Below are 89,423 nucleotides of genomic sequence, written 5' to 3'. Positions count from 1 at the left end.
AGGCTCAGTGACCGGAGGGCACAACGGGTCACTTCGACAGGCTCAGTGACCGGAGGGCACAACGGGTCACTTCGACAGGCTCAGTGACCGGAGGGCACAACGGGTCACTTCGACAGGTTCAGTGACCGGGTCGGGTCAGTGACCGAGAGTCAGGCGTCGATGCGGTCGCGCTCGAGGCGCGCGGACGAGTCGATGATGAACTCACGCCGCGGGGCGACCTCGTTGCCCATCAGCAACTCGAAGGTGCGGCCGGCTGCCTCGGCGGCCTCGGCATCCTCGATGCGCACGCGGCGAAGCATCCGTCCCCCGCGATCCATGGTCGTCGTCGCGAGCTGGTCGGCGTCCATCTCGCCCAGGCCCTTGTAGCGCTGGATCGGCTCCTGCCAGGTGCGACCCGCTTTCGAGAGCTTTGCGAGCAGCGTGTTCAGCTCCACCTCGCTGTACGTGTAGATCATCTCGTTCGGCTTGGTGCCGGGATGCTTCACGATCACACGGTGCAGAGGGGGCACGGCGGCGAAAACGCGCCCGTCCTCGATGAGCGGGCGCATATAGCGGAAGAAGAGCGTGAGCAGGAGTGTGCGGATATGCGCGCCGTCGACATCGGCGTCGCTCATCAGGATGACCTTGCCGTAGCGCGCCTGCGACAGATCGAACGAGCGACCGGACCCGGCCCCGATCACCTGGATGATCGAAGCGCACTCCGTGTTGCTCAGCATGTCGCTGATCGATGCCTTCTGGACGTTGAGGATCTTGCCGCGAATGGGCAGCAGCGCCTGGAATTCGCTGTTGCGTGCGAGCTTGGCGGTGCCGAGCGCCGAGTCGCCTTCGACGATGAAGAGCTCCGACTGGGCCACATCATTCGATCGGCAGTCAACGAGCTTGGCCGGCAGAGACGAGGACTCGAGGGCGTTCTTGCGCCGTTGAGTCTCTTTGTGTGCGCGGGCCGAGAGGCGCGCCTTCATTTCCGAGACGACCTTGTCGAGCAGCAGCGCCGTCTGCGCCTTGTCGTCGCGCTTGGTCGACGAGAACAGCGCGCCGAGCTCCTTACGGACGACCTGGGCCACGATCTGGCGGACCGCGGGCGTGCCGAGGACCTCCTTCGTCTGCCCCTCGAACTGTGGTTCGGGCAGGCTGACCGTCAGAACGGCGGTCATACCCGCAAGGGCGTCATCCTTGTCGAGCTTGTCGTTGCCGACCTTCAGGCGCCGCGCATTGGCCTCGACCTGCTGGCGCATGACGCGCAGGATCTCTTGCTCAAAGCCCTGCTGGTGCGTGCCGCCCTTGGGTGTGGCGATGATGTTGACGAACGAGCGGGTGACGGTCTCGTAACCGGTCCCCCAGCGCAGAGCGATGTCGACGGAGCAGGTGCGTTCCACCTCGGTCGCGACCATCGTCCCGGATGCCTGCAGCACCGGCACCGTCTCGGTGAAGGTCCCGCTGCCGGTCAGTCGCCAGGTGTCCGTGATCGGAGCGTCCGGCGCGAGGAACTCGACGAACTCGGAGATTCCGCCGTCGAAGCGGTAAGAGACATCCGTCGGCTCGACTCCGGCACGCTCGTCGCGCACGGCGATCTCGAGGCCCGGGACGAGGAACGCGGTCTGACGGGCACGTGTTGCGAGCTCGTCGACCTGGAAGGCCGCGTCGGGCGTGAAGATCTGCTTGTCGGCCCAGTAGCGCACGCGCGTGCCCGTGACGCCCCGGGGCGCCTTGCCGACCACCCGCAACTCGCTGCGCTCGTCGAACGGCGTGAACGGCGCCGACGGGCTCGGCTCGCCCTTATCCGCGAACAGACCGGGTTCACCTCGGTGGAACGACATCGCCCAGGTCTTGCCGCCGCGATCCACCTCGACGTCCAGACGCTCCGACAAGGCATTGACGACGGATGCGCCGACACCGTGCAGTCCGCCAGACGCCGCATACGAGCCACCGCCGAACTTGCCGCCGGCATGCAGCTTGGTGAAGACGACCTCGACACCCGAAAGACCCGTACGGGGCTCGACGTCGACCGGGATGCCGCGTCCCTTGTCTCGCACCTCGACGCTGCCGTCGCCGTGCAGCACGACATCGATCTTCGAGCCGTTGCCGCCAAGGGTCTCATCGACCGCGTTGTCGATGATCTCCCACAGGCAGTGCATCAGCCCCGGCGACCCGTTCGAGCCGATGTACATGCCGGGCCGTTTGCGCACGGCTTCGAGCCCTTCGAGGACTTGAAGATGATGCGCAGAATACTCGGACGTCACAATCTCCCAGGGTACAAGCGGGTACACCGCCTTCTCTGTCGACACACGGGCACCGATCCCAGGTCCGCGGGCCACCGTACGCGGTCAGCGAAATGTCATCGAATCGGGCCCTCACCGTAACAAACCCGTGGTTGTATGAAGAACTTGCACGACGCACTTTGCACGACATTGGCGATCACGAGGAGGCACTGCGATGAACACGCTCATGACACCCACCGAAGAAGCCACGATCGCCTACCGTCTGACGGCCGCGGACCGCTGCGACTCCTGCGGAGCGCAGGCGTACATCGCCGCCGAGGTCAACGGTAGTGAGCTTCTCTTCTGCGCCCACCACGGTCGCAAGTACGAAGACAAGCTCCGCAGCATCGCGACCTCGTGGCACGACGAGACGGCGCGTCTGGTCGAGGCCTAAACAGTTCTCTTGCGTTCAGGCCGACAGGCCGAGCGCGCGACGGACGATCACGTTCGCTTTGGCGGCGTGGTCGTCCGCTGTCGTTAACCGAGCGTCCGGAACCGTGCTCGCGGGCGCCAGGCCCGCATGGGCGACGGCGAGTTCGAGCACGTGATCGGCGAAGACCGGATTGCGTGCGAGGACGGGACCGCGGATGCCTGTTCCGTAGGCCGTCCCCCGCACGGCGCCCTCGGCTCGTGCGGCCCCGTCGTGGACAGTCGCGGCGTTCCCCGTTCCGGAAGACACCGACCCCAGCGGAAGTTCGCCCTCGCCCAGCACGTAGTCACGCAGGTGGTACTCGTAACCGGTGAGGGCGCCCCATTCGCTGTCAACCGAAATCCGGCCCACGTGACGCTCGGACGCGACGCTCCGGCCGGTGAAGATGCCGATGCCCGACAGCGGGTCCGCTCCACGGAATTCGAGCGAACGCGACAGCATCTCCCAGCCCAGCCCGACCGCCAGAAGGACGGCTCCGGAATCGACCCAGGCTTTCAGTTCACCCTCGATCGCGCGCAGCCCGGCGAGGACCTCGGGGGCGTCGGCGTCGAAGCCCGCTCCGATGGTGATCGCGTCGGGACGCAGACCCGAGGCATCCTGGGCGCTTGTGACCGTCGTGACCCGCGCCTCGACTCCCCGCCACTGGGCACGAACACGGAGGACGTCGGCGTTCTCGGCATCGCCGTGGATGTTGAGTCGCTCGGGAAAGAGCGATGCGATCGAGAGCACGTCACTCATCGGGTGCCCGCCTTCTTGACCTCTTCGGAGGTCAGTCCGTAGTGGCCGCGGATCTTTCGCATGCTGCGTGAGGTGAAGACCACGGTCTTCACCCCGGTTGATGGCGCGGGCAGGGCCAGGAATGACTCGAACCCGCGGATGAGGTCGACATCGACCGCGTCGAACGGCACGCCGTCGTAGGCCAGCCGGTTCGCCATCGCGTCCGCCTTCGGACCGGCGACGATGTCGACACGACCGAGCGCGTGTGTGCGCACCGTCCACAACCAGGAGGTGTCTTCCTCCTCATCGCCGATCCCGACGAAGACGCGTTCGAGACCCGGTCGCAATGCGTCGATGTTGAGCTGGAAGCTTGCGGTGTTCTGGACCAGGACGCACTCGATCTGCTGGCCGGCGAGCTCGACCGTCTCGCCGCGCCCGAAGACGGGATCGAGAGTCGAGAGCGTGGAAGCGGCGAGGGACGCATCGAAGGCGCCGCCGACGACGGCACGCGCCGTCTCGAACGCGGCCGCAGCATCGACGGCGAAATGCACACCACGCGCCGGGAGGGTGACGTCTTGGCGGGATCCCCCGATGTCGACCGCGGCATCACGGCCGGAGACCGACTCGACGCGTGTGCCGAGTCCCTCGCCGAGGCGCTCTGTCGCGGTGCGTACCGAGCCGAGTCCCTGCGGGTGCGCCGCCATCACCTCTGCGGAGACACCGAAGCGCCGGATGGTGACGCCCGGCGCCGCCTCGGAGAGCGACGCCGCCACGGTCGACAGCGATGCGTCGTCCGCGTTCAGGACGACGGACGAACGTGCCCGCAGCGCGATCGCCGTCAGCAGGCGCGTGACGCGGTCGGATGACTCGAACCGGGCAATGTCGTCGAGGTTGATGTTGGTCAGGGTGACGACCCGGGCTTCGAAGCTCGACGACATGAGCGCCCCGAACGCCTCGTCCATCTCGAGCACGGCGATGTCCGCGTCGATCCTCCCCCGCCAGTCGCCCTGATCGAGCACCGCCGACGTGATGCCCTGCGGCAGGTTGGCGGTCGAGGAGTTCGTGAAGACCCGCATCCCGTGCGCGCGCAGGAGGGCAGCGACCATCTTCGTCGTGGTCGATTTGCCCGCCGTCCCGCTGACAACGACGAGCCCCTCGGGGAACGAGGCCAGCACTCGCGGGAGAAGGGCCGGAGCGATCCTGTTCGTCACGAGGCCAGGGGCGCCGCTGCCCTTGCCCCCGCGAACGCGCAGCAACCACTGCACGGCCCGCCCGGCGGCGATGCCGATCGCGCTGCGCACGGCCTACTCCAGGTAGTCCCGCAGCGACTGCGACCGCGACGGGTGCCGCAGCTTCGCCATGGTCTTGGACTCGATCTGACGGATCCGCTCGCGCGTCACGCCGAACGTGTCACCGATCTGGTCGAGGGTCTTCGGCATGCCATCGCCCAGGCCGAAGCGCATGCGGATCACGCCGGCTTCACGCTCGCTGAGCGAGTCCAGGAGCGACTCGAGCTGACGCTGCAGCATCGTGAAGCCCACGGCATCGGCCGGCACGACCGCCTCGGTGTCCTCGATCAGGTCACCGAATTCGCTGTCGCCGTCCTCACCGAGGGGCGTGTGCAGCGAGATCGGCTCGCGACCGTACTTCTGCACCTCGATGACCTTCTCGGGGGTCATGTCGAGTTCGCGGCTGAGCTCTTCGGGCGTGGGTTCGCGACCCAGGTCCTGGAGCATCTGTCGCTGCACGCGGGCGAGCTTGTTGATGACCTCGACCATGTGCACGGGGATACGGATGGTGCGGGCCTGGTCGGCCATGGCACGCGTGATCGCCTGACGGATCCACCAGGTGGCGTACGTCGAGAACTTGAAGCCCTTGGTGTAGTCGAACTTCTCGACCGCGCGGATGAGACCGAGGTTGCCCTCCTGGATCAGGTCCAGGAACTGCATGCCACGACCGGTGTAGCGCTTCGCGAGTGAGACGACGAGTCGCAGGTTCGCGCCGAGCAGGTGCGACTTGGCCCGCTGGCCGTCCTTCGCCACCCAGGTGAGGTCGCGTCCGAGCTGCGAACGCTTCTCGGTGTCGCTGAGCACCGACAGCTTCTCTTCGGCGAACAGGCCCGCCTCGATACGCATCGCGAGCTCGACCTCTTCGGCCGCGTTCAGCAGCGGAACCTTACCGATCTGCTTCAGGTAGTCCTTGACGGGGTCTGCCGTGGCGCCGGTGATCTGAGCCGAGTAGACCGGGACGTCGTCCTCATCGCTCGATGAGATGACGATGGCGCCCGTGGGCAGCGGCTCGGTGAAGACCGGCTTCTTCTTGTTGCCGTCTTCGTCCTCGTCGTCGTCGGAAGATTCGTCGGCAGAATCGGATGCGTCAGCCTTGGCGGCCGGCGTCGCGACTGCCTCGTCGTCGTCGGCGACATCCGCCTCGGCGTCGATCTCTTCGTCGGGCTCGATGTCTTCGTCGATGGCGTCTTCGTCGACGACCTTCGATGCCTTTGCCTTGCTCTTCGCCGGAGCGGCCTTGGCAGCGGTCTTACCGGCGGCAGGCTTCGCTGCAGCCTTCGCCGGAGCCTTGGTGGCAGCCGTCTTCGCCGCCGGAGCCTTGCGGGTACGCGGAGCAGCCTTGACCGCCGTGGTCTCCGTCTCTTCGACGGGATCCTTCGTGGAGGTGCGAGAAGGTGTCACAATTCGCCTTTCACCGACGCATCTCGTCTCAGTATTCGATGCACTCGGTCGTTTGCGGGCACGAGTAAGACCCTTGTCAAGTCCTGAGCAAATCACTCATGGTTGACAACGGGTCCGATTGTCCATTATGGCACATCGCACACGCGGTGCGAGCCACCTAAACGGCACTCTCATCTGAACGCGGGAGCGCGCCCATGAATTCCCGGCTACACCGATCCGAGCCCGCGCGTGGCGAGTCGAGAGATCAGGACAGTCCGGTGTGTTTATCGTCGTCGCCCGCCGGACGCGACGCGAGGTAACGCTCGAGCTCGGCCGCGAGTTCGTCTGCGCTCGGCAGATCGAATTCCCCGAGCGACGACGAACGCAGCGGAGACCCCGCCATGTACTGGTCATAGCGAGACTCGAGGTTCTCGAGCATCGTCGCCAGCTCGTCGTTCGCGGCGATCTGCTCGTCGACCTTGGCGAGAAAACCGAGGTTCTCCTCGCGCAAGTCCTCCGTCGGCAGTGCGATGCCGCTCCCGAGCGTGATGCTCTCGAGCGCCGCGATGGCGGCCGCGGGAAACTCCGCGTCGGCCAAGTAGTGCGGCACGAGCATGACGAAGCTCGAGGTGTTGATGCCCTGCTCGACGAAACGCATCTCGAGGAGGTGGCCCACGGTTGCCGGCACCTGCGTGTGCGGCTGCCAGACCGAGTGAGCCGAGATCAGGTCAGCCCTGTTGCCGCTGACCGTCGTTCCGATCGGGCGTGTATGCGGCACAGGCATGGCGATCGCGTGGACCCAGGTGACGGACTCGACGCCGAGAGACGTGACGAGCTCAACGACGCCGTGGGTGAACGCATCCCACGCGAAGTCCGGTTCGTAGCCGGTCAGCGTCAAGAAAGGCTGGCCGATGACGTCGTGGGCGAGAGCCAGTTCGAGGCGCGGCGGCACGTAGTCCGTGAGGTGGTCCTGGTCGAAGGAGATCACCGGGCGCCGTGCACGGTAGTCGAGGAGGGCATCGTTCGAGAACGTCGCAACGGGCACGTTGTCGACACCGTCGCGCAGGACGTCGATCGACTGAGCGACGGCGCTCCCGGCGTCCGTGAAGCCCGTCATCGCTATGACCAGCGGCAGACCGCGGGGCACCTCGGGCGCGTCAGGGGACGTCGCGTAAAGGGGACCGAACGGAGGCATGACTCCACTCTACGAGCCACCGAAGGCTCGGGCCGCGATGCGCGGTCGCGCTCACAGCGAACACCGCGACGCCCCGAGCGGGTCATCGGCTCCGCTCCAAACGCCGACCTAGGATGGTCCATATGCCGACGCCGCAGATCTCGTATCTCCCTGCCTCAGCGACAGACATCGATGCGGACGTCTCGCTCCTTCTCCTTCCGCCGCTCACGGACGATGGCCCCGAGCTGGCCGCCTGGCCAGGCCTTGCCGACGCGCTGCGTGCGGTCGAGTTCTCGGGGGCACCCGGCTCCTTCGCACGCGTACCGCTCGCGGGCGCTCCGGGCGGAGCCGTGGCGGTCGCGGGAGTCGGCACCGCTGCGCATTCCGGCGCGTATCGGGACGCGGCGGGCTCAGGCATCCGCGCTCTCGGTCAGGTCGAGACCGTCGCCGTGCACGCTCCGGGCGCACCCGACGGCATCTGGCGGGCCGTCGCTGAAGGCGCGGGCCTCGGCGGTTACACCTTCGCGACTTACAAGAAGGACGGCGGGAAGCGTCGCGCGGCCCGTGTGATCGTCGTGTCGAACGAAGAGGTTTCGGACGACGATGTGCGTGCCGCCCAGGTGGTCGTCGACGCGGTGGGCCTCGTCAAAGAACTCGTCGCGATTCCGGCAGACCGGCTCGGTCCGGCGGATTTGGCCGCACGTGCGGTCTCAGAGGTCGCTCATCTGCCCGTCGAGGTCACGGTGCTCGACGAGGCAGCGCTCGAGGCCGAAGGATTCGGCGCGATTCTCGGTGTAGGCATCGGCTCCGACCGTCCGCCGCGCTTCGTCCGCATGGACTACGCCCCCGCCGAATCTTCCCGTCACATCGCGGTCGTCGGCAAGGGAATCACCTTCGACACCGGCGGTCTCTCCCTCAAGCCGGCGGGCTCGATGGTCGGCATGAAATACGACATGTGCGGTGCCGCCGTGGCGTTGTCGGTCGTGCGCGCGGCTGCCGAGCTGGCGCTGCCCGTGCGGGTCACGAGCTACCTCTGCATCGCGGACAACATGCCCTCCGGCCGGGCGACGCGCCCCGGCGACGTCCTGACCGCACTCGACGGGACGACGATCGAAGTTCTGAACACGGATGCCGAGGGTCGCCTGGTCCTCGCCGACGGCCTCGTCGCGGCATCACGTGAGCGTCCGGACGTGATCATCGATGTCGCGACGCTCACCGGCGCGATCAGCGTGGCTCTCGGAACGCGGTACGCGGGGGTGATGGGCGACGACGCGCCCGTCGCCGAGTACCTCGCGGCGGCTGAACGAGCGGGCGAGCTCGCCTGGCAGCTGCCGTTGCCCGCATACATGCGCGATGACCTCGACTCCTCCATCGCCGACCTCGTGAACGCCAAGATCGGTGATCCGGCGGGCGGCTCCCTCTTCGCCGGGCTGTTCCTGCAGCACTTCATCGGACGCGTGTCGGACGAAGAGAACGCACCGAGCATTCCCTGGGTGCATCTGGATATTGCGGGCGTCGGGATGAACAAGGGCGGTCCCTACGGTTCCACCGACAAGGGCCCGACCGGAGCCAGCGTCCGTTCCCTGATCGAATTCGTCGCAGCAGGTGCCCGGTAATGGCCGAGCACGACTTCGACCTGGTCGTCCTCGGCGGCGGCAGCGGCGGCTATTCCGCGGCGATCCGTGCCTCAGAACTGGGCGCGAAGGTCGCGATCGTCGAACGCGACAAGCTCGGTGGCACGTGCCTGCACCGCGGCTGCATTCCCACCAAAGCCCTGCTGCACGCCGCTGAGGTCGCGGACGCGGTGCGTTCCGCGAGCGAGATCGGCGTGGATGCGACCCTCACGGGCATCGACGCCAATGGACTCCGCACGTACCGGGAAAAGATCGTCGCCAAGAAGTTCGCCGGGCTCAAGGGCTTGATCTCGGCCCGCGGTATCACCGTGATCGACGGCGAGGGTCACCTCCAGGAGGACCGCGGGGTGCGGGTCGGCGCGGACGTGTACCGCGGCAAGAACGTGCTGATCGCGACGGGCTCGTACTCGAAGGTGATCCCGGGCCTCGAGGCCGGCGGCCGGATCCTGACGAGCGAACACGCTCTCGAGCTGCCCGAGATCCCGCGACGCGTCGTGATCCTCGGCGGCGGGGTCATCGGCGTCGAGTTCGCGAGCCTGTGGCGGTCCTTCGGTGTCGACGTCACGATCGTCGAAGCCCTCCCCCGGCTCGTGCCGCAGGAGGACGAGGCCATGAGCAAGGGCCTCGAGCGGGCGTTCCGCAAGCGGGGAATCGGGATGCACCTCGGCTCCCGGTTCGCTTCCGCCACGCACACCGACGGCGCGGTCGTCGTTCAGCTCGAGGACGGAACGCAGCTCGACGCGGACTATCTGCTCGTCGCCATCGGTCGCGGCCCGAGCACAGCCGGCCTCGGTCTCGAAGAGGCCGGTGTCGCGCTGGACGGCGGCTTCGTCGTCGTCGACGACGACCTGCAGACGTCCGTCCCCGGCGTGTGGGCGGTGGGCGACATCGTGCGCGGCCTGCAGCTGGCGCACCGCAGCTTCGCGCAGGGAATCTTCGTGGCGGAGCTCATGGCGGGGCTGCCCGCGACCGCGGTGCCCGAGCGTCAGATCCCGCGCATCACGTACAGCGACCCCGAGGTCGCCTCCGTCGGGTCGACTCTCGCCGAGGCGGTCGCCGATCTCGGGAGCGAGAAGGTCACCTCGTTCGACTACAACCTGACGGGCAACGCCCGCAGTGAGATCATCGGCACGGGGGGTCTCGTTCGCGTCGTGCGCGCCGTCGACGGTCCCGTGATCGGCGTTCATCTGATCGGCGCGCGTGTCGGTGAGTTGATCGCCGAGGCCCAGCTGATTGTCGGCTGGGAAGCGCACCCGGACGATATCGCCCCGTATTTGCACGCCCACCCGACCCAGAGCGAGGCGCTCGGCGAAGCGTTCCTCGCCCTCGCGGGCCGACCCTTGCACGCGCTTTAGCAATGCCGGTCCTCGGCTTCACTAAGCTAGACAACGACAGTTTCGTCCTTAAGGAGACATCGTCATGAGCACATCCGTCGTCCTCCCCGCTCTCGGCGAGAGCGTTACCGAGGGTACGGTCACCCGCTGGCTGAAGCAGGTGGGAGACGAGGTCAAGGCCGATGAGGGCTTGCTCGAGATCTCGACCGACAAGGTCGACACGGAGATCCCCTCCCCCGTGAGCGGAATTCTCGAAGAGATTCTGGTGCAGGAGGACGAGACCGTCGAGGTCGGCGGCCTGCTGGCCAAGATCGGCGACGGCAGCGGCCAGCCTTCGGGCGACGCAGCGCCCGAAGAATCCGCTCCCGCTGAGGAGCAGCCCCCGGCCGAAGATCGGGTCGCTGAGGCACCCGCAGAGCCCGAGCTCGTTGCCGACGCCGAACCGGCCGGCAACGCCGCGGCCGAACCCGCCGCGGTCGGTGCGTCGAGTGATTCGAGCACGTCGGTCGTTCTGCCCGAACTGGGCGAATCGGTCACGGAGGGCACCGTCACGCGCTGGCTCAAGAGTGTCGGCGACGAGGTTGCCGTCGATGAGCCGCTCCTCGAGATCTCGACCGACAAGGTCGACACCGAGATCCCCTCGCCCGTTGCCGGGGTCCTGCAGGAGATCGTCGCGGCCGAGGACGAGACCATCGCCGTCGGCGCGGTCCTCGCCAAGATCGGCAGCGGCGCACCCGCCGCCGCGGCATCCGAGCCCGCACCGGCTCCGGCCGCAGAGCCGGTCACCGAGCCCGAGGCACCCTCGACCGAGAAGCCCGTCGAGGCGGACGTCCCGGCATCCGAGACTCCCGAGCAGGCACCCGCACCCGAGCCCGCGCCGGCTGCTGCCGCTCCGGCACCTTCGGCTCCTGCTCCCTCCGCTCCGGCACCCTCGGCTCCGGCTGCATCGGCCCCGGCACCTTCGGCTCCCGCTCCCAGTGCGCCCGCAGCATCCTCGGACTCGTCCGATGAGCGCACGTACGTCACGCCTCTGGTGCGCCGTCTCGCTCAGCAGCAGGGCGTGGATCTCTCGACCGTGACCGGCACGGGTGTCGGCGGTCGCATCCGCAAGGAGGATGTCCTGAAGGCGGCCGAATCGGCCAGCGCGGCTCCCGCTGCTCCTGCGGCCGAGAAGGCGCCCGCCCTCGAGGTCTCGCCTTTGCGTGGCACAACGCAGAAGATGTCGCGCCTGCGGAAGGTCCTCGCCGAGCGTGCCGTCGCGTCGATGCAGGCCACGGCCCAGCTCACGACGGTCGTCGAGGTCGATGTCACGAAGCTCGCAGGATTCCGCGACAGCGTGAAGGTCGACTTCCAGAAGAAGACGTCCGACAAGCTGTCGTTCTTGCCCTTCTTCGCCCTGGCCGCGGCCGAGGCTCTGCAGGCGTTCCCGATCGTCAACGCCACGGTCGACGGCGACACGATCGTGTACCCGGCGTCCGAGAACCTCTCGATCGCGGTCGACACCGAGCGAGGCCTGCTGACGCCGGTTCTGCGCGACGCGGCCTCGAAGAACATCGCCGAGATCGCTCACGAGATCGCCGACCTGGCCGCCCGCACGCGCGACAACAAGCTGAAGCCCGACGAGCTCGGCGGCGGCACCTTCACGCTGACGAACACCGGTTCGCGCGGTGCCCTCTTCGACACCCCGGTCGTGTTCCTGCCCCAGTCGGCGATCCTCGGCACCGGAATCGTCGTCAAGCGCCCGGGCGTTGTCAAGGTCGATGGTATCGAGGCGATCGGCGTTCGCTCGGTCGTGTACCTCGCACTGTCGTACGACCACCGGATCATCGACGGTGCGGACGCCGCTCGGTTCCTCGGTGCCGTCAAGGCGCGCCTCGAAGCAGCGGAGTTCGCCGCGGACCTCGGTATCTGATCGAGCCCGACCTCCCGTAGGCCCTCGCCGAAACGCCCCGACAGAAATGTCGGGGCGTTTCGCGTTCATGAGGCCTCGACATCCCGCACATCACGAATCAGCCACGACTCACCGGTTCGCACGAGCACCGCGAGCTGGGCGGGCACCGTGCCAGCTACGCCGCTGACGCTCAGGATCGCGACTCCCCCGAGGTCGTCCAGCAGCTCGATCTCCCGCTCGGCGGCGGGCAGGTCGACCGCTCCCGGAGGCATGTCCGGGTTGGCCGATTCCTCGAAGAACTCCGCCGCACATGCGGGCTCTGTGCAGGTTGCAAGTGATTCCAGCGCGGCGTGCAGCGCGGCCACGGGGTCGCTGAGGCCGGACTCATCCCCGGTCCCAGACTCGTCGCCCGCCTGCACGCCCGTGGTCGGGTCAGCGGGCCCTGCCGCTCCAGCCGCCGGAGTGGACGATTCGGATGCGGCGGGGCGAGCGTTCGCGGCCGGGGTGGAGCCCGCGGGCCAGGCCAAGCCGCCCACGATGATCACGCCGGCGACGCCCGCCGCCACCAACCAAGGGCGGGCGATCCTGCGGCGCGCGTTCTCTGCCCGCCGGCGCACCGAATCCATCGCGTCCGAGACCATGTCTCCGACGCCGGAGTCGACGTGGCGGCTGACGAGTCGGCCCAGGAACGAATGCCGCCGTTCCGGCTCATCGACCTCGACGGCGCCCGCCCGCCGCGCATCCGCCGCTCGACGCGGGGTCAGCGGAGTGAGGATGAGGGGTTCGGGGGAAGCGATCGCGAAGAGGTGCGCTTCGGCCTCGCCCGCGTCTCTGCCATCCCGCAGCATCCTGGCTACCTCGCGGAGGCGCCATGATCCGTCGACGATCGGCATGTCGGCCAGGCGATCGACGAGGAAGCCCGCCGTCTCGTCGATGGGACCACCCCCACCATCCGATGCGCAGACGAACGTCGGGGTGCCGTCCTGCGTCAACCACCAGACCCCTCGGAGCGCCTCGCCACGCGCCGCACTGCACCCGCGGATGAGGCTCACAGCGACGGTGACGACCTCACCCGCCCCCAAGTCAGTGCCGCCCTGCTCGCGCCGCGCAAGAAATGTGTCGACCCGTTCGATGCACCAGGACATCACAGCTTCGTGGCCCGACAGCGTCCGTGAGACGTCCTGAACGCCGAGTACGTGATCTCCCCGGGACCTCCATCCCGGCCAACCTCGCAGCTCCGCCGTGTCAACGAGCTGGATCACCGTCTCGTCCACCCGAGCGAGCCAGCCGGCGAAAGGAGCTTCGGGCTGGGTGACCCGCCGCATCCGGACGACGGCACCCGTCAACGGATCATCGGTCAGCCGCGGTTCGGTCATCCTCCTACGCTGGCCCGACGGGACGCGCATCCACCGTCCCCTCGTCCGATCCGTGGTGAGCGGGCGCGGTGAGCACGCTGTGGAGGACGGACGACGGGCAAGAGGGCCGATCACCGCGCGGAACACCAGGCTCTCGGGAAGTAGGCTGGAAGGTATGGCAGCACGCAGCGCGGCACCCGAGAAGCGTCCCGGGTTCTTCTCCCAGATCAAGAGTCTTTACACCTTCACACGACGGTCGTTCGGCTTCCTCCCGTGGTTGCTCACGGGGATCTTCTTCGTGACGACGGGGATCGGCATCGTGGTCGCGTTCCTGATCCAACCTCAGTGGTGGAACATCCTGCTCTGGGGCATCACCGGCTTCCTCGCGGGCATCCTCGCGTCGCTCATGACCATGACGCGCCTGTCGACCCGCGCGATGTACGACCAGATCGACGGCATGCCCGGCGCCGTGGGTCACGTCATCACCACGTTCCTCGGCCGCAGCTGGACGGCATCCGAGACCCCCGTGGGCGTCAACCCGAAGACTCAGGATGCGGTCTACCGCGCGATCGGCCGCGGCGGCGTCGTCGTCATCGGCGAAGGCTCGCAGGGTCGTCTGCAGCGGCTCGTGAACGAGGAACGCTCGAAGATCAACCGGGTCGCCAACGGCGTGCCCGTGCACGTCATCTACATCGGCCACGGCGCGGGCGAGGTTCCGATCAAGGATCTGGCGAAGACGATCAAGTCATTCCCGCGCAAGCTCGACAAGGCGACGATGGTCGCCGTCATGAAGCGTGTGGACTCGGTCTCGCAGTCGCTTGCGTCGCTCCCGATTCCGAAGGGTATCGACCCCACGAAGGTCCGCGCGCCGCGTCCGCGCTGACGCCACGCGGGATCTAGCGGCGGACGAGGATCGTCCCGACGGCCTTGTCGTGGAGGCCACGCTGATCTGCGTCCCAGATCACGGCGGGGATCACGACGATCAGCAGCAGCGTCCGGATGATGGGACGCCAAAGCCCCACCCATCCCCCGCCCACCATTTCCAGCCGCAGACCGAAGATCCTGTGGCCGGGGCTCGCCTGGAGCGTCGGCAAAAACAGGATCTGGATCGCGCCGAAGATCGCCAGGATCGCCAGCGCATCGAACGCGAAGAATCCCGAAATGAGATAAGCGGCGCCGTAGTCGATCACGAGTGCGCCGATACGGCGTCCGACGCGGGCGACGGAACCCGCGCCATCCCGCGGCAAACCGAGGCGTTGACCGGGATAGGCGTCGGGTGCATTCGATGTCACCGGACCAGCGTATCCAGCCGCGCGTAACATGCCGGAAACAATAGCGTCACTGTCGGGCAATGCCCCGACGATACCTTTCAGGGAGGCCCGCATCGCGGGCGGCAGTTCCCGAATGCCCTACCTCTGGAGCCAGAATGTTCAAAGACTCATCCGAGGTGTTGAAGTTCATCAAGGACGAGGACGTCAAGTTCCTCGACATCCGGTTCACGGATCTTCCTGGTGTCCAGCAGCACTTCAACATCCCCGCTTCCACGGTCGACGAGGAGTTCTTCACCGTCGGTCAGCTGTTCGACGGCTCCTCGATCCGAGGTTTCGCGAACATCCACGAGTCGGACATGCAGCTGATTCCGGATGTGTCGACGGCGTACCTCGACCAGTTCCGCGAGGCGAAGACGCTCATCATGATCTTCGACATCTACAACCCGCGCACGGGCGAGATCTACCACAAGGACCCGCGTCAGGTTGCCAAGAAGGCCGAGAAGTACCTCGCCTCGACCGGCATCGCCGACACCGCGTTCTTCGCCCCCGAGGCCGAGTTCTACATCTTCGACGACGTGCGTTACGAAGTGAAGCAGAACTCCAGCTTCTACAGCGTCGACTCCGAAGAGGGCGCCTGGAACACGGGTCGCGCCGAAGAGGGCGGCAACCTCGCCAACAAGACCCCGTACAAGGGCGGATACTTCCCGGTCAGCCCCGTCGACAAGACGGCCGACCTGCGCGACGACATCACGCTCAAGCTCATCGAGGCCGGTTTCATCCTCGAGCGCTCGCACCACGAGGTCGGTACCGGTGGACAGCAGGAGATCAACTACCGCTTCGACACCATGGTGCACTCGGCGGACGACATCCTGAAGTTCAAGTACATCGTCAAGAACACCTCTGAGCAGTGGGGCAAGGTCGCGACCTTCATGCCCAAGCCGCTCTTTGGTGACAACGGTTCCGGCATGCACACGCACCAGTCGCTGTGGCTCGAGGGCAAGCCCCTGTTCTACGACGAGAACGGCTACGGCGGCCTGTCCGACATCGCTCGTTGGTACATCGGTGGTCTGCTGGCGCACGCGCCCGCCGTGCTCGCTTTCACCAACCCGACGATCAACTCGTACAAGCGTCTGGTCAAGGGCTACGAGGCCCCGGTCAACCTGGTCTACTCGGCCGGTAACCGCTCGGCGGCGATCCGTATCCCGATCACGGGATCGAACCCCAAGGCCAAGCGCATCGAGTTCCGCGCACCGGATGCCTCGGGCAACCCGTATCTCGCCTTCGCGGCACAGATGATGGCCGGCCTCGACGGAATCAAGAACCGCATCGAGCCGCACGAGCCCGTCGACAAGGACCTGTACGAGCTTCCCCCCGAGGAGGCCAAGAACATCCCGCAGGTTCCGAACTCGCTGCTGGACTCGCTCGAGGCGCTTCGTGCCGACCAGGACTTCCTGCTCGCGGGTGGCGTGTTCACGCCCGAGCTGATCGAGACCTGGATCGAGTACAAGATCGAGAACGAGATCAAGCCGATCGCGGCACGCCCGCACCCGTTCGAGTACGAGCTGTACTTCGGCGTCTGACGCCGACGAACGCTGAAAGGGCCCCGGGATCTTCCCGGGGCCCTTTCCGTTGTGGTGGTGGCCTGTGCGGCCGGCCAGGCGCCGCAGCGTGCGGTCGGCCAGCCGGATTGATTAGCCGTAGAAGAGCTTCTCGAACACCCGACGGGCACGCCGAGCCGTGCCGAAGTAGTCCTCTTCGACCTGCGTCGCCGAGCGTGGCGGGTAGTCGAGGATGCGACCGATGCCGTCGAGCTGTCGCCGGTCGGTCGGCAGCACGTCGCTCGTCTGTCCCGACAGCAGCGTGTTCGCCGAACGGAGGCGCGTCGAGAGGTGCCACGACTCGGCCAAGCGCACCGCGGACGCCTGCGGGATCAGTCCCGCTGCTACCGCCGCGTCCAGCGCGCCGAGGGTCGACGTCGTGCGCAGCTCGGGGTGCTCGTGCGCGTAACAGAGCTGCGTGATCTGCACGAGCCATTCCACATCGCTGAGCGTGCCGGGACCGAGCTTGAGGTGCCGCGTGCGGTCGACGCCTTTCGGCAGGCGCTCCGTCTCGACGCGCGCCTTGATGCGCTTGATCTCGCGCACTCCCTGAGGGTCCGGATGCTCGGGGTACCGCAGACGGTCGGCCAGCTCCATGAAGGCACGGATGAGCTTGACCGAACCAGCGACGCCCCGCGCACGTAAGAGCGCCTGCGCCTCCCAAGACAGCGACCAGCGCGAGTAGTACTCGGCGTAGGAGCTCAGCGAGCGCACGAGCGGGCCCGTCCGTCCCTCGGGGCGGAGGTCCGCATCCAGATCCAACGGCGCCCGGAAGTCCTCCGACACCCGCCGCAGTTCCGCGACGATCTTCAGCGATAGCTGATGCGCGCGTTCGGGATCCACCTTCTCGGGACGATAGACGTAAAGAACGTCCGCATCCGATCCGAACCCGAGCTCCGCTCCCCCGAACCGGCCCATCGCGATGATGGCGAAGTCCAGCGACGCATCCTCCGGCGGCACGACCTCACGACGCACGGCACGGAGCGTCGCCTGCAGGGTCACGTCGGTGATGGTCGTGAGGCTTGCCGCCAGCTGCTCGATCGTGAGCACGCCCAGCACGGCCGCCATCGCGGTGCGAAGGAGTTCCCGTCGGCGGAGAGCGCGCACGGCCCGCATGGCGTCGTCGATGGTCTTGTGGCGCGTCTGGATCGCCCGCGCCTCCTCCTGAAGCGCCAGGCCCGAGCGGGGACGCAGGGGCTCGTCGTCGTCCAGCCACGCGACGGACTCGGGAATCCACTCCATCAGCTCACCGATGTAGCGCGACCCCGACAGCACGCGCGTGAGCCGTTCGGCGGCCCCGGACGAATCGCGCAGCATCCGCAGAAACCACGGGGTGTCGCCGAGACGCTCGCTGACCCGCCGGAACGCGAGGAGCCCGTAGTCCGGGTCGACGCCGTCGGCGAACCAACGGATCATGACGGGCATCAGGTGACGCTGGATGGTCGCCTTGCGGCTGATACCGCTCGTGAGGCTGCCGATGGTTCGCAGGGCCCCGGCCGGGTCGCGGAATCCGATAGCCGCGAGTCTGTCGTGCGCCTGGGCCGTCGAGAGCACGCGACCGTCTTCGGGAAGGGCTGCGACCGCCGACAACAACGGTCGGTAGAAGAGGCGGACATGGATGTCTCGGACCTCGCGCTTGATCTTCTCCCAGACTTCCCGCACGCCGTCCGCCGTTTCGGCGAGGCCGGATGCCCGAGCGAGAGTGCGCAGACCCTCGGGCGTCCGGGGCATGAGGTGTGTGCGCGACAGCCGCCACAGCTGCAGTCGGTGTTCGAGCAACCGCAGCACCCGATAGTCCTGCGCGAACGCGGATGCATCGACACGACCGATGTACCCGCCCGAGACGAGTGCATCGAGCGCCGCCAGGGTGCCTCGTTGACGGATCGAGTCATCCGTCAGTCCATGAACGAGTTGCAAGAGTTGCACGGTGAACTCGACATCGCGGATACCCCCGGGGCCGAGCTTCAGCTGGTACGGCACGTCTTCCGCGGGGATGTGCTCGGTGACCCGCTCGCGCATGCGCTGCACCGAGTCCACGAAGTTCTCTCGCGCGGCGCTCGTCCATACTTTCGGCTGCACGGCCTCGACATAATCGCGCCCGAGCTCGGCATCGCCCGCGAGAGGACGCGCCTTGAGAAGAGCCTGGAACTCCCAGCTCTTGGCCCAGCGCTGATAGTACGAGATATGCGAATCGAGGCTTCGGACGAGCGCACCCTGCTTGCCCTCGGGTCGGAGATTCGGGTCCACCTCCCACAGCGGCGGCTCGATCTCGGCCTCTTCGATGCCCCGCATGGTCTGCACGGCGAGGCGCGTGGCGATATCGAGCACGCGGCTCTCGCTGGCGCGCTCTGCCAGTTCGTCGCTGCCCCCTCCGACGAAGATCACGTCGACGTCGGAGACGTAGTTCAACTCACGTGCCCCCGCCTTTCCCATCCCGATGATGGACAGACGCGTCTGCGCGACATCCTCGCGCGGAAACAGTCCGCCGGGCCCGGTACCGGTCGCCGAGATGCGCGTGCGTGCGACGGCGAGGGATGCCTCGAGTGCCGCGGCCGCGACATCCGCCAACGCCGCCGACACCTCACGGATCGCACCCGGCGGATCGGGCGAGAGCAGGTCATAGACGGCGATCCGGGCGACGAGTCGGCGGTAGCAGACGCGGAGGGCGATCCAGCCATCCGCGTTCTTCTCAGCGAAGCCGTCGACCGCGCCCACGGACTCCAGCATCTCGTTGCGCAGCTCGTCGGCCGAGGCGAGCAGACCGCGCGGCTCGAGCAAGTCCCTCAGCTCATCCGGATGACGCAGGTAGAAGGAGGCGAAGCCCTCGCTCGCGCCGAGCAGCGCCCACACCGCACGATGCGCGGATGCGCTTTCGAGGACTTCCCGCACCGGGATCGCGTTCCGTCGGGCGACCGCGACGAGGCCCCGTACGGCGGCATCCGGGTCACCTGCGGAAGAGGCCTCACTTATCCACGAACCACGCGCGAGCCCCGTCAGCTCTTCGAGTTCGTCGAGGCCGCGCTCGGCCTCATCAAGCTCGGTGAAGCCGATTCGGGCGAGTTGCGTGCGGGACTGAAATCGTTCCGGAGACATGGGAGCGTGTGCTCCCGTCAGAGCATCTCGAGGTTGCTCTTCAGCTCGAAGGGCGTGACCTGCGAACGATACTCCTGCCATTCCCGACGCTTGTTCTTCAGCACGTAGGTGAAGACCTGCTCGCCCAGAGTCTCGGCAACCAGCTCGCTCTCTTCCATCGCCTGGAGGGCGTGGTCGAGGCTTGCGGGCAGCGGCTTGTAGCCCAGCGCGCGGCGCTCGGCATCGCTCAGCGACCAGACATTGTCTTCGGCCTCCGGCGGGAGTTCGTACTCCTCCTCGATACCCTTCAGCCCGGCCGCGAGCATGAGCGCGTAGGCGAGGTAGGGGTTGGCTGCGGAGTCCAGCGCACGGTATTCGACGCGTGACGACTGGCTCTTGTTCGGCTTGTAGAGCGGCACACGAACGAGCGCCGACCGATTGTTGTGGCCCCAGGTGATGAAGCTCGGGGCTTCGTCACCGCCCCACAGGCGCTTGTACGAGTTGACGAACTGGTTCGTGACAGCGGCGATCTCGCTCGAGTGGTGCAGCAGGCCGGCGATGAACTGCCGGCCGACCTTGGACAGCTGGTACTCGGCACCCTCTTCGTAGAAGGCGTTCTGGTCGCCCTCGAACAGTGACATGTGCGTGTGCATGCCGCTGCCGGGCTTGCCCCCGAGGGGCTTGGGCATGAACGTCGCATACACGCCCTGCTCGATCGCGACCTCTTTGATCACCGTGCGGAACGTCATGATGTTGTCGGCCGTCGCCAGGGCGTCGGCGTAGCGCAGGTCGATCTCGTTCTGGCCCGGTCCACCCTCGTGATGACTGAACTCCACGGAGATACCGAGGTCCTCGAGCATCCGAACCGAACGACGACGGAAGTCGTGCGCCGTGCCGCCCGGGACGTTGTCGAAGTACCCGGCGGAGTCGACGGGCTCGGGGCCGTCGGGACCGTAAGACGACGACTTGAGCAGGTAGAACTCGATCTCGGGGTGTGTGTAGAACGTGAACCCGCGGTCGGCGGCGCGCGCCAGGGTGCGCTTGAGGACGTGCCGCGGATCGGCCACGGCGGGCTGGCCGTCCGGGGTCGTGATGTCGCAGAACATGCGCGCGGTCGGATCGATCTCACCACGCCACGGGAGGATCTGGAACGTCGCGGGATCCGGATGCGCGAGCAGGTCGGATTCGAAGCTTCGCGTCAGACCCTCGATCGCCGAACCGTCGAACCCGAGACCCTCCGCGAAGGCTCCTTCGACCTCGGCCGGGGCGATCGCGACGGACTTGAGCGTCCCGATCACATCGGTGAACCAGAGGCGGACGAACTTGACGCCCCGCTCTTCGATCGTCCGCAAGACGAAATCACGCTGCTTGTCCATGGTTCCCTCCGCAGCTCCGCTGCTTGCCCAGCCTACTGGGGGTCTTCGCCGGCGCCGGACGCGGGAGCGCCCCACGAGGCATCACGGGCGTCGTCGTCGGCCCACGCTCGCGCGCGGTCCTTGATGACCTGCGGCGCGTTGGCCGCTTCTTCCGCGGTGTCGAACGGGCCGGCGCGGTCGATCGCGGGCGATTCGAACCCCTTCTCGACCTCACCGGTCGTCAGGTTGTACCAGTACTTCTGTTCGCTCTCGGACACCGGTTCTCCCTCGATCTGCGTTCCGTGTCGATCCTACTGACCGCGGGGCTCCGGTCGTGGCGCACCGCGGTCCGCGGACAGGATCGGCGCATCGCCATCGGTAAGCTCATTCGCATGGCAAAAAGCGTTGACCGTGCTGTCGGTGTCGACATCGGGGGGACCGGCATCAAGGCCGGCATCGTCGATCTGAAGCGCGGGGTGTTGCTGAGCGACCGCATCCGCGTCAACACCCCGAAGGGTGCGGCACCGGATGATGTCCTCGCCGCCGTGAACGAGGTTCTCGACAAGCTGGGCGGCGTCGACAAGACGGTGCCCCTCGGCGTGGCCTTCCCCGCGATCGTCAAGAAGGGTCGCACGCTCTCGGCCGCCAATGTCTCCAAGAAGTGGGTCGATTTCGAGGCCGAGAAGTTCTTCGAGAAAGGACTCGGACGCGACATCCAGTTCGTGAACGATGCGGATGCCGCGGGTGTCGCCGAGGTCCGCTACGGCGCAGCCAAGGGCCACGACGGGTTGACGATCCTCACGACGCTCGGCACCGGCATCGGCTCGGCCTTCATCTACAACGGCACCCTCATCCCCAACACCGAGTTGGGGCACCTGTGGTATGAGGGCGAGTCGATCGAGAAGTACGCGGCGTACTCGGCGATGGAGCGCGAAGACCTCACGTGGGAGGACTGGACCAAGCGCCTGCAGCTCTTCTACGACCACGTGGAGTTCTTGTTCTCGCCCGACCTGTTCGTCGTCGGCGGGGGCGTGTCGAAGCATCCGGAGCGCTTCCTTCCGATGCTGAAGCTGCGCACGCCGATCCTTCCCGCCGTGCACCGCAACAGCTCGGGAATCATCGGCGCGGCGGCCCTCGCGGGCGACTGACGCTTCGGTCTCTTACGCGAGTGCACGGGTCGCGCGCGAGTGCGCGACTTACGCGGGCGTCATAAGTCGTGCACTCGAGCACAAGTCGTGCATTCGGCGAGGTGGGTGGCGGCGAGACCGCCGGTTGCTGCCGAATCCGCCCGTTATTCGCCGTTGAGGAGCGGCGCACTCGGGGCTAAGCAGCGGTTTCGGCGCCATTCCCCACCGTCGAATCCGCGAATGCACGGGTTGGGTACGAGTGCATGGGGTAGGCGCGCGCTCGAAGCCGTGCACTCGCGACGAAACCGTGCACTCGACGAAGGAGAGAGGGCGAATGGGTCGGCCTGTACGCCGGGTTCTGTCCGGGGGCCTGAGCCCCGTGGACGGTCATCTCTCTCGACGACACGTTGCCGTGCCGTTCTAGCGGTCTACCCGAGGACTCAGCGGGCCGCGTCAACATCCTCTGTCTGACCTTGCTCCGGGCGAGGTTTACCGAGCAGACCGCGTCACCGCGGTCCCTGGTGGTCTCTTACACCACCGTTTCACCCTTACCGGGGTCTCCCCCGGCGGTCTGTTTTCTGTGGCACTGTCTCGCGGATCACTCCGGGTGGGTGTTACCCACCGCCCTGCCCTGTGGAGCCCGGACGTTCCTCGGCACGAAAGAAAACCCTCGTGACGCGACCGTCCAGCCGACCCACTCGCGCCGCAAGTCTAGCCGCGGATGCCTCGAAGCCCCGCGCCAGTCAAGCACGCCTGCTCAGGCCCTGAGGTCGCGGCGGAAGCTCTCGCGGCGGTCCATGGATGCGTTGGCCGCTGCATCCGCTCTCGCGTTCTGCGCCCGCGGTATCCACTCGAAGCTCACCTGCCGACCGGCGATGAGTTCACGTGCCTCGCGGGCCAAGGCCTGCATGTCGGGGTGCTTGATCTTCCAGCGTCCGGTCATCTGCTCGACCACGAGCTTGGAGTCGAGACGCACGCGAACGGATGCCGGGTCTCGCTCGAATGCGGCACGCAAACCCTCGATCATGCCCCGGTACTCGGCCACGTTGTTGCTCGCCATGCCCACATAGACACCGAGTTCGACGAGCACTTCGCCGGTCGTCGCGTCGAGGACGACAGCTCCCCCCGCGGCGATGCCCGGGTTGCCGCGCGATCCGCCGTCAGCCTCGACGATCAGGTCGGGCGCGGCCGGCGGCGCGATCGGGTCATCCCACAGAGCCCCGCTCATCGGGACGAGCTCACAGGCCCGATTCGTTCGTACGCACGAGGATGCAGCCGCACTCAGGGCAGTTCACGATCTCGTCGTCGGCCTTCCCCCGGATGACCTGTAGGTCGGTGCCCGAGAGCACCATGTGGCATCCGCCGCAGGTTCGGGCACGCAGCAGAGCCGCGCCGTCGCTGCGGGCGGTCAGCCTCTCGTACAGGGCCAGAAGTTCCGGCGGCACCATCCCGACGACGGCCGCACGATCGCGGGTCAGGTGCTCGGTGCGGGCGGCCGCATCGGCGACGACGGCCTTCGCCTCGTTCGACAGACGCATGCCCTCTTCGTTCGTCTCTGCGACGAGGCGCTCCTGCTCGGCGACGGATGCCTCGATCTGCTCGAGTTTCTCCATCAGCTCGAGCTCGGCATCCTCGAGGTCGCCCTGGCGACGCGCCAGCGAGGCGAGTTCGTGCTCGAGACCCGCGGCATCCTTCGGGTTCGAGACCTTCTGCAGCAGGTCTTCGTCGCGCTTGCGGCGCGCCTCGACGACCTTCACGTCGGATTCGACGCGCGAGATCTCGAGCTGCAGGTCGTCGCGCGCACCCTGCCGGCGCGACAACTCGTGCGAGAGGGCTTGGCGCGCGGCGAGGAGTTCTTTCACACGCGGGGCTTGGGGGGGATTCTGGCGCAGGGCATTTGACGCGCGGAGCTGCGCGTCGAGCTCGGCGATCTCCAGCAATCGACGCTGGTCTGTCGGGCTCGCATTCACCCGTCCAGCCTATCCCGGCGGGCGCTTAGCCTTCGGCGGTCGGGCCGGCAGTGGCGGACGCACGCGACCGTGCAGTCCGCACGACGCACGTCCGAACACGCCGTTCAGGATGCCTCGGGCCCGGCGCGTCGTGTATTCCATCGTGCGGACCGCACAATTCGGCGGGTGAGCGAACGGGGATGGCACGGGCCGTCCGCACGATCAGAATCCAACACGCGGGACAGGATGCCTCGGGCCCGGCGCGTCGCAGATTCCGTCGTGCGGACGGCCCGCATGGGTAGACCGAACGGCGGCACCAGCGCGGCGGCAGGGCCCGCGGCATCCGTCTCAGACGATGCGGGCCCGGATCCGCGCCGACGCGAGAGCGAAGAACACCACGACCATCGCGGCGAGGATCGCGGCGACGAACGGGGCCTTGACGGTCCAGTCCCCCACCGTCAGGTCGATCCCGTAGAAGAGCGCGATCGACTCGGATGCCTCGGGCAGCCCGCCCGACAGTGTGTCGAGCGGGCCCTGGGTGAATTCGCGGCGCAGCACCATCGACGACTGCGCGAACGGCAGCGCGTTGATGACCTCTCGCACGGCCTCCGGCAGGGATCCGACCGGGATGTAGGCGCCCGCGACGAATCCCAGGATCGTGCCGACGATCGTGGACATCGCCGAGAACGCGTTGTTCGACGACAGGAACGACACGACGAAGGCCGAGAGGGCGGTGAAGGCGGCTCCGGACAGGGCGACCCATCCGACGATCCGGAACACCGAGAGCGGCGGCAGCACGACTCCGTCGACCAGCCAGAGGTAGATCAGGCTGATGACGAGCACGATGAGCGTCATCAGCAGAGCGACGGCCAGGGCCGCAAACAGATAACCGGCGACGATCTGGCCGCGCCGGATCGGCGAGACGAGGAAGTCGCGGAATCGGCTGGATGCGGCATCCTCCACCAAAACTCCCAACGCACCCAGACCCGTTGTGATCGACGTCATCCCGACGATGCCCGCGAACATCCACGAGTCGACGAACGCCTTGATCTCGGCGGTCGTCGCGTCGGGGAACGACTCCTGCAGGCCTGTCGTCTGCAGATTGCCGAGGAAGAGCGTGTAGAGCGCGAAGAGGATGATCGCCGACAGCAGCGAGAAGAAGACGTTGAGGCGGTCGCGAAAGAATAGGCGCAGGTTCCGGCCGATGATCGTGCGGACGACGCCCATCAGTTCTGGACCCCTTCGTGCCCGGTCAACGCGAGGAAGACGTCGTCCATGCTGCCGTGGCGGAACTCGAAGTCGACCACGTCGTCACCATGGATGGCCAAGATGCTCCGGGCCAGGCCCGCGTCGGGCACGGCGATAGAGAGGACGTCGCCCTCACCCGTGGCGACCGCTCCCGATGTCAGGGCGAGTGCCAGCAGGCCCGCGCGGTCGCGCGTCGTGACGGTGAGGATGCTGCGGCTGTGCTGCGCGCGCAGCTCGGCGGGCGAGCCCTCGGCGATGATCCGGCCGGCGTCGATGATGCAGACCCGATCGGCCTCTTCGGTCTCTTCCATGTAGTGCGTGGTCAGGAAGACGGTCAGGCCGGACCTCTCCCCCAGTTCGTGGATCGTCGACCAGACGACCGCGCGGCTGGCCGGGTCGAGGCCCGCGGTGGGTTCGTCGAGGAACAGGATGGCGGGTTCGTGCAGCAGGGCCCGGGCAATGTCGACGCGGCGACGTTGTCCGCCCGAGAGCTTTCCGTAGCGACGGTCGAGAAACTCGTCCAGCTCGATGAGTGCCGACAGCTCGGCGATGCGGGCGTTGATGGCCGAGGCATCCGTCATCGAGAATCGCGCCCGGATGCGCAGGTTCTCGCGTGCCGTGAGCGCATCGTCGAGCAGGGAGTCCTGGAAGACGACGCCGATGCTCCGGCGGATCGCTTCGCCGTCGGTACGGATGTCTCGCCCGGCCACGATCAGGCGGCCCGCGTCGAAAGGCAGGACGGTGGTGAGGCACCCGATCGTCGTCGACTTGCCGGCGCCGTTGGTTCCGAGGAACGCGAAGACTCCCCCGGCCTCGACCTGGAACGACACGTCGTCGACCGCGACGACCTTCTTGTACCGCTTGGTGAGGCCCTCGACCGCGATCGCTGCTGTCGCGACGGATGCGTGAGCGGAAGACATAGGCCCATCCTGGCGGACGGCGAGCTGGGACGGTGAAACAGAATGGTGGGCCCTGCCGGGATCGAACCGACGACATCCACGGTGTAAACGTGGCGCTCTACCAGCTGAGCTAAAGGCCCTCAGGTCCAGTCTAGAAGATCGCGCCCGCGACCGACCTCAGGCGAGAGCCGAGAGAGCCTCGCGGTAGGCCGACAACGGCCGCGGGCTCGTCGGGTCGTTCACGACCGACCACCGCACGACACCGTCCGTGTCGATCAAGAAGCTCGCCCGCGTCGCGACGCCGCGATCCGACAGGAACACCTCGTACGCCCGCGCGACCTCGCCATGCGGCCAGAAGTCCGACACCAGGTCGAATTCATATCCCTGCTGCTCGGCCCAGGCATGCAACGCGTGGTGACTGTCGACCGAGATGCCGACGACGCGCACCGAGACATCCTCGAATATCGCGATGTTGTCGCGGATCTCGCACAGCTCGCCCTGACACCGCCCCGAGAACGCGAGGGGGAAGAACACGAGCACGACCGGGGACTCGCGCCAGGCCTCACTCAAGGTGAAGGCGTCGCCCGCCTGCGTCAACAGCGTGAAGTCCGGAGCCTGGTCGCCGATCTCGAGAGTCATGCGGACATCCTCGCACCGCGCAGCATCGAGTCCCCTCGAGCGGGCGCGGGATGCCCGGAACTGACTAGGCTGAGAGAGGTGTGCGTTCCCGCCCGGCCCACAAGCCGAGACGCCGCTGCCAAGACTCCCCCGGCACGATCTGCCGGCTCGAAGAGAGGTCACGTGTGACTGTTCACGACCAGGATCCCTACTCGCAGAACGCCGCAGACAGCGACCCGGAAGAGACTTCCGAGTGGCAGGAATCCCTGCAGCAGCTCGTCGACGCGAAGGGCCACGGCCGCGGACGCGAGGTGATGCTCAGCCTTCTGAAGAAGTCGCACGAGCTGCACCTCGGCGTTCCGATGGTGCCGACCACCGACTACATCAACACCATCGCGCCCGAGAACGAGCCCGAGTTCCCCGGTGACGAAGAGATCGAGCGCCGCTACCGCGCCTGGATCCGCTGGAACGCCGCCGTCACCGTGCACCGCGCTCAGCGCCCCGGGATCGGCGTTGGCGGGCACATCTCCACTTACGCCTCGTCGGCAGCGCTCTACGAAGTCGGGTTCAACCACTTCTTCCGCGGGCACGACCACCCCTCGGGCGGCGACCAGATCTTCATCCAGGGTCACGCCTCGCCCGGCACCTACGCGCGCGCCTTCCTCGAGGGCCGCCTGACCGAGGCCCAGCTCGACGGCTTCCGCCAGGAGAAGTCCGCGGCGCCCAACGGCATCCCGTCGTACCCGCACCCGCGTCTGATGCCGGAGTTCTGGCAGTTCCCGACCGTGTCGATGGGGCTCGGCCCGATCAACGCGATCTACCAGGCGATGACGAACAAGTACCTGACCAATCGTGGCATCAAGGATGTCTCGGATGGCCACGTGTGGGCGTTCCTCGGCGACGGCGAGATGGACGAGGTCGAAAGCCGCGGTCAGCTGCAGGTCGCGGCGAACGAAGGCCTCGACAACCTGACCTTCGTGATCAACGCCAACCTCCAGCGCCTCGACGGCCCCGTGCGCGGTAACGGCAAGATCATCCAGGAGCTCGAGAGCTTCTTCCGCGGCGCCGGCTGGAACGTCATCAAGGTCGTCTGGGGTCGCGAGTGGGACGACCTGCTCTCGCGCGACACCGATGGCGCGCTCCTGAACCTGATGAACGTCACCCCTGACGGTGACTACCAGACCTACAAGACCGAGAACGGTGCGTACGTTCGCGAGAACTTCTTCGGTCGCGACGAGCGCGCGCTCGCGTTGGTCAAGGATTACTCCGACGAGAAGATCTGGGGCCTCAAGCGCGGCGGACACGACTACCGCAAGGTCTACGCCGCGTACAAGGCGGCCGTTGAGCACAAGGGTCAGCCCACCGTGATCATCGCCAAGACGATCAAGGGCTACGGCCTCGGCAAGCACTTCGAGGGGCGTAACGCCACGCACCAGATGAAGAAGATGACGCTCGAGGACCTCAAGCACTTCCGCGACGAGATGCACATCCCGATTTCGGATGGTCAGCTCGAAGAGAACCCGTACCTGCCCCCCTACTACAACCCGGGCGCGCAGGACGAGACGATCCAGTACCTGCTCGAGCGTCGCCGCCACCTCGGCGGATTCCTGCCCGAGCGCCGCACGACCCACGTCGGCCTCACTCTCCCGGATGACTCGGCGTACACGATGCCCAAGAAGGGCTCGGGCACGCAGGAAGTCGCCACGACCATGGCGTTCGTCCGCCTGCTGAAGGACCTGTTGCGCTCGAAGGACTTCGGCCACCGCATCGTGCCGATCATCCCCGACGAGGCGCGCACGTTCGGCATGGACGCGTTCTTCCCGACCGCGAAGATCTACAACCCGAACGGCCAGCACTACACGTCGGTCGACCGCGAGCTGCTCCTGGCCTACAAGGAGAGCCCGCAGGGACAGATCCTGCACGTCGGCATCAACGAGGCCGGCGCGCTCGCGGCGTTCACGGGTGTCGGCACGTCGTACTCGACCCACGGCGAGCCGCTTATCCCGGTCTACGTCTTCTACTCGATGTTCGGCTTCCAGCGCACGGGCGACGCCCAGTGGGCGGCGGGCGACCAGATGGCCCGCGGATTCGTCGTCGGCGCCACCGCCGGACGCACCACGCTGACCGGTGAGGGCCTGCAGCACGCCGACGGACACTCGCACCTGCTCGCCTCGACGAACCCCGCGACGGTTTCGTACGACCCTGCCTACGGCTACGAGATCGCGCACATCGTGCGCGCGGGCATCGAGCGCATGTACGGCGGTCAGCACCCCGACCCGAACGTCATGTACTACCTGACGGTCTACAACGAGCCCATCGTGCAGCCCGCTGAGCCCGAGGGTGTCGACGTGGATGGGATCGTCCGAGGCATCCACCGCATCTCGACCGGTGAGGGCGACGGCGCACGCGCGCAGCTGCTCGCGTCGGGCGTCGGTGTGCCGTGGGCCAAGGAAGCTCAGCAGTTGCTGCGCGACGACTGGGGTGTGGCGGCGGATGTCTGGTCCGTCACGTCGTGGACCGAGCTGCGCCGCGACGGCCTGGCCGCCGACGAGCACAACTTCCTGCACCCGGAAGAAGAACCGAAGACGGCCTACATCACCGAGAAGCTCGCCGGGGCACCCGGCCCCGTCATCGCCGTGAGCGACTTCATGCACGCCGTTCAGGACCAGATCCGGCCCTGGGTGCAGCATGACTTCTACACGCTCGGCGCCGACGGCTTCGGCTTCTCGGACACGCGTGCCGCCGCTCGACGCTTCTTCAAGATCGACGGTCCCTCGATCGTCGTGCGAGCGCTGCAGGCACTCGCGCAGCAGGGCGCCGTCGACCGGTCGCTCGTCGCCCAGGCGATCGAGAAGTACCGCCTGTTCGACGTGACCGCCGGAACGAGCGGGAACGCCGGCGGCGAGAGCTGACCGGCGTGCCGGGGACCACGGGCGCCGACGAGGAAGCGGCGATCGCCAAGACGGTGGCCGACGACAAGGCGGCGACCCTCACCTGGCTGCGGCGCATCTCCGGCGACCTCGCCACGGCGACGCTGAACCGGCTGGAGGACACGCTGCCCTGGTATCGCGAGATGCCGCCGGGGCGGCGGTCCGCGGTCGGCCTCGTGGCTCAGGCGGGCATCACCTCTTTCATCCAGTGGTACGAAGACCCTGAGTCGACCCCGTGGATCGCGGCGGACATCTTCGCCGCGGCCCCGCGCGAGTTGCTGCGGAGCGTCAGCCTGCAGCAGACCCTGCAGCTCATCCGCGTGACGGTCGAGGTCACGGAAGAACGCGTCACCGGCCGGGGCGGAAGCATCCGCGAGGCGATCCTGAAGTATTCGCGCGATGTCGCCTTCGCGGCAGCGGATGTCTACGCCCGGGCGGCCGAAGCGCGCGGGTTGTGGGACGCGCGGCTCGAGGCCCTCGTCGTCGATTCGATCCTCACCGGCGAAGCCGATGCCGAACTCCCGAGCCGCATCGCGGCCCTGGGGTGGCACGGACACGGCGAGGTCTGCGTGCTGGTCGGTACGACACCCTCGCAGTTCGACGTCGATCATCTGCGCCGCATCGCCCGCAAGCTCGGGGTGGACGTACTGATCGGCGTGCAAGGTTCACGGCTCGTGCTTGTCATGGGTCGCTCGGACTCGGTTGCCCGCGGTGAAGAGCCGGCGCCCGACCTGCCCTTCCCCGAGATCGCCCTGCGGCTCGAGCCCGGGTTCGGTCCGGGGCACCTTGTCCTGGGGCCCGCGGTTCCGGCCCTGGTCGACGCGAGCGCGAGCGCCCGTGCGGCCCTCGCGGGCTTCGCCGTGGCGCGCGCCTGGCGGAATGCTCCCCGCCCCGTCGAGGCCGACGATCTGCTGCCCGAGCGCGCCCTTGCCGGCGATGCGTTGGCCAAGCAGACGCTGGTCGAGCGGATCTATCGCCCCCTGCAGGCGCACTCCCCTGACCTCGTCACGACCCTGTGGAGCTACCTCGACAACGGTCGCTCGCTCGAGGCGACCGCACGCGAGCTCTTCGTACACCCCAACACCGTCCGCTACCGCCTGAAGCGCGTCAGCGAGGTCATCGGCTGGGACGCCACGGGTGCCCGCGAGGCACTCATCCTTCAGTCGGCCCTGATCCTGGGCCAGATCGCGGCGACCGACACGCGCAGACGGCCGCAGGTGTCAACCACGCACAAACGTTCCGGCGTTTCTTCGTAGGACCGCGCCAAGACCGACCCCGTCCTAGTTGACAGACTGGGTGAGTGATCGTCGTAGCCTGCCCGGGTCAGGGCTCTCAAACTCCTGGATTCCTCTCCCCGTGGCTCGAACTCCCGGGATCTCACGAGTTGCTGAGCGTTTTCTCGGACGCGGCGGAGGTCGATCTGATCCTGCACGGCACCCAATCCGATGCCGACACCATCCGCGACACCCGCATCGCGCAGCCGCTGATCGTCGCCGCGAGCCTGCTCGCGTGGTCTGCGCTCGAGCAGCGCACGCCGTCCGCGCCCGACGGAACCGCGGGCCACTCGGTCGGCGAAATCGCCGCACTCGTGATCGCCGGCGTCATCTCGGCATACGAAGGCATGAAGCTCGTCGGTATCCGGGGACGCGCGATGGCGGATGCTGCGGCCCTCGAGCCGACCGGTATGAGCGCGATCGTCGGCGGTGACGAGGCGGCCGTCCTCACCCGGCTGGAAGAACTCGCGCTGACCCCCGCCAACTTCAACGGCGGTGGCCAGATCGTTGCCGCGGGAGCACCCGCCGCGCTCGAGGCGCTGGCCGTGGACGCTCCCCGCGGGGCGCGCGTCATACCCCTTCAGGTTGCCGGAGCCTTCCACACCTCGTACATGGCACCGGCGGTCGAGCGGCTCCGCACCGCCGCTGGCGCCGTCACGGTGAGCGACCCGACCCTCACTCTGTGGACCAACAGCGACGGCTCGGTGGTCACCTCCGGCAGCAAGGCCATCGACCTGCTCGTCGGTCAGGTGGCCTCGCCCGTCCGCTGGGACCTCTGCATGACCGGATTCTCGGATGCCGGCATCGCGGGCCTCGTCGAACTGACCCCCGCCGGTACACTGACCGGGCTCGCCAAGCGCGGGCTCCGCGGCATCCCGTCGGTGGCGGTCAAGACGCCCGACGACCTCGATGCGGCCGTTGAATTGCTCTCGAAGGACATCGCATGATCTCGCCCGCACCGTTGACCCAGACCACGGGAGTGGCCCACACACGCATCTACGCGTACGGTGCCGCACGCGGCGAGCTGCTCGTCGACAACAACGCGCTCGTCGGACCGATCGACTCGAGCGACGAGTGGATCCGCCAGCGCACCGGCATCATCACGCGTACGCGCGCCGAAGCCGGCACGAGCGCTCTCGACCTCGCGACAGACGCGGCCGCCGAGGCGATCGCCTCCTCCGGCGTCGCACCCGAAGACATCGACCTCGTCATCGTCGCGACCATCAGCAACCCGCAGCAGACTCCGTCGATCTCGGCTGTCGTCGCAGACCGCGTCGGCGCGAACCCCGCGGCCGCCTACGACCTCAACGCGGCGTGTGCCGGGTTCTCGTACGGCGTCGCTCAGGCGGATGCGTCCATCCGGGCGGGCATCGCCCGCTACGCCGTCGTCGTCGGGGCCGAGAAGCTCAGCGACGTCGTCGATCCGACCGACCGCAGCATCTCGTTCCTGCTCGGCGACGGTGCGGGCGCGGTCGTCGTGGGTCCGAGCGACACCCCCGGCATCGGCCCCACAATCTGGGGATCGGATGGCTCCAAAGCCGACGCCGTGGGCATGGACCACACCCTGATCGAGTTCCGCGACGGCGTCGCGGCGTGGCCCACGCTCCGCCAGGAGGGCCCCACAGTGTTCCGCTGGGCCGTGTGGGAGATGGTGAAGGTCGCCCGCCAGGCGCTCGAAGCGGCCGGGGTCGAGGCATCCGATCTGTCCGCCTTCGTGCCGCACCAGGCGAACATGCGCATCATCGATGAATTCGCCAAGCAGCTGAAACTGCCCGATACCGTCGTGATCGGCCGCGACATCGAGACGACCGGGAACACCTCGGCAGCGTCCATCCCGCTCGCAACGCACCGCCTGCTGCAGGAGCACCCCGAGATCAGCGGCGGACTCGCCCTGCAGATCGGCTTCGGCGCGGGCCTCGTGTTCGGCGCGCAGGTCGTGGTGCTGCCGTGACCGGGCGGATCGCCGCCCTAGACTGATTTGCGGTCGCCGACACGACTCCAGAACCCCCTGTAGATCCAGAACCAAGGAGACACCATGGCCTTTTCCACCGATGAGGTGCTTGCCGGGCTCGCTGAGCTCATCACCGACGAGACCGGAATCTCGGCCGACGACGTCGCCCTCGAGAAGTCCTTCACCGACGACCTCGACATCGACTCGATCTCGATGATGACGATCGTCGTCAACGCAGAAGAGAAGTTCGGCGTCACCATCCCCGACGATGAGGTCAAGAACCTCAAGACCGTCGGCGACGCCGTGACGTTCATCACGTCGAACCAGTCCTGATCCACCCTCTCGGGGGCCGACTGGCCCCCGAGAGCGACAGCAACGCCTGAGGATTCGTGTCATGACCACCAAGCGCATCGTCGTCACCGGGATCGGTGCCTCATCACCGCTCGGCGGCACCGCCCCCGACAGCTGGACCGCACTCCTCGCCGGAGTGTCCGGTGCACGCACACTCGAGCACGAGTGGGTAGCGAAGTACGAGCTGCCCGTCACGTTCGCCGCCGAGGCCCTCGTGCGTCCCGAAGAGGTCCTGCCCCGACCGACCGCCAAGCGGCTCGACCCGGCCTCGCAGTTCGCCCTCGTCGCCGCCATGGAGGCATGGGATGACGCCGGGGCACCCGAGGTCGACCCCGAGCGCCTGGGTGTCGACTTCGCGACCGGCATCGGCGGCGTCTGGACCCTCCTCGACGCGTGGGACACCCTGCGCGAAAAGGGACCCCGCCGCGTCATGCCGATGACCGTGCCGATGCTCATGCCCAACGCCGCGGCCGGCAACCTGTCGCTCCACTTCGGCGCGCGCGCTTTCGCCCGCACGGTCGCCAGCGCCTGTGCGTCGAGCACCGAGTCGATCGTCAACGCCGTCGAGCACCTGCAGGACGGCCTCGCAGACGTCGTCATCGCGGGCGGCACCGAGTCGGCCATCCACCCGATCACCGTCGCGTCGTTCGCGTCGATGCAGGCGCTCTCGCGCCGCAACGACGACCCCGCGACGGCATCGCGACCGGGCAGCATCGACCGCGACGGCTTCGTCATGGGCGAGGGCGCCGGTGCGCTGATCCTCGAGACCGAGGAGCACGCCAAGGCTCGCGGCGCGAAGATCTACGCCTACGTCGTCGGCGGCGGCGTCACGGCGGATTCGTACCACATCACGGCGAACGACCCCGAGGGCCACGGTGCCGCTCGAGCGGTCACGATGGCACTCGAGATGGCCGGAGCATCCCCGGATGATGTCACGCACATCAATGCTCACGCGACCTCCACCCCCGTCGGCGACCCCAACGAGTACCAAGCCCTCAAGGCCGTGTTCGGGCCCCGAGTGGACGAGATCCCGGTCTCAGCGACCAAGGCATCCACGGGCCACTTGCTGGGTGGTACCGGAGCGCTCGAGGCGATCTTCACGGTGCTCGCGATCGGTCAGCGCCAGGCCCCGCCGACCATCAACCTGACGACGCAGGACCCCGAAGTGCCGTTCCGGATCTCGGGCGCACCGCAGGACCTCGGCTCGGGCGACCAGCTCGCGATCAGCAACTCGTTCGGCTTCGGCGGGCACAATGCCGTCGTGGCTTTCTCAACGAACTGAGCGGGCTGCTTCCGCACCCCGAGCTTCGGGCTCGCACCCTGAGCCTGTCGAAGGGCGCACAACAGGTCACTTCGACAAGCTCAGTGACCGCGGGGCCAGAGGGGGTTCCACATCCTGACCCAGCCAACAGGACGCGCGAGCGCGGACGATGGGTTCGGTCCGAATGTGGGAATGCCTGAATTGTAGGGGCGCTGCTATCCGACTTTGTGGAGCCACACCACGGGAGCCTGGTCGCTCGCGTGACGGAAGATCTCGAGTTCGTCGTCCCACGCCTGGCCCAGCGCGACGCCGAGTTCGCGCTGGAGTTCCCGAGCGTCACCCGCGGCGATCTCCATGGCATAGCGGACGCGATCTTCACCGATGACGACATTGCCGGCCGCGTCGGTTTGCGCGTAATGGATACCGAGGTCGGGGGTGTGCAACCAGCGACCTCCGTCCGAGCGCGGAGTGGGGTCTTCGGTCACCTCGAAGCGGAGGTGCTCCCACCCGTGCATCGCGGACGAGAGCGCCGCGCCGGTTCCGACGGGCCCTTCCCAGTAGAACTCGGCGCGACGGGCGCCAGGAAGTACCGGCTGCTCGTCCCACTCGAAATTCACGGCACGGCCGAGCGCACGCCCGACAGCCCATTCCAGGTGCGGGCACAGCGCCCGCGGCGCGGAGTGGACATAGATCACTCCGCGCGCCGATGATGTCGCCATTTCCACTTCCGTTTCTTCAGGTACGTCTTCCCCTACGACCTGTGACACGTGTGTCGGCGACTGCTGTTCGGTTGTGGGCCCATTATTGCCCATCGCATAACGGAATCACAACACTGTGATTCCCCGGCGCGCCGCGGGAGCGTCTTCGCCCGCGCGTGCCTGTGCCCGGATAGCGAACACCCCGGAGGTGCCGTGGGGCCGAACGAGATGCGTGTGGCGAATCTCGGCCTTTGCAGGTGCATCGTTCCTCCCGCGTGTACGCGTTTAGGCTGAACATCGTGTCTGCCGTTTCCGTCATCATCCCGTGGCGCGCTGCGCCCTCGCGCGTAACCGCTTTCGAGGCCGTCACCAGTTGGTATGCCCGCGAGTTCCCGGAGTTCACGGTTCGCACGATCGACACCGAAGACGACGTCTTCGTCCTCGCGGCGTGCCGAAATCGGGGCATCGCCGGCGAGAACCCCGATGACGTGGTCATCATCAACGACGCAGACACCGTGCCGGAGGCCGATGCTCTGCGGGCTGCGGTCGACGCCGCAGGGACGAGCGGCCTCGTACACCTGCCTTACACCGCTTATCACTGGCTCGGCGCGACCGGCACAGCACAGTATCTCGCGGGTCTGGATCCAGAACAGTGCGAGTTCGAGCTCGTCCGCGGCGCGTGCTCGGGCGTGTACGTCACGACCCCGCGGACGTGGGAACGACACGGGGGTCAGGACGAGCGCTTCCGCGGGTGGGGCTACGAGGATGCCGCGTGGAACCTCGCCCACCAGACCCTCCTCGGCAGCCCACCCCAACGCCACGAGGGTCGCGTCTATGCGCTCCACCACGTTGCCGAGACTCGAGCCGGCGCACACTTCGACGCGAACGCCGCGTTGATGGAACGCTACCGGGGTGCGGCCGGTGACCCCGGAGCGATGCGCTCGCTCGTGGGCGAGCGCGTTCCCACGAGCGCCTCGTAGGCAACCTCCGGGCCCGGCCGAGCGGTCTGGCCATCGGCTATCCGGCGCAACAGGCCCCGGTCGACGTCAGATTCCTCCGCCCCGTCCCCGCCCAGCAGTGCGCGCAGCGCATCGGCCAGTTCCTCGACGCTCGCGGCGTTCGGGTCGAGCGCCACACCGACCCGTGCACGCTCGATGGTCGCGGCGCCGGCGAACTGATCTGTCGAGAAGGGCAGGACGAGGATCGGCACCCCACTGCCGAGCGCCTCGGTGACCGAGTTGTTGCCCCCGTGGTTCACCGCCACTGCCGCGCCTTTCAGCAGCCGCACCTGCGGCAGATGAGGGCGCACGAGCCATCCGTCCGGCACGTCGCCCACAGCCTCGGGCGCGGTCGCGCCCGTCGCGATCGCGGCGCGCACGCCGAGCCTGCGGAGCGCCTCCGCAACGCGTGCCAGCACGTCGTCCCGCACGGAGAGAAAACTCCCGAAGCTCACGTAGACATAGGGTTCGTCGCGATCGATCCAGTCCAGGATGTCGAGGGCAACGTCTTCTTCACGGCGCGTCGACCCGAGAAAAGCGTGCGGCGGCAGCATCCGTCCCTCGATCGCGGCCAGTTCGGCCGGATAGTTGTACAGGACGGTGCCGCCGTGGGTCGCGAAGGCGTCGTCGACGTCGACAGCCGCACCGGCCAGCTCGCGGGCCGCACGATTCCACTCCCCCGTGAAGCCTGCGGCCACCCGGTCGCAGAGTTCGCGCAACTCCGCCAGATCGGTTGCGGAGGGAGCGAAAGCGCGGGGCCAGAACGGCGGGTATCCGTAGACCTCACCAGCGACGGGAAGGGCGCTCGGATGCCCCAGCACGACATCGCCGTAGGGCACACCCGCGGTCTGCAACGCCATACGGGCGCTAAAGGCCAGATGATCGACGATGATCGCGTCGGGACGGACCTGGTCGACGATCTCGAGTACGCGCCGACCGCGCCCGACGGGGTCCCACATCAAGTCCGTGAGCCGCTCCTGCGCCTGATAGCGCAGGGTCTGCGTCATGCCTCGACGCGTTGCGTCGAAGAACCCCCGCAGCGAAGCGCCCTCGTCGCGCGGCTGCTCCTCAGCACGGATCACCCCGGGGTTCGAGCCCCGGCCCAGGGTCAGATCGATCCGCTGCAACCCGAAGTCCGCGACGATCCCCGTCGTCGACGGGCCCGTCGCGACAACGACCCGCTCCCCCGCGTCGCGCCACCGCGTCGCCAGCGTGGCGAGCGGAAGGAGGTGCGAGGCGTAGTCCGGGCTGATGACGAGCAGCGTCACCCGAGAACCCCCGCGGCACGGATCAGCTCGGCCTCTTCGCGCGCGACGCCGCCGTAGACCGGCCCGAGCGCCGAAGCCATGGCCTGGATGGTGAAGCGGTCGCGCACCATGTCGTGCGACCGCGCTGAGCGGGACTCGTCTCGCTCAGCGGCGAGGTCGAGGGCTTCCGCGATCGCCTCGGCGAGGCTGTCGACGTCCCACGTCTGCGTCAGCACGCCGGTGTCACCCCGAGTCACATAGGTCGCGGGGCCGCCACCGTCAGGAGCGACGACGGTCAAGCCGGTCGCCATCGCCTCGAGCAGGGCGATGCCGAACTCTTCCTTCACGCTCGCGCACACGTAGACCCCGCCGTCGGAGGCGAGGCCAGGCATTCCGAAGCGCACGGCGGCAAGCCAGCGGGCAGCGACGTCGTTGGAGCGGTGCCCGGCAAGAACGAGACCGCGCGCGGCGCGCTCATGATCCGGAACGATCTGAGCGATCCGCTCGATCTGCTCGCGCTCGTCGAGAGAGGGGCGTTCGAGTTCACCGCCGATGATGAGCAGGTTCGCACGGGCGGCCAGCGGACCCTGGTGCCACGCCTCGACGAGGGTCGCCATGCCCTTCACCCGGTGCAGGCGTCCCACGCTGACCAACAACGGGAGCCCGCGACGATCGGCCGGAAGCTCTTCGAGCAGGGTGCGCAGCGACTCGAGCTCGGGCGGGCAGTCCGAAGCTTCGCACGATCGCACCTCAGCAACGGCGCGTTCGACGACGTCCAGGTCCACACCCTCAGCCACGATCGTGTGGCGCTCGGGATGTGATGCGATATCGATGCCCACGAGCTGGCGCATGTCTTCTTCGAGCTGCGGCCGCGGGAACAGCACGGTGTGTGCCGCGTTCGACGCCAGGCTCTGGACCAGGCGCGCCCGGAACCAGAAGTGCTCGCGCATGTCGATCTCGCCGAAGTCCGAGCGGTGCAGCGCGCCCGAGAGGTCCATCGACTGGATGACCGCGTGCGGGTCGGGGGCGACCGTGAACACGACGGGGATGCCGAGCTCGCGCGCGACGTCCGCGGCCGCGAGACTGCCCACATCCGCCATCCGCAGGTGCAGCACGTCGATGCGGCCCGCGGCGCGCAGGATGCGTCGGATGCCACGGCGCGCGGGCACGCGCATCGACCACGCCGCGGCCGAGGGCACGGGCTGTTCGGCCAGGGGAACCCGTCCGTAGACGTGGCCGTCGCGGTCCATGCCGATGACCCCGAGATCTATCACGGCACGCTCCCGGGGGCCACGCGACAGGGTGACGACACGTTGGACGCCCGTCGAGGGATCCGCGACGAGGGCATCACCCAGGCGCACGAGCAGCGTCGCGATGCCACCGTTGTCGCCGACACCCGCCGAGGTGAGCGACGGGTCGATGTCGGCGTGCAGGAAAAGCTGTGCCACGGTCAGCGGACCGGGTGCCGGTGCGGACCCGTTTCGGACAGGTCCGACCGCCGTGCGCGCGGCGGCCAGGTCGACGAGGGCGAGGCGCGCGGCATCGGCCAGCTCTTCCTCTCCATCGGCCAGACCATCGAGCAGCGACGCGGCCTCAGGCGAGTGGGCGCGTTGGCCGAGCGCCGCCACAGCCGCGATCCGCACCGTGCGCGCCTCGTGCGCGTCGCTGGCGCATCGGAGAAGCGTCCGTGCGGCGATAGGTGCCCGCACAAGGCCGAGAGTCTCGACGAGGCGCGTGCGGGACGGCGCATCCTGAATCCCCAGCAGAGCCGACTCGATCGCCACCGCGAGCGATTCGCCGATCGTGATCGACCAGTTCTCGAGCGTCCGCTGCGCGAGCATGCCCGAAAAGCCCCCCGCCGCGACGATCCCGAGCAAACGCCCGATCGCGTCGAAGCGCGGCAGACCCGCACCGAGCGCCCACGCGGCGTGTTCGCGGACGAAACCGCGCTCGTCCGACAGCAGACCGCTGAGGGCCCGTGCCGCCTGCTCGTCGTACATCTCAGCCAGGGCGTGCACGGCCGTGATCGCCGCGACATCGTCATCGCTCGCGAGGGCCTTCGCCAGCAGACGAAGCGTGCGTACCCCCGGGTCGCGGCCGGCCTCGAACGCGACATCGTCTGCAAGCCGGATGGCGTCCACGATTCCCGGCGCGGCATACACCGCGTCCATGGCCGTCTGGATGCCCATCGTCGTCTCCTTCGCGCGCGCGAACGTCCGTCCGAACCCCGCCGCATGCCGATCGTAGCCCCCGTCGGTGACATCGCGTTCGGTTGGCATTGCGTGACCCGGGAGGCTAGGCTCCGGTGCTCGTGCGGCTTCTCTCCATCGGCGATATCGGCGTGTCAGACGGCATGATGCACATCGGGGACGAGGCGATGTTCGAGGCTCTCCGCGACGAGATGCGTGCTCGCGGTGTCGAGCTCGTCGCGGTTTCCGCCGAGCCCGGCGAATCGGCCGAACGCTACGGGGTCGAGGCGGTCCCCCGCATCGGATTCACGGGACTCTCACGCGACGATGCGGACGACCGGATGCGCGAGGTCGTGGCTGCGGCGAAGCATCCGTCGTCCCTCGGGACGGACGACCCCGCCCGGGCCGTCATCGAGGCGATGGCCCACACCGACGGGGTCGTCGTCGCGGGTGGCGGCAACCTCGCCTCGCGCTGGCCGGTGCACATCTACGAGCGGGTGACCCTCGCCGCGATCGCCGGCGAACTCGGGCGGCCCGTGGTCGTCACCGGCCAGACATTCGGTCCGGACCTCGTCGCGCACGACCGGAAGCTGCTAACTCGCGCCCTGCAGAACGCTCGCCTCGTCGGGGTGCGGGAGACGACCTCACTCGCTCTGGCGCGGGAACTCGGCGTCGAGGCGCGCCTCGGTGTCGACGATGCGTCGTTCCTGGGCGACCGCGATCCGCGATCGAACGAAGACGCGGATGCCGCGGCCCCGCGATCCGGAGTGCTCGTCAGTCTCTCGCTCAGCCTCGGCGGCGCCCCGCGTGACGAGACCGTCGCCCGCATTGCCCGGCTGGTCGATCGGGCGGCCGAACTGACCGGCGAGCAGGTCGCGTTCCACGCGCATTTCGGCCCACTGGACCCCGCGTCTCCCGCTCGCGGGGACGCCGTCCTGCACCATGAGGTGCGGGCCCGGATGACCGCGCCATCGCGGGTGATCCCCACCGGCGACCCGCGCGCCGCGGCCCGGCTCGCACGGTCCTCGGCGCTGCTGATCACCGGCCGGTACCACCCCGCCGTTTTCGCCGCTCCGGCGGGCGTGCCGATCGTCGGACTCGTCGCCGACGACTACACCCGCATCAAGCAGCTCGGCGTACTGGGGCACTGGGGTCAGGACGGCGTCGCACCACTCGCTGACGCTGATGGCGCCGGCGCCGCGGTGCTCGACCGGGTCTGGTCGGCGCGCCGACAGATCGTCGATGCCGCGGCCGAACGCGAACCCCGCAAGCGCGCCGAGGCAGCGCTGTGGTGGGACTCCGTCGCGCGAGTCTGACGTCCCGCAGCAGTCTTCCCCGCGTTCCGGCTCACTGCTCCGACCGGGAGCCCTCTTCCCAGAGTCGGGTGCTCGCGTCAAACACGGCGGCGGACCGGATGCGCTGCCAGTTCTTTCCCCCGCGGGCGAAGGTGGCGCGCACACCGGCGGGAACGCGGTGTTCGGCGACGGGAGCGGCTAGCCAACGGCACGGGCGCACATGGATGAGGTCGACTTCGGCAGCCGCCGAGCGCGGGTCGTAGTACCACGCGCCATGCAGGCGCCCGAGCCACAGAAGACCGTCCAGATCGATCGTCCACACGAACGCGCCGTCCGGGGCGTTCGCGAACCGCGCGAGACGTGCGGCGAGTCGATCGCCACCGGTCGCCGAGATCCGCCGTACGGCGTCCGCGAGCGTGGCAGGCGGAGGATCGAGGCGGACCCCACCGAGCCCGCACACCCCGTGCGTGAGCGCCCGCTCCACCGCGGCACCCTCGACGGCGTCCGAGCGCCGCGAGCGCATCGGTGCACGGAAGACCGCTGCCTCTTCGTCCGCGCTCATGCTCCTCCGCGTCGGCACGCGTCACTCGGATGTTCGGAGTAGGGCGGGTGGGACTTGAACCCACGATCGTCGGGTTATGAGCCCGCTGCCTTGACCAGCTTGGCCACCGCCCCGTAAGGAAAAGCCTAGCGTCCGTCAGACGAGAGGATCGGGACCCGCGCCATCGTCCATCGCGGGTCGCGTCGAACCTCCGCTGGATGCCGATCCCCCGCGGAGGATCGGGAACTCTTGACTGTGCGACAGAACCTGCGGATGGAAGCGCGCCAGGGTGATGACACCCCACACCGCGATGGCCCCCGCGATGGCGAAACCGATCAGCGCCCACAGCGGCGCCGCGCCGCCCTCGCCGAGAACGAGCAGGCCGATCAGCACCGCGACCATGGGGTCGATGACCGTGAGGCCCGCGATCACCAGGTCGGGCGGGCCCGACGAGTAGGCGGTCTGAACGAAGTAGGCGCCGAGACCGGCCGCCGCAAGCAGCGCGATCAGGCAGAGGAGCGTCAGCCACTCGAATTCGCCGGCCTGAATCCGCTTGATGACGACCTTTGCGAGCGTTGCGACGAAGCCGTAGACGACACCGGCGCTCAGGATGTAGAACAGCGCCCGCATCCGCTTCCGCAGCATGATCCAGAGCGCGATCATGACCACCAGCACGGCGCCGAGCGTCACGAGTACCGTGACGAGTTCGTTCTCGCTGAGCGGCCGCTCGGTCGCGAAGATCGCGGCGATGATCACGAAGATGAAGATGCCGCCGACGCACGCGACGATCGCCATCAGCGATCGCCTCGTCGGCGCGAGGCCGCTCACGCGCGAGTTCAGCAGGGTCGTGACGACGAGCGCGATCGCGCCCAGCGGCTGCACCACGATGAGTGGAGCGACGGTCAGTGCACCCAGTTGGCAGAGAATCGCCATCCCGAGCATCAGCGTGCCGACGACCCAGGAGGGGCGCGAGATCAACCGGGACATCTGCCGCATCGTGAGGCCGCTCGCGCCGTCCTGCCCGCTCAGGCGTTCCACCTTCTCCACACCGCGGTGCTGATACAGGGCGCCGAACGACATGAAAACCGCGCCGGCGAGGGCCAGCGGGATACCCAGGAGCAGGCCTGGATTCTGGAAAGCGCCGACGAGCTGCTCGCCGACTTCTTCAACTGATCCCAGCCACATCACGCATCGACACTAACCGAGGCGGATGCCGATGGCTCGAGGCGCTCCGGTTAGGCTCGAGACGTGGCCGTGCTCCCGATCGTGATCCTGGGTGATCCCGTCCTTCATTCCCCCGCAGCTCGCGTCGGCGTCGTGACCGACGAGATCCGGACTCTGGTGGCCGACATGTACGAGACGATGGACGCCGCACCGGGCGTCGGGCTCGCCGCCCCGCAGGTGGGGGTGCCGCTTCGGATCTTCGTGTATTCGTACGAGGACGATGACGGTGCGCCCTGGCGCGGTGTCGTGGTCGACCCGGAGCTCTGGATCACTCCGCCGGAGCCCGGTCATCCCGACCCGGACGACGAGAGCGAAGGATGCCTGTCGTTCCCCGGTGAACGGTTTCCGCTGCGCCGCGCCGACCGCGCCATCGTCACGGGAACGGATCTCGACGGCGCGCCCGTCCGGCTCGAGGTTGATGGCTGGCGTGCGCGCATCCTGCAGCACGAATTCGACCATCTCGACGGGATTCTCTACGTCGACCGCATCGACGACGCCGACGCCAAGACGGCCGCGAAGATCGTACGCAAGCGCGGCTGGGGCGTGCCCGGCCGGTCCTGGATGCCGGGCGTCGACGACCTCGACGCGTAGGCCGAGCCGCGTCGTCCGCGCCTCGCGCCCACCGCCGAATCCGCGCGTAGGCTCGAAGGGTGGAAGAGGTACGGATCGAGCGACGCGCGAGCCTGGAAGTGCTCCGCGCCGAGGCATCCGAAGAACTCGGCGTCGTCGTCGAGGAGCGTCTTCGCCACGGCGAAGATCCCTGGGCCTTCATGGAAGAGCTGCCCACCGTCGACGAGCTCGTCGTACACATGCTCCGTGCCGACGCGATCATCGCGGACGGGGGACGGATGCCGACGCACGTCCGCCACTATCGGGTGCTGCGGCAGATCGCACTCGTGCACCCCGCGCTGACCAACACGGTGTGGCGGATGCTCGGCGAAGACCCGCTGGCCCACCGGGGCTCGGGCGACTAAACGACCGGCCGGGGAAGCCGACAGATCACGGTCGTACCCACGCCTACTTCGCTGCGCAGCTCGACGTCCCCGCCGTGGGCCCGGAAGATGTTGCGGACGATGTGCAGGCCGAGCCCGAAACCCTGGATCGCCTGGGCCCGGGCCGCGGGTGCCCGGTAGAACGAGTCAAAGGCGCGAGTGAGTTCGGCACGCGACATCCCGGGTCCGGTGTCGGTGATCTGCAACTCAATCGATTCGCCCGCACCCGAAAGGCGCGCGACCACGGGCATGTCATCCTCGCCGAACTTGATCGCGTTGGTCAGCAACTCCCCGATCGCCTGCGAGAGACGACGCGGGTCGACGTCGGCTTCCAGACCCGGGCCGTCTGTTCCGAAGCGCATGACGCGCCCGCGCAGGGCCGGATCGAGGCTGTCGATGCTGTCCTCCACGAGCTGTCCGACGCCCATCCGCACAGGTTGCAGCTCGACGCCGTCGTCGCTTGCCGCAATCAACTCTGCAATGCGCGTCGTCAGTCGTTCCATGCCGCGGCGCACCGTGTCGAGCCGAGCCGCCAGTCGTGGCGGCAGATCGGGGTCCTCTTCGAGCAGATCCAGATATCCGACGGCAGCGGTGAGCGGGGTGCGCAGTTCATGCGACGCGGTGCGCAGGAACTGCTCACGGATTTCGATTGCCTCGGCCAGGTCCGTCACGTCGTGCATCACGATCACGGTTCCGAGCAGCTCGCCCGTGTCTCGCCGCACGGGGCTCGTCGAGGTGATGATCGCGGATTGCCGATGGGCCCCACCGACCCACGCGAAATGCTCTTCCACCGTCTCGCCCGCAAGGCCGCGCGGTATCGGCTGTTCATCGGGAGCAATAGGCGTCACGCGATCGGAACCGTACATGCGTTCACCGCTGTACGGCGGCCTTCCCGGCTTGAATCCGATCGCGGCCGCCACCTTCAGCGCACGATCGTTGGCGATGGACTCGCCATCCTCGGCGACGAACGCGATTCCCGCCTGAACGGTGTCGAGGATGCTTCGCGAGATGACCGAGTTGTCCTGCGCTTCTTCGAGTGCCGCTTGTTGAACCTCAAAAGCATGGATGAGACGTGCGCGGCGCGTTCGCAATTCTTCGGCCGCCAAGTTCGCGAGGACGGCGATTCCGATGACGAGCACAGGCAAAGTCAGAAGGTTCAGCCACTCGAGCCCGGACTGCGGCACCGTCCACGCGACCAAGTAGGGAAACGCGGCGATAAAGATCGTGCCCGCCACCGCGGCGACGACAACCCACTGGGTGAAACCGTACGCCAACCAGAGCACGGGGAAGATCGCCAAGATCTCGACCGAGGGTACGTAGGGGAACAACGACTCGCGGACGAAAGCCACTCCGATGACGTCCGCGATAGCGAGGACGACGAGCCCGGGAGCGTTGATCTTGTGCCACGGGACGAGAAGGCCCACCACACACGAAGCCACGATCACGAGGCCGCCGATGAGGAGGAAAACGTCGCCGCGCACCTCGGGCACCACGAACAGCGAGCTCACGATCACAAACGTCGTGCCGACAAGCAGCGGCAATTGGGCGCGAACGAAGACGACAAACCGTCTTTGGCGGATCGTGCCCCGCTCGAACACAACCATGGTGCGCATGACAATAGACCGATTCGGCACCCGAAGACAGCATTCTGCACCCGCCACGCCGACAGAACGCGTCAGATGAGCAGGTACAGTGCGCCGACGATCGTGAGCGCGATGACGACGCGTTCGAACCAGGTTTGGTTGATCCGCCCCGCGATCATGCGCCCACCGAACGCACCGATCAGCACCGCCGGGACGAGGATCAGATCCATCAACAGGGTGCCCGGCGTGATCAACCCGAGACCGAACATGATGGGCAGCTTCGTCAGATTGACGAGCGCGAAGAACCACGCCGCTGTCCCGAGGAACGCCATCACGCGGAACCCTAATGCGAGAAAATACATCGACATGACCGGGCCACCGGCGTTGGCGACCATCGTCGTGAATCCACCGAGAGAACCGTAAGCGGCCGCCGCGGGCCAGCGCGCTCGATCCACGGCGGGCTCGCCGCGCCGCGCGTAGCGACGCCACAGCGTGACGGCAATGAGGATCAGCAATATGACCCCGATCGTGCGACGCACCCATGAATCGTCGGCGACGACGAGAAAGATCGCGCCGAGTACGAGACCGGCCGCGACGGCCGGGACCAGCCGGCCGAGAGCTCGCCAATCGGCGTGGCGGCGGTACGCCCAGAGCGCGAAGACGTCACCCACGATCAGGAGCACGAGCAGGGTCGCGGTCGACTGCTTCGCCGGCAGGATCGCCGCGAAAATCGCCACGGAGAGGGTACTCGCGCCGGGCAGAGCGGCCTTCGACAATCCGACGATGAGGGCCGCGATCACAAGCAGAACCCAGCCACCCGTAGCCAGTTCTGTCACTGCTCCCCCACTTGGACTCGAACCAAGAACCTATCGGTTAACAGCCGATTGCTCTGCCAATTGAGCTATGGAGGAATGCGCCCGACTCGCGCCAGGCAACCCAACTATCCTAGCAAACCCGAACCGCCCGCAACGACAACCCACGCATCAGGGAGCGACCAGCCACGGGTCGACATCCGCACCGGGCGCCCACGCCAGACGATCGTGTGGTCCCTGCGCCACGGTGTGCCCGTGTTGCAGCACGACGACGTCGGCATCGAGTGCACTCGCAAGCTCTGCATCGTTCGACACGGCCAACGTCGCCATCGAAAAAGCGGTCGCGCGCTGTCGGAGCGCGGCGAGGGCAACCGCCCGCGATGCGACGTCCAGGTTCGCGAGCGGTTCATCTGCGATCAACACACGGGGCTGCAGCACGAGGGCGCGGGCGAGGGCGACGCGCTGCCGCATCCCCGCGCTCAGTTCGTACGGGAATTGCGTGGCAACCTTGAGCGGCAGATGCATCTCATCGAGCATCGATGCGACGACCAGCGCCAGCGCCCGCTCACCGACCTTGCGGTCGCGGCTCGTGATCGGTTCGGTGATGATCTCGCCCGCCGTCGAGCGCGGCGGCAGATCGGCGCCCGCTCGTTGCGGCAGGTACCCGGTGTAGTACATCAGCGAACGCTTCGCGCGACCCGGGTGACGAATCGAAACCCCGTCGACGAATGCCTGGCCGCCCACGACCGCGAGATCGTCGGTCCCGCGGGCGGCGAGAGCCACCGCAAGACTCGACTTGCCCGACCCCGTCGAACCCATCACGACCAGCGACCGACCCGGCAAGAGCTCGAAAGAGACACCGTCGACCGCGCGACCGCCGCCCGGACGAGAACCGGACATGTGAGCCAGCGACAGATCCTCCGCAAGGATTGCGAAAGGGATGTCTCGACACCGGGCCATGCTCTTCATCATGCCCCGGATCACACGCGCCGGGCGGGAATTCAGTCTTCGGTAAGCAACGCGTGTCGCTGCGCATCGAGATCGCGAAGGCGCATCCGCAGGGTGCGCCCCTCATCCGAGGCAGCCGGAACCCGCTGGACCGCGCTCAGCAACTCCGTCTTCTCGCGATCGATCGCGCGCGCCAGCATTCGGCGAGCGAGCGAGACCGCGGATGCCTGGGCGCTCTGCTCGTCCCGCGCGGGGAACGGTGCGGCGAGAAGTTCCGCCGCGAGCCCGCGGTAGGGCTCGCGCACGTTCTCGATCGCCGTCAGCGCCCAACCGGGACGTGCGGGGTCTCCTGTTGCGATCGACTCGCGGACGGCCTCGAGCCCCGGGTGTCGCATCGGTTGGGCGATCGCGCGCGCCCGCAACTCCTCGGGGACCGTGTGTCCATACTGCAGGAATGCCATGACCGCGTCGCGTTCGAGCAGCACGTCGGGGGTGTGCGGCAGGTTGGCGAGCGTGACGGCCGCAACCGGCGCGGGCCCACCGTCCGCTGCGGTCCCCTGCTTGGCAGCCTGGTCGGCACGGCCTCCCTCACGCGCCGCACCCCGGGCCGCGCGCTCGACCGCGGGACGGACCTCGCCGATGTCCATGCCGAGGCGACGGGCGAGTACCCGGGTGTAGCCGGGGCGGAGCGACGGGTCGCGGATGTCTGCGACGATCGGTGCCGCCGCCCGCAGCGCCCCGATCCGTCCCTCGACGCTCGCGAGATCGTAGTCCGCGATCCGTCGATCGATCACGAATTCGTACATGGGCTGCTTGTGCTCGAGCAGGGCGCGGACCGCGGCGTCACCGCGGTGCAGCCGCAGATCGCACGGGTCGAGACCTTCGGGCGCTACGGCCACATAGGTCTGGGCCGAGAACCGCTTCTCTTCGGCGAAGGCACGCAGTGCCGCCTTCTGCCCCGCGGCATCCGGGTCGAACGTGAAGATGACCTCGCCGGACGCTTTGTCGTCGCCCATCACGCGCCGCAGAACCGTGATGTGGTCGGTTCCGAACGCGGTGCCACAGGTCGCGATCGCCGTCGTGATGCCCGCCAGGTGGCAGGCCATGACATCGGTGTACCCCTCGACGACCACGACCTGGTCTGCGCGCGAGATATCGCGCTTGGCGAGGTCGAGCCCGTAGAGCACCTGCGACTTGTGATAGATCGGGGTCTCGGGGGTGTTCAGGTACTTGGGGCCCTGATCGTCCTCGTACAGGTGGCGGGCGCCGAATCCGACCGTCTGACCCGTCACGTCACGGATGGGCCACACCAGGCGTCCGCGGAAGCGGTCGTACACGCCGCGCTGCCCCTGAGACATCAGGCCCGCGGTCGTGAGCTCTTCGCGCGAGAAACCCTCGGCGGAGAGCGCCTTCAGCGCGTTGTCCCACCCCTTCGGCGCGTAGCCGACTCCGAAGTGCGCGGCGGCTCCGGCATCGAACCCGCGCTCGCCGAGGAATCGCCGGGCCGCCTCGGCCTCGGGAGTCGACAACTGGCTCTGGAACCAGGCCGCCGCAGTCTGGTTGGCGGCATACAGACGTGCCCGCCCACTCGTCTCGGGTGCGGGACCGCCGCCTTCTTCGTAGTGCAGCGTGAACCCGATGCGAGCGGCCAGGCGTTCGACGGCGTCGGTGAACGTCACGTGGTCCATCTTCCGCAGGAACGTGTAGACGTCCCCCGACTCCCCGCATCCGAAGCAGTGGTAGAAACCCACTTGCGGGCGGACGTGGAAGCTCGGACTGCGCTCGTCGTGGAACGGGCAGAGCCCCTTCATCGAGCCGACACCGGCCGATTTCAGGGCGACGCGCTCCCCCACGATGTCGACGATGTTCGTGCGGGCCTTGACCTCTTCGACGTCGGCCTGAGCGATCCGCCCCGCCATCAGCTGTCCTTCGACCAGGGACGCGAGCCCGGGGTCCAGATGCCGAGGGCGCCCGCATCCACCTCGCCGAGGAGTCGCTCGTGCCATGAAAGGGCGTCCTGGTCGGTGAGGCTGGCGACCTGGTCCACGATGACGCGGCGACGGGCGGCATCGGAGTCCGCGGCCAGGAAGTCACCGCGCAGCGCGGGGGTCAGCTGGGCCGGGCCCGCCTCCCAGAGAGCGGTTGCGAGGCGTTTGAGCATCCGCCTCTGCTCCTTGTAGAGCGTCTTGCGTCCATCGATCGATACGACGAAGGCGCCGACCATGCCCTTGAGTGCGGCGACCTCCGCCTCGACGACACGCGGCACGACCACGTGGGCGCTGTACCGCGTCAGGGTGCGGGCGGGATAAGCCTCGCGCGTCGCAGTCGTGGCGGCGCGCGCGAAGCGTCCGATCAGGTCGCTCGTGAGATTTTTCAATCGACCGAGGGCGGCGCGCGATCCGTCGAACGAGGTGATCCACTCCGGCATCCGCGTCAGGCGATACAGCGCGTCGTCGAGCTCGTCCCGGGCGAAGTCGAAACCGACCCACGCCTGGAGCGCCGTGACGAGCGCCTGGTGTTCGGCCGGATCCGAGAGACGGCGCGGATCGAGGTATCCGTTCGTCACAGCGTCTTCGAAGTCGTGCACCGAGTAGGCGATGTCATCGGCCAGGTCCATGACCTCGGCCTCGATGCACCGCACACGGCCGGGGGCGCCCTCGCGCATCCAACGGAAGACGGACTCGTCGTCGGCGTAGACGCCGTACTTCAGGCGTCCGCCCGCGTCGGGCAGCGGATGCTCCGACGTCCACGGATACTTGCAGGTCGCGTCGAGGCTGGCCCGCGTGAGGTTCAGGCCGACGCTGTGCCCGTCGGCGTCGATCACTTTCGGTTCGAGGCGCGAGATGATCCGCAGGGTCTGCGCATTGCCCTCGAACCCGCCGATGTCATCGGCCCAGTCGTTGAGCGCACGCTCGCCGTTGTGCCCGAACGGCGGGTGCCCGAGGTCGTGGCTGAGGCAGGCCGCATCGACGACATCGGGGGCGAGTTCCAGCCAGGTCGCGAGCTCACGGCCCACCTGCGCCACCTCGAGCGAGTGCGTGAGGCGGTTGCGGGCGAAGTCGGCGGGGCTCGCCGGGCTCAGCACCTGGGTCTTGGCGGCGAGGCGGCGGAGGGCCGCGGAATGCAGGACGCGCGCCCGGTCACGGGCGAAATCGTCGCGCTTCGAGCGATGTTCCTCGACGTGGAAACGTTCGGTCGCGTGCTCGCCGTAGCCGTCCGTGCGGATCGCTGCGGGTTCTTTCCTGGCGTGAGCCGCCACGCCCTTGTCTGCCACGCCTTTACCCACCACTGTGGTGCAACTCCGCGGCCGCGATCTCGCGACTCTCGACCACGTCGACGTCGCGGCTCTCGAGCCAGCGGTCGGGCAGGGCCGGGCGCTTCGGGGTGCCCGCGCGACCGCGCTGACCCTCCGCGGCAGCGCCGGGATACGGCGCGTCGTGTGGCAGCTCGGCGAGGAGTTCGTCGATCTCGTCCAGCGTCGAGGCGGTCGCGAGGCTCGCCCGAGTCTCACCGCCCACCGGATAGCCCTTGAAGTACCAGGCGACGTGCTTCCGGATGTCGCGGCATCCACGACCCTCGTCTTCGAAAAACTCGACCAGGAGTTCGGCATGGCGGCGGAATGCACGCGCAACGAACCCGAGGTCGGCATCGACGGCCGGTGCATCCGCGCCGAACGCCGAGGCGAGCTCACCGAAGAGCCACGGGCGCCCGAGGCATCCGCGTCCCACCACGACCCCATCGCACCCGGTCTCAGACATCATGCGGACGGCATCGTCAGCGGACCAGATGTCGCCGTTGCCGAGCACAGGCACGCTCGTCACGGTCTCTTTGAGCTTCGTGATCGCCGACCAGTCGGCCTGACCCGAGTAGAACTGCGCGGCCGTGCGCGCGTGCAGGGCGACGGATGCGACGCCCGCGCCCTCGGCGATGCGTCCGGCCTCGAGATAGGTCAGGTGGTCGTCGTCGATGCCTTTGCGCATCTTGATCGTGAGCGGAACGTCACCGGCGGCCTTCACCGCGCCCTCGACGATGTCGCGGAACAGGCCGAGCTTCCACGGCAGCGCCGCTCCCCCGCCCTTCTTCGTGACCTTGGGCACGGGGCATCCGAAGTTCAGGTCGACGTGGTCGGCATGGTCTTCGGACACGATGATGCGCACGGCCTCGGCGACCGTAACGGGGTCGACGCCGTAGAGCTGGATCGAACGGGGCGTCTCGGACTCATGGTGCTGGATAAGCCGCATGGTGGTCGCGTTGCGCTCGACGAGTGCCCGAGACGTGATCATCTCGCTGACGTACAGGCCCGCGCCGTACTCGCGGCACAGACGCCGGAACGCCGTGTTCGTGATGCCCGCCATCGGCGCAAGCACGACGGGAACATCAAGAGCGAGCGGCCCGATGCGCAACGTCGGCGCGGAAGCAAGAAGGCCGGACATCCTCCCATTCTCCCAGACAGAATGCGCGCCTCGCCGCGATGCATGGTCGTATCGTGGACAACATGACCAGCGAGACCGTTGTGGACATCCGAGACATCCCCTTCCACACCGCGGACGGAGGCACCGCTTCGCTCTCCGACTACGGCGACAAGGTGATTCTGATCGTCAACGTCGCATCGAAGTGCGGCCTCGCCCCGCAGTACGAGCAGCTGGAACAGCTGCAGCGCACCTACGGCGACCGCGGCTTCACCGTGCTCGGCTTTCCGTGCAACCAGTTCATGGGTCAGGAACCCGGATCGATGGACGAGATCCTCGACTACTGCGCCGTCAACTGGGGCATCACATTCCCCATCTTCGACAAGGTCAAAGTGAACGGCGGCGGTGCCGCGCCGATCTACAAGGCGCTGAAGAAGGCCAAGGACTCCGAGGGAGCGCACGGCCCCCTCCTGTGGAACTTCGAGAAGTTCCTGCTCACGCCCGAAGGAACCGTGCACCGCTTCCGCCCCACCGTGAAGCCCGACGACCCGGCCATCGTCTCGGTCATCGAGAGCAACCTGCCGAGCTAAGTCACGCCCCGGCGGGCTAGGCCACGCCCCGGCGGGCTAGGCCACGCCCGCGAGCTCGGTCACGCCCCGACGGGCTCGGGCTCGCTCGCGGCCTCGCCGCGCTCAGCCCACACCTGGCGGGCGATCTGCGCGAACGCCTCGGCGGGCTGGGCGCCGCTGACGCCGTACTTGCCGTCGATCACGAAGAACGGCACGCCGTTGATGCCGTAGGTCTGCGCCTGCGCCTGATCCGCGCGAACATCCGCGAGATACCGCTCTGACTCGAGGGCCTCGCGCGTCTCATCCGCGTCGAACCCCACCTCGGCGGCGAGGGCTACGAGGTCATCTATGCGACCCACGTGCTTGCCCTCCGTGAAATACGCCGCCATCAGGCGCTCGGCCATGTCGAGCTGGCGCCCCTTGTCCTTGGCGAAGTGCAGCAGTTCATGGGCCTTGACGGTGTTCGTGTGCTTGAGCAGGTCGTAGCGGTAGGCCAGTCCGGAAGCGGCGGCGACATCCGTGACGCGATCGATCATCTCGCGCGCCTGCTCGAGCGGCACGCCCTTGTGGTTCGCGAGGTACGAGACCTCGTCACCCTCGAAGTCGACGGGAGTGTCGGGAGACAACTCGTACGAGTGGTAGGTCACCTCGACGCGGGGACCGTCGGGATCTGCGGATGCTTCCGCGAGTCCGTTCTCGAGATTCCGCTTGCCGATGTAGCACCAGGGGCAGGCGATATCGCTCCACACGTCGATCTTGATGGCATCCGTCATACCGGGCTCAACACCCGATGCATCCGCGCGTATTCCCGCGCCCGCATGTTCGACCTACGAGGCGTCGGCGCTGCCGGGCGTGTCGATCGCGCCACCGAAGCGGCGGTCGCGATCGAGGTACATCTCGATGCCCTGCCAGAGGTCGGCGCGCGAGAAGTCGGGCCAGAGCGTGTCGAGAAAAACGAACTCGGCGTAGGCCGACTCCCACAGCAGGAAGTTCGACGTTCGCTGCTCGCCGCTCGAGCGGATGAACAGGTCGACGTCGGGCATATCCGGTACATACAGGTGGCGCCGGATCAGCTTCTCGGTCACGGCGGAGGGCCGGATGCGCCCGCGTGCCACATCCTCGGCGATCTGCCGCATGGCATCCACGAGCTCGACGCGACCGCCGTAGTTGACGCACATCGTGAGGGTCAGGACGTCGTTTCCCGCCGTGAGCTGCTCGGCATGCTGCAGTTCCTTGATGACCGAGCCCCACAGCCGCGGCTTGCGCCCCGCCCAACGCACGCGCACGCCCCATTCGTTCAGCTGATCGCGTCGGCGGTGCAGCACGTCACGGTTGAAACCCATGAGAAACCGCACCTCGTCAGGCGAACGTGTCCAGTTCTCGGTGGAGAACGCGTAGACCGACAGGTGCTTCACGCCCGCCTGGATCGACCCCGCGACGACGTCGAGCAGCGACGCCTCGCCCGCCTTGTGCCCCTCGACCCGCGACAGGCCGCGGCGATTCGCCCAGCGACCGTTGCCGTCCATCACGATCGCTACATGCTCGGGGACCGAGCCGGCCGGGAACTCCGGCGGGTACACCCCCGTCCAGTCGAGCGGGCGATACGGCACGGCATCCTTGTGCGTGTAGGGCTTGGGGCTCATCGAGGTCCTTCGAGATGCGAGAGCGAGCGGATGCCTCGCTCGAGGTGCCACTGCGTGTACGCCGCGACGACGCCGGATGCTGCGGCCAGGGCACGTGGGGGCGCCGCGGCCACGACATCCCACTCCCCCGCCATCAGCGCACCGAGTTGGCGAACGGCGTCGGGGCCGATGCGTGCGCTGCCCGGGGGTGCGCAGTCGTTGCAGACGATGCCGCCGAGCTGGGCGACGAAGTAGTCGTTCGGGCCCGCGGCGCCGCATCGCGCACACTCGCTGAGGCTCGGGGCCCAGCCCGACAGCGCCATGACCCGCAGCAGGTAGGAGTCGAGGACGCTACGCGAGCCGTGCTCGCCCTTCGCGAGTGCCCGGAGGCCACCCACGAGGAGCAGGTACTGCTGGGGCGTGGCCTCGGACTCGTTCAGGCGATCGGCGGTCTCGACCATCGCGTTCGCGGCCGTGAAGCGCTCGTAGTGCACGACGATGTCGGCGCCGTACGACCCCAGGCTCTCGGCCTGCTGGACGATGTCGAGGTTGCGTCCGGCGTACAGCTGCACATCCGCGACCATGAACGGCTCGAGTCGCGCCCCGAAGCGCGACGCCGTACGCCGCACACCTTTCGCGACCGCCCGGACCTTGCCGTGCCGACGGCTCAGCATCGTGATGATCCGGTCTGCTTCGCCCAGCTTGTGGGTGCGGAGGATCACGACCTCGTCGCGGTAAGTGGGCACCGGTCCATTATCCGGCGGTGCGGCGACACCGGGTCGCGCGGCTCGCCCACGGGTGCCGGTCGAAGGGTGCCGTGGCGGCGAGAATGGACGGGTGGAACCCCTCTTCATGATCCCGCTCTGGGCCGACCTGACAGCCGTGGCGCTGGGAGGCATCCAGGGTGCGCTCTTTGCGTCCGGCTTCCGGGGTCAGCGGCGCCTGGACCTGCTCGGGGTGGCGATCATCGGGATCGTGATCGGCATGGGTGGCGGGCTCATCCGCGACCTCCTGCTGGGTTTGCCGCCGTCGACACTTCAGAGCAACTGGTACCTGCTGACGGCGGTCGCGGCCTCCCTGGTCGGGATGCTGCTCTCGGGGGTGTTCCGTCGCGTGAACGGCGTGATCGTCGGGCTCGACGCGATCGTGATCGGCCTGTTCGGCGCGTTCGGAACGAGTAAGGCGCTCGCCGTCGGGCTGCCCCTTGTGCCGGCCGTGTTCGTCGGCGTTGTCGCGGCCGTGGGCGGGTCGATCTTGCGCGACGTGATCATGGGGCTGCCCGTAGCGGTGATGCACGTCGGGTCCCTGTACGCCGTCGCCGCGGGAGCCGGATGCCTCGTGCTTGCCGTCTCTGCCACGCTCGGGCTCGCGATCGTCCCGGCCGCGATCGCCGGGATCGTCGTCACGGCGGTCATCCGGGTGCTGGCCGTGGTGTTCGACCTCTCGCTGCCGGAGCAGCGCATGCTGTACCGACGCCGCGTGGCCGCCGAGACCGGCGTGCTGCCGGTCATCAAGCCGTAGCGGTAGCCGTGCTGTGGGGCACCTGCAGCACTGTGGGGCACGTCAGAACCTGCCCCACAGCACCCGCGGTGCCCCACTTCGCGTGAGACCGCAGCCAACCAGCCGGGTCAGACGGCCGAGACGAGCGAGCGCTCCCGCGTGCGGATCGCGCGGTTCACGCCCGAGACGATCGCCTTGAGGCTCGCGGTCGAGATGTCGCCGTCGATGCCGACGCCCCACAGGCGCTCACCCTCGACCTGCAGCTCGACGTAAGCCGCGGCCTGGGCGTCGCCGCCGGCGCTGAGCGCGTGCTCGACGTAGTCGTAGACCGTGACGTCGTATCCCTGGGCACGAACGACCTCGAGGAACGCCGCAACCGGGCCATTGCCGTGACCGGATGCCTCGAACCGCTCGTCGCCGTCCCGCAGCGTGACCTCGAGCGAGACGTCCCCGCTCATGTCGCTCTGCGTGCGCGTCGCGAGCAGCTCGAACCGACCCCAGCGTGCGTCGGCCTCGGCGGCCGGCAGGTACTCGTCGCGGAAGATGGACCAGATCTGATCGCTCGAGACTTCGCCACCCTCGGCATCCGTCTTCGCCTGCACGACGCCCGAGAACTCGATCTGGAGCTTGCGCGGCAGGTCGATCGCGTGGTCGCTCTTCAGCAGGTACGCGACGCCGCCCTTGCCGGACTGCGAGTTGACGCGGATGACGGCCTCGTACGAGCGACCCAGGTCCTTCGGGTCGATCGGCAGGTACGGAACGGCCCATTCGAGCTCGTTGACCGAGACACCCTCGGCGGTGGCCCGGGCATCCATCGCCTCGAAGCCCTTCTTGATGGCGTCCTGGTGCGATCCGCTGAACGCCGTGAAGACGAGGTCGCCGGCCCAGGGGCTGCGCTCGGGCACGGGCAGCTGGTTGCAGTACTCGGCCGTGCGCTTGACCTGGTCGATGTCGCTGAAGTCGATCTGCGGGTCGATGCCCTGCGTCAGCATATTGATGCCGAGTGCGACGAGGTCGACGTTGCCCGTGCGCTCACCGTTGCCGAACAGGCATCCCTCGATGCGGTCCGCTCCGGCCAGGTAACCCAGCTCGGCGGCGGCGATCGCGGTGCCGCGGTCGTTGTGCGGGTGGAGCGAGATGATGACGTTCTCGCGGTGGTTGAGGTTGCGGCCCATCCACTCGATCGAGTCGGCGTAGACGTTCGGGGTCGCCATCTCGACCGTCGCGGGCAGGTTCAGGATGACCTTGCGCTCGGGGGTCGGCACGAAGATCTCCATGACTTTGTTGCAGACCTCGGCAGCGAACTCGAGCTCGGTGCCCGTGTAGCTCTCGGGCGAGTACTCGTAGTAGACCGTCGTCTCGGGAACCGTCTCTTCGTACTGCTTGCACCAGCGCGCGCCCTGCTGGGCGATGTCGATGACACCCTGCTTGTCGGTGCGGAACACGACGTCGCGCTGCAGAACGCTGGTCGAGTTGTACAGGTGCACGATCGCCTGCTTCGCGCCCTTGATCGACTCGAAAGTGCGCTTGATCAGCTCTTCGCGCGCCTGCGTGAGCACCTGGATCGTGACGTCGTCGGGGATGAGGCCGTCTTCGATCAGCAGGCGGACGAAGTCGAAGTCCGTCTGGCTGGCGGACGGGAACCCGACCTCGATCTCTTTGTAGCCCATGCTGACGAGGAGTTCGAACATGATGCGCTTGCGTTCGGGGCTCATCGGGTCGATGAGCGCCTGGTTGCCGTCGCGCAGGTCGACCGCGCACCAGCGCGGCGCTTCGGTGATCCGCTTGTCGGGCCACGTGCGGCCCTGCAGCTGCACCGAGATCTGCTCGTGGTAGGGGCGGTACTTGTGTACCGGCATCCCGGAAGGTTTCTGGGTGTTCTCCATGATGTCGTCGCTTCTCTGATCGAACTTGTGGGGGCCAACGACAAGCTCCGCGACGAGAAAGGCCCTAGATCGAAGCCTCGTCGCGGCGGCTAAGGAGGAGAAGCCCGCGCAAACGCATGGGATCGATGGTAGCAGGATGTATGGTGAGACGATCCCGCCCGCCGCGACACTCTCAGGTATGAGCCGTTTCATCACCACCGGCGCCGTGGCCGCCGCATCCGTTCTCCTGCTCGCCGGCTGTGCGACCTCGTCCGCGGGCTCGGGCTCGGGCGAGGCGGTCGTGTGGGAGGCACCGTCGCCGCCCGCCGGCGAGGTGTCGGCACAGGGCACTGTGAGGGATGTCGACGGCACGGTCGAACTGTGCCTCGGGCCCATCGCCGAGTCGTACCCGCCGCAGTGCAGCGGCATCCCGGTCGAGGGGTGGTCGTGGGACGGGATCGAGGGGTGGGAGACATCGGGCGACGTGACGTGGGGCGCCTACGCCGTGCGCGGCACCTACGACGGCTCCTCGTTCGCGGTCACCGGCGAGCCGGTGATGCTGGCACTCTACGACCCGATCGCGCCGGCGGATCCGACGGGCGGCAAGCCGGGAATGGCAACCGAGGCCGAGTTGACGGAGATGCAGGATGCCGTGCCTGAACTGATCGGCAACGGATTTTTGGCGTCGTACCCCGAGAACGGATGGCTGTGGGTCGATGTCGTCTGGGACGACGGGACTCTGCAGGCCGCGGCTGATACGACCTACGGCGAGGGTGTCGTTGTCGTTCGCTCGGCAATGCGTCCGTTCGACTGAGCTCTCTCGTGGACTGTCGGCGAACATTGACAGGCCGGTCGGAAGTCGCGCAAATGAATTTCTCGAGACACCCCATTATTCACGCTTGATCGGGCAGAAACCGGGGTTCGATGTCGGTGGCCCTCGGCAGAATTGAGGGTATGGAAGCACTGCTCGATCACCTCGAAGGGGCCATCGAGCAGGCGCGCGCACACGTGACTCAGGCCCTCGGCGACGGGCAGATTCTGGCCGCGAGCGATGACCAGGTGGTGCGCGCTCTGAGCCTCGCGGCCGAGCTGCAGCGGCTCACCGACGCGGTGCTCGTGGAGTCGGTCGGTGAAGTGTCCCGTCGGTCATCCGGCCCCGATCGCGACCTGAGGCTGACGGCGCGGCGCGGATGCCATGACGTGAGCGAGCTCGTGCAGCGGGCGACACGGATGGGTCCGGCATCCGCCGCTCGTCTGCAGCGCGGGGCCAAGGGTGTCGCGCTGGGTGAGTCGCTGAGCGGCGGGCCGCTGCCCGCGCTTCTGCCCGCGTTGCGGTCGGCACTGCTCGAGGGCGAGGTCGGGATCGACGGGCTGATTGCTGTTTCCGGGCCGCTCGAGCCGATGAGCCAGCGCGTGCCGCTCGAGTCGCTGCGGGTCGCCGACGCGGTGCTCGCCGCCGAGGCGTGCGGCACCGGGCCCGATGGTGCGCCGCCCGCGTGTGCCGATCTGCTGCGTGTGCAGGCTCAGGTGTGGGCCGCCGCGCTCGACCAGGACGGTGCCGAGCCGAAGGAACAGCAGGCGATGCGGATGCGCGGGGTCACCCTCGGTGTCGCGCGCGACGGAGTCGTCCCGCTGCGGGGCTCTCTTCTGCCCGAGGTTGCCGCGCAGTTCCAGCGGATCTGCGACGCGATCGGGTCGCCGCGCGTGGGCGACGGCGTCTCGTTCCGCCCTGAGGGCGAGGGCGAGGGCGAGGGCGAGGGCGATTCTGGCTTCGCCGATGACCCGCGCACCTCGGCACAGAAGCGTCACGATGCCCTGGCGACGGCTTTGTCGGTCGCGGCATCCAGCGAACAGCTTCCGACCATCGGCGGGGCCGCTCCCACGCTGGTGATCTCGGTCCGCGCCGAAGACCTCGTGTCCGACACGGGGTGGGCGCACGTCGACGGTATCGACGAACCGGTCTCGGCGCGTGCAGCCGCGCACGTGGGTTGCGCCGGAGTGATCCAGCGCGTGCTGCTCGGCGACAACGGCCGCATTCAGCGCATCGGCACCGAAGAGCGCGTTTTCAACCGGCATCAGCGTCGCGCGATCGCGCTGCGGGACGGCGGATGCATCATCCCGGGCTGCGGCGTCCGCGCCGCCTGGTGTGAAATCCACCACGTCACGGACCACGCCGAGGGCGGACCGACGCATACCGACAACGGTGTGCTGCTGTGCTGGAACCATCACCGCTTCATCGACCACGGAGGCTGGCAGATCCGGATGAATAGGGGCGTTCCGGAAGTGAAGGCTCCGCCATGGATCGAGCGAAATCCGCGGTGGCGGCCGGTCACCACATCCCGCACGCGCTTGCTCGACCTGGTCGCGCGGCGGACTTAGGCCGAGGTGTCGGTCGGCATGCCTCAACGTCCGTCTCGGCCGCTGTCCTCGAAATCCGGCTCAGCCGCTTCCCCACCATCGGTCTCGGCTATTTCCCCGGCATCCGTCTCGGTCGTTGTCCTCGACAGCCATCCGGTGTCGTTCGCACGATCGGAACAGCGACGCGCCGCCGAACAAAGGCGCGGACCGGCGTGGCGGGCCCGCGATCGTGCGGACGGAGCGCGCGACGGGGCCTCACCCGACAGAGTCCGGCGATCGAAACAGAGAACCCGAGCCCGAGCAGGAAACCCGGCAACCGCCTAGAAGCCCAGGCGCCCCAACTGCTTCGGGTCGCGCTGCCACTCTTTCGCTACCCGCACGTGCAGGTGCAGGTACACGCGCGACTTCATCAGCGGCTCGATCTGCGCACGCGCGCGAGCCCCGACATCCGCGAGCCGTGACCCGCGGTGTCCGATGATGATGGCCTTCTGGCTGTCGCGCTCGACGACCAGGTCGGCGTAAACGTCAATCAGGTCCGAATCCTCGCGCGGCAGGATGTCGGCGATCGTCACCGCGATCGAGTGCGGCAACTCATCGCGCACACCCTGCAGCGCCGCCTCGCGGATGATCTCGGCGATGCGATCCTCGGTCGACTCATCCGTCACGACATCCGCTCCGTAGAGCGCCGGACCCTTCGGCATCAGGCCGAGCAGCTCGTCGGCAAGAATCTCGAGCCCCTCGCCCGACTCAGCCGAAATCGGGATGACAGCGGCCCAGTCCTCACGCAGCGAATCGACCTCCATCAGCCTCTCCGCGATCTGCTCGCGCGACGAAGCATCCGTCTTCGTCACCAACGCGACCTTGCGCGCACGGCGATATCCGTCGAGCGATTCGGCGATGCGGCGGTCGCCGGGACCGACCTTCTCGGTCGCCGGAACGCAGAACGCGATCACATCGACGTCGCCCAGCACCTGATCGACCAGGTGGTTGAGTCGTTCACCGAGCAGCGTTCGCGGCTTGTGGATCCCCGGGGTGTCGACGATCACAAGCTGACCCGCGGGACGATTCAGGATCCCCCGGATCGCCCGACGCGTCGTCTGCGGCTTCTCGCTCGTGATCGCGATCTTTTCGCCGACCAGGGCATTCGTGAGCGTGGACTTGCCGACGTTCGGGCGACCGACGAACGTGACGAAGCCACTGCGGAGCGTTCCCGATCCGTCCCCCGCGCCATCCTGCGAAACCGCGTCAGTCACGGGATTCTCCCTTTCGTTTGCGCCCTTCGGACGCGCCGACCTTCTCGATCGGACCGGTGTTCGTCTCGGCGAAGGCCTCTTCCGCCGCGATGAGTTCGGCGGACCGCTCGACGAAAACCGTCGCGATCCCGCGCCCGCGGCCGCGCGACGCACCCCCGGTCATGACGATGCCCTCATGCGTCGCCTCGGCGCCGGGCAGCGGTACGCGCCCGAGCACCTTCCCCAGCAGGCCGCCGATGGAGTCCACGTCGTCGTCCTCGAGTTCGATCCCGAACAGGTCGCCGATGTCGTCGAGCGAGCTGCGTGCGCTCACGCGGTACCGACCGGGACTCAGCTCCACGATCTCGTTCTGGGGCACGTCGTACTCGTCCGCGATCTCGCCCACGAGCTCTTCGATCAGGTCCTCGAGCGTCACGAGCCCGGCGATACCGCCGTATTCGTCGACGACGATGCAGACGTGCACGGCATCGCGCTTCATCTGCTGCAGCAGGGTCTCGGCCATCATCGACTCGGGGACGAAGCTCGCCGGCCGGAGGATCTTGCGGATGCCCTGGGTACGCCATCCGTCACCGGCACCGAATCCCGACTGGACCAGGTCTTTGAGATACAGGATGCCGACGATGTCATCGTCGCTTCCCTCGGTGACGGGGATGCGGGAGACGCCCGTGCTGAGAAAGAGGCCCATCGCGTCATCCGTGCTGGCGCTGGCGTCGAGCGTGACCATGTCGGTGCGCGGCACCATGACCGAGCGCACGAATGTGTCGGTGAAGTCGAAGACCGAGTGGATGAGTTCGCGGTCCTCGTCCTCGATCAGATCCGCCTCGGCGGCCTCGTCGACCATACTGAGCAGCTGCTGCTCGGACGCGAACGACGCGACCCGGCGACGACCCGGCGTTACGCGATTGCCGAGCGCGACCAGGGCACCCGCGATCGGGCCGAGGATGACACGGACGAACCGCACGAGCGGGGCGACCGCGCGCAGCAGGCCCTCGGCGTGCTGGCGCCCCACCGTGCGGGGGCTCGCCCCGACGAGGACGAACGAGGCGCCGGTCATCAGGATCACGGCGGCCAGCATCGCCCACCAGATCGAGTCCAGCAGGATCGTCAGCGCGACGGTGACGAAAACGGCGGCCGCGGTCTCGGCCAGGATGCGGATGAACACCACCGCATTCAGGTGCGCGTCGTTATCCGAGGCGATCGCACGGAGTGAGCGCCGCGCCCGCGCTGTGAGCGCCCATTCGGCGAGGTCCGCCCGGGAAGTGACGCTCAGTGCGGCGTCGAGGGCGGCCATCAGGCCCGCGAAGGCTACGAGAAAAAGGGCTGCGAGGAGAAGAAGGAGCGCGGTCATGCGGGTCTACGGCGTCGCTCGCGCACCGAGAAGCCGATGAGCAGATCCCGTTGCAGAGCGAACATCTCGCGCTCTTCTTCGGGTTCGGCGTGATCGAAGCCGAGCAGGTGCAGCAGTCCGTGCGTGGTGAGGAGAAGCAGTTCGTCCTCCGTCGTGTGACCGGCCTCGCGCGCCTGAGTCTCAGCGACCTGCGGGCAGAGCACGATGTCGCCGAGCAGACCCGGGGGCGTCGGAATGTCTTCCGTGCCGGGGCGCAGCTCGTCCATCGGGAAGCTCAGGACATCCGTCGGGCCGGGCTCATCCATCCACTGCACGTGCAGCGCCTCCATCGCGCCCTCGTCGACGAGGATGATCGCGACGTCGGCCTCGGGGCTGACGTGCAGCTCTGCGAGGTTGTACTCCATCAGGCGCAGGAGCTTCGTCTCGTCGACACCCGTCACCCCGGATTCGTTGGTGATCTCGATGGTCACGAGCGTCCTCCTGGGAACTGGTGCGGAGACTTGCGATCGCGGGGCCCGAGCGGGCGGGTCGACGAGCGGCGCTCGGCTCGGTTGGCGAACTGCGCGGCTTGCTCACGCTCGAAGCGCTCGGCCGTGCGCTGTTCGTCGTACTCGGTGTACGCATCGACGATCTTTCCGACGAGCGTGTGCCGCACGACATCCGCGCTCGTCAGGCGGGCGAAATGGATGTCGTCGATGTCATCGAGCACCCGCGTCACGAGCCGGAGCCCCGACGATCCGCCGGGCAGATCCACCTGAGTGATGTCACCCGTGACCACCATCCGGGTGTTGAACCCGAGGCGGGTCAGGAACATCTTCATCTGCTCGGGCGTGGTGTTCTGCGCCTCGTCGAGCACGACGAACGAGTCGTTGAGCGTCCGCCCGCGCATGTACGCGAGGGGTGCGACCTCGATCGTGCCCGTCGCCATGAGCTTGGGAACGATGTCGGGGTCCATCATCTCGTTCAGCGCGTCGTACAGCGGTCGCAGGTACGGGTCGATCTTGTCGTTGAGCGTGCCGGGCAAGAACCCGAGCCGCTCCCCCGCCTCGACCGCGGGACGGGTCAGGATGATGCGGCTGACCTCTTTGCGCTGCAGCGCTTGCACGGCCTTCGCCATCGCGAGGTACGTCTTGCCGGTACCCGCCGGTCCGATGCCGAACGTGATCGTGTTCTCTTCGATCGCGTCGACGTACTCCTTCTGCCCGAGGGTCTTCGGGCGGATGATCTTGCCGCGCGACGTCAGGATCGCCTCGCCGAGCACATCCGATGGGCGACGTGCGGGGTCGCCGCCGAGCATCCGCGCCGACGAGGACACGTCGGCAGGCGCAACGCTGTAGCCCTCGCGAGTCATGGTGAGCAGTTCGTCGACGAGGGTGCGGGCGGCGCCCACGGCATCCCGCGGTCCTGACAGCGTGATCTCGTTCCCGCGAACGTGGACGTCCACGTCCGGATGCTCCTTCTCGACCACACGCAGAAGACGATCCTGCGGGCCGAGCAGCTGCACCATCGCGACGCCGTCGGCGAGAACGCGATCGCTGACGGTTTCTCCGCCCGACGAAGTCTCTTCGGTCGGTTCAGTCACTGACGCTCTTCTCGGAAAGTCCGCCCGCGAGAACGTGGGCGTGTACGTGGAAAACGGTCTGGCCTGCCTCGGCCCCGGTATTGAAAACGAGCCGGAAGTCGCCGTCGGAGTGCTGCATCGCGAGCGTGTTCGCGAGGCCGATCATCTCGGCGAGCAGCTCCGGATCGCCCGCGGCGAGCTCGACGACGTTGCGGTACTTCTCGGTCTTCGGGATGACCAGCAGGTGCAGGGGCGCGCGGGGCGCGATGTCATTGATGGCGAACACGTTCTCGGTCTCGCCCACCATCTCGGAGGGGATGTCACCGCGCAGGATGCGCGTGAAGATCGAGGGTTCTGTGCTCACCATGCCAGTCTACCGAGCGGCGCTCACGCGTGGTCGGGCGGGCCGCCCACGCGTGCCAGGCGAACATCCGAGAGGTGCGATGGGGCGGATGTGGCCTGGTGTGGCGATTCTGGGGCGTTCAGAGCGAGTTGTACCTCTGAGATGTACGCGGCCGTGGGCCAGGCGGGTCACTTCGACAGGCTCAGTGACCGAGGGGCCGCGCTCCCTGAGCTCGTCGAAGGGAGCAGAGGAACCTCAGAGGCCGGGCAGGTCACTTCGACAAGCTCAGTGACCGGGGTGGCGCAGCGACCGGCCAGCGCTACCAGCGGCCGAGCGCGGCGCTTGCGACCGCCAGCGCGGCCGGGCCCGCGGTCGACGTCCGCAAAACGGTGGCGCCGAGCCGCACCAGAACAGAACCGGCCGCGACCAGCGCGTCGAGCTCGTCCGGTGCGATCCCACCCTCCGGGCCCACCACCAGCACGATGTCGCGCTCCTCGACGGGCTTCCGCAACTGCGCGGTGAGCGTCGCATCGGCCGTGGGTTCGAGAACGAGCACAGACGCTGACGCTGCCATCGCGGCGAGCTGCTTGGTCGTGACCGGGGCCGAGACATCCGGGATCCAGGCTCGATGCGCCTGCTTGGCCGCCTCGCGCGTGATGGCCTCCCACCGCGCGACACCTTTCTCGATCTTCGGGCCCGACCACCGCGAAACGCTGCGCCCCGCCTGCCAGGGCACGACCTGATCGACGCCGAGCTCGGTCGCGGCCTGCACGGCGAGCTCATCACGGTCGCCCTTCGCGAGCGCCTGCACGAGCACGAGCCGCGGCGTCGGCTGCGGTTCCACCCGACGCGACGACACGCGGACGGCGACCTCTTTCGGCGTGACGTCTTCGCAAACGCCGTCCAGCCACACGCCCCGGCCATCGCCGACCGTCACGGGCTCACCCGGGCGCACGCGGCGAACGACCGCCGCGTGATGGGCCTCGGCACCCGTCAGTACCAGCAGACCCCCGACCGCAGCATCCGTCGCCGCATCGGCGACGAAGTGCAGTGCCATCAACCGTTCCGGAAGCGGTCGCGGAGCTTCGAGAAGATGCCCTGCTGGAAGTGCGCGAGCTTGGGTGCGGGTGCCTTGGTGCGTTTGCGCAGCTCTTCGACGAGGGCCCTCTCCTTCGCGTCGAGACGCGTCGGGGTGAGCACCTGCACGCCGACCCGCAGGTCGCCGCGCTGGGATCCGCGAAGGGCGGTGATGCCGCGTCCCTTGATCGTCAGGACGTCACCAGCCTGGATGCCCGGGCGGATCTCGAGTTCGACGGGACCGTCGAGCGCCTCGATCGTGGTCGTCGTACCCAGCACGGCGTCGGGCATCGAGACCTCGAGGGTTGCGAGCAGGTCGTCGCCCTCGCGGCTGTAGACCTCGTGGTGCGCGACCGTGACCTCGATGTAGAGGTCGCCGTGGGGGCCACCGGCGGGTCCGACCTCGCCGGAGCCGGGCAGCTGCAGACGCAGACCGGTCTCGACACCCGAGGGGATGTCGAGCGAAACCGTGCGACGCGAGCGCACGCGCCCCTGGCCCTGGCACGTCGAGCAGGGGTAGGGAATCGTCGTGCCGTACCCCTGGCAGGTCTGGCAGGGCTGGCTCGTGACGACGTTGCCGAGCAGGCTCCGCACGGTCCGCTGCACGTGGCCGGACCCTCCGCAGATGTCGCACGTGACGGGCTGCGTGCCCGGCTGGCAGCACGAGCCCTGGCAGGTCTCGCAGATGATGGCGGTGTCGACCTCGAGGTCGCGGTGAACGCCGAACACGACATCCGACAGCTCGAGCGTGACGCGCACCAGGGCATCCTGCCCGCGCTCCCGGCGCGACCGGGGGCGCTGTCCGCGGCCGCCGCCCTGGCCTCCGAAGAACGTCTCGAAGATGTCGCCGAACCCGCCGAACCCCTGACCGCCCCCGCCGAACGGCGAGTCGCCGCCACGGTCGTACTTGCTGCGCTCTTCGCTGTTGCTCAGCACGTCATAGGCGTGCGTGACGAGCTTGAAGCGCTCCGCCGCATCCGCTCCCGAATTCACGTCGGGGTGGAGCTCCCGCGCGAGTCGCCGGTAGGCCTTCTTGATGTCGTCGGTGCTGGCGTCCCGGGGAACGCCTAGCACCTCGTAGTGGTCTGCCATGTTGCCTTTCACAGATGTCCGCCGACTGAAGCCTGCGGGTCGCGTCCGTTAGCGGGACGTCTCGTCTTCGTCGAGCAGGCGCGAGAGGTATCGCGCGACGGCTCGGGCGGCCGCCAGGTTGCTCGGGTAGTCCATGCGGGTCGGCCCCATGACGCCCACGCGGGCCATGGTTCCGGATGTCTCGTAGTCGCTCGTGACGATGGATGCCTCGGCGAGGCCCCAGGGTTCGTTCTCGCGTCCGATGCTCGCCGCGAGTCCCTGGCTGTCTGCCACCATCTCGCTCATCAGGCGGATCAGGGTGACCTGCTCTTCGATGGCCTCCAGCAGCGGGTAGATGCTGCCGCGGAAGTCGGTCTCGCGGCGGGCGAGGTTGGCGGCTCCGGCCATCACGAGGCGGTCTTGGCGGAACTCCTCGAGCTCTTCCGACAGAACGTGCGCCACCTGGACGAGCGCCGTGTCGATGACGGGCGCGGCGGGGTCGGCGGCGATGCGCAGAGCATCTACCCTCTCGGAAGCCACGCCCACCGCGAGCCCGGTGATGAGCGCGGCGAGCCGGCCACGCAGCACCGGGATGTCTTCCTCATCCAGGGGCACGGTGAGGGGCGCGATCCGCTGCGAAACGCGTCCCGTGTCGGTGACCAGGATGATGAGCAGCCGCTGGGGCGCGAGCGAGACGAGCTCGACGTGCGTGACGTGCGCGTTCGCGAACGACGGGTACTGCACGACCGCAACCTGGCCCGTCAGTTGCGAGAGCACACGGACCGTGCGGGCGAGCACGTCGTCGAGGTCGCCCGTGCCGCCGAGGAAGCTCGAGATGGCGCTCCGCTGAGCGGGCGAGAGAGGGCGAACTTCTGCCAGGTGATCGACGAAAACGCGGTAGCCCTTGTCGGTCGGGACGCGACCCGACGACGTGTGCGGGGCGACGATGAGTTCTTCGTCTTCGAGCAGCGCCATGTCGTTGCGGATCGTCGCCGCCGACACTCCGAAGGCGTGGCGCTCGACGATCGAGCGGCTGCCGACCGGCTCGTGGGTGGAGACGTAGTCCTGGACGATCGCCCGGAGGACCTGCAGGCCTCGTTCGCTGACCATGATCCCCCTTCCGCTGGCACTCGAGAAGTCTGAGTGCCAATTCTAACGCGTCGGGGCCGTGCGGCGGTGATGCGGCGCGGCCGTTGCCATCTGTCTGCACCGTCCGCACGACGCCAGGACCGACACTCCGGGCCCGGGATGGCTGACTCGGCGCGTCGTCTGCCCGGTCGTGCGGACGGAACGCGGCAGGCGCTACGGCAGCAGGGCGCGCACGACGGCATCGGCGAGCAGTCGACCACGAAGGGTCAGCACGATGCGACCCCGCAGCGCATCGGATGCCTCGACCAGACCGTCCGCGATGAGCCCCGCAACAGCGACCCGTGACGCCGAGGGCACCCGATCGAGGGCGAGCCCCTCGCGGATGCGCGACTCGAGCAGTACTCGCTCGAGGGTGGAAGCTGCGGCATCCGGTCTCTCGCGTCCGGCCGCGGGCGACTCCCCCACCGAGAGGCGCTGCGCGTAAGCGGCCGGATGCTTGACGTTCCACCAGCGCAGCCCGCCGACGTGGCTGTGGGCACCGGGCCCGAAGCCCCACCAGTCCTGACTGCGCCAGTAGTTGAGGTTGTGCTGCGAGCGGTGCTCGGGCGTGCGAGCCCAGTTGCTCACCTCGTACCAGTCGTACCCGGCGGCGCCGAGGCGGGCGTCGGCGGCTTCGTACATGTCCGCCTGCAGATCGTCGTCCGGGGCGACGAGCTCCCCGCGACGGATGCGCCTGTGCAGCGGCGTGCCCTCCTCCACGATCAGGGCGTAGGCCGAGACGTGGTCAGGGTTTTGCGCGAGGGCCGAGTCGAGCGACTGGGTCCAGTCGTCGAGCGACTCCCCGGGCGCACCGTAGATCAGGTCGAGGCTCACGGCGAGCCCGGCGGCGCGCGCGGTCGCGACGGCCGTCGCCACGTTCTCCGGGTTGTGGGTGCGATCGAGCGCCGCGAGTACGTGCTGCACACTCGACTGCATCCCGATCGACAGGCGCGTCACCCCGGCCGCGGCGAGGGTGTCGGCGACCTCGGTGGTCATGGTGTCCGGGTTGGCCTCGACGGTGATCTCGGCACCGGGCATCAGCCCGAAGGTCTCGCGGACATCGCCGAGCATCCGCGCGAGGTCCCCCGCGGGCAGCAGCGTGGGGGTGCCCCCGCCGACGAAGACGGTCGACGCGGGACGGAGCGCCCCGGCATCCGTCAGCACGCGGCGCGCGATCGCGACCTCGCCCGACAGCGTCTCGGCGTACGAGTCCTGCCGGACGCCCCGCAGCTCGGTGGCGGTGTACGTGTTGAAGTCGCAGTATCCGCAGCGCACGCGGCAGAACGGGACGTGGAGGTATACGCCGAGATCCGCTGCGGGGTCGATCGTGAGATCCCGTGGCAGCGCGCCGTCGGCGGGTGCGGGATCGCCGACGGGAAGGGGGCCGGCCACGTCAGGACGGTGTCGTGTAGAGCGGCGAGATCGCCCGCAGGTAGCGCGTGAACAACTGACGACGACGGCGACGGACCAGGCCCTTCAGCATGCGATAGGTCGTCGCGGCGGGCGCATCGAACGCGCGCACCGTGAACCAGACCTCATCGTTGGGCAACCAGTCGACCATGAAGGACTCTTCGCCGCGCACGACCGAACCGCCCACGGTGCCGAGCGCGAACCCGACCCGACGCGTCTCTTCGACCACGAAGATCACGCGCAGCTCGGCGTCCGCACGCAGACCGCCGACCCGTCCGCGTACGTGCACGTTGGTGCCCGCGCCGACGAACGGGGTGCCGTCGGCGTCGAAACGCTGGTCGGCTTCGGTGCGCGACGGCGCGAGGGCGTTGCCCTCTTCGTCGAAGCTCACCCCGGAGTACATGGGACCGGATGCGGGGCGCACATCCGAGAGCCGAAGCCCCGCGCCGCGCACCGCACCCCACGACAGCAGCGACTCGCTCGCGGCCTGGAACCGGGCTTCACCCGAGCCGATCCGCAGAGTCTCTTCCGCCGGGATGCTCCGCTCGGGCGGGAAGTGCATGAGGTCGGCGGCCTGGGTGGCCCCGACCGCCGCGTAGTCCACCGTGTCGTCCTTGAACGTCCCGCGCCGCATCATTCGAGCCTAGTTGGCCTTCGTCTCGGTATCCCCTGAGAGGGCCGCGATGAACGCCTCCTGCGGAACCTCGACCCGGCCGACCATCTTCATACGCTTCTTGCCCTCTTTCTGCTTCTCCAGCAGCTTGCGCTTGCGGCTGATGTCGCCGCCGTAGCACTTGGCGAGAACGTCCTTGCGCATGGCACGGATCGACTCGCGGGCGATGATGCGGGCGCCGATCGCGGCCTGGATGGGCACCTCGAACTGCTGGCGCGGAATGAGCTTCTTCAGGCGCTCGGTCATGAGCACGCCGTAGGCGTAGGCCTTGTCTCGGTGCACGATCGCGCTGAACGCGTCGACCGCTTCGCCCTGCAGCAGGATGTCGACCTTCACGAGGTCCGACTCCTGGTCGCCGCTCGGTTCGTAGTCGAGCGAGGCGTAGCCGGCGGTCTTGGACTTGAGGTTGTCGAAGAAGTCGAAGACGATCTCGCCGAGCGGGATCGTGTAGCGGATCTCGACGCGGTCCTCACCGAGGTACTCCATGCCGAGGAGCGTTCCGCGGCGCTGCTGGCACAGCTCCATGATCGTTCCGACGTAGTCCTTGGGCGCGAGGATCGCCGCCTTGACCATCGGCTCGGTGACACTCGAGATCTTCGTTCCCGAGGGGAACTCGCTCGGGTTGGTGACGGTGTAGGTCTTCTTGTCGTCGGTCGTGACCTCGTAGGTCACCGACGGCGCGGTCGAGATCAGGTCGAGGCCGAACTCGCGCTCGAGGCGCTCGGTGACGATCTCGAGGTGCAGCAGTCCCAGGAACCCGCAGCGGAAGCCGAAGCCGAGGGCAACGGATGTCTCGGGTTCGTAGTTGAGCGAAGCATCCGAGAGCTTGAGCTTGTCGAGCGCCTCGCGCAGCACCGGGTAGTCGCTGCCGTCGATCGGGTACAGCCCCGAGAAGACCATCGGCTTCGGGTCGGTGTAGCCCGGCAGCGCCTCCTTCGAAGGCTTCGCGGCGTTCGTGACCGTGTCGCCGACCTTGGACTGGCGCACGTCCTTCACACCCGTGATGAGGTAACCGACCTCGCCCACACCCAAGCCCTTGGTGGGGGTGGGCTCGGGCGACGACACGCCGATCTCGAGGAGTTCGTGGATGGCGCGGGTAGACATCATCTGGATGCGCTCGCGCGGGGACAGGTGGCCGTCGATCACACGCACGTAGGTGATGACGCCGCGGTACGAGTCGTACACCGAGTCGAAGATCATGGCGCGGGACGGGGCATCCGGATTACCCTTCGGCGCCGGGATCTGCTGTACGACCTGGTCGAGCAGCTCTTCGACACCCATGCCGGTCTTGCCGCTCACGCGCAGGACGTCCTCGGGCTTGCCGCCGATGAGGCTCGCGAGTTCCTTCGCGTACTTCTCGGGGTCGGCCGCGGGCAGGTCGATCTTGTTCAGCACCGGGATGATCGTCAGGTCGTTCTCGAGCGCCAGGTAGAGGTTCGCGAGGGTCTGCGCCTCGATGCCCTGCGCCGCGTCGACGAGCAGGATCGCGCCCTCGCACGCCGCGAGCGAGCGGCTGACCTCGTACGTGAAGTCGACGTGGCCGGGGGTGTCGATCATGTTCAGCGCGAAGGTCTCGCCCGTTCCCGGCGCGGACCAGGGCATGCGCACGGCCTGGCTCTTGATCGTGATGCCGCGCTCGCGCTCGATGTCCATGCGGTCGAGGTATTGCGCTCGCATGTCGCGGTCCGAGACGACGCCGGTGATCTGCAGCATCCGGTCGGCCAGCGTCGACTTGCCGTGGTCGATGTGGGCGATGATGCAGAAGTTGCGGATGTTCTCGGGCGGCGTTGCGGCGGGCTCGAGGGGCTTCAGGGCGCGGGGAGACATGTCCGGTCGATTCTACGGGCCCCGGTACACGCAGCTGAGAACCTGCCCGCTGCTGCCCGGGCGCGGCATCGTAACCCGGGCCTTTCGAAACACGCCAGGGAACCATTTGTAAACAAACGATGAGAGTTTGTTCACCACATCGATGCTTGCGCGATCGCTGGGTTGCAACGAATGCTCAATGGTGCGGCTGGTTCCCCCGCGATCCCTCCACGATCGTGACCGAGCCGCATGGAGACGACACGTGACGAGTAATCGGCGACCCCAGCCGCCTCACCTGCAGGCACATCAATCCCCCACCGCATCCGCTCCCACCCCGCGCCCCTCGCGCGGTCGCCGCGCCGCCGCACTCATCGCGGTCTCCGCGACCGCGCTCGCGGGTATCGGCGCGGCTCCGCTCGCGGCCTCTGCCGCGGTGAGCCCCGATGCCGCAATTGTGATCAGCGAGGTCTACGGCGGGGGTGGCAACAGCGGCGCCGTGCTGACCCACGACTTCGTCGAGCTCTACAACGCCAGCGAAGCCCCGGTCAGTATCGACGGCTGGAGCGTGCAGTACGCGTCCTCGACCGGAAGCACCTGGAACGGGCGCACGAACCTCAGTGGCACGATCGCGCCGGGTAGCTACTACCTGATCCAGCAGGCGACGAACAACGCCACCGTCGGAGCACCGTTGCCGACACCCGACCTCAGCGGCACAACCAACCTGAGCGGATCGACCGGCAAGGTCGCCCTTGTCTCGTCGACCACCGCGCTCACGGGCGCGACGGGCAATGCAGCCGGCGCACCGAGCGTGGTCGACTTCGTCGGTTGGGGATCCGCCGGCGACTTCGCCGGTGCGGGGGCCGCTCCGGCGACGACGAGCGCAACGAGCGTCTCGCGCGACGCTGTGAACACCAATACGGCGAACAACGCCGTGGACTTCACGGCTGGCACCCCGACTCCGACGGCTTCTTCGGCCGGCGAGCCGGAAGAGCCGCCCGTGGATCCCGAAGAGCCGGTGGACCCGGAGGAGCCGGTCGACCCGGTCGAGCCCACGGTCGTCGCGATCGACGCCATTCAGGGCACGGGCGACGCCTCGCCGCTCGCCGGCCAGACCGTCACGACCGAGGGTGTCGTCACGGCGCACTACCCGACCGGTGGATTCAACGGATACGTGATCCAGACCGCCGGCACCGGCGGAGCGCTCGACCTCACGACCCACACGGCCTCCGACGCCGTCTTCGTCTACGCACCCGGCGCCGTCGGTGAGGTCGCTCCCGGCCAGACCGTGCGCGTCACGGGTGTCGTCAGCGAGTTCAACGGTCTCACCGAGCTGACCGTCGCCCCAGGCGCCGCGACCGTCGTCGAGGCGGGTATCACGCCCGTTCCCGCGACGATCGGCTGGCCGTCGAACGCCGCCGAGCGCGAGGCTCTCGAATCGATGCTCGTGCAGCCGCAGGGCGCCTTCACCGTCTCGAACACGTACAGCACCAACCAGTACGGCGAGGTCGGCCTCGCGGCCGGCACGACGCCGCTCCAGCAGCCGACGGATGTCGCACGCCCGGGTACACCCGAGGCGGCGGCCGTCGTGGCCGACAACGCGGCCCGCGCCGTCACGCTCGACGACGGCACCTCGATCAACTTCCTGAGCACCGCGAACGCGGGCCTGACCCCCGCATGGGTCTCGCTCGTCGAGCCGCTCGTGGTCGGAGCATCCGCCACCTTCTCGGCCCCCGTGGTCGTCGACTACCGCAACAACGCCTGGAAGCTCAACCCCACCGCCCCCATGACGGCGGACGGCTCGGGCACCGACGGTGTGCAGTTCTTGAACCCGCGCACGGCGGCGCCGGAGAACGTGGGCGGCGACGTGTCCGTCGCATCGTTCAACGTGCTGAACTACTTCACGACACTCGGCGACGAGAATGCGAGCTGCCAGGCCTACTCGACCGCGGCGGGCGAGCCCGTCACGGTGCGCCAGGGCTGCGACCAGCGCGGCGCCTGGGATGACGCGGACTTCGCGCGTCAGGAGTCGAAGATCGTGGACGCGATCGAGGCGCTGGATGCCTCGGTCGTCGGCCTGATGGAGATCGAGAACTCCGCCGCCCTCGGCGAGCCCGTCGATGAGGCCACCGCGACGCTCGTCGCTGCTCTCAATGAGGCCGCCGGCACCGAGAAGTGGGCGTTCGTGCCTTCCTCGGACGAGCTGCCCGCAGCATCCGGACAGGACGTCATCACCAACGCGATCATCTACCAGCCGGCACTCGTCGAGCGGGTGGGCGAATCCCGTGCGCTCGGCGACCAGAGCGAGAGCGGCGAGGCGTTCCAGAACGCCCGCGAGCCGATCGCTCAGGTCTTCGCCCCGGCCGACGGCGGCGCCGAGTTCCTCTTCGTCGTCAACCACTTCAAGTCGAAGGGTTCGGCCGGCCCTTGGCCGGGCGACGCCGACACGGGTGACGGACAGGGATCGTCGAACGAGTCCCGTGTGCGCCAGGCCACGGCGCTGCGCGATTGGGTCGCCGAGATCCAGGACGAGACCGACGCGGTCATGCTCGCGGGAGACTTCAACTCCTACAGCCAGGAGGACCCGCTGCAGGTGCTCTACGACGCGGGCTACGCCAACGCTGAGGACGCGCTCGAGATCGATTCGTCGAGCTACTCCTTCTCGGGACTCTCGGGCTCGCTCGACCACATCCTGCTGAACGACGCGGCGCTCGCTCGCGCCACGGGTGGCGACATCTGGAACATCAACTCGGGTGAGTCCGTCGCGCTGGAGTACAGCCGCTACGGCTACCACGGCACGCTGTTCTACGAGGAGGGCCCCTACCGCTCGTCCGACCACGACCCGGTGATCGTCGGCCTGTCGGCGGAGGAACCGCCGGTCGAGCTGACGCTGCTGGGCATCAACGACTTCCACGGTCGCATCGATACCAACACGGTGAACTTCGCCGGAACCATCGAGCAGCTGCGGGATGCCGCATCCGGACCCACGCTGTTCCTGTCCGCGGGTGACAACATCGGGGCATCGCTGTTCGCCTCGGCCGTCGCGCAGGACCAGCCGACGATCGACGTCCTGAACGCCCTCGAGCTCGAGACATCCGCCGTCGGAAACCACGAGTTCGATCGCGGTTTCGACGACCTCGCGGGCCGCGTGACGACCGAGTCGGACTTCTCCTACCTCGGAGCGAACGTGTACGAGGTGGGTACCGAGACCCCGGCCCTCGACGAATACGCACTGATCCAGGTCGACGGTCTGACCGTCGGCGTGATCGGTGCCGTAACCGAAGAGACCCCGGCCCTGGTGTCGCCCGCCGGCATCACGAGCCTCAGCTTCGGCGACCCCGTCGAGGCCGTCAACCGCGTCGCCGCCGAGCTGTCGGACGGCGATGAGGGCAACGGGGAAGCCGACGTGCTCGTGGCGATGTACCACGAGGGCGCGGGCGCCGGAACTCCGGATGGCGCGACCCTCGAAGAGGAGATCGCCGGTGGCGGTGCCTTCGCACAGATCGTGGAGGACACGGCCGCCGAGGTCGACGCGATCTTCACGGGCCACACGCACAAGGAATACGCTTGGTCGGCGACGATCCCCGGTACCGACCAGACCCGCCCGATCGTCCAGACGGGTTCGTACGGCGCCAAGATCGGCAAGATCACGCTGACGCTCGACCCCGAGACGGGCGACGTCCTGGATCACGCCGAAGAGAACGTCGCGCGCACCACGACTCCCGCCGCCGAACTGATCACGACGTACCCGCGGGTCGCGGCTGTGAACGACATCGTCACGCAGGCTCTCGCCTACGCTGCCGAGATCGGCAACACGGCGGTGGCCGAGGTGTCGGGCGACATCACGACGGCGTACGTCGGCGGTTCGTTCGTGAACGGCGTGTGGACAGGCGGCTCGCGGGATGACCGCGCGTCGGAGTCCGCGCTCGGCAACCTCGTCGCGGGGTCGATCCTCGACTCCCTGTCGGCGCTGCCGAACGGTGCGCAGATCGGTGTGACGAACCCGGGCGGTCTTCGCGCCGACCTGTTCGACACGCAGGCCGAGTTCGGCGCGAGCGCCGTGGCCGGGATGCCGGATGGCACCATCTCGTTCTCTCAGGCGAACGCGGTCCAGCCGTTCAACAACACGCTCGCGCTGGTCACCCTCACGGGTGCGCAGTTCACGACGCTGCTCGAGCAGCAGTGGCAGCGGGATGCCAGCGGCAACGTGCCGAGCCGCCCCTACCTGCAGCTCGGACTGTCGGACAACGTCACCTACACGTTCGACCCGACGCTGCCCGAGGGCTCGCGGATCACCTCCGTGACGATCGACGGCGCGCCGCTCGATCCCGCGGCGGAGTACCGCGTCGGTACGGCGTCGTTCCTCGCAACGGGTGGCGACAACTTCCGGGTCTTCACCGAGGGAACGGACTACGTCGACACCGGCCTGCTCGACTACGAGGCGTGGATCGACTTCCTCGCCGAGGGTTCGCCGGTCGCGCCGTCGTACGCCAAGCAGGGCGTGGCCGTGCAGGGTGCCCCGGAGTCGGCTGTCGCCGGGACCGACGTCTCGTTCTCGGTCTCGGGGCTCAACATGACGAGCCGCGGCACGCCCGAGACGACGTCGCTCGATGTCTCGCTCGGTGGCTCACCGCTCGGCACCGTGCCCGTCACGGCTGGCGCGGCGACGGTCACGGTCACGATCCCCGCGGGGACAGCGGCCGGGGCATCCGCTCTCGTGCTGACGTCCGCCACGGGCACGACGGTCACGGTTCCCCTCACAATCGAGGAGGCTGTGCCCGTCGCGACGAGCAAGACGACGCTGGTCGCCCTGCCGCCGCTGCACATCAACGGCCTGCTGCACGCCACGCTCATCGCGTACGTGTCGCAGTCGGAGGGTCGCGCAGCGGGCACGGTCGTGTTCCGTGAGGGCAAGACGGTGATCGCCGAGGTCGAGGTCGGTCGTCTGGGTATCGCATCGGTGACGCTCCCGCGTCTCAGCCGTGGCGCGCACCAGTACACCGCGGAGTTCGTCCCCGCGGACACCGCTGCCGTCGAGGGATCGACGAGCAAGAAGGCGAAGGTTCGGGTGCTGTTCTAGCCTGCACCGCTCCTCCGGAACGGCCCTCGTACCTTCGGGTGCGGGGGCCGTTCCGCATTCGGGGTCGACCTATTTGCGCCAGTGCCTCGCCCAACGGACGCAACACGCCGCGTGGGTTTCGTGGGCACGGCGTGTTGCGTCCTTTCGCGAGAAAGTGCCGACTCGCGGCGCCGGGCTGTTCCCGAGATGACGCAACACCCCGTCAGCACGCGACCGGCGCGGCGTGTTGCGTCCTTTCGCGAGGCGGGCTCGGACCCGCCCCCAAAAGTTAAGCTGGAGGCATGACGGTGCAGGTGGTCTTCGTCCACGGAATTCGCACCTCGGCGACGATGTGGCGGGCTCAGGTCGCGCACCTCGAGGCCCGCGGCATCGGGGCTCACGCTCTCGATCTGCCCGCACACGGCACGCGCATGGGCGAGACCTTCGACATCGACGAAGCCTTCGCGACCATCGACCGAGCAGTTCGTCGCGCCGCCGAGGACGGCCCCGTGCTGCTCGTCGGACACTCCATGGGCGGACTGCTCTGCACCGAGTACGTGGGTGGGCCGGAGCATCCGCCCGTCGCCGCCTTCATCGGAGCCGGATGCACCGCCCTGCCTCGTACCGCCGGGTTATCGGCGTATCGGGCGCTCGCCGGCGGCTTCAACCGTCTGCCCGACCGGGGAATGTGGCTGACGAACAAGGTGCTCGACCGCACGCTGCCCGCCGACACACGTCTCGATTTCGGCGCCGGCGGGTATGCCCTCGACGCGCAGGACGCAACCCTGCGCTCACTCTCCGTCCTCGACCTGCTGACGGCACTCCGACGCATCGACGTGCCGGTCTGGTTCATCAACGGGCAGTACGACCAGATGCGGCTCAACGAACGGCTCTTCCTGCGGCTGAAGCCCGAGGCCGAGTTGGTCGTCGTTCCGAAAACGAGCCATCTCGTCACGGCCATGCGTCCGCGCGTCTTCAATGCGCTGCTCGATGTGGCGATCGCCACGATCGAGGCGGGCGGCGAGGCACCCTCGGCACGCAGGGTTCGCACGCGTTGACCTGCTAGACTCTTTGATTGGCTTGCGTGTGGGTATCCCACCCTCACGATCGCTGCCCGACAGCCCTCTTCTGCCGGCCGGCAAACACATCCAAACTCTCCTCGAACGAAAGACTCGACACAGTGGCAAACATCAAGTCGCAGATCAAGCGCAACAAGACCAACATCAAGGCGAACGAGCGCAACAAGGCGGTCAAGACGCAGCTGAAGACGGCTATCCGTCGCACCCGCGAGGCAACCGCCGCCGGCGACAAGGCCGCCGCCGAAGCAGCCCTCGTCACCGCGACGAAGAAGCTCGACAAGGCCGTCAGCAAGGGTGTCATCCACCAGAACCAGGCCGCGAACCGCAAGTCGGCCATCGCCAAGCAGGTTGCTGCGCTCTGATCTGAACGCATTCACGAAGGCTCGTCCCCCAGGGGGCGGGCCTTCGTCGTTGGCGGGCCTCCGCTCCCTGAGCTTGTCGAAGGGAGCAGCCAGGCGCACGGAGGGCACAGCTGGTCACTTCGACAAGCTCAGTGACCGGTCCGGACCAGCGTGCGGGTCAGCGGCGGGGCGCGGGACCGCCGGGGAACGGCGTGCGAGTCGCCACCACCGTCAGCAGCCGCTCGAGCGCGAAAACCGGATCACGCGAGGCACCCTTGACCTCGGCATCCGCACGGGCTGCCGCCTGAATCGCCATCCCGAGCTGGTCGTCACTCCAGCCGACCAGGTCGCGTCGGGCGCGATCGACCTGCCAGTCCTTCATACCGAGGCGTGCGGCCAGTTGCGCGGATGACTCGCGTGTTCCGGCCACCCGCGCCATGGACCGCAGCTTCGACGCGAGCGCCGCGACCATCGGCACGGGGTCGGCGCCCGAGGCGAGAGCGTGACGCAGCGCAACGAGAGCCTCACCATAGCGTCCGGCGATCGCGGTGTCGGCGACGGCGAAGGCGGATGTCTCGACCCGGCCGCCGTAGTAGCGCTGCACGATCTCGGGTGTGATGTCGCCATCCACGTCGGCGATGAGCTGCTGACACGCGGCGGCGAGCTCGGTGAGGTCGTCGGCGAAGGCCGAGGTGAGCGCCCGAAGAGCGGGCGGCGCGATGCGGCGCTGCGCGGCCTGGAACTCGCCCGCGGCGAAGTCGTAGCGGTCGGAGTCGCGTTTGACCGCCGCGCAAGCGATCTCGACGCCCCCGCCCTGCCCGCCGCGGATCGCGTCGAGCAGCTTCTTGCCGCGAACGCTCGCGCCGGTGTGGCGGAGCACGACGGTCGCGCCCTCCTGGGGATGCGCGAGGTACGACAGGGCCTCGGCCAGGAACTCGTCCGTACACTTCTCGACCCCGCCGACCCGGACGAGCCGCGGCTCGCCGAACAGCGACGGCGAGGTGACGCCGAGCAAGGTCCCGGGAGCGTAGGCATCCGCGCGAACGTCCGAGACCTCGAGCGACGGGTCCTCGGCGCGGAGGTAGTCGCGCAGGCCCGCGATCGCGCGCTCGGCGCACACCTCTTCGGGTCCGGATACGAGAACGATCGGCGCGGGCTCGGGACGACGCCACGACAGCTGCGGGATGCGGCTCGCTGCCGGCTTCGCCGGGGTTCGAGCCGATCGTGTCGCCATCCCCCCAGCCTACTGACGGCGACCGACAGCCAGAGTCACGACTGCGCGCAGCCAGAGTCACGACTGCGCGGCACAATCGGCCCATTCCGAGCTCGGTGGACTCAGCCGCCACCCTCGCGCCATATCTCCAACCCGCCATCCACATGGCGCACGAGCCCCAGACCGTCGACATCCGATCGCACGATCGTCGTTCCCGCGCCGGTGAGCAGGTCCAGGGTCTCGGCACGCGGATGCCCGTAGTCATTGTCCGCGCCGACCCCGATGAGGGCGAGGGATGCGTCGGCGACCCGGTAAAGATCCGGGTCCTGATCCGCGCTGCCGTGATGCGCGACCTTCACGACGTCGTACGTTCCGCGCACCCGCCCCGTTGCCCGGAGGGCGCGCTGAGCGGTTGCGGAGATGTCGCCGAGGTACAGGCCGCGAGGCATCCCGTCTTCCGTGCGTGCAACGTCGAGTACGAGGCTCAGATCATTTCCCGGCTCGAACGGCGACCGCCCGGAGCTCGGCCAGAGGATCTGCCAGCGGGCCGCCCCCAGCGTGCCGGTCATTCCCGCGACGCCCGCGACAGCATGAGCCCCTGCGCTGACGAGGTCCCGAATCATCCGCTCGTCCGCAGCCTCACCCGGCGATCCGTGAATGACCGTTCCGACGCGCCCACGCACGGCCTCGACAGCTCCGACGTGGTCCAGGTCGAAGTGCGTCAGAACGAGGAAGTCGATGTGGGCCACCCCGACCCGGGCCAGGCAGTCCTCGAGCAGCGCCACATCGGCACCCGTGTCGATCAACGCCACCTCGCCGCCCGACCGCAAGAGCACGGCGTCGCCCTGCCCGATGTCGCACTGGGCGACGCTCCATTCTGCGGGTACCGTCAGCGGCGCGAGCGGCCGATCGAGCAGCACTCCCCCGACGGCGACCCCCGATGCCGCGACCAGGACGAACGCGATGCCCGCCCTCGCGCGTCGGGCCAGCGCCGTGCGCGGGCGAACCACAAGGGCGAATAGAAGCGCCGCGCTGGCGACGGCGAGTGCGACCGCCCCCACCACGCCACCCGGCCACGGCAGGCTCGCACCGGGGAACTCGGCGAGCACCTCCGCCACGCCGGCGATCCAGGATGCCGGAACCCACGCGATCCACGTCAGCAGATCCGCGACCGGCGGTACGAAACCGAACAGGCAGGCCGCGAGTCCGACGAGCGTCGCAATGGGCGCGGCCGGACCCGCGAGCAGGTTCGCGACGACCCCGTATGCCGGAATCCTCGGATCGATCAGCACGAGCAGGGGCCCGCAGGCCAACTGCGCAGCGGCCGGAATCGACAGGGCGATCGCGAGGGGTACGGGCAGCACACGCGCAAACGCCGCGGCGAGGGGACGACTCAGCACCAGCAGTCCCGCGGTCGCCGCGGCCGACAGCGCGAAGCCGAGCGAATGCGACAACCACGGGTCGCTGATGAGCAGGGCCCCGACGGCCAGGGCGAGCACGGCCAGCCCCGCGCTCGCGCGGTCCGCCGCGAGGGCAAGCAGCGCGATCGTGGTCATCGCGGCCGCCCGCATCACGCTCGGCTCGGGTGTCACGAGCAGGACGAAGCATCCGAGGGCCACAAGCGACAGCAGGATACGGATCAGCCGCGGCATCCTCAGCAACCCGGCCAGGGCGAACGTCAGCGCCACGACGACCGCGCAGTTCGCACCCGAGACCGCGGTCAGATGGCTGAGCGAGCTCGTGCGCATCTGCTCACTGAGCGCATCTGAAACGGCGGAGGTGTCGCCGACCGCAAGCCCCGGAACGAGCCCGCCGCCCGCACCGGGCAACGCCGAGGCTCGGCCGACGAAGCTCCTGCGCAGGTCTGCGGTCACGCCCAGTGCACCCGTCGGGGCCGCATCGACCTCGAGGGCGGTCGCGAAGACGATGAGCACGGCCCGGTCGCCCGCATCCGTCTGACGCGCCGAGCCTCGCACGGTCACGGTGCTTCCGAGATCCAGTGCATCCCGCGCCTGCATGCCGGCCAGCACACGGGAATCGACCCAGATCGCCAGCGGAACGGATGCTTCAAGCTGCCGTCCGCCCGCCCGTACGACTCGCGTGTCGATTTCGAAGCGCACCGCGCCCGCCGTCGCCGGCTCGATCTTGGTGCTGACGGTCGCCTCGACGACAACGGCGCGACCGCCATGCCCCACAAAGGCGATGACATCCGCTCTTTCCCCGTCGGCGATCGCGACGTGGGCCGCGACGCATCCGGAGAGGACGATCGAGAGGGCCGCGACGAGCAGCGCAAGGGACGGGCGACGGACAAGCCCGACCAGGACGAGCGCGAGCAGGGCTATGGCCATGAGCGCCGCCCACGAGGCCGCGGAGGGAACGATGACCACAACGAGCGCGGCAACCCACGCGGCGACCGCCGGGACGACCAACGGGTGGTGCTTGCGGGATCTGCGCGCGGCCACGTTCACAGCACGACGAGGGGCCGGATCGACTCGAGCATCTTTTCGCCGATGCCCGGGACCGAAAGCAGGTCCTCGACCGCCGCGAAACGTCCGTTCGCGTCGCGCCAGTCGATGATCCGCTGCGCGATGGCGGGACCGACCCGCGGCAGGGTGTCGAGTTCGGCGACGGTGGCCGTGTTGAGGTTCACGCGGGCGTCGCCGGCCGTGCCGCCGCTGCCGGATGCCACGGGCGGCGCCTGCCCGACGACCGGCACGACGATCTGCTCGCCATCGGAAATGGGGCGCGCCAGATTCACGCCGGCGTCGTCGGCGTCGTCCGCGAATCCGCCCGCTGCGGCGACGGCGTCGACCAAGCGCGCGCCGCCCTCGAGCCGATACAGTCCAGGACGCGCTACGGCTCCCGACACGTGGACGTAGAGGACACCCGCCGACACGTCCTCGCCCGCGACCCCCGACGCGTCAGCGAGCGGGACCACCTCGGGTGAGGTGGCCCGTGACTGCACGATCCCGACCACGACCGTGGTGCCCAGCGCGACGAGCAGAACGACGACGACCGCACCCACCATCGCCCGGGCGCGCGGCGATGCACGCGTGTACGCGTCGCCCGCCCCGCCGAGAGACTCATCGGCGGCCGAGTTCGGAGGGTTGTCGCGCGCCACACCGTCACGCTACGGATGCCTCGGTCCCCGCAACCTCTCGCCACCCGCATCGGTGGCACCTCTCGCGCGCTCCCGGTTGGGGAGGACGAGCACCCGCACGCTCGTGTCCCACTTATCGTGCTTCGTGTCCCACTTTCGCTCGCTCTGATCGCCGCTTACCGACAAAAAGTGGGACACACCCCAAGGGCATGTCCCACTTTTCGGCAGCGGTAGCAGGCGCAGCAGGAGCGGCGGCAGCTACACCGGGCGGGTCGCGATCGAGACGACCTTCGGGGCGCGCACGATGACCTTGACGATCTCGCGGTCGCCGATCGAGCGGATGACTTTCTCGTCGGCGCGGGCGAGCTTCTCGAGCTCCTCGGCGCCGATGCGGGCGGGCACCTCGAGGGTGCCGCGCACCTTGCCGTCGACCTGAACCACCGCGGTCACGTTCTCTTCGACCAGCAGCATCGGGTCGGCCTGACGCCACGTCACGAGTCCGACGAACGGCTTGTAGCCGAGCATCTCCCACATCTCTTCGGCCGTGTGCGGCGCGAACAGGTCGAGGATCATCGCGGTGACCTCGGCGGCCTCACGCACGGCGGGGTCGGTGGGACCGGCGCCCGTGTCGATGACCTTTCGGGTCGCGTTGACGAGCTCCATCAGGCGCGCGATGACGACGTTGAACTTGGTCTGCTCCACGAGTCCGGGCGCATCGGCCAGCAGGCGGTGCGTCACGCGGCGCAGCGCGGCGTCGCCCTCGGCCCAGATCACACTCGGGTCACTGTCGACGTCGTTCGCCACGCGCCAGGCGCGAGCGAGGAACTTCTGGGCGCCGCCGGTCGAGACATCCTCCCACTCGATGTCGTCCTCGACGGGGCCCGCGAATGCGATCGCCACACGCACCGCGTCGGCACCCGGGGACTCCATGCTCGCGGCGAATTCGACCAGGTTGCCCTTGCTCTTCGACATCTTCGTGCCGCCGAGCGTGACCATGCCCTGGTTGATGAGCGACGAGAACGGCTCGGTGAAGTCCACCAGACCCATGTCGAACAGCACCTTGGTGATGAAGCGCGCGTACAGCAGGTGCAGGATGGCGTGCTCGACGCCGCCGATGTACGAATCGACGGGGGCCCACCGCTGCGCCTCGCGGGGGTCGAACGCCTTCTCGTCGTTGCCCGGCGACAGGAAGCGCAGGAAGTACCACGAGCTGTCGACGAACGTGTCCATCGTGTCGGGGTCACGACGGGCGGGTGCACCCGAGGCGGGGTCGACCGTGTTGACCCAGTTCTCGGCGGCACCGAGGGGCGAGGCGCCCTTGGGCGTGAGGTCGAGTCCCTGGACGCCCGGCAGACGGATCGGCAGCTGGTCCTCGGGGACCGGCACGATCTCGCCGTCCTCCATGTGCAGCATCGGGATCGGCGTGCCCCAGAAGCGCTGGCGCGAGATCAGCCAGTCGCGCAGGCGATACGACTTGGCCGCGCGACCCTTGCCGGATGCCTCGAGCTGCTCGATGCTGCGCGTGATCGCCGTGCGCTTGGACAGGCCATCGAGGAGGCCGGAGTTGATCATCCGTCCCTCGCCCGTCAGGGCGATGCCCGTGCGGGCCGGGTCGATGTCGTCGAGCCCGGGAGCGTCGGCCCCGGGATCGATCGGCACACCGTCGTCGTCCAGCTCGATCACGGGAATCGCACCGGTTATGGGAGCGGTCGTGTCGACCACGACCGTGATGGGCAGGTCGAAGGCGCGGGCGAAGTCGAGGTCGCGCTGGTCGTGCGCGGGCACGGCCATGACGGCACCGTGCCCGTAGTCGGCCAGGACGTAGTCGGCGGCCCAGATCGGCAGACGCGCGCCGTTGACCGGGTTGATCGCGTAGCGTCCGAGGAACACACCCGTCTTCGGGCGATCCGTGCTCTGACGCTCGATGTCGGTCGCGCGACGCACACCGTCGAGGTACGTCGTGAAGCGTTCGCGCACCTCGGGCTCGGCATCGGCGACGAGCTGCTGAGCCAGGTCGGAGTCCGGGGCGACGACGAAGAACGTCGCGCCGTGGAGGGTGTCGGGGCGCGTCGAGAACACCGTCACGGTGTCGGGGTGACCCTCGATCTCGAAGTCGATGTCGGCACCGATCGAGCGACCGATCCAGTTGCGCTGCATCTGGATGACCTTCTGCGGCCAGAATCCCTCGAGCTGGTTGAGGTCATCGAGCAGGCGGTCGGCGTAGTCGGTGATCTTGAAGAACCACTGCGTGAGCTTCTTCTTCTCGACCATCGCGCCACTGCGGTCGGACGTGCCATCCGGCAGCACCTGCTCGTTGGCGAGCACGGTCTGATCCACGGGGTCCCAGTTGACCAGGGCGTCCTTCCGGTACGCCAGGCCGCGCTCGTACAGCTTCAGGAACAGCCACTGGTTCCAGCGGTAGTAGTCGTCGTCGCTCGTGTGGAGCACGCGGCTCCAGTCATACGACGTGCCGAACGCGCGCAGGCTCGTCTTCTGCTGGCCGATGTTTGCGTAGGTCCACTCACGCGGGTCGACGCCGCGCTGAATCGCCGCGTTCTCGGCGGGCAGACCGAAGGAGTCCCAGCCGATCGGGTTGAGCACGTTGTAGCCGCGGTGGCGCCAGAACCGGGCCACCGTGTCGACGTACGCGTAGTTCTCGGCGTGGCCCATGTGCATGTCGCCCGACGGGTACGGGAACATTCCGAGGACGTACTTGCGCGGGCGGGTGTCGCCATCACCACCGGCACGGAAGGGGTCTTTCGCCTCCCACGCGGTCTGCCACTTCGCCTGAATCGCGGCGGCGTCGTAGCGCGCGCCATCGCCGGGAGCGTGGTCAGCGTTGTCGGTCGGAACGGTTTGTGACACAGAAAAACCAATCGAGCGGGGGGTTCGGGATGAGCGCAGGCGCTTTTTCCAGGTTACCCGACCCTTCTGCGCCGCTCGCCGGCCGGTGGATGGGCGCTTACCCCTACCAACCAGGCGGCAGCGCGGCGCCGAGCGCGCCGAGCGGAGCGCGCGCCTTGATGCCCACCTCACGCACCTCTTCGACCGGGACGGATGACCAGGTGATGCCGCCGCCCGCCCCGACAACAGCGCGGCCACCGCGCATGACGATCGAGCGGATGACCATGGCGAGATCAAGGGTTCCGTCGAGGCCGATCCACCCGAAGCATCCGGCATAGATGCCGCGCTCCCCCACCTCGAGCTTCTGCAGGATCGTCATCGCCGAAAGCTTGGGCGCCCCCGTCATCGAGCCCGCCGGGAAGGCGCGGTCGAGCAGTTCGCCGACGGTCGCGCCCGGGCGCAGGTGCCCCGACACGGTGCTGACGAGCTGATGCACGTGCGGGTACGTCTCCACCGCGAGCAGCGCGTCGACCCGCACCGTGCCGACCTCGCACACCCGTGACAGGTCGTTGCGCATCAGGTCGACGATCATGACGTTCTCGGCGCGCTCCTTCTCACTCGCGAGAAGGTCGCGCGCCAGGGCGGCATCCGCTTCCGGGTCGGCGCCGCGCGGCCGCGTGCCCTTGATCGGCCGGGTCCGCACGATTCCGTCGCGAACGCCGAGGAACTCTTCGGGACTGGCACTCAGCAGGCTGACGCCGCCGATGCGGACGAATCCGCCGTGATGTGCGGGACTCGTGGCGCGCAGCCGGGTATAGACGGATACGGGAGAGTCGGATGTCTCGACCTCGAACCGCGTCGTCAAGCACAGCTGGTAGGCATCACCGGCGCGGATCGCGTCGTGGCACTGTGCGATCAGCGCCTCGTACTCGGCGGGGGTGTGGCGCGAGGTGGCAGTCCTCTGTGAGGGGGATCCCGACGGCGATGCCGGGGCGGGCGCGGGCCGGGGCGTCTGGCTCGCGGCCGCTCGGACCTCGTTCGCCCAGGACACCAGCTCCCGGCCGGGCGCGACGGCCCAGGTCCGGCGGGTGGCGTGATCGAAGGCGAACCAGCCGCGGGCGTGCATCCAGGCATCGCCATCCGCTCCACCCCGCGCGGCGTCTCTTGCTGCGGCGCGGGCCGGGGCACCGGCGCGCTCCGCCGCCGGGTCATACGCGAACCAGCCGACCCAACCGCCCCGAAACGGGCCCGCAGACCACTCGCGGTCTGCGTCTTCCGCTTCGCCGGGGGCACCGGCCAGGCGCACATCCCGCACTTCGGCGACGGCCGAGGGCACGCCGTGGCCCACGAAACTCCACCCCGATTCGGCGTCGGCACCCGCGTCCAACCAGAACAGGTTCGGATGAGCCGATTCCAGCGCCGCGAAAACCGCGGCGGGCTCGATCCAGTCGGGGAGCGACTCGACGTCGAGATCCTGGGGCACGCACCCAGGGTACGGGGACCTGAGCATCGTAGGCTCGACGCGTGAACGAGTTCCTCTCGTTGCTGCTGGACTCGGTCCAGAGCGTCGACCCGGTGTTGCGCACATTGCTCGCGGGCGTTGCGATCATGCTCGAGACGAGCATCCTGATCGGTCTCGTCGTTCCGGGCGACACCATCGTGATCGTCGCCGCGACCGCGGTGTCGTCGCCGCTCGAGGGCGTCCTGCTCGGGGTCGCCGTCGTCGTCGGGGCCCTCATCGGCGAGAGCATCGGGTTCTGGATCGGTCGGTGGTTGGGCCCACGCATCCGCGCCTCCCGTCTCGGCGCGCGCATCGGTGAGAAGAACTGGGATCGTTCGGAGCGCTACCTGCGTCGCCGGGGCGGCCCCGCGATCTTCCTGTCGCGCTTCCTCCCCGTGCTGCACTCGCTCGTGCCCCTGACGGTGGGCATGAGCGCCTACCCCTATCGGCGCTTCCTCGCGTGGACGGCGCCCGCCTGCATCCTCTGGGCAACGCTCTACGTCTCCGTCGCGGCGGCCGCCGCGGGCACGTATCGCGAACTCGCCGACACGGTGCACTTCGCCGGGTACATCTTCGTCGGCGTGATCGTGCTGTTCATCGGGCTCGTGTTCGTTGGCAAGAAGGTCATCGAACGTATCGAACGCCGTCACCTGCGCGATGAGGATGCGCCGGAGGGCATGAAAGACTGAGGGCGATGCCCACTTCGACGCAAGCCCCCGCTCTTCCCGCCAAGATCCTCTGGTTGGCAAGACTCGAGCACCGATTCCACGCTTGGCGCGAGAAGCGCGCCCGCCGGCGAGGGCTGAGCGCCAGCATCGTTCCCTTCCCCGGGTACGGCGGCGAGGGTTGGGTACGTGTCGTCGGGCGCGTCTTGATCGTCCGCCCGCCTCGCGACACGAAGTCGGGTGAGATCAGCAGCCTGCGCGGATGGCGCAGCTTCATCAGCATCCCCGTCGGCTACTCCGAGGTGAAGATCACGGTCGCCGGTCGCACGCACACCGTTGTGTCCGACCGCGGCGGCGTGGTCGACACGGTCGTTCAGGCCGAGCTCGAGTCCGGATGGCAGACCCTCGAACTGTCCGTCGAGAACAGCGAGCCGGTCGAGGCCCGCGTGTTCATCGTCGGGTCGGACGTGAAGTTCGGCGTGGTGTCGGATGTCGATGACACCGTCATGGTGACGGCGCTCCCCCGTCCGCTCATCGCGGCGTGGAACTCGTTCGTCGTCGACGAGCACGCGCGCCTGCCCGTCCCGGGCATGGCTGTGCTGCTCGAACGCCTGGTGCGGAGCCATCCGGGTGCCCCGATGATCTACCTGTCGACCGGCGCCTGGAACATCGCACCGACGCTCACCCGCTTTCTCTCCCGCCACCTCTTCCCGCCCGGCGGAATACTGCTGACCGACTGGGGTCCGACGCACGACCGGTGGTTCCGGAGCGGTCGCGAGCACAAGCTCGACAACCTACGCAGGCTAGCGACCGAGTTTCCGCAGGTGCAGTGGCTGCTGATCGGCGACGACGGGCAGCACGACGAGTCGATCTACACCGAGTTCGCGAAAGACCACCCGGGCCAGGTCAGAGCCGTCGCCATCCGTCGTCTCTCCACGACCGAGGCCGTGCTTGCGGGTGGACGTCAGACGGTCGACGACCACTCCGACGCCCAGGCCCCCTGGGTCACGGCGTCCGACGGCGCGGGCATCCTGGACAAGTTGGAGCACGCCGGCCTGGTCTGACGCTATCGACGGACACGATTCCGGAGAATCTCGCGCGAACGGCCGGGATAGTCGGTGGAAGGGCCGCGGGCGGCGAGTTCCACCGGAATACTGTCCATCCCACGAGCGGGACCGTCCGGCGCCGTCCTGACGTCCGGGGCCCGGCGTAGGGTTTGAGGCATGTGCGGACGCTTCGTGGTGACCAGACCTCCGGCCGATCTGACGGCCCTGCTCGATGTCGACACGGTGGCCGAAGACCTGCCCGCGCCCTCGTTCAACATCGCGCCCACCGACAGGGCGGCTATCGTCCTCGACTCGGCGAAGACTGACCCCCCGACCCGACGCCTCGAGGCTGCGCGCTGGGGCCTCGTGCCGAGTTGGGCGAAGGATGTCTCGATCGGGTCGCGCGCGTTCAACGCGCGCTCCGAGGAGATCGAGGACAAGCCGATGTTCCGTGGTGCGCTCGAGAAGCGCCGCGCGATCGTACCGACCTCCGGCTACTACGAGTGGAAGGTCACGGACGACGGCAAAGAGCCGCACTATATCCACCCGGCGGACGGCTCTCCCCTGCTCATGGCGGGGCTCTACGAGTGGTGGAAGAACCCCGCCGCTGCGGACGACGACCCGGCCCGCTGGGTGCTCAGCTTTACGATCCTGACGCGCGATTCGATCGGCAACCTCGGCTCGATCCACGACCGCATGCCGCTGTTCGTCGACATGGACCACGCCGAGGCCTGGCTCGATACCGACACCGACAACATCGGCGACGTCCTCGATGCCGCGATCGACGCCGCACCATCCGTCGCCGCGACGCTCGACAGTCACGTCGTCGGACGCGCCGTGGGCAACGTCCGCAACAACGGGCCCGAACTCATCGAGGCGCAGGCGTCATAGGGGCTGCGGCGATCGACCTGTCACAGACTGCTCCATTTGGTGATCAAATCGAGCATTTTGTGACAGCTCGACATGGGCTCGACGTCACTGGTCGGTCTGGCTAGCTCATCCCTCGAGCTCGGGTTTTCTCATGTTCTTCTCATCTGTGAAGGCCTGATCCGGGTCGTTTTCGGGGTGGGAATGTCGGTGGTTGGTCGGATGATGAAGTCATGACCGATTCCGCACTGAATGCCCGACTTCGGGCCGACGCGCGGATGAACGTGGTGCTGCCGAAGCTGATCGAGATCCGTGCCGCAAAAGCCCGTTTGGACGCTGAGGAAGCGCGCGCGTTTGCTGAGGCGGAGGCGATCGCGGCGGACTGGACCGAAGAAGCGGACAACGGGCGCGTCGGGTCGGATGCCGGGTTCCCGTATCGGTCGATCGCGGCCGAGATCGGTGCCGCGTTGCGGGTCAGTGACCGCACCGTGCAACGCCAGATGGGCGACGCCGCAACCCTCGCCAACGACTACAAAGGCACGCTGGAAGCACTGGATGCCGGAGTCATCTCTGCCGCGCACGTCCGCGCGATCGTCACGGCCGGGGCGATCATCGAGACGCCGGAGATGCGGGCGGAGTTCGAACAGGACGTGCTGCAGATCGCGGCCACCGAGTCCGCGACGCGCTTGACGCCCCTCGAGCCTGTCAAGTTGTTTGTGTAAGCGGGCATCGGTGGGTGGTCAGAGGTAGGGGTTGATTCGGTCGGGGAACGCGATCGCGAGCTGCGAGAGCGCCTTCTTCCAGTTCGTGGTGACGGCGCCTTCG

74 protein-coding genes, 3 tRNA genes and 1 other RNA gene are annotated in these 89,423 nt (G+C 68.1%); 28 read left to right on the top strand and 50 right to left on the bottom strand.

Features of this window, described 5'->3' with window-relative positions:
- Positions 1-149 precede the first annotated feature (149 nt).
- Entirely contained in the window at positions 150-2,240 is a 2,091-nt protein-coding gene (locus tag ACIQ0W_RS12525; protein ID WP_396643079.1) for a type IIA DNA topoisomerase subunit B, read from the bottom strand.
- A gap of 193 nt (positions 2,241-2,433) precedes the next feature.
- Here ACIQ0W_RS12525 and ACIQ0W_RS12520 point away from each other — a divergent pair, with 193 nt between their 5' ends.
- Positions 2,434-2,652 (top strand): hypothetical protein, encoded by a 219-nt coding sequence (locus tag ACIQ0W_RS12520; protein WP_198517653.1) that lies wholly within the window; start codon positions 2,434-2,436, stop codon positions 2,650-2,652.
- A gap of 15 nt (positions 2,653-2,667) precedes the next feature.
- On the opposite strand, the gene ACIQ0W_RS12515 is transcribed toward ACIQ0W_RS12520, so the two are convergent.
- The 4 genes from ACIQ0W_RS12515 to ACIQ0W_RS12500 form a co-directional block, all read right to left on the bottom strand.
- Positions 2,668-3,426, bottom strand: coding sequence for a hypothetical protein (locus tag ACIQ0W_RS12515; RefSeq protein WP_396643078.1), 759 nt, complete (start codon positions 3,424-3,426; stop codon positions 2,668-2,670).
- Positions 3,423-4,706 carry a MurT ligase domain-containing protein gene (locus tag ACIQ0W_RS12510; protein WP_396643077.1) on the bottom strand — a complete coding sequence of 428 codons (1,284 nt, stop codon included), beginning with the start codon at positions 4,704-4,706 and terminating at the stop codon, positions 3,423-3,425. The genes ACIQ0W_RS12515 and ACIQ0W_RS12510 overlap by 4 nt, the downstream gene beginning before the upstream one ends.
- Positions 4,707-4,709: 3 nt before the next feature.
- Positions 4,710-6,098, bottom strand: coding sequence for an RNA polymerase sigma factor (locus ACIQ0W_RS12505; RefSeq protein ID WP_396643083.1), 1,389 nt, complete (start codon positions 6,096-6,098; stop codon positions 4,710-4,712).
- A gap of 241 nt (positions 6,099-6,339) precedes the next feature.
- Positions 6,340-7,269: a proteasome assembly chaperone family protein gene (locus tag ACIQ0W_RS12500; protein ID WP_396643076.1), complete on the bottom strand. Its 930-nt coding sequence runs from the start codon at positions 7,267-7,269 to the stop codon at positions 6,340-6,342.
- A 122-nt stretch (positions 7,270-7,391) separates the two neighbouring features.
- On the opposite strand from ACIQ0W_RS12500, the gene ACIQ0W_RS12495 reads away from it, so the two are divergent.
- The 3 genes from ACIQ0W_RS12495 (at position 7,392) to sucB (ending at position 12,128) form a co-directional block, all read left to right on the top strand.
- The gene (locus ACIQ0W_RS12495) at positions 7,392-8,864 is read left to right on the top strand and encodes a leucyl aminopeptidase (RefSeq protein ID WP_396643075.1); all 1,473 of its coding nucleotides are present in this window, start codon (positions 7,392-7,394) and stop codon (positions 8,862-8,864) included.
- Positions 8,864-10,237: a dihydrolipoyl dehydrogenase gene (gene lpdA / locus ACIQ0W_RS12490; RefSeq protein ID WP_396643074.1), complete on the top strand. Its 1,374-nt coding sequence runs from the start codon at positions 8,864-8,866 to the stop codon at positions 10,235-10,237. The genes ACIQ0W_RS12495 and lpdA overlap by 1 nt, the downstream gene beginning before the upstream one ends.
- 64 nt (positions 10,238-10,301) lie before the next feature.
- The gene (gene sucB / locus ACIQ0W_RS12485; RefSeq protein WP_396643073.1) at positions 10,302-12,128 is read left to right on the top strand and encodes a 2-oxoglutarate dehydrogenase, E2 component, dihydrolipoamide succinyltransferase; all 1,827 of its coding nucleotides are present in this window, start codon (positions 10,302-10,304) and stop codon (positions 12,126-12,128) included.
- A gap of 65 nt (positions 12,129-12,193) precedes the next feature.
- Here the strand turns inward: sucB and ACIQ0W_RS12480 are convergent, their stop codons facing one another.
- Complete coding sequence (locus ACIQ0W_RS12480) at positions 12,194-13,483, bottom strand: hypothetical protein (protein ID WP_396643072.1); 1,290 nt, start codon at positions 13,481-13,483, stop codon at positions 12,194-12,196.
- A 154-nt stretch (positions 13,484-13,637) separates the two neighbouring features.
- Here ACIQ0W_RS12480 and ACIQ0W_RS12475 point away from each other — a divergent pair, with 154 nt between their 5' ends.
- Positions 13,638-14,345: a DUF4191 domain-containing protein gene (locus tag ACIQ0W_RS12475; RefSeq protein ID WP_396643071.1), complete on the top strand. Its 708-nt coding sequence runs from the start codon at positions 13,638-13,640 to the stop codon at positions 14,343-14,345.
- Between the two features lie 13 nt (positions 14,346-14,358).
- Here the strand turns inward: ACIQ0W_RS12475 and ACIQ0W_RS12470 are convergent, their stop codons facing one another.
- Entirely contained in the window at positions 14,359-14,754 is a 396-nt protein-coding gene (locus tag ACIQ0W_RS12470) for an RDD family protein (protein ID WP_396643070.1), read from the bottom strand.
- A 134-nt stretch (positions 14,755-14,888) separates the two neighbouring features.
- On the opposite strand from ACIQ0W_RS12470, the gene glnA reads away from it, so the two are divergent.
- On the top strand, positions 14,889-16,313 hold the full coding sequence (gene glnA / locus ACIQ0W_RS12465) for a type I glutamate--ammonia ligase (protein ID WP_396643069.1): 1,425 nt from the start codon (positions 14,889-14,891) through the stop codon (positions 16,311-16,313).
- A gap of 111 nt (positions 16,314-16,424) precedes the next feature.
- On the opposite strand, the gene ACIQ0W_RS12460 is transcribed toward glnA, so the two are convergent.
- Genes ACIQ0W_RS12460 through ACIQ0W_RS12450 form a run of 3 tightly spaced genes read right to left on the bottom strand, consistent with a single transcriptional unit; the run spans position 16,425 to position 21,036 of the window.
- A complete protein-coding gene (locus ACIQ0W_RS12460; RefSeq protein WP_396643068.1) occupies positions 16,425-19,424 on the bottom strand; it encodes a bifunctional [glutamine synthetase] adenylyltransferase/[glutamine synthetase]-adenylyl-L-tyrosine phosphorylase in 3,000 nt (999 codons plus the stop codon).
- A 17-nt stretch (positions 19,425-19,441) separates the two neighbouring features.
- Positions 19,442-20,779 (bottom strand): glutamine synthetase family protein, encoded by a 1,338-nt coding sequence (locus tag ACIQ0W_RS12455; protein ID WP_396643067.1) that lies wholly within the window; start codon positions 20,777-20,779, stop codon positions 19,442-19,444.
- Between the two features lie 32 nt (positions 20,780-20,811).
- Positions 20,812-21,036: an SPOR domain-containing protein gene (locus ACIQ0W_RS12450; RefSeq protein WP_396643066.1), complete on the bottom strand. Its 225-nt coding sequence runs from the start codon at positions 21,034-21,036 to the stop codon at positions 20,812-20,814.
- Positions 21,037-21,150: 114 nt separating this feature from the next.
- Between ACIQ0W_RS12450 and ppgK the strand changes: the two genes are divergently transcribed.
- Positions 21,151-21,906 carry a polyphosphate--glucose phosphotransferase gene (gene ppgK / locus ACIQ0W_RS12445; protein ID WP_396643065.1) on the top strand — a complete coding sequence of 252 codons (756 nt, stop codon included), beginning with the start codon at positions 21,151-21,153 and terminating at the stop codon, positions 21,904-21,906.
- 310 nt (positions 21,907-22,216) lie between these two features.
- Here the strand turns inward: ppgK and rnpB are convergent.
- The 7 genes from rnpB to ACIQ0W_RS12410 form a co-directional block, all read right to left on the bottom strand.
- Positions 22,217-22,582: RNase P RNA component class A (rnpB, locus tag ACIQ0W_RS12440), an RNA gene on the bottom strand.
- Between the two features lie 60 nt (positions 22,583-22,642).
- A complete protein-coding gene (locus ACIQ0W_RS12435) occupies positions 22,643-23,113 on the bottom strand; it encodes a reverse transcriptase-like protein (protein ID WP_396643064.1) in 471 nt (156 codons plus the stop codon).
- A 10-nt stretch (positions 23,114-23,123) separates the two neighbouring features.
- The gene (locus ACIQ0W_RS12430) at positions 23,124-23,855 is read right to left on the bottom strand and encodes a zinc ribbon domain-containing protein (protein ID WP_396643063.1); all 732 of its coding nucleotides are present in this window, start codon (positions 23,853-23,855) and stop codon (positions 23,124-23,126) included.
- A gap of 327 nt (positions 23,856-24,182) precedes the next feature.
- Positions 24,183-25,061: an ABC transporter permease gene (locus ACIQ0W_RS12425; RefSeq protein WP_396643061.1), complete on the bottom strand. Its 879-nt coding sequence runs from the start codon at positions 25,059-25,061 to the stop codon at positions 24,183-24,185.
- Positions 25,061-26,002, bottom strand: coding sequence for an ATP-binding cassette domain-containing protein (locus tag ACIQ0W_RS12420; protein WP_396643060.1), 942 nt, complete (start codon positions 26,000-26,002; stop codon positions 25,061-25,063). Before ACIQ0W_RS12420 ends, ACIQ0W_RS12425 begins: the two co-directional genes overlap by 1 nt.
- Before the next feature lie 43 nt (positions 26,003-26,045).
- Positions 26,046-26,121 (bottom strand) — tRNA-Val (locus tag ACIQ0W_RS12415).
- A gap of 37 nt (positions 26,122-26,158) precedes the next feature.
- Positions 26,159-26,620: a peroxiredoxin gene (locus ACIQ0W_RS12410; RefSeq protein WP_396643059.1), complete on the bottom strand. Its 462-nt coding sequence runs from the start codon at positions 26,618-26,620 to the stop codon at positions 26,159-26,161.
- Positions 26,621-26,784: 164 nt separating this feature from the next.
- On the opposite strand from ACIQ0W_RS12410, the gene aceE reads away from it, so the two are divergent.
- The 6 genes from aceE to ACIQ0W_RS12380 all read left to right on the top strand — a co-directional run bounded on the left by aceE (position 26,785) and on the right by ACIQ0W_RS12380 (position 34,387).
- Positions 26,785-29,511 carry a pyruvate dehydrogenase (acetyl-transferring), homodimeric type gene (gene aceE / locus ACIQ0W_RS12405; protein WP_396643058.1) on the top strand — a complete coding sequence of 909 codons (2,727 nt, stop codon included), beginning with the start codon at positions 26,785-26,787 and terminating at the stop codon, positions 29,509-29,511.
- Positions 29,512-29,516: 5 nt separating this feature from the next.
- Positions 29,517-30,785, top strand: coding sequence for a PucR family transcriptional regulator (locus tag ACIQ0W_RS12400; RefSeq protein ID WP_396643057.1), 1,269 nt, complete (start codon positions 29,517-29,519; stop codon positions 30,783-30,785).
- 44 nt (positions 30,786-30,829) lie between these two features.
- Positions 30,830-31,750, top strand: coding sequence for an ACP S-malonyltransferase (locus ACIQ0W_RS12395; protein WP_396643056.1), 921 nt, complete (start codon positions 30,830-30,832; stop codon positions 31,748-31,750).
- Complete coding sequence (locus tag ACIQ0W_RS12390; protein ID WP_396643055.1) at positions 31,747-32,754, top strand: beta-ketoacyl-ACP synthase III; 1,008 nt, start codon at positions 31,747-31,749, stop codon at positions 32,752-32,754. The genes ACIQ0W_RS12395 and ACIQ0W_RS12390 overlap by 4 nt, the downstream gene beginning before the upstream one ends.
- Before the next feature lie 84 nt (positions 32,755-32,838).
- Entirely contained in the window at positions 32,839-33,087 is a 249-nt protein-coding gene (locus ACIQ0W_RS12385; protein ID WP_036297167.1) for an acyl carrier protein, read from the top strand.
- 61 nt (positions 33,088-33,148) lie between these two features.
- On the top strand, positions 33,149-34,387 hold the full coding sequence (locus ACIQ0W_RS12380) for a beta-ketoacyl-[acyl-carrier-protein] synthase family protein (RefSeq protein ID WP_396643054.1): 1,239 nt from the start codon (positions 33,149-33,151) through the stop codon (positions 34,385-34,387).
- 194 nt (positions 34,388-34,581) lie between these two features.
- Here ACIQ0W_RS12380 and ACIQ0W_RS12375 read toward each other — a convergent pair whose 3' ends face one another.
- On the bottom strand, positions 34,582-35,085 hold the full coding sequence (locus ACIQ0W_RS12375) for a DUF3145 domain-containing protein (RefSeq protein ID WP_304690349.1): 504 nt from the start codon (positions 35,083-35,085) through the stop codon (positions 34,582-34,584).
- 278 nt (positions 35,086-35,363) lie between these two features.
- Here ACIQ0W_RS12375 and ACIQ0W_RS12370 point away from each other — a divergent pair, with 278 nt between their 5' ends.
- Complete coding sequence (locus tag ACIQ0W_RS12370; protein WP_100813161.1) at positions 35,364-36,044, top strand: glycosyltransferase family 2 protein; 681 nt, start codon at positions 35,364-35,366, stop codon at positions 36,042-36,044.
- On the opposite strand, the gene ACIQ0W_RS12365 is transcribed toward ACIQ0W_RS12370, so the two are convergent.
- Both ACIQ0W_RS12365 and ACIQ0W_RS12360 read right to left on the bottom strand, forming a co-directional pair.
- The gene (locus tag ACIQ0W_RS12365) at positions 35,969-37,330 is read right to left on the bottom strand and encodes a nucleotide disphospho-sugar-binding domain-containing protein (RefSeq protein ID WP_396643053.1); all 1,362 of its coding nucleotides are present in this window, start codon (positions 37,328-37,330) and stop codon (positions 35,969-35,971) included. The genes ACIQ0W_RS12370 and ACIQ0W_RS12365 overlap by 76 nt on opposite strands.
- On the bottom strand, positions 37,327-39,588 hold the full coding sequence (locus ACIQ0W_RS12360; RefSeq protein ID WP_396643051.1) for a glycosyltransferase: 2,262 nt from the start codon (positions 39,586-39,588) through the stop codon (positions 37,327-37,329). Before ACIQ0W_RS12360 ends, ACIQ0W_RS12365 begins: the two co-directional genes overlap by 4 nt.
- A 32-nt stretch (positions 39,589-39,620) precedes the next feature.
- Here ACIQ0W_RS12360 and ACIQ0W_RS12355 point away from each other — a divergent pair, with 32 nt between their 5' ends.
- On the top strand, positions 39,621-40,814 hold the full coding sequence (locus tag ACIQ0W_RS12355; RefSeq protein WP_396643050.1) for a polysaccharide pyruvyl transferase family protein: 1,194 nt from the start codon (positions 39,621-39,623) through the stop codon (positions 40,812-40,814).
- Positions 40,815-40,845: 31 nt separating this feature from the next.
- Here the strand turns inward: ACIQ0W_RS12355 and ACIQ0W_RS12350 are convergent, their stop codons facing one another.
- From ACIQ0W_RS12350 to ACIQ0W_RS12340, 3 genes are all read right to left on the bottom strand, one after another.
- Positions 40,846-41,355, bottom strand: coding sequence for a GAF domain-containing protein (locus ACIQ0W_RS12350; RefSeq protein WP_396643049.1), 510 nt, complete (start codon positions 41,353-41,355; stop codon positions 40,846-40,848).
- A 39-nt stretch (positions 41,356-41,394) separates the two neighbouring features.
- Positions 41,395-41,468: transfer RNA gene (locus ACIQ0W_RS12345), tRNA-Ile, on the bottom strand.
- 22 nt (positions 41,469-41,490) lie between these two features.
- A complete protein-coding gene (locus tag ACIQ0W_RS12340) occupies positions 41,491-42,519 on the bottom strand; it encodes a DMT family transporter (protein WP_100813157.1) in 1,029 nt (342 codons plus the stop codon).
- Between the two features lie 63 nt (positions 42,520-42,582).
- Here ACIQ0W_RS12340 and def point away from each other — a divergent pair, with 63 nt between their 5' ends.
- The gene (def, locus tag ACIQ0W_RS12335; RefSeq protein ID WP_396643048.1) at positions 42,583-43,149 is read left to right on the top strand and encodes a peptide deformylase; all 567 of its coding nucleotides are present in this window, start codon (positions 42,583-42,585) and stop codon (positions 43,147-43,149) included.
- 59 nt (positions 43,150-43,208) lie between these two features.
- Positions 43,209-43,532, top strand: a complete 324-nt coding sequence (locus ACIQ0W_RS12330) for a tryptophan synthase subunit alpha (protein ID WP_100813155.1) — start codon at positions 43,209-43,211, stop codon at positions 43,530-43,532.
- On the opposite strand, the gene ACIQ0W_RS12325 is transcribed toward ACIQ0W_RS12330, so the two are convergent.
- From ACIQ0W_RS12325 to dusB, 7 genes are all read right to left on the bottom strand, one after another.
- Positions 43,529-45,154, bottom strand: coding sequence for an ATP-binding protein (locus ACIQ0W_RS12325; protein WP_396643047.1), 1,626 nt, complete (start codon positions 45,152-45,154; stop codon positions 43,529-43,531). The genes ACIQ0W_RS12330 and ACIQ0W_RS12325 overlap by 4 nt on opposite strands.
- A 71-nt stretch (positions 45,155-45,225) precedes the next feature.
- Positions 45,226-45,969, bottom strand: coding sequence for a sulfite exporter TauE/SafE family protein (locus tag ACIQ0W_RS12320; protein ID WP_396643046.1), 744 nt, complete (start codon positions 45,967-45,969; stop codon positions 45,226-45,228).
- Between the two features lie 2 nt (positions 45,970-45,971).
- Positions 45,972-46,044, bottom strand: a tRNA-Asn gene (locus tag ACIQ0W_RS12315).
- Between the two features lie 72 nt (positions 46,045-46,116).
- A complete protein-coding gene (locus ACIQ0W_RS12310) occupies positions 46,117-46,845 on the bottom strand; it encodes an ATP-binding cassette domain-containing protein (RefSeq protein ID WP_396643044.1) in 729 nt (242 codons plus the stop codon).
- A gap of 101 nt (positions 46,846-46,946) precedes the next feature.
- Complete coding sequence (gene dnaG / locus ACIQ0W_RS12305; protein ID WP_396643043.1) at positions 46,947-48,812, bottom strand: DNA primase; 1,866 nt, start codon at positions 48,810-48,812, stop codon at positions 46,947-46,949.
- Positions 48,812-50,167, bottom strand: coding sequence for a deoxyguanosinetriphosphate triphosphohydrolase (locus tag ACIQ0W_RS12300; RefSeq protein ID WP_396643041.1), 1,356 nt, complete (start codon positions 50,165-50,167; stop codon positions 48,812-48,814). The genes dnaG and ACIQ0W_RS12300 overlap by 1 nt, the downstream gene beginning before the upstream one ends.
- 4 nt (positions 50,168-50,171) lie before the next feature.
- Positions 50,172-51,326 (bottom strand): tRNA dihydrouridine synthase DusB, encoded by a 1,155-nt coding sequence (gene dusB, locus ACIQ0W_RS12295; protein ID WP_396643039.1) that lies wholly within the window; start codon positions 51,324-51,326, stop codon positions 50,172-50,174.
- A gap of 62 nt (positions 51,327-51,388) precedes the next feature.
- On the opposite strand from dusB, the gene ACIQ0W_RS12290 reads away from it, so the two are divergent.
- On the top strand, positions 51,389-51,892 hold the full coding sequence (locus tag ACIQ0W_RS12290; RefSeq protein ID WP_396643037.1) for a glutathione peroxidase: 504 nt from the start codon (positions 51,389-51,391) through the stop codon (positions 51,890-51,892).
- A 59-nt stretch (positions 51,893-51,951) separates the two neighbouring features.
- On the opposite strand, the gene ACIQ0W_RS12285 is transcribed toward ACIQ0W_RS12290, so the two are convergent.
- Genes ACIQ0W_RS12285 through recO form a run of 3 tightly spaced genes read right to left on the bottom strand, consistent with a single transcriptional unit; the run spans position 51,952 to position 54,239 of the window.
- On the bottom strand, positions 51,952-52,644 hold the full coding sequence (locus ACIQ0W_RS12285; protein WP_396643036.1) for a DsbA family protein: 693 nt from the start codon (positions 52,642-52,644) through the stop codon (positions 51,952-51,954).
- Positions 52,645-52,698: 54 nt separating this feature from the next.
- Positions 52,699-53,514: an isoprenyl transferase gene (locus tag ACIQ0W_RS12280; protein WP_396643035.1), complete on the bottom strand. Its 816-nt coding sequence runs from the start codon at positions 53,512-53,514 to the stop codon at positions 52,699-52,701.
- Positions 53,511-54,239, bottom strand: a complete 729-nt coding sequence (gene recO / locus ACIQ0W_RS12275; protein ID WP_396643034.1) for a DNA repair protein RecO — start codon at positions 54,237-54,239, stop codon at positions 53,511-53,513. Before recO ends, ACIQ0W_RS12280 begins: the two co-directional genes overlap by 4 nt.
- Positions 54,240-54,345: 106 nt before the next feature.
- Between recO and ACIQ0W_RS12270 the strand changes: the two genes are divergently transcribed.
- Positions 54,346-55,014 (top strand): trimeric intracellular cation channel family protein, encoded by a 669-nt coding sequence (locus tag ACIQ0W_RS12270; RefSeq protein WP_396643082.1) that lies wholly within the window; start codon positions 54,346-54,348, stop codon positions 55,012-55,014.
- A gap of 107 nt (positions 55,015-55,121) precedes the next feature.
- Here the strand turns inward: ACIQ0W_RS12270 and leuA are convergent, their stop codons facing one another.
- A complete protein-coding gene (leuA, locus tag ACIQ0W_RS12265) occupies positions 55,122-56,879 on the bottom strand; it encodes a 2-isopropylmalate synthase (protein ID WP_396643033.1) in 1,758 nt (585 codons plus the stop codon).
- A gap of 178 nt (positions 56,880-57,057) precedes the next feature.
- Between leuA and ACIQ0W_RS12260 the strand changes: the two genes are divergently transcribed.
- Both ACIQ0W_RS12260 and ACIQ0W_RS12255 read left to right on the top strand, forming a co-directional pair.
- Positions 57,058-57,672: a hypothetical protein gene (locus ACIQ0W_RS12260; RefSeq protein WP_396643032.1), complete on the top strand. Its 615-nt coding sequence runs from the start codon at positions 57,058-57,060 to the stop codon at positions 57,670-57,672.
- 140 nt (positions 57,673-57,812) lie between these two features.
- Positions 57,813-59,237 carry a DUF222 domain-containing protein gene (locus tag ACIQ0W_RS12255; RefSeq protein ID WP_396643031.1) on the top strand — a complete coding sequence of 475 codons (1,425 nt, stop codon included), beginning with the start codon at positions 57,813-57,815 and terminating at the stop codon, positions 59,235-59,237.
- 299 nt (positions 59,238-59,536) lie between these two features.
- Here ACIQ0W_RS12255 and era read toward each other — a convergent pair whose 3' ends face one another.
- From era to lepA, 11 genes are all read right to left on the bottom strand, one after another.
- Positions 59,537-60,469 carry a GTPase Era gene (gene era, locus ACIQ0W_RS12250; RefSeq protein WP_396643030.1) on the bottom strand — a complete coding sequence of 311 codons (933 nt, stop codon included), beginning with the start codon at positions 60,467-60,469 and terminating at the stop codon, positions 59,537-59,539.
- Positions 60,462-61,817, bottom strand: a complete 1,356-nt coding sequence (locus ACIQ0W_RS12245; RefSeq protein WP_396643029.1) for a hemolysin family protein — start codon at positions 61,815-61,817, stop codon at positions 60,462-60,464. The genes era and ACIQ0W_RS12245 overlap by 8 nt, the downstream gene beginning before the upstream one ends.
- Complete coding sequence (ybeY, locus tag ACIQ0W_RS12240) at positions 61,814-62,287, bottom strand: rRNA maturation RNase YbeY (RefSeq protein ID WP_036299005.1); 474 nt, start codon at positions 62,285-62,287, stop codon at positions 61,814-61,816. Before ybeY ends, ACIQ0W_RS12245 begins: the two co-directional genes overlap by 4 nt.
- Positions 62,284-63,324: a PhoH family protein gene (locus ACIQ0W_RS12235; protein ID WP_396643081.1), complete on the bottom strand. Its 1,041-nt coding sequence runs from the start codon at positions 63,322-63,324 to the stop codon at positions 62,284-62,286. Before ACIQ0W_RS12235 ends, ybeY begins: the two co-directional genes overlap by 4 nt.
- A 67-nt stretch (positions 63,325-63,391) precedes the next feature.
- Positions 63,392-63,745 (bottom strand): HIT domain-containing protein, encoded by a 354-nt coding sequence (locus ACIQ0W_RS12230; RefSeq protein WP_396643028.1) that lies wholly within the window; start codon positions 63,743-63,745, stop codon positions 63,392-63,394.
- Positions 63,746-64,040: 295 nt separating this feature from the next.
- The gene (locus ACIQ0W_RS12225; RefSeq protein WP_396643027.1) at positions 64,041-64,778 is read right to left on the bottom strand and encodes a 16S rRNA (uracil(1498)-N(3))-methyltransferase; all 738 of its coding nucleotides are present in this window, start codon (positions 64,776-64,778) and stop codon (positions 64,041-64,043) included.
- Positions 64,778-65,890, bottom strand: a complete 1,113-nt coding sequence (dnaJ, locus tag ACIQ0W_RS12220) for a molecular chaperone DnaJ (RefSeq protein ID WP_396643025.1) — start codon at positions 65,888-65,890, stop codon at positions 64,778-64,780. Before dnaJ ends, ACIQ0W_RS12225 begins: the two co-directional genes overlap by 1 nt.
- A 48-nt stretch (positions 65,891-65,938) precedes the next feature.
- Entirely contained in the window at positions 65,939-66,979 is a 1,041-nt protein-coding gene (gene hrcA, locus ACIQ0W_RS12215) for a heat-inducible transcriptional repressor HrcA (RefSeq protein WP_396643024.1), read from the bottom strand.
- Positions 66,980-67,171: 192 nt separating this feature from the next.
- The gene (hemW, locus tag ACIQ0W_RS12210; RefSeq protein WP_396643023.1) at positions 67,172-68,389 is read right to left on the bottom strand and encodes a radical SAM family heme chaperone HemW; all 1,218 of its coding nucleotides are present in this window, start codon (positions 68,387-68,389) and stop codon (positions 67,172-67,174) included.
- A 1-nt stretch (position 68,390) separates the two neighbouring features.
- A complete protein-coding gene (locus tag ACIQ0W_RS12205; RefSeq protein ID WP_396643022.1) occupies positions 68,391-69,041 on the bottom strand; it encodes a DUF1990 family protein in 651 nt (216 codons plus the stop codon).
- A 9-nt stretch (positions 69,042-69,050) separates the two neighbouring features.
- Complete coding sequence (lepA, locus tag ACIQ0W_RS12200) at positions 69,051-70,907, bottom strand: translation elongation factor 4 (RefSeq protein ID WP_396643021.1); 1,857 nt, start codon at positions 70,905-70,907, stop codon at positions 69,051-69,053.
- A 349-nt stretch (positions 70,908-71,256) separates the two neighbouring features.
- Between lepA and ACIQ0W_RS12195 the strand changes: the two genes are divergently transcribed.
- From ACIQ0W_RS12195 to rpsT, 3 genes are all read left to right on the top strand, one after another.
- On the top strand, positions 71,257-75,963 hold the full coding sequence (locus ACIQ0W_RS12195; protein ID WP_396643080.1) for an ExeM/NucH family extracellular endonuclease: 4,707 nt from the start codon (positions 71,257-71,259) through the stop codon (positions 75,961-75,963).
- Between the two features lie 281 nt (positions 75,964-76,244).
- A complete protein-coding gene (locus tag ACIQ0W_RS12190) occupies positions 76,245-77,000 on the top strand; it encodes an alpha/beta fold hydrolase (protein ID WP_396643020.1) in 756 nt (251 codons plus the stop codon).
- Positions 77,001-77,122: 122 nt separating this feature from the next.
- Entirely contained in the window at positions 77,123-77,383 is a 261-nt protein-coding gene (gene rpsT, locus ACIQ0W_RS12185) for a 30S ribosomal protein S20 (protein ID WP_396643019.1), read from the top strand.
- Between the two features lie 157 nt (positions 77,384-77,540).
- Here the strand turns inward: rpsT and holA are convergent, their stop codons facing one another.
- The 5 genes from holA to pabB form a co-directional block, all read right to left on the bottom strand.
- The gene (gene holA / locus ACIQ0W_RS12180) at positions 77,541-78,596 is read right to left on the bottom strand and encodes a DNA polymerase III subunit delta (protein ID WP_396643018.1); all 1,056 of its coding nucleotides are present in this window, start codon (positions 78,594-78,596) and stop codon (positions 77,541-77,543) included.
- Positions 78,597-78,697: 101 nt separating this feature from the next.
- Entirely contained in the window at positions 78,698-81,037 is a 2,340-nt protein-coding gene (locus tag ACIQ0W_RS12175; RefSeq protein ID WP_396643017.1) for a ComEC/Rec2 family competence protein, read from the bottom strand.
- A gap of 2 nt (positions 81,038-81,039) precedes the next feature.
- The gene (locus ACIQ0W_RS12170) at positions 81,040-81,696 is read right to left on the bottom strand and encodes a helix-hairpin-helix domain-containing protein (protein ID WP_396643016.1); all 657 of its coding nucleotides are present in this window, start codon (positions 81,694-81,696) and stop codon (positions 81,040-81,042) included.
- Positions 81,697-81,933: 237 nt separating this feature from the next.
- On the bottom strand, positions 81,934-84,540 hold the full coding sequence (gene leuS, locus ACIQ0W_RS12165) for a leucine--tRNA ligase (RefSeq protein WP_396643015.1): 2,607 nt from the start codon (positions 84,538-84,540) through the stop codon (positions 81,934-81,936).
- 103 nt (positions 84,541-84,643) lie between these two features.
- Positions 84,644-86,002 (bottom strand): aminodeoxychorismate synthase component I, encoded by a 1,359-nt coding sequence (gene pabB / locus ACIQ0W_RS12160; protein ID WP_396643014.1) that lies wholly within the window; start codon positions 86,000-86,002, stop codon positions 84,644-84,646.
- 41 nt (positions 86,003-86,043) lie between these two features.
- Here pabB and ACIQ0W_RS12155 point away from each other — a divergent pair, with 41 nt between their 5' ends.
- The 4 genes from ACIQ0W_RS12155 (at position 86,044) to ACIQ0W_RS12140 (ending at position 89,320) form a co-directional block, all read left to right on the top strand.
- A complete protein-coding gene (locus ACIQ0W_RS12155) occupies positions 86,044-86,709 on the top strand; it encodes a DedA family protein (protein WP_396643013.1) in 666 nt (221 codons plus the stop codon).
- Positions 86,710-86,714: 5 nt separating this feature from the next.
- A complete protein-coding gene (locus ACIQ0W_RS12150; protein ID WP_396643011.1) occupies positions 86,715-87,749 on the top strand; it encodes an App1 family protein in 1,035 nt (344 codons plus the stop codon).
- A gap of 159 nt (positions 87,750-87,908) precedes the next feature.
- Positions 87,909-88,622: an SOS response-associated peptidase gene (locus tag ACIQ0W_RS12145; RefSeq protein ID WP_396643010.1), complete on the top strand. Its 714-nt coding sequence runs from the start codon at positions 87,909-87,911 to the stop codon at positions 88,620-88,622.
- A gap of 209 nt (positions 88,623-88,831) precedes the next feature.
- Positions 88,832-89,320, top strand: a complete 489-nt coding sequence (locus tag ACIQ0W_RS12140; RefSeq protein WP_396643009.1) for a DUF222 domain-containing protein — start codon at positions 88,832-88,834, stop codon at positions 89,318-89,320.
- Positions 89,321-89,423 lie beyond the last annotated feature (103 nt).

The sequence above is a fragment of the Microbacterium sp. genome, assembly GCF_044340635.1.
Classification (GTDB): Bacteria; Actinomycetota; Actinomycetes; order Actinomycetales; family Microbacteriaceae; genus Microbacterium.
Note: the sequence above shows the minus strand (reverse complement) of the source record. Positions and strands in the feature narration are given on the sequence as shown.

What these genes read in the sequence shown, in the direction of transcription:
- ACIQ0W_RS12520 (WP_198517653.1), top strand. Translation starts at nt 2,434, where the DNA reads ATGAACACGCTCATGACACCCACCGAAGAAGCCACGATCGCCTACCGT.
- ACIQ0W_RS12515 (WP_396643078.1), bottom strand. Translation starts at nt 3,426, where the DNA reads ATGAGTGACGTGCTCTCGATCGCATCGCTCTTTCCCGAGCGACTCAAC.
- ACIQ0W_RS12500 (WP_396643076.1), bottom strand. Translation starts at nt 7,269, where the DNA reads ATGCCTCCGTTCGGTCCCCTTTACGCGACGTCCCCTGACGCGCCCGAG.
- ACIQ0W_RS12495 (WP_396643075.1), top strand. Translation starts at nt 7,392, where the DNA reads ATGCCGACGCCGCAGATCTCGTATCTCCCTGCCTCAGCGACAGACATC.
- lpdA (WP_396643074.1), top strand. Translation starts at nt 8,864, where the DNA reads ATGGCCGAGCACGACTTCGACCTGGTCGTCCTCGGCGGCGGCAGCGGC.
- sucB (WP_396643073.1), top strand. Translation starts at nt 10,302, where the DNA reads ATGAGCACATCCGTCGTCCTCCCCGCTCTCGGCGAGAGCGTTACCGAG.
- ACIQ0W_RS12480 (WP_396643072.1), bottom strand. Translation starts at nt 13,483, where the DNA reads ATGACCGAACCGCGGCTGACCGATGATCCGTTGACGGGTGCCGTCGTC.
- ACIQ0W_RS12475 (WP_396643071.1), top strand. Translation starts at nt 13,638, where the DNA reads ATGGCAGCACGCAGCGCGGCACCCGAGAAGCGTCCCGGGTTCTTCTCC.
- glnA (WP_396643069.1), top strand. Translation starts at nt 14,889, where the DNA reads ATGTTCAAAGACTCATCCGAGGTGTTGAAGTTCATCAAGGACGAGGAC.
- ACIQ0W_RS12460 (WP_396643068.1), bottom strand. Translation starts at nt 19,424, where the DNA reads ATGTCTCCGGAACGATTTCAGTCCCGCACGCAACTCGCCCGAATCGGC.
- ACIQ0W_RS12455 (WP_396643067.1), bottom strand. Translation starts at nt 20,779, where the DNA reads ATGGACAAGCAGCGTGATTTCGTCTTGCGGACGATCGAAGAGCGGGGC.
- ppgK (WP_396643065.1), top strand. Translation starts at nt 21,151, where the DNA reads ATGGCAAAAAGCGTTGACCGTGCTGTCGGTGTCGACATCGGGGGGACC.
- ACIQ0W_RS12435 (WP_396643064.1), bottom strand. Translation starts at nt 23,113, where the DNA reads ATGAGCGGGGCTCTGTGGGATGACCCGATCGCGCCGCCGGCCGCGCCC.
- ACIQ0W_RS12425 (WP_396643061.1), bottom strand. Translation starts at nt 25,061, where the DNA reads ATGGGCGTCGTCCGCACGATCATCGGCCGGAACCTGCGCCTATTCTTT.
- ACIQ0W_RS12420 (WP_396643060.1), bottom strand. Translation starts at nt 26,002, where the DNA reads ATGTCTTCCGCTCACGCATCCGTCGCGACAGCAGCGATCGCGGTCGAG.
- ACIQ0W_RS12410 (WP_396643059.1), bottom strand. Translation starts at nt 26,620, where the DNA reads ATGACTCTCGAGATCGGCGACCAGGCTCCGGACTTCACGCTGTTGACG.
- ACIQ0W_RS12390 (WP_396643055.1), top strand. Translation starts at nt 31,747, where the DNA reads ATGATCTCGCCCGCACCGTTGACCCAGACCACGGGAGTGGCCCACACA.
- ACIQ0W_RS12385 (WP_036297167.1), top strand. Translation starts at nt 32,839, where the DNA reads ATGGCCTTTTCCACCGATGAGGTGCTTGCCGGGCTCGCTGAGCTCATC.
- ACIQ0W_RS12380 (WP_396643054.1), top strand. Translation starts at nt 33,149, where the DNA reads ATGACCACCAAGCGCATCGTCGTCACCGGGATCGGTGCCTCATCACCG.
- ACIQ0W_RS12375 (WP_304690349.1), bottom strand. Translation starts at nt 35,085, where the DNA reads ATGGCGACATCATCGGCGCGCGGAGTGATCTATGTCCACTCCGCGCCG.
- ACIQ0W_RS12360 (WP_396643051.1), bottom strand. Translation starts at nt 39,588, where the DNA reads ATGCCAACCGAACGCGATGTCACCGACGGGGGCTACGATCGGCATGCG.
- ACIQ0W_RS12350 (WP_396643049.1), bottom strand. Translation starts at nt 41,355, where the DNA reads ATGAGCGCGGACGAAGAGGCAGCGGTCTTCCGTGCACCGATGCGCTCG.
- ACIQ0W_RS12340 (WP_100813157.1), bottom strand. Translation starts at nt 42,519, where the DNA reads ATGTGGCTGGGATCAGTTGAAGAAGTCGGCGAGCAGCTCGTCGGCGCT.
- ACIQ0W_RS12325 (WP_396643047.1), bottom strand. Translation starts at nt 45,154, where the DNA reads ATGGTTGTGTTCGAGCGGGGCACGATCCGCCAAAGACGGTTTGTCGTC.
- ACIQ0W_RS12310 (WP_396643044.1), bottom strand. Translation starts at nt 46,845, where the DNA reads ATGTCCGGTTCTCGTCCGGGCGGCGGTCGCGCGGTCGACGGTGTCTCT.
- dnaG (WP_396643043.1), bottom strand. Translation starts at nt 48,812, where the DNA reads ATGGCGGGGCGGATCGCTCAGGCCGACGTCGAAGAGGTCAAGGCCCGC.
- dusB (WP_396643039.1), bottom strand. Translation starts at nt 51,326, where the DNA reads ATGTCCGGCCTTCTTGCTTCCGCGCCGACGTTGCGCATCGGGCCGCTC.
- ACIQ0W_RS12290 (WP_396643037.1), top strand. Translation starts at nt 51,389, where the DNA reads ATGACCAGCGAGACCGTTGTGGACATCCGAGACATCCCCTTCCACACC.
- ACIQ0W_RS12285 (WP_396643036.1), bottom strand. Translation starts at nt 52,644, where the DNA reads ATGACGGATGCCATCAAGATCGACGTGTGGAGCGATATCGCCTGCCCC.
- ACIQ0W_RS12280 (WP_396643035.1), bottom strand. Translation starts at nt 53,514, where the DNA reads ATGAGCCCCAAGCCCTACACGCACAAGGATGCCGTGCCGTATCGCCCG.
- ACIQ0W_RS12270 (WP_396643082.1), top strand. Translation starts at nt 54,346, where the DNA reads ATGATCCCGCTCTGGGCCGACCTGACAGCCGTGGCGCTGGGAGGCATC.
- leuA (WP_396643033.1), bottom strand. Translation starts at nt 56,879, where the DNA reads ATGGAGAACACCCAGAAACCTTCCGGGATGCCGGTACACAAGTACCGC.
- ACIQ0W_RS12260 (WP_396643032.1), top strand. Translation starts at nt 57,058, where the DNA reads ATGAGCCGTTTCATCACCACCGGCGCCGTGGCCGCCGCATCCGTTCTC.
- ACIQ0W_RS12255 (WP_396643031.1), top strand. Translation starts at nt 57,813, where the DNA reads ATGGAAGCACTGCTCGATCACCTCGAAGGGGCCATCGAGCAGGCGCGC.
- ACIQ0W_RS12245 (WP_396643029.1), bottom strand. Translation starts at nt 61,817, where the DNA reads ATGACCGCGCTCCTTCTTCTCCTCGCAGCCCTTTTTCTCGTAGCCTTC.
- ACIQ0W_RS12235 (WP_396643081.1), bottom strand. Translation starts at nt 63,324, where the DNA reads ATGGTGCAGCTGCTCGGCCCGCAGGATCGTCTTCTGCGTGTGGTCGAG.
- ACIQ0W_RS12230 (WP_396643028.1), bottom strand. Translation starts at nt 63,745, where the DNA reads ATGGTGAGCACAGAACCCTCGATCTTCACGCGCATCCTGCGCGGTGAC.
- ACIQ0W_RS12225 (WP_396643027.1), bottom strand. Translation starts at nt 64,778, where the DNA reads ATGGCACTGCACTTCGTCGCCGATGCGGCGACGGATGCTGCGGTCGGG.
- dnaJ (WP_396643025.1), bottom strand. Translation starts at nt 65,890, where the DNA reads ATGGCAGACCACTACGAGGTGCTAGGCGTTCCCCGGGACGCCAGCACC.
- hrcA (WP_396643024.1), bottom strand. Translation starts at nt 66,979, where the DNA reads ATGGTCAGCGAACGAGGCCTGCAGGTCCTCCGGGCGATCGTCCAGGAC.
- ACIQ0W_RS12205 (WP_396643022.1), bottom strand. Translation starts at nt 69,041, where the DNA reads ATGCGGCGCGGGACGTTCAAGGACGACACGGTGGACTACGCGGCGGTC.
- lepA (WP_396643021.1), bottom strand. Translation starts at nt 70,907, where the DNA reads ATGTCTCCCCGCGCCCTGAAGCCCCTCGAGCCCGCCGCAACGCCGCCC.
- ACIQ0W_RS12190 (WP_396643020.1), top strand. Translation starts at nt 76,245, where the DNA reads ATGACGGTGCAGGTGGTCTTCGTCCACGGAATTCGCACCTCGGCGACG.
- holA (WP_396643018.1), bottom strand. Translation starts at nt 78,596, where the DNA reads ATGGCGACACGATCGGCTCGAACCCCGGCGAAGCCGGCAGCGAGCCGC.
- ACIQ0W_RS12150 (WP_396643011.1), top strand. Translation starts at nt 86,715, where the DNA reads ATGCCCACTTCGACGCAAGCCCCCGCTCTTCCCGCCAAGATCCTCTGG.
- ACIQ0W_RS12145 (WP_396643010.1), top strand. Translation starts at nt 87,909, where the DNA reads ATGTGCGGACGCTTCGTGGTGACCAGACCTCCGGCCGATCTGACGGCC.
- ACIQ0W_RS12140 (WP_396643009.1), top strand. Translation starts at nt 88,832, where the DNA reads ATGACCGATTCCGCACTGAATGCCCGACTTCGGGCCGACGCGCGGATG.